General features: G+C 43.9%; 102 protein-coding genes and 1 tRNA gene (2 of these 103 only partly in view). 54 read left to right on the forward strand and 49 right to left on the reverse strand.

Annotation, left to right across the window (positions count from 1 at the left end; translation table 11 throughout):
- The 7 genes from CCS90_RS00970 to CCS90_RS01000 form a co-directional block, all read right to left on the reverse strand.
- Window positions 1-609, reverse strand: the 5' portion of a protein-coding gene (locus CCS90_RS00970; protein WP_099017644.1) for a hypothetical protein. It extends 63 nt beyond the left edge of the window; only the first 609 of its 672 coding nucleotides appear in the window; the start codon lies at window positions 607-609; the stop codon falls past the left edge of the window.
- A 55-nt stretch (window positions 610-664) separates the two neighbouring features.
- The gene (locus CCS90_RS00975; protein WP_099017645.1) at window positions 665-1,036 is read right to left on the reverse strand and encodes a cupin domain-containing protein; all 372 of its coding nucleotides are present in this window, start codon (window positions 1,034-1,036) and stop codon (window positions 665-667) included.
- Window positions 1,033-1,449: a hypothetical protein gene (locus tag CCS90_RS00980; protein WP_133566431.1), complete on the reverse strand. Its 417-nt coding sequence runs from the start codon at window positions 1,447-1,449 to the stop codon at window positions 1,033-1,035. The genes CCS90_RS00975 and CCS90_RS00980 overlap by 4 nt, the downstream gene beginning before the upstream one ends.
- A 193-nt stretch (window positions 1,450-1,642) precedes the next feature.
- Entirely contained in the window at window positions 1,643-2,542 is a 900-nt protein-coding gene (locus CCS90_RS00985; protein ID WP_099017647.1) for a 1-aminocyclopropane-1-carboxylate deaminase/D-cysteine desulfhydrase, read from the reverse strand.
- Window positions 2,543-2,706: 164 nt separating this feature from the next.
- A complete protein-coding gene (locus CCS90_RS00990) occupies window positions 2,707-4,215 on the reverse strand; it encodes a B12-binding domain-containing radical SAM protein (protein ID WP_099017648.1) in 1,509 nt (502 codons plus the stop codon).
- A complete protein-coding gene (locus tag CCS90_RS00995; RefSeq protein WP_099017649.1) occupies window positions 4,212-5,042 on the reverse strand; it encodes an alpha/beta fold hydrolase in 831 nt (276 codons plus the stop codon). Before CCS90_RS00995 ends, CCS90_RS00990 begins: the two co-directional genes overlap by 4 nt.
- A 46-nt stretch (window positions 5,043-5,088) precedes the next feature.
- Window positions 5,089-5,514, reverse strand: coding sequence for a DUF1801 domain-containing protein (locus CCS90_RS01000; RefSeq protein WP_099017650.1), 426 nt, complete (start codon window positions 5,512-5,514; stop codon window positions 5,089-5,091).
- A gap of 348 nt (window positions 5,515-5,862) precedes the next feature.
- On the opposite strand from CCS90_RS01000, the gene CCS90_RS01005 reads away from it, so the two are divergent.
- Both CCS90_RS01005 and CCS90_RS01010 read left to right on the forward strand, forming a co-directional pair.
- Window positions 5,863-7,680, forward strand: coding sequence for an ABC transporter transmembrane domain-containing protein (locus CCS90_RS01005; protein ID WP_211336964.1), 1,818 nt, complete (start codon window positions 5,863-5,865; stop codon window positions 7,678-7,680).
- A 59-nt stretch (window positions 7,681-7,739) separates the two neighbouring features.
- Window positions 7,740-8,246 (forward strand): lipocalin-like domain-containing protein, encoded by a 507-nt coding sequence (locus tag CCS90_RS01010; protein WP_099017651.1) that lies wholly within the window; start codon window positions 7,740-7,742, stop codon window positions 8,244-8,246.
- Between the two features lie 9 nt (window positions 8,247-8,255).
- Here CCS90_RS01010 and CCS90_RS01015 read toward each other — a convergent pair whose 3' ends face one another.
- The 10 genes from CCS90_RS01015 to ruvC all read right to left on the reverse strand — a co-directional run bounded on the left by CCS90_RS01015 (window position 8,256) and on the right by ruvC (window position 15,400).
- Window positions 8,256-8,687 (reverse strand): OsmC family protein, encoded by a 432-nt coding sequence (locus CCS90_RS01015; RefSeq protein ID WP_099017652.1) that lies wholly within the window; start codon window positions 8,685-8,687, stop codon window positions 8,256-8,258.
- 9 nt (window positions 8,688-8,696) lie between these two features.
- Window positions 8,697-9,509: an alpha/beta hydrolase gene (locus CCS90_RS01020; RefSeq protein ID WP_162846738.1), complete on the reverse strand. Its 813-nt coding sequence runs from the start codon at window positions 9,507-9,509 to the stop codon at window positions 8,697-8,699.
- Window positions 9,510-9,557: 48 nt separating this feature from the next.
- Window positions 9,558-10,841, reverse strand: coding sequence for a Tol-Pal system beta propeller repeat protein TolB (gene tolB / locus CCS90_RS01025; RefSeq protein ID WP_099017654.1), 1,284 nt, complete (start codon window positions 10,839-10,841; stop codon window positions 9,558-9,560).
- A 3-nt stretch (window positions 10,842-10,844) separates the two neighbouring features.
- A complete protein-coding gene (locus tag CCS90_RS01030) occupies window positions 10,845-11,657 on the reverse strand; it encodes a TonB C-terminal domain-containing protein (protein ID WP_099017655.1) in 813 nt (270 codons plus the stop codon).
- Between the two features lie 6 nt (window positions 11,658-11,663).
- The gene (locus CCS90_RS01035) at window positions 11,664-12,080 is read right to left on the reverse strand and encodes an ExbD/TolR family protein (RefSeq protein WP_099017656.1); all 417 of its coding nucleotides are present in this window, start codon (window positions 12,078-12,080) and stop codon (window positions 11,664-11,666) included.
- Window positions 12,081-12,084: 4 nt separating this feature from the next.
- A complete protein-coding gene (tolQ, locus tag CCS90_RS01040) occupies window positions 12,085-12,714 on the reverse strand; it encodes a protein TolQ (RefSeq protein WP_099018698.1) in 630 nt (209 codons plus the stop codon).
- Window positions 12,715-12,746: 32 nt separating this feature from the next.
- Window positions 12,747-13,145 (reverse strand): tol-pal system-associated acyl-CoA thioesterase, encoded by a 399-nt coding sequence (gene ybgC / locus CCS90_RS01045; protein ID WP_099017657.1) that lies wholly within the window; start codon window positions 13,143-13,145, stop codon window positions 12,747-12,749.
- Window positions 13,146-13,171: 26 nt separating this feature from the next.
- A complete protein-coding gene (ruvB, locus tag CCS90_RS01050; RefSeq protein ID WP_211336981.1) occupies window positions 13,172-14,185 on the reverse strand; it encodes a Holliday junction branch migration DNA helicase RuvB in 1,014 nt (337 codons plus the stop codon).
- Between the two features lie 62 nt (window positions 14,186-14,247).
- On the reverse strand, window positions 14,248-14,847 hold the full coding sequence (gene ruvA, locus CCS90_RS01055; protein ID WP_099017658.1) for a Holliday junction branch migration protein RuvA: 600 nt from the start codon (window positions 14,845-14,847) through the stop codon (window positions 14,248-14,250).
- 37 nt (window positions 14,848-14,884) lie between these two features.
- Entirely contained in the window at window positions 14,885-15,400 is a 516-nt protein-coding gene (gene ruvC / locus CCS90_RS01060) for a crossover junction endodeoxyribonuclease RuvC (protein ID WP_099017659.1), read from the reverse strand.
- Between the two features lie 131 nt (window positions 15,401-15,531).
- Here ruvC and xth point away from each other — a divergent pair, with 131 nt between their 5' ends.
- Genes xth through CCS90_RS01075 form a run of 3 tightly spaced genes read left to right on the forward strand, consistent with a single transcriptional unit; the run spans window position 15,532 to window position 17,421 of the window.
- Window positions 15,532-16,299, forward strand: coding sequence for an exodeoxyribonuclease III (gene xth, locus CCS90_RS01065; RefSeq protein WP_099017660.1), 768 nt, complete (start codon window positions 15,532-15,534; stop codon window positions 16,297-16,299).
- Between the two features lie 3 nt (window positions 16,300-16,302).
- Window positions 16,303-16,842 (forward strand): cytochrome b, encoded by a 540-nt coding sequence (locus tag CCS90_RS01070; protein ID WP_099017661.1) that lies wholly within the window; start codon window positions 16,303-16,305, stop codon window positions 16,840-16,842.
- Between the two features lie 12 nt (window positions 16,843-16,854).
- Complete coding sequence (locus CCS90_RS01075) at window positions 16,855-17,421, forward strand: YceI family protein (protein WP_099017662.1); 567 nt, start codon at window positions 16,855-16,857, stop codon at window positions 17,419-17,421.
- A 300-nt stretch (window positions 17,422-17,721) separates the two neighbouring features.
- On the opposite strand, the gene CCS90_RS01080 is transcribed toward CCS90_RS01075, so the two are convergent.
- The 7 genes from CCS90_RS01080 to dnaA form a co-directional block, all read right to left on the reverse strand.
- A tRNA-Lys gene (locus CCS90_RS01080) sits at window positions 17,722-17,797 on the reverse strand.
- Between the two features lie 85 nt (window positions 17,798-17,882).
- The gene (locus CCS90_RS01085; RefSeq protein ID WP_099017663.1) at window positions 17,883-18,314 is read right to left on the reverse strand and encodes a DUF3465 domain-containing protein; all 432 of its coding nucleotides are present in this window, start codon (window positions 18,312-18,314) and stop codon (window positions 17,883-17,885) included.
- On the reverse strand, window positions 18,307-19,206 hold the full coding sequence (gene grxD, locus CCS90_RS01090; RefSeq protein ID WP_099017664.1) for a Grx4 family monothiol glutaredoxin: 900 nt from the start codon (window positions 19,204-19,206) through the stop codon (window positions 18,307-18,309). The genes CCS90_RS01085 and grxD overlap by 8 nt, the downstream gene beginning before the upstream one ends.
- Window positions 19,207-19,221: 15 nt before the next feature.
- Window positions 19,222-21,603: a DNA topoisomerase (ATP-hydrolyzing) subunit B gene (gyrB, locus tag CCS90_RS01095; RefSeq protein ID WP_099017665.1), complete on the reverse strand. Its 2,382-nt coding sequence runs from the start codon at window positions 21,601-21,603 to the stop codon at window positions 19,222-19,224.
- Between the two features lie 90 nt (window positions 21,604-21,693).
- On the reverse strand, window positions 21,694-22,785 hold the full coding sequence (gene recF, locus CCS90_RS01100) for a DNA replication/repair protein RecF (RefSeq protein ID WP_099017666.1): 1,092 nt from the start codon (window positions 22,783-22,785) through the stop codon (window positions 21,694-21,696).
- A gap of 13 nt (window positions 22,786-22,798) precedes the next feature.
- Window positions 22,799-23,899, reverse strand: a complete 1,101-nt coding sequence (gene dnaN, locus CCS90_RS01105; RefSeq protein WP_099017667.1) for a DNA polymerase III subunit beta — start codon at window positions 23,897-23,899, stop codon at window positions 22,799-22,801.
- Window positions 23,900-24,071: 172 nt separating this feature from the next.
- Window positions 24,072-25,370: a chromosomal replication initiator protein DnaA gene (gene dnaA, locus CCS90_RS01110; RefSeq protein ID WP_099017668.1), complete on the reverse strand. Its 1,299-nt coding sequence runs from the start codon at window positions 25,368-25,370 to the stop codon at window positions 24,072-24,074.
- Between the two features lie 274 nt (window positions 25,371-25,644).
- On the opposite strand from dnaA, the gene rpmH reads away from it, so the two are divergent.
- The 11 genes from rpmH (at window position 25,645) to CCS90_RS01165 (ending at window position 34,820) form a co-directional block, all read left to right on the forward strand.
- The gene (gene rpmH / locus CCS90_RS01115) at window positions 25,645-25,779 is read left to right on the forward strand and encodes a 50S ribosomal protein L34 (protein WP_077411775.1); all 135 of its coding nucleotides are present in this window, start codon (window positions 25,645-25,647) and stop codon (window positions 25,777-25,779) included.
- Between the two features lie 23 nt (window positions 25,780-25,802).
- Window positions 25,803-26,147: a ribonuclease P protein component gene (gene rnpA, locus CCS90_RS01120; protein ID WP_162846737.1), complete on the forward strand. Its 345-nt coding sequence runs from the start codon at window positions 25,803-25,805 to the stop codon at window positions 26,145-26,147.
- Window positions 26,144-27,829, forward strand: a complete 1,686-nt coding sequence (yidC, locus tag CCS90_RS01125) for a membrane protein insertase YidC (protein WP_099017670.1) — start codon at window positions 26,144-26,146, stop codon at window positions 27,827-27,829. Before rnpA ends, yidC begins: the two co-directional genes overlap by 4 nt.
- A gap of 16 nt (window positions 27,830-27,845) precedes the next feature.
- A complete protein-coding gene (gene mnmE / locus CCS90_RS01130; protein WP_099017671.1) occupies window positions 27,846-29,165 on the forward strand; it encodes a tRNA uridine-5-carboxymethylaminomethyl(34) synthesis GTPase MnmE in 1,320 nt (439 codons plus the stop codon).
- 59 nt (window positions 29,166-29,224) lie between these two features.
- Complete coding sequence (locus tag CCS90_RS01135; RefSeq protein WP_099017672.1) at window positions 29,225-30,715, forward strand: ATP-binding protein; 1,491 nt, start codon at window positions 29,225-29,227, stop codon at window positions 30,713-30,715.
- Window positions 30,708-31,379 carry a response regulator gene (locus CCS90_RS01140; protein ID WP_099017673.1) on the forward strand — a complete coding sequence of 224 codons (672 nt, stop codon included), beginning with the start codon at window positions 30,708-30,710 and terminating at the stop codon, window positions 31,377-31,379. Before CCS90_RS01135 ends, CCS90_RS01140 begins: the two co-directional genes overlap by 8 nt.
- 66 nt (window positions 31,380-31,445) lie before the next feature.
- Window positions 31,446-31,772: a hypothetical protein gene (locus tag CCS90_RS01145; protein ID WP_099017674.1), complete on the forward strand. Its 327-nt coding sequence runs from the start codon at window positions 31,446-31,448 to the stop codon at window positions 31,770-31,772.
- 101 nt (window positions 31,773-31,873) lie between these two features.
- Window positions 31,874-33,199, forward strand: a complete 1,326-nt coding sequence (locus tag CCS90_RS01150; RefSeq protein WP_099017675.1) for an MATE family efflux transporter — start codon at window positions 31,874-31,876, stop codon at window positions 33,197-33,199.
- Window positions 33,200-33,201: 2 nt separating this feature from the next.
- Window positions 33,202-33,771 carry a DNA-3-methyladenine glycosylase I gene (locus tag CCS90_RS01155; protein WP_099017676.1) on the forward strand — a complete coding sequence of 190 codons (570 nt, stop codon included), beginning with the start codon at window positions 33,202-33,204 and terminating at the stop codon, window positions 33,769-33,771.
- A gap of 3 nt (window positions 33,772-33,774) precedes the next feature.
- Window positions 33,775-34,308, forward strand: a complete 534-nt coding sequence (locus CCS90_RS01160; protein WP_099017677.1) for a hypothetical protein — start codon at window positions 33,775-33,777, stop codon at window positions 34,306-34,308.
- Complete coding sequence (locus CCS90_RS01165; protein ID WP_099017678.1) at window positions 34,305-34,820, forward strand: GNAT family N-acetyltransferase; 516 nt, start codon at window positions 34,305-34,307, stop codon at window positions 34,818-34,820. Before CCS90_RS01160 ends, CCS90_RS01165 begins: the two co-directional genes overlap by 4 nt.
- Before the next feature lie 208 nt (window positions 34,821-35,028).
- On the opposite strand, the gene CCS90_RS01170 is transcribed toward CCS90_RS01165, so the two are convergent.
- Genes CCS90_RS01170 through hemE form a run of 3 tightly spaced genes read right to left on the reverse strand, consistent with a single transcriptional unit; the run spans window position 35,029 to window position 36,788 of the window.
- A complete protein-coding gene (locus CCS90_RS01170) occupies window positions 35,029-35,418 on the reverse strand; it encodes a GtrA family protein (RefSeq protein WP_099017679.1) in 390 nt (129 codons plus the stop codon).
- Window positions 35,405-35,740 carry a Rieske (2Fe-2S) protein gene (locus CCS90_RS01175; protein ID WP_099017680.1) on the reverse strand — a complete coding sequence of 112 codons (336 nt, stop codon included), beginning with the start codon at window positions 35,738-35,740 and terminating at the stop codon, window positions 35,405-35,407. The genes CCS90_RS01170 and CCS90_RS01175 overlap by 14 nt, the downstream gene beginning before the upstream one ends.
- Window positions 35,730-36,788 (reverse strand): uroporphyrinogen decarboxylase, encoded by a 1,059-nt coding sequence (gene hemE / locus CCS90_RS01180; protein WP_099017681.1) that lies wholly within the window; start codon window positions 36,786-36,788, stop codon window positions 35,730-35,732. The genes CCS90_RS01175 and hemE overlap by 11 nt, the downstream gene beginning before the upstream one ends.
- Before the next feature lie 225 nt (window positions 36,789-37,013).
- Here hemE and CCS90_RS01185 point away from each other — a divergent pair, with 225 nt between their 5' ends.
- A complete protein-coding gene (locus CCS90_RS01185; protein ID WP_099017682.1) occupies window positions 37,014-38,408 on the forward strand; it encodes a hypothetical protein in 1,395 nt (464 codons plus the stop codon).
- Window positions 38,409-38,483: 75 nt separating this feature from the next.
- Here the strand turns inward: CCS90_RS01185 and CCS90_RS01190 are convergent, their stop codons facing one another.
- Window positions 38,484-40,298 (reverse strand): DUF885 domain-containing protein, encoded by a 1,815-nt coding sequence (locus CCS90_RS01190; protein ID WP_099017683.1) that lies wholly within the window; start codon window positions 40,296-40,298, stop codon window positions 38,484-38,486.
- Window positions 40,299-40,315: 17 nt separating this feature from the next.
- Window positions 40,316-40,702: a VOC family protein gene (locus CCS90_RS01195; RefSeq protein ID WP_099017684.1), complete on the reverse strand. Its 387-nt coding sequence runs from the start codon at window positions 40,700-40,702 to the stop codon at window positions 40,316-40,318.
- A gap of 79 nt (window positions 40,703-40,781) precedes the next feature.
- On the opposite strand from CCS90_RS01195, the gene CCS90_RS01200 reads away from it, so the two are divergent.
- The 7 genes from CCS90_RS01200 to CCS90_RS01230 all read left to right on the forward strand — a co-directional run bounded on the left by CCS90_RS01200 (window position 40,782) and on the right by CCS90_RS01230 (window position 47,196).
- Window positions 40,782-41,201, forward strand: a complete 420-nt coding sequence (locus tag CCS90_RS01200; protein WP_099017685.1) for a RidA family protein — start codon at window positions 40,782-40,784, stop codon at window positions 41,199-41,201.
- A gap of 27 nt (window positions 41,202-41,228) precedes the next feature.
- Window positions 41,229-41,771 carry a 3-hydroxyanthranilate 3,4-dioxygenase gene (locus CCS90_RS01205; RefSeq protein ID WP_211336961.1) on the forward strand — a complete coding sequence of 181 codons (543 nt, stop codon included), beginning with the start codon at window positions 41,229-41,231 and terminating at the stop codon, window positions 41,769-41,771.
- Window positions 41,729-42,793: an amidohydrolase family protein gene (locus tag CCS90_RS01210; RefSeq protein ID WP_246026987.1), complete on the forward strand. Its 1,065-nt coding sequence runs from the start codon at window positions 41,729-41,731 to the stop codon at window positions 42,791-42,793. The genes CCS90_RS01205 and CCS90_RS01210 overlap by 43 nt, the downstream gene beginning before the upstream one ends.
- Window positions 42,793-43,593 carry a cyclase family protein gene (locus CCS90_RS01215; RefSeq protein ID WP_099017686.1) on the forward strand — a complete coding sequence of 267 codons (801 nt, stop codon included), beginning with the start codon at window positions 42,793-42,795 and terminating at the stop codon, window positions 43,591-43,593. The genes CCS90_RS01210 and CCS90_RS01215 overlap by 1 nt, the downstream gene beginning before the upstream one ends.
- Before the next feature lie 31 nt (window positions 43,594-43,624).
- Window positions 43,625-44,506 (forward strand): DMT family transporter, encoded by an 882-nt coding sequence (locus tag CCS90_RS01220; RefSeq protein WP_099018702.1) that lies wholly within the window; start codon window positions 43,625-43,627, stop codon window positions 44,504-44,506.
- Between the two features lie 80 nt (window positions 44,507-44,586).
- Complete coding sequence (locus CCS90_RS01225) at window positions 44,587-45,375, forward strand: TerC family protein (RefSeq protein ID WP_099017687.1); 789 nt, start codon at window positions 44,587-44,589, stop codon at window positions 45,373-45,375.
- Window positions 45,376-45,381: 6 nt separating this feature from the next.
- Complete coding sequence (locus CCS90_RS01230) at window positions 45,382-47,196, forward strand: cation:proton antiporter (protein ID WP_180236479.1); 1,815 nt, start codon at window positions 45,382-45,384, stop codon at window positions 47,194-47,196.
- A 233-nt stretch (window positions 47,197-47,429) separates the two neighbouring features.
- Here CCS90_RS01230 and CCS90_RS01235 read toward each other — a convergent pair whose 3' ends face one another.
- The 3 genes from CCS90_RS01235 to CCS90_RS01245 all read right to left on the reverse strand — a co-directional run bounded on the left by CCS90_RS01235 (window position 47,430) and on the right by CCS90_RS01245 (window position 49,536).
- Window positions 47,430-47,588 (reverse strand): DUF1328 domain-containing protein, encoded by a 159-nt coding sequence (locus CCS90_RS01235; RefSeq protein WP_099017689.1) that lies wholly within the window; start codon window positions 47,586-47,588, stop codon window positions 47,430-47,432.
- Window positions 47,589-47,676: 88 nt separating this feature from the next.
- Window positions 47,677-48,300 carry a BON domain-containing protein gene (locus tag CCS90_RS01240; protein WP_099017690.1) on the reverse strand — a complete coding sequence of 208 codons (624 nt, stop codon included), beginning with the start codon at window positions 48,298-48,300 and terminating at the stop codon, window positions 47,677-47,679.
- A 543-nt stretch (window positions 48,301-48,843) separates the two neighbouring features.
- On the reverse strand, window positions 48,844-49,536 hold the full coding sequence (locus tag CCS90_RS01245) for a PepSY domain-containing protein (protein WP_099017691.1): 693 nt from the start codon (window positions 49,534-49,536) through the stop codon (window positions 48,844-48,846).
- Between the two features lie 138 nt (window positions 49,537-49,674).
- Between CCS90_RS01245 and CCS90_RS01250 the strand changes: the two genes are divergently transcribed.
- Complete coding sequence (locus CCS90_RS01250) at window positions 49,675-50,055, forward strand: RidA family protein (RefSeq protein WP_099017692.1); 381 nt, start codon at window positions 49,675-49,677, stop codon at window positions 50,053-50,055.
- Window positions 50,056-50,111: 56 nt separating this feature from the next.
- Here the strand turns inward: CCS90_RS01250 and CCS90_RS01255 are convergent, their stop codons facing one another.
- Window positions 50,112-52,256 (reverse strand): M3 family metallopeptidase, encoded by a 2,145-nt coding sequence (locus tag CCS90_RS01255; RefSeq protein WP_099017693.1) that lies wholly within the window; start codon window positions 52,254-52,256, stop codon window positions 50,112-50,114.
- Window positions 52,257-52,494: 238 nt separating this feature from the next.
- Window positions 52,495-54,195 (reverse strand): autotransporter domain-containing protein, encoded by a 1,701-nt coding sequence (locus CCS90_RS01260; protein WP_162846736.1) that lies wholly within the window; start codon window positions 54,193-54,195, stop codon window positions 52,495-52,497.
- 150 nt (window positions 54,196-54,345) lie between these two features.
- On the opposite strand from CCS90_RS01260, the gene CCS90_RS01265 reads away from it, so the two are divergent.
- Together CCS90_RS01265 and CCS90_RS01270 are read left to right on the forward strand one after the other, a co-directional pair.
- On the forward strand, window positions 54,346-56,922 hold the full coding sequence (locus tag CCS90_RS01265; RefSeq protein ID WP_099018703.1) for a phosphoenolpyruvate carboxylase: 2,577 nt from the start codon (window positions 54,346-54,348) through the stop codon (window positions 56,920-56,922).
- Between the two features lie 280 nt (window positions 56,923-57,202).
- A complete protein-coding gene (locus CCS90_RS01270; protein ID WP_099017695.1) occupies window positions 57,203-57,769 on the forward strand; it encodes a hypothetical protein in 567 nt (188 codons plus the stop codon).
- Between the two features lie 159 nt (window positions 57,770-57,928).
- Here the strand turns inward: CCS90_RS01270 and CCS90_RS01275 are convergent, their stop codons facing one another.
- From CCS90_RS01275 to CCS90_RS01285, 3 genes are all read right to left on the reverse strand, one after another.
- Window positions 57,929-59,155 carry a threonine synthase gene (locus CCS90_RS01275; protein WP_099017696.1) on the reverse strand — a complete coding sequence of 409 codons (1,227 nt, stop codon included), beginning with the start codon at window positions 59,153-59,155 and terminating at the stop codon, window positions 57,929-57,931.
- Between the two features lie 33 nt (window positions 59,156-59,188).
- Window positions 59,189-62,161 (reverse strand): serine/threonine-protein kinase, encoded by a 2,973-nt coding sequence (locus CCS90_RS01280; RefSeq protein WP_133566430.1) that lies wholly within the window; start codon window positions 62,159-62,161, stop codon window positions 59,189-59,191.
- Window positions 62,162-62,287: 126 nt separating this feature from the next.
- Window positions 62,288-63,883, reverse strand: a complete 1,596-nt coding sequence (locus tag CCS90_RS01285; RefSeq protein ID WP_099017698.1) for an isocitrate lyase — start codon at window positions 63,881-63,883, stop codon at window positions 62,288-62,290.
- Between the two features lie 270 nt (window positions 63,884-64,153).
- Between CCS90_RS01285 and CCS90_RS01290 the strand changes: the two genes are divergently transcribed.
- The 6 genes from CCS90_RS01290 to CCS90_RS01325 all read left to right on the forward strand — a co-directional run bounded on the left by CCS90_RS01290 (window position 64,154) and on the right by CCS90_RS01325 (window position 78,104).
- Window positions 64,154-66,331, forward strand: coding sequence for a malate synthase G (locus tag CCS90_RS01290; protein ID WP_099017699.1), 2,178 nt, complete (start codon window positions 64,154-64,156; stop codon window positions 66,329-66,331).
- Between the two features lie 457 nt (window positions 66,332-66,788).
- Window positions 66,789-70,667, forward strand: a complete 3,879-nt coding sequence (locus CCS90_RS01300) for a response regulator (RefSeq protein ID WP_099017701.1) — start codon at window positions 66,789-66,791, stop codon at window positions 70,665-70,667.
- 208 nt (window positions 70,668-70,875) lie between these two features.
- Window positions 70,876-75,972 (forward strand): NHL repeat-containing protein, encoded by a 5,097-nt coding sequence (locus CCS90_RS01305; protein WP_099017702.1) that lies wholly within the window; start codon window positions 70,876-70,878, stop codon window positions 75,970-75,972.
- A gap of 363 nt (window positions 75,973-76,335) precedes the next feature.
- The gene (locus CCS90_RS01315) at window positions 76,336-77,244 is read left to right on the forward strand and encodes an MBL fold metallo-hydrolase (RefSeq protein ID WP_099017704.1); all 909 of its coding nucleotides are present in this window, start codon (window positions 76,336-76,338) and stop codon (window positions 77,242-77,244) included.
- 42 nt (window positions 77,245-77,286) lie between these two features.
- Window positions 77,287-77,493 carry a hypothetical protein gene (locus CCS90_RS01320; protein WP_099017705.1) on the forward strand — a complete coding sequence of 69 codons (207 nt, stop codon included), beginning with the start codon at window positions 77,287-77,289 and terminating at the stop codon, window positions 77,491-77,493.
- 38 nt (window positions 77,494-77,531) lie between these two features.
- The gene (locus CCS90_RS01325; RefSeq protein WP_099017706.1) at window positions 77,532-78,104 is read left to right on the forward strand and encodes a hypothetical protein; all 573 of its coding nucleotides are present in this window, start codon (window positions 77,532-77,534) and stop codon (window positions 78,102-78,104) included.
- Here CCS90_RS01325 and CCS90_RS01330 read toward each other — a convergent pair.
- Both CCS90_RS01330 and ubiG read right to left on the reverse strand, forming a co-directional pair.
- Window positions 78,066-78,764, reverse strand: a complete 699-nt coding sequence (locus tag CCS90_RS01330; RefSeq protein ID WP_099017707.1) for an HAD family hydrolase — start codon at window positions 78,762-78,764, stop codon at window positions 78,066-78,068. The genes CCS90_RS01325 and CCS90_RS01330 overlap by 39 nt on opposite strands.
- Window positions 78,757-79,461, reverse strand: coding sequence for a bifunctional 2-polyprenyl-6-hydroxyphenol methylase/3-demethylubiquinol 3-O-methyltransferase UbiG (gene ubiG, locus CCS90_RS01335; protein WP_099017708.1), 705 nt, complete (start codon window positions 79,459-79,461; stop codon window positions 78,757-78,759). Before ubiG ends, CCS90_RS01330 begins: the two co-directional genes overlap by 8 nt.
- Before the next feature lie 161 nt (window positions 79,462-79,622).
- On the opposite strand from ubiG, the gene CCS90_RS01340 reads away from it, so the two are divergent.
- Window positions 79,623-79,994: a MerC domain-containing protein gene (locus CCS90_RS01340; RefSeq protein WP_099017709.1), complete on the forward strand. Its 372-nt coding sequence runs from the start codon at window positions 79,623-79,625 to the stop codon at window positions 79,992-79,994.
- A 17-nt stretch (window positions 79,995-80,011) separates the two neighbouring features.
- On the opposite strand, the gene CCS90_RS01345 is transcribed toward CCS90_RS01340, so the two are convergent.
- A complete protein-coding gene (locus CCS90_RS01345) occupies window positions 80,012-80,182 on the reverse strand; it encodes a rubredoxin (protein WP_099017710.1) in 171 nt (56 codons plus the stop codon).
- Between the two features lie 86 nt (window positions 80,183-80,268).
- Between CCS90_RS01345 and CCS90_RS01350 the strand changes: the two genes are divergently transcribed.
- The 5 genes from CCS90_RS01350 (at window position 80,269) to CCS90_RS01370 (ending at window position 84,547) form a co-directional block, all read left to right on the forward strand.
- Window positions 80,269-81,192: an ABC transporter ATP-binding protein gene (locus CCS90_RS01350; RefSeq protein ID WP_099017711.1), complete on the forward strand. Its 924-nt coding sequence runs from the start codon at window positions 80,269-80,271 to the stop codon at window positions 81,190-81,192.
- Complete coding sequence (locus CCS90_RS01355; RefSeq protein ID WP_099017712.1) at window positions 81,189-81,956, forward strand: ABC transporter permease; 768 nt, start codon at window positions 81,189-81,191, stop codon at window positions 81,954-81,956. The genes CCS90_RS01350 and CCS90_RS01355 overlap by 4 nt, the downstream gene beginning before the upstream one ends.
- A gap of 145 nt (window positions 81,957-82,101) precedes the next feature.
- Entirely contained in the window at window positions 82,102-82,389 is a 288-nt protein-coding gene (gene groES, locus CCS90_RS01360; RefSeq protein ID WP_099017713.1) for a co-chaperone GroES, read from the forward strand.
- 4 nt (window positions 82,390-82,393) lie between these two features.
- Window positions 82,394-84,040: a chaperonin GroEL gene (groL, locus tag CCS90_RS01365; RefSeq protein WP_099017714.1), complete on the forward strand. Its 1,647-nt coding sequence runs from the start codon at window positions 82,394-82,396 to the stop codon at window positions 84,038-84,040.
- 264 nt (window positions 84,041-84,304) lie between these two features.
- Window positions 84,305-84,547 carry a sulfurtransferase TusA family protein gene (locus CCS90_RS01370; protein ID WP_162846735.1) on the forward strand — a complete coding sequence of 81 codons (243 nt, stop codon included), beginning with the start codon at window positions 84,305-84,307 and terminating at the stop codon, window positions 84,545-84,547.
- A gap of 104 nt (window positions 84,548-84,651) precedes the next feature.
- On the opposite strand, the gene CCS90_RS01375 is transcribed toward CCS90_RS01370, so the two are convergent.
- Window positions 84,652-85,215: an adenylate kinase gene (locus CCS90_RS01375; protein ID WP_099018704.1), complete on the reverse strand. Its 564-nt coding sequence runs from the start codon at window positions 85,213-85,215 to the stop codon at window positions 84,652-84,654.
- A gap of 273 nt (window positions 85,216-85,488) precedes the next feature.
- Here CCS90_RS01375 and CCS90_RS01380 point away from each other — a divergent pair, with 273 nt between their 5' ends.
- The 4 genes from CCS90_RS01380 to dinB are packed head-to-tail and all read left to right on the forward strand — an operon-like array spanning window position 85,489 to window position 89,222.
- Window positions 85,489-86,748, forward strand: a complete 1,260-nt coding sequence (locus CCS90_RS01380; protein WP_099017716.1) for a 6-phosphofructokinase — start codon at window positions 85,489-85,491, stop codon at window positions 86,746-86,748.
- Between the two features lie 7 nt (window positions 86,749-86,755).
- Window positions 86,756-88,018: a nucleotide sugar dehydrogenase gene (locus CCS90_RS01385; protein ID WP_099017717.1), complete on the forward strand. Its 1,263-nt coding sequence runs from the start codon at window positions 86,756-86,758 to the stop codon at window positions 88,016-88,018.
- Window positions 88,015-88,158: an NAD-dependent epimerase/dehydratase family protein gene (locus CCS90_RS15185; RefSeq protein WP_211336960.1), complete on the forward strand. Its 144-nt coding sequence runs from the start codon at window positions 88,015-88,017 to the stop codon at window positions 88,156-88,158. Before CCS90_RS01385 ends, CCS90_RS15185 begins: the two co-directional genes overlap by 4 nt.
- Window positions 88,155-89,222: a DNA polymerase IV gene (gene dinB / locus CCS90_RS01390; protein ID WP_099017718.1), complete on the forward strand. Its 1,068-nt coding sequence runs from the start codon at window positions 88,155-88,157 to the stop codon at window positions 89,220-89,222. Before CCS90_RS15185 ends, dinB begins: the two co-directional genes overlap by 4 nt.
- Window positions 89,223-89,282: 60 nt before the next feature.
- On the opposite strand, the gene rpoH is transcribed toward dinB, so the two are convergent.
- Window positions 89,283-90,137, reverse strand: coding sequence for an RNA polymerase sigma factor RpoH (gene rpoH / locus CCS90_RS01395; protein WP_099017719.1), 855 nt, complete (start codon window positions 90,135-90,137; stop codon window positions 89,283-89,285).
- A 301-nt stretch (window positions 90,138-90,438) separates the two neighbouring features.
- Here rpoH and CCS90_RS01400 point away from each other — a divergent pair, with 301 nt between their 5' ends.
- Window positions 90,439-91,038, forward strand: coding sequence for a glutathione S-transferase family protein (locus tag CCS90_RS01400; RefSeq protein WP_099017720.1), 600 nt, complete (start codon window positions 90,439-90,441; stop codon window positions 91,036-91,038).
- Window positions 91,039-91,040: 2 nt separating this feature from the next.
- Here CCS90_RS01400 and sppA read toward each other — a convergent pair whose 3' ends face one another.
- Window positions 91,041-92,876, reverse strand: a complete 1,836-nt coding sequence (gene sppA / locus CCS90_RS01405) for a signal peptide peptidase SppA (protein WP_162846734.1) — start codon at window positions 92,874-92,876, stop codon at window positions 91,041-91,043.
- A gap of 156 nt (window positions 92,877-93,032) precedes the next feature.
- On the opposite strand from sppA, the gene CCS90_RS01410 reads away from it, so the two are divergent.
- From CCS90_RS01410 to CCS90_RS01425, 4 genes are all read left to right on the forward strand, one after another.
- Window positions 93,033-95,963 (forward strand): WD40/YVTN/BNR-like repeat-containing protein, encoded by a 2,931-nt coding sequence (locus CCS90_RS01410; RefSeq protein ID WP_099017722.1) that lies wholly within the window; start codon window positions 93,033-93,035, stop codon window positions 95,961-95,963.
- Window positions 95,964-96,875, forward strand: a complete 912-nt coding sequence (gene lpxL, locus CCS90_RS01415) for an LpxL/LpxP family Kdo(2)-lipid IV(A) lauroyl/palmitoleoyl acyltransferase (protein WP_099017723.1) — start codon at window positions 95,964-95,966, stop codon at window positions 96,873-96,875. It abuts the gene before it with no gap.
- A 160-nt stretch (window positions 96,876-97,035) separates the two neighbouring features.
- The gene (locus CCS90_RS01420) at window positions 97,036-99,870 is read left to right on the forward strand and encodes a sialidase family protein (RefSeq protein ID WP_133566429.1); all 2,835 of its coding nucleotides are present in this window, start codon (window positions 97,036-97,038) and stop codon (window positions 99,868-99,870) included.
- 200 nt (window positions 99,871-100,070) lie between these two features.
- Window positions 100,071-100,706 carry a rhomboid family intramembrane serine protease gene (locus CCS90_RS01425; protein WP_099017725.1) on the forward strand — a complete coding sequence of 212 codons (636 nt, stop codon included), beginning with the start codon at window positions 100,071-100,073 and terminating at the stop codon, window positions 100,704-100,706.
- 12 nt (window positions 100,707-100,718) lie between these two features.
- Here the strand turns inward: CCS90_RS01425 and CCS90_RS01430 are convergent, their stop codons facing one another.
- Entirely contained in the window at window positions 100,719-101,066 is a 348-nt protein-coding gene (locus CCS90_RS01430) for a TraR/DksA family transcriptional regulator (RefSeq protein ID WP_099017726.1), read from the reverse strand.
- 246 nt (window positions 101,067-101,312) lie between these two features.
- Window positions 101,313-102,290 (reverse strand): hypothetical protein, encoded by a 978-nt coding sequence (locus tag CCS90_RS01435; protein ID WP_099017727.1) that lies wholly within the window; start codon window positions 102,288-102,290, stop codon window positions 101,313-101,315.
- Window positions 102,291-102,377: 87 nt separating this feature from the next.
- Here CCS90_RS01435 and CCS90_RS01440 point away from each other — a divergent pair, with 87 nt between their 5' ends.
- Window positions 102,378-103,157 (forward strand): TatD family hydrolase, encoded by a 780-nt coding sequence (locus CCS90_RS01440; protein ID WP_099017728.1) that lies wholly within the window; start codon window positions 102,378-102,380, stop codon window positions 103,155-103,157.
- 15 nt (window positions 103,158-103,172) lie between these two features.
- The gene (gene pepQ, locus CCS90_RS01445) at window positions 103,173-104,501 is read left to right on the forward strand and encodes a Xaa-Pro dipeptidase (protein ID WP_099017729.1); all 1,329 of its coding nucleotides are present in this window, start codon (window positions 103,173-103,175) and stop codon (window positions 104,499-104,501) included.
- 76 nt (window positions 104,502-104,577) lie between these two features.
- Here pepQ and CCS90_RS01450 read toward each other — a convergent pair whose 3' ends face one another.
- On the reverse strand, window positions 104,578-106,731 hold the full coding sequence (locus CCS90_RS01450; protein WP_099017730.1) for a carboxy terminal-processing peptidase: 2,154 nt from the start codon (window positions 106,729-106,731) through the stop codon (window positions 104,578-104,580).
- 315 nt (window positions 106,732-107,046) lie between these two features.
- Between CCS90_RS01450 and bamJ the strand changes: the two genes are divergently transcribed.
- Window positions 107,047-107,688, forward strand: a complete 642-nt coding sequence (gene bamJ, locus CCS90_RS01455) for a BamJ family beta-barrel-assembly machinery protein (protein ID WP_442757004.1) — start codon at window positions 107,047-107,049, stop codon at window positions 107,686-107,688.
- Between the two features lie 78 nt (window positions 107,689-107,766).
- Here bamJ and CCS90_RS01460 read toward each other — a convergent pair whose 3' ends face one another.
- From CCS90_RS01460 to CCS90_RS01470, 3 genes are all read right to left on the reverse strand, one after another.
- Window positions 107,767-109,947, reverse strand: a complete 2,181-nt coding sequence (locus tag CCS90_RS01460; RefSeq protein ID WP_099017732.1) for a primosomal protein N' — start codon at window positions 109,945-109,947, stop codon at window positions 107,767-107,769.
- Window positions 109,948-110,413: 466 nt separating this feature from the next.
- Window positions 110,414-111,334 carry a GTP cyclohydrolase FolE2 gene (gene folE2 / locus CCS90_RS01465; RefSeq protein WP_211336959.1) on the reverse strand — a complete coding sequence of 307 codons (921 nt, stop codon included), beginning with the start codon at window positions 111,332-111,334 and terminating at the stop codon, window positions 110,414-110,416.
- A gap of 112 nt (window positions 111,335-111,446) precedes the next feature.
- A complete protein-coding gene (locus CCS90_RS01470) occupies window positions 111,447-112,577 on the reverse strand; it encodes a class I SAM-dependent methyltransferase (protein ID WP_099017733.1) in 1,131 nt (376 codons plus the stop codon).
- A gap of 5 nt (window positions 112,578-112,582) precedes the next feature.
- On the opposite strand from CCS90_RS01470, the gene CCS90_RS01475 reads away from it, so the two are divergent.
- The 3 genes in view from CCS90_RS01475 to CCS90_RS01485 are tightly spaced (at most 12 nt apart) and all read left to right on the forward strand, a layout consistent with a single transcriptional unit that may run on beyond the window.
- The gene (locus CCS90_RS01475) at window positions 112,583-113,137 is read left to right on the forward strand and encodes a 4'-phosphopantetheinyl transferase family protein (protein WP_099017734.1); all 555 of its coding nucleotides are present in this window, start codon (window positions 112,583-112,585) and stop codon (window positions 113,135-113,137) included.
- Window positions 113,134-114,870, forward strand: a complete 1,737-nt coding sequence (locus tag CCS90_RS01480) for a phospholipase D family protein (RefSeq protein ID WP_099017735.1) — start codon at window positions 113,134-113,136, stop codon at window positions 114,868-114,870. The genes CCS90_RS01475 and CCS90_RS01480 overlap by 4 nt, the downstream gene beginning before the upstream one ends.
- 12 nt (window positions 114,871-114,882) lie before the next feature.
- Window positions 114,883-115,343: the start of a hypothetical protein gene (locus CCS90_RS01485; RefSeq protein ID WP_099017736.1), read on the forward strand. Its footprint extends 865 nt past the window's final position; only the first 461 of its 1,326 coding nucleotides appear in the window; the start codon lies at window positions 114,883-114,885; its stop codon lies beyond the right edge, outside the window.

Below are 115,343 nucleotides of genomic sequence, written 5' to 3' on the forward strand. Positions count from 1 at the left end.
AGGTTTGTCATGTAGCACAATAATTTTGGGTTGAATTGACTTGGCTTGTTTAAAAAAAACCGTTACAAGTGCCGATTGCACGGCATAGCGACACATCTTTCGATTCCACACAAAATGCCATTGTTCATGGCCTTCATCTGATGTTGGCTGCTTGCGATAGTATGAGATTAAATCACCTTTGATTTCATACTGCGCTTGGAATGGCAACATGCCTTTGGCCTGTTTAACACACCTTTTGGCCAGCTTGCGACAACTTTTTTGGCTGGTGTTATCGGTCCACTTTTTTGCTTTTGCATCAAATTTTGGCATCTGGATAAAAAACCACGCAACCAACACAAAAAACACCAACAAACCATAAACTTGAGCTTGGCTGAAACTCCAGGTGGGTTGATAAACCAAAGCCAGTAGCATAATAACAATCCCTGCCAAACAAAGGAGCAAACCAAAGTACCTCAGTACAGTTTTGCCTTTATTCATCGTGGTGTTATCCTGCCACCGTTGATTGAAGGCTCGACGTTGTTGCAACAATATTCGATAGACCTGATCTTCTGCCTGTTGAATAAAGGCGTCATCAACCTCCGTCAGTATTGTGCTTTCTTTAATTGTCACACCCTTTCTCCATTTTTCAATGTCCTCTGTTTTGCAACGATATTCTCAAGGTCATTCACAGCGGTTTCATTTGGTCTTTGATGTTTTTGGTTAAAGCGGCATCCACCGCACCGGTATGCAAAGTGCTTTTCTTTTCAAACAACATCAAAGTACATTCTTCGCTGGCCACTGGGTTGTGTAAAACACCTTTGGGTACCACATAAAACTCACCTTGATTCAGCACCACATTTTCTGCTTTCATTTGGATGGTAACTGATCCCTCAATCACCAAAAACATTTCATCTTCTTCATGATCGTGCCAGGTAAATTCACCCTTGATCTTGGCAATTTTAATGTAACTGTCATCTACCTCACCCACCACCCGTGGCGACCAATGATCTTTAATCAAGGCCGCTTTATGTTTTAAATTTATCACTTGATTTTTCATTGTTGTTCAAACCTCCCTTCAGCCTGCATATCAACCACCCAATCTTGAATCTGATTCAAGCGTCTTTTGGCTGTAACCAAGGCCGTGGTAAATACAATCGGTGTTAAAAAATATAACCAACCCCTGTAATTAAAATAATAAATGCTGGCCGAATAAACCAAACATGCTATCACCGCCACTGGAATCCTGTGTTCGACCCGATACACCCTACCGGTGAATTGAGCAGCAAAACCAATCATCGCCGGCGGAATAAGTAGAAATACATACAAAATGCCACCTATGTGGACAAAGAAGGCGTACATAGCAATCGCTGGGATTGATCCCATCAAGGCCCCAACCAGGGCACCCCATGGGCTGGCTGTTTGATTTAACTCGTTGTATGTTTGTTGAATTTCTTGCTCAGTAAATTTCATGTTTATATTGAATGAATGATCATGTTGGTCCAAAGGTGGCGATATTATTTATACCCATAAATCTCAAGCTACCATCAACACCGTCTGGTCATAAATTGTAAGTCATCTTATCGTGACGGTATAGGCTGTTGCAGTGAGTTTTTATCAAACCAGCGTTGAGTGTCATAAAATTGATTTCATGGCTAAAAGCACCTCAAAACACACCGCCTTGTAAACCACCCGTATGGATAATCATGGGATTATCTGATGATTTGATGGTGCCATCTGTGATTAATTGGGCCAGTGCATAAAAACTTTTGCTGTTGTAGATTTTATCTAAAGCGATGCCATGTTGTTGGTTAAAACCAATACAAAACCGCTCCAATTCTGCGGTGTTTTTGGCATAACCACCACAATGAAAATCATGCAAAACTTGCCAGTCAACCGCCTGACTTGTGTTATTAAGCCACTGATTTATCTGGTTTTTTGCGTCATGTAAACCTTTCAATACAGCTGTACCATAAACCTGACAATGCCATTGGTTGTTGGCCACACCTTGAATCAAGCCAGCCAGCGTTCCACCGGTACCAACCGGACAAAACAAGTGGCTGGGATTGAACCGGCGTCGAGTCAACTCGTCAATCAACTCTGCCACTCCAGTCAGCGCCAATGAGTTGCTTCCTCCTTCGGGAATGACAAATGGTTTGTCCAGGGTGGCGGCTATCTGTTGGTATGTCTGGGCGTCTTCTTTAAGTCGATACTCACTGCGTGTTACAAAATACAATGCCATGCCATAACGCCGGCATTGATTCAGCGTTTCAGACCAAATGGCGTGGTTGTCTTTAAGCTCATCACCTCGAACGATACCTACGGACTTGAAACCACAGTCATTTGCCGCCCAAGCCGTCGCCAGTAAATGGTTGGAATAGGCCCCGCCAAAAGTCAGCACTGTTTTACAACCCTGCTTCTCGGCTTGTTGAAAGTTGTACTTGAGCTTTCTTAACTTATTGCCTTGAACGACTGGGTGATTGAGGTCATCCCGAACGACCATAACTTCGAGTCCCAACATGTGGATGGATTGTGTCTTCAACGGATGTGTTGCTTGAAAAATCATTGATACGACCTACAGCCCTGAGGTTGACAACATTCAATGGTTTATAAACCGAGATTAACCACTGCTCATTTATCTATGATACAACACATCTCACTATGGATGAAGCCAGACACCAATCCTCAAGGCCATTAAACCAAAAAACAATCAAACACAAAGGGGCAGGCTTATAAGTGTCGGCGTTGTCTTGAGTTGGCGTTGTTGTTCTTGTTGTCTGCTTTGACCGCCAACAGACTGTCTAGGTGACCTTTTTGTTGAGATCGATCAAAGTCGAGTTGTAACATTGATCTGACCCGGTTTTCTTGTTCACCAAACAAGGACGGCAACATTTCATGTAACAACAAAAACTGCCGTTTAAGTGATATTTTCCAAGTGCTTTTTTCATGGGCAAACAAAGCGTCCGAAAAGATCATAAATCGTTGGAAGTGCTGACCGTTTTCCTCGCTGCCCATCACCAAAGGTAACGTGTGTTTGAATCGTCCTTGGTTGCCAAAAATATCCCAGTAGCGAGCGAAACGGCCGACCCGTTGTAGCTCTTCAAAACTGATGTCTCTGGTTTGCAACACCGTATACGGCGGTGCTGGACTGTATTTCATTTGGTAGGTTTGGCTGTGGCGGTTAATCGGTGTACCACGCAAGCGTTTAAGAATCCCTAATTGTATTTCTTGCGGGCCCAACTGATAGAGTTGATTAAAACTGTCAGCAAATCCAATCAACGTATCGCTGGGCAAACCGAATATCAAATCCGCATGGATGTGGGCCTGGGTGTGGTTTCTTAACCACAATAAGTTTTCTTTGGTTTTTTCGTTGTTCTGTCGACGACTGATCAACGTTTGGACTGCTGGATCAAACGTCTGCACACCAACTTCAAACTGCAGGCTGTTGGCTGGAAACTTAACCAACAGTTCTTTTAAAGCGTCGGGCAAGCGATCCGGAATCACCTCAAAATGCACCATCAATTCATCGTCAAGACGGTCCAGAAAAAATTGCAAAATGGCCGTAGAATGTGCCACTTTAAGGTTAAAGGTGCGGTCTATGAACTTGAAGTTTCGAGCGCCTTTTTGATACAGCTTATCCATTTCTTGCAAAAACCGATCCAAGGTAAAGGTTTTAGAGGTTTTGTCCAATGAAGACAAACAAAACTCACATTTGAATGGACAGCCTCTGGACGCTTCTACATAAATGATGCGATTGCGTAAATCCTCGTCATCGTAATATTCATAAGGCATGATCAGTTCTTCCAAAGCCTGTGGTATGCCTTGAATGACCGGATTATCGGGGCGTTGCCCTTGTAATAAATTTTTGGCCAAGGCTTTGAAACTGCTCTCACCAGCCCCTTTGATTACATAATCAACCAGTGTCACCACATCAGGCTGATCTGGTAGGTGACTGACCTCTGGCCCACCCAAAATGATTTGAATGTCAGGACGTATGGTTTTCAACAATTTAATCACTTCGGTGATTTCCACCACATTCCAAATATACACACTGAAACCGATGATTTCTGGGTTCATGGCCAATAGTTTTTCAGCTATATCAATGGCTCGATCATGGATGGTGAACTCTTTGATGACTGCTTTTTGTTGTAACTCACCTAAATTGGCGTATAAATAGCGCAAACTGAAAGAAGAGTGGATGTAGCGACTGTTTAAAGTGGTCAACACAATCGGTTTCACAGCTGTTGCTCCACAAATGGCATCAGCTGTTTTATCACTGCCGCCGGCTCTTCGAATGGCAGCAAATGCCCTGCATCCGGAAAGTCAATAAAACGGTGGTTCGGGTTGCGTTGCCATTTGCGCCAAAACTTTTCATCAATGGTGTTTGAATGAGCCCCTCGCATGGCCAGTACTGGTAATTTGGAGTGCAATAACTGACCCCTGAAATACGTGGCGGTGCCATAGATTTTAGCCTCCCATTCTCGCGGAAAAGCCAAGCGAAATTGGTCCCCATCTGCCACCATACCGGCATTCACATAATGCCACAGGTTTTCATCGGAAATCCGTTTGAACGCCCTGGGTTTGCGATGAAAATCAAAAGCCTCTTGTTTGCTGGCAAACCGATCTGGCCGTCCCAACGCTTTTTGAATGATGGCGACTCTTTTTTTAACCATGCTTGGAAACGCTCGAGTCAGCCAGCAAAAAAACCAGGGCAATGTCACCGGCTCTATCATCACCAAAGCTTTGATTAAATCAGGTCTTTTCTGAGCCGCCATAAACGCCGTTACCGAACCCAAAGAATGGCCCACAGCCACCACATTTTTCATGTTGTTTTGCTCGAAAAAGGTGATCACATCATCACTCAATTGATGCCAGCTTTTAAGCTCACTGGGTGCTGGTGTTGGAGACCACAGTGGTCTTTGTAAGTAAGACACCACTTGACGCTTTTGGGCCAAAGCTTCAATAATCGGTAGGTAAGATCCGGGTGGGTAAGCGTTGGCATGGGCAAAATAGATTGCTGGCTGCTCCGTCGGCTTGCCCCAAGTCATTTTGGGTAATTGTTTCATCGCTTGTTTTTTGTTTCAGTCAAAAAACACCAATTAATGGCGTTGATTAAACATCATCTGGGTATTTTTCGGCCATGTATTCCAATTCTTTAACAATCAATTGTTCCAACACCTTGGGTTTGATGTCCCGCAAATGATTGATGTAAAGACAAGACTTTCCGGTTTTGTGCTTACCCAATTGATCCAATAAATCTTTGTGTTGCTCAAATCCAGCAATGATGTACAAAGAAATGTTGGCTTTGCGTGGTGAAAAGCCTATGCGCATGAAGTCACCTTCTCGACCTGATGCATATTTATAGTGGTATTGTCCAAAACCAATGATGCTGGGGCCCCACATTTTTGCCGTATAGCCAGAAAGTCGTTCCATCATTTCCAAAAGTGCAAAAGCGTCCTGCCGTTTTTGATCGGGTGTCACAGCAGTGAGGAATTTAATCACACTGGCTTCGGTGGCTTGGGTTTTGTTCTCTGACATGACAGGTCTCTTCTTATAATGACTTGGACCAGCCATTATGACATAAATCAATCAAGGAATCACCGTCCAAAGCCAATGGTTTGAATGGTTTGGTGCAAAATAGCTGAGTAAAAAACCAGCCCTTAATGAGCCGGTAAACTTCTACCCATCGAGTGGATATTTTAATTACAATGGGTGTCACCAATGATTAATAAGCTTAATAAATCGCAAGCATGGTTTAATAACCCTTTGTACTCAAAGCACCGGTCAATCAGTGACCATGGGCACATAGATAAAAGATACCGCAGCCCCATAATTAAAGACTGATCCAATGAGGCTTTTGCTTATTTAAGCCGGAGACAAAATATTATGGCAAAACAGCATGAGATGGACACCAAACAATTGAACGAAGATGCAGATAAAGTATCCGCACCAAACAAGGCTTCGTTGAACCATTTGCGCTTGATTCTGCCTTTGGTTACACCCTATAAAAAACACATCTTACTGGCTTTGTTGCTGTTGTTTCTGGGAGCCGCAGCCAATTTGGCCATACCGGTGGCGTTTAAGCAAATGATAGACTTGGGTTTTGCCGCCGAAAACCAAGACAAACTGTCGTATTATTTCATCTTGGTGTTTGTGGTTTCATCATTGATGATTCTGTTTACCTCATTGCGTTACTTTTGGGTCTCTTGGATCGGCCAAAAAGTGGTTACAGACTTGCGAAAAAAAGTGTACGGCAAAGTCATGGGCCAGTCGCAGGAGTTCTTTGAAAAAACCAAAACCGGCGAAATCCTTTCTCGCATCAACACCGACACCACTTTGGTTGAAACTGTAGTTGGAAGCACCTTTTCCATTGCTTTGCGCTCGGCTGTGACTTTTTTCGGTGCGGCATTTATGATGATTTTCACCGCCCCCAAACTGGCCATGTACATCGCCTTTATCATTCCTTTGGTGGTTTTACCCATCGTCATTACGGGTCGAAAAATTCAAAAACTTTCCAAGGCTGAACAAGACCGCATTGCAGATTCCTCGGCATTGGCCACCGAAACCATCAATGCCATGCACACGGTACAAGCCTATGCGCAGGAACAGGCTGAAAACAACAAATTCATTCATGCCATCAACAATGCATTCAAAGCCGCTGTGGCGTCAATTAGAATGACCACCATCATGTCAATGCTGGTGGGCTTTGTGATCTTTGGTGGTATTGTATTTGTTTTGTGGCTGGGTGCCAAAGACGTGATCACTGGCGACATGACTGCTGGGACATTGAGTCAATTTGTGATGTATGCCATTATGGCAGCCACTTCGGTGGGGGCGCTTTCTACGGTTTGGAGTGAACTCAAAAAAGCCGCTGGTGCTTTGGAGCGAATCATCGAATTGATGAACACCGAATCCACCATCAAAGACCCTGCCAAACCCAAAATCATGCACCACACCGTATTGGGTAACATCAGTATCAAAGACTTGAGTTTTGCTTACCCCAGTCGCCACGACTTGAATGTATTGAACAACATTTCCATTGAGGTGGTGCCTGGTCAAACCGTGGCATTGGTTGGTCCTTCCGGTTCTGGCAAGTCCACCTTGTTCCAATTGTTGATGCGCTTCTATGAGGCACAAACAGGATCCATCAAACTGGATGGCACTGCCATAGAAGATTTCCGTCTCAATGACCTGCGATCACAGTTTTCCTTGGTCGCACAAGACGTCACCATTTTTTCAACCACGGCACGAGAAAACATTGCTTATGGCCGGCCTGATGCCACCGACGAAGAAGTCAGAACAGCGGCTCAATTGGCTCATGCCGATGAATTCATTGAAAACCTGGAAAACGGCTATGACACCTACCTGGGTGAACGCGGAGTCAGGCTCTCTGGCGGCCAGGCACAACGGTTATCAATCGCGCGTGCAGTCATCACCAATCCGCCTGTGTTGCTGTTAGATGAAGCCACCAGCGCCCTCGATGCCAACAGTGAAAAATTGGTACAAGAAGCCTTAAACACCATCATGAAAGGACGCACCACACTGGTCATCGCTCACCGTTTGGCAACCATCCGTAAAGCCGATCAAATCATTGTGATGGATCAAGGAAAAGTGGTGGCCATAGGTAAACACGAACAATTAATCACCAGCAATGCCCTGTATGCCGAGTTGGCCAAACTACAGTTTACAGATGAAAGTCACTGACTGACTTGCAATGAATTCCATCCCTACGTAAAGTAAGTGTTTTAATTTTTGGAGTGGCAATGAAAAATATGATCTTGCTATTGGTGATGTTGACCGGTTGTCACAAGAATGCCGTTAAAACCACACCAAAAAACCCTGTTTTGGGTGCTTGGCAAGTGGTTTCAATCGAATGGAAATCGAATGAACGCACCGCTGCTATAGAACAGGCCCAAGCTGGCATGTTTATTTTCAATGAACAACACTATGCTTTGATGTGGAGCCCGAAAAAAACACCAAGAACAGCTTTTGTTGATTTGTCTGATCCCACTGATGAAGAAATTTTGGCCGGTTTCAAATCCATTGTTTTCAATGCGGGTAGCTACCAAATTAACAACCAACAACTGGTTGCTACAGCCAAAGTAGCCAAAGTACCGGGGTTTGAAGGTGGGCAACTGTTTTATCGTTTCCGTTTTGAAAACCAGCAATTGATCCTTACATTGTATGATGAGACATACCCTGATGGCAGTAAGCCAGACTGGTCCGGCAAGTGGCAAACCAAGTTCATTCTTGAACCCGCAACACTTTAAACGACTTGGTCAGTCGGCTTGTTCTATCAATTGGTGACTGTGCGTGATGTTCACAGTGTCCTGTAACATGTGTGATACCGAACAGTATTTTTCTGCTGAAAGTTTGATGGCTCGAGCCACTTGTTTCTCTGACAAATCTGTTCCCGTTACAACAAAATGTAAGTTGATGTCGGTATAAATTTTCGGAATTTCATCGCGCCTTTCAGCCGACACCTTGACTTGAATGTCGCTGAAATTTTGTTTGGCTTTGGTCAAAATCAATTTCACATCAATCCCTGCACAGCTGCTTAATCCCATTAACACCACTTCCATGGGTGAGGGACCTATTTTTTCACCGTCTTTCGAAGCGGGTGAATCCATCACAATGCTTTGATTGGTTTCGTTGGTACTGACGAAGGTATAGTCTTTAACCCATTGGGTGGTGACGATGTTTTTTTTCATGATTGACTCTTACTGTTTGGGTTGCTTGGTTTCAGCCAACAGCCACACCATGCCTTGGCGGAATGCTGCAGTGATGCTGCTCATGTGATTATGGCCTGCTGCCGTCATCACTTTCAGTTGCCAATGGTGCGGTTTTTGCTGCCAATAATCAAGCCATTTTTTCCTTGGTTTTTGGAACCGCACATCGTCATTGTCAGCTTGCATAATAAACAACTTGGGTTGGTGTTTGCTCGGTAAACCCTGTGCTAAAAACAAGTCAAGGTTGCGGTGTATCGCAGGGTTGCTGGCAATGACTGCACTGAATGTCTGGGGTTGAAACTGGGTGGTGTATAAAGCAAACTGACCACCTAAGGAGTGACCAAAAAGCATGCTTTGCTTCGGATCTACGGGGTATTTTTGTTCAATCAAAGGCATCAACTCTGCACTTAAAAACCGATGGAATTGTTCAGCACCACCATAATGTTCACGATCAGCCGCTGGTAAGGTAAAGTCGGTACTGCGGCGATTTCCTTGTTGCCAATCACTGCTGCCATAAGATATGCCCACCAATATGACCGGAGGAATCTCATTCAAAAAAGTCATGTATTTCGCATAGGGAACAAACATCGGAAAGGTGTTGCCGCCATCCAGTAAATACACCACCGGCCACTTCTTGTCAGGGGTTACCTGTTGTGGAACATGGACATAAATATGGTAATCATGATCAACGGTTTTCGAATGAATCTTATGGTACTCACTGCCCTGCAAGCCAGTTAAGTGTTGTAAACCAGCTGCTTGGCTTGCACCGCAAAGCAACAGCAAAACCATCACTATTAATTTCATGGGCCCTCCGTTCTGTACTCGTGCCATCACTCAGCTTCAAAGCAATGATTATTTAATCAATGGCGACCAACTCGGCTCTCTGACATGTCCGCTGGACAACACCAGGTCGTTTGATGTTTGTCCATCGGTTGAAACCGCTTTCAACAAGCCCTTACCGGCCATTGTTTTGGTGGCATACAAGACCATTGCTCCATTGGGTGCAAAGCTTGGGGTCTCGTCTAAATTGCCATCACTGACGATTTGAAAAGTGTTCGAGGGCCGGTGGAACAAGGCAATTTTGTATTCATTGTTATTACCATGAACCATGGCGATGTATTTGCCGTCAGGAGATAAGCTGGCTCGGGCATTGTAATCACCTTCAAAGGTGACGCGTTTGGCCTTTTTATCAATCAAATTGGTTTGGTATATTTGTGGTTTACCGCCACGGTCTGAAGTAAAGAATATCGACGTGCCATCTGGTGACCATTCAGGTTCTGTGTCGATACCCCAGTGGTTGGTAATTTGGGTTAATGAGCGGTCGTATATGTTGATGGTATAGATTTCTGGGTTACCAGATTTTGACAGCGTCAAAGCCAGTTTTTGACCGTTGGGTGAAAATTTAGGTGCACCATTGATGCCTTCAAAGCTAGAGATTAAAGTCCTTGAACCGGTACTGAGGTCTTGGATATAAATGGCAGAATTTCCTTGTTCAAATGACACATAGGCCAATTTTTTACCATCAGGTGACCACGCCGGAGACAGCAAAGGCTCCTTTGATGTAACCAAAGATTGTGGGCCATAGCCATCTGAATCTGCGACAATCAATTGGTATTTAAAGTCAGCTGCATTTTTAACGGCTGTTACATAAGCAAGTTTGGTTGAAAACACCCCTGGAATACCCAATATTTCCTCATAAATTCGATCAGCAATGTAATGTGCACCGGCCCTGGCTTGGGTTTTGTTCAATGGTAAGGTCAATGCCAACAGTTGTTTTTGTTCTGCCACTGAAGCCAATCGAAAACGAACCTCCATGCGGTTGTCATCCAAGTGTGTGATGTCGCCATAAGACACATAATCTGATTTCAATAATCGCCATGTTCCGAAGTTAAGGTCAGCATCAGCGCTTGGCTTATCAATCAACAAACTTTTATCCAAAGGTTTGAATTGGCCGGATCGAGCCAAATCATTGCGAATAATTTCCGCCATGTCTGTGGCCAAAGTACTACCTGGGTTTACAAAGTCCACCACTGCAATCGGTAATGCCGAAGCGTTACCACCATCAATGGTGATGTTTAATTGCGCTTGACCACTGAATGTCACTAATAGAGTTAGTAAATAGGCTAATCGTTTCATCAATCAATCTCCTTGATATTGAAATATAAAATTAAGTCGTCGGTCGAAAACCGACTCAAAACCGGTATACGGCAATGGGTCTGCTTTCTTGACCGCGTTGATAATAGAGTTTCGAACCACTGCGCTGGCGTTACAGGGTGTGCCGATGGACACATCAATCACACCACCACCTGGAATCTGGTTTACTTTGATTTGACACTGCAAACCAGCAGGGGTTCCATTGGGTCTGGCCCATTGTCGGGTGACGGCTGATTGGATGGCTCCAATGTATTGGGTTAACAGGGTTCTGCGGGCATTTTCCGCACCATTTTGCACACCTGCAACCGGTTTGACATCAGGTTCCTGAGTGGTGACCTCCGGTTCTTTGGTGTTTTCTGGTGGTTTGTTGGCTTGCGCTTCTGCTGCTTGTCTTTGTCGTCTGATTTCTTCTAATTTTTTTTGCCTTTCGGTTTTTTCTTCACGCTTGACTTCATCAACCTTGGGTTTGATGACTGGTTTTTCTATTGGTTTAGGCTCGACTTTAGGCTCAGGTTTTACCGGATCCGGTTTAACAGGTTCAGGTTTGGGTGGTTCTGGCTTAGCTTGCTCTTTTGGTGGTGGTTTCTTGACTGGCTTGGGTTTGTTGTCAGTCGGCTTTTGTAAGGACTTCATGTATTCGTCCAAATCCATGATTTCAGCTTGAATGGCAATTCCTTTGGGAGGTGTGATACTGGTTTGTTGCGTAGAAACCATCAACAACACGACAATAGCCACATGCAAGCCAAGCGAATAAAGCAGGCCTTGTCTTTGTTCTGGTTCAATGCTTAATACAGCCATATCACATCAATTTTCAGGTTTGATTGGGTCACTGATTAAACCTACTTTTTTGGCCCCGGCTTTCTGTACAATCGCCATGGCCTGATACACTTGACCATAACTGACTGATTTGTCAGCGCCAATCATAATCGGCAGCTCATCATTGACTTTAATGAATGCGGTTAATTTTTGCGTTAAACTTTCCGCATCAATCAACTCATATTCACCACCAATACTTAAGTACAAATCACCATTGGCGGTGACGTTGACCACAGCGGGTTCCGTTTCAATGGTGATGGTATTGGCGTTAGACTCTGGTAAATTGACATCAACGCCCAAGTTCATTAATGGTGTGGTAATCATAAAAATAATCAACAACACCAGGGTCACATCAATGTATGGAACCACGTTGATTTCTGCTTTGACTTTACGAGGTCGCCTCATAGCTTCACCCTATTTGACGGTGCAATATGGCAGAAAACTCATCCTTGAAAGCATCATATTGGGCATAAATCCTTTCTACCTTATCACTGAATTTATTGTAAAAAATGACGGCTGGTATGGCAGCAAACAATCCCATAGCAGTGGCAATCAAAGCCTCTGAAATACCTGGCGCCACCAATGCAATGGTGGCTTGCGTAACGTCTGAAAGGGCATGAAAAGACAACATGATACCAATCACCGTTCCCAATAAACCGATATAGGGGCTGGTTGAACCAATGGTTGCCAAGGTTGGCAAACTGCTTTCAAGTTTTTCAATTTCCCGGCTTAAGGCCACACGCATGGCTCGGTCTGAACCTTCTATGGACTGTATGCCCCCTGATTTAACGGTTTGTTTTCGTTTAAATTCTTTGAAACCTGCTTCGAAAATCAGTGCCGATCCGGTGTTTTTTTGCGTTGAAATTTTTTCATACAGTTTATTTAAATCCACGCCGGACCAAAAATGCTCTTCAAACTTTTTGGCCTTGTTGTGTGCATTGGCCAGCACACGTCCTTTGGAAAATATAATTAACCACGACCACAATGAAGCCAAAATCAATATAATCATCACCACTTTGACTGGCATTGAAGCACTCATAATGATTTCGTAATAAAATTGTCCGCTGTCGTTCAAAACAATAACTCCTCTAAATATTGGGTTGGAAAGCGCATCGGCTTGAATTTTTCTGCATTCAAACTGACTATTTGTACCTCTGCTGTGGCCAGCAAAACATCTTTTGCATACATTGTTTGTTTGACCTTCATTGCCACCTTGCTGTGGCTGATCACTTCGGTACTGACCGTTAATAAATCATCCAGTCGTGCTGGCGATATATAATCTATTGTCAATTGACGAATGGCCAATAAAGTATTGGTTTGTTCACGCATCAAACTTTGTTGTAAACCTTTTGAACGTAACCATTCAGTCCGCGTTCGTTCGAAAAAGTTCAAATAATTGGCATGATAAACCACACCACCGGCATCTGTGTCTTCATAGTAAACCCTGAATTGATGGGTGTATTTACTCATACCCTGTTAATCCTCTTGCTCATGATTCACTCAAACAAATCTTGGTTGTGTTTATTTTTAGGTGGGCTGATACCCATGGTTTGCCAGGTTTTGGCCGTGGCGATTCGCCCCCTGGCGGTTCTGGCAATCAAACCTTGTTGAATCAAATAGGGTTCAATCACATCTTCCACGGTTCCGCGCTCTTCTGACAACGCAGCCGCCAATGAATTGACACCCACAGGTCCGCCTGCAAACTGTTGGGTAATGATTTCAAGTAATTTACGGTCCATTTCATCCAAACCTTTTTGATCCACCTGCAGCATGTTCATGGCAGCAGCAGCGATTTTTTCAGTAATCACCCCATCACCTTTGACTTCAGCAAAATCCCTCACTCGACGCAGCAGGCGATTGGCTATCCTTGGAGTTCCACGTGACCTTCTGGCCACTTCTATACAGCCGGGAAGATCGGCTTGGATATTCAATATTTTTGCCGAGCGTGACACAATCTGTGTTAAATCTTCGGTGTTGTAAAACTTAAGGCGCTGCACAATGCCAAACCGGTCGCGCAATGGTGAAGTCAAAAGCCCTGCTCGGGTGGTTGCACCCACCAATGTAAACGGCGGTAAATCCAACTTGATGGATCTGGCTGCAGGCCCTTCTCCAATCATGATGTCAATTTGGAAATCTTCCATTGCAGGGTATAGAATTTCTTCGACCACCGGCGATAATCGGTGAATTTCGTCGATAAACAGCACATCGTGCGGCTGTAAATTAGTTAACAACGCCGCCAAATCCCCTGCTTTTTCTAGCACCGGTCCTGAGGTGTGTCGCATTTGCACCCCCATTTCATTGGCTATCACATGTGCCATGGTGGTTTTTCCCAATCCTGGCGGACCAAAAATTAACACGTGATCTAACGATTCTGTGCGATTTTTTGCTGCTTGAATAAACAGCTCCATTTGGTCTTTGACTTCTTTTTGACCCAGATAATCACGCAAAGTTTGAGGCCGAATGCTGGCCTCAATGGTTTTTTCTAATGAACTCTCTGGCAATCCGCCCATTAAACGGTCTTCGCCGATGAAATTCTCACCCATGTGGTTATCGCTAAAATCACCTTGCCCCATCAACCTGCTCCTTTGAGTTGTAAACAAATGCGAATGATGTCTTCTACAGCCATGTCATCCTTAGCCACTTGTTTCACCATCTGTGCCGCTTCCATCGGCTTAAACCCCAAACCTTGTAAGGCACTTTCCGCCTCCGACTGGATGCCAAATCGACTGGCTTGAGGCTTATTCGGGTCATCTCCATCCATTGTAGTGACATCCACTTTGTCCTTCATTTCAATGATCAATCGTTGTGCTGTTTTTTTACCAATCCCAGGCACTTTAACAATCGCAGTGACGTTTTGTTCCTGAATCACTTGTGCAAAATCAGCTGAACTCATGGTCGAAAGTATGGCCAATGCGGATTTCGCTCCTATACCATTGACCTTAAGCAAGGTTCGAAACAAGTCACGCTGAGCAAAGCTCCTGAATCCATACAAAATAGAGGCGTCTTCTCGCACCAAGTGATGAATCACCAAGGTGACTTGATGTTTTAACTCTGGTAAATCACAAAACACGCTGGTGGGCACTTCCACTTCATAGCCAACACCGCTGACATCCACAATCAGGTGCGAAGGTGGTTCTGTGTGTACCAAATGTCCTTGAAGTCTACCAATCACTTTCTCTTCCTCAAAAATCCTGCTTTAATTATACAACTCAAAATTTTCGCCAATTGCTGGTATTATTGGCCACCAAACGTTGTTGGGCCCAGCGGTTATTGGCATGACAAATCGCCACTGCCAAGCCATCTGCTGCGTCATTTTGCACAACTTCGGTCATGTTTAATAACAGTTTGACCATGTATTGTACCTGTGCTTTATCCGCACCGCCTTTTCCCACCACGGCTTGTTTGATTGCTTTGGGTGCATATTCATGTACCATGATGTCATTGACCACCGTGGCGCAAATGGCTGCGCCACGGGCTTGACCTAATTTCAATGCGGCATTGGCATTTTTCGCCATAAATACCGTTTCTATCGCCATTTCATTGGGTTGGTATTGTTTGATTAATTCATTGACCGCAACAAAAATGGTTTTCAATCGATCAGGAAAATCACCATCTCCACACTTAACCGTCTCATGATGGACATGCTGAATTTTCTGATTGTGTGTATCGATGACCCCAACCCCTGTAAATCTTGAGCCTGGGTCAATGCCTATGATGCGCAGCATGGTTTTTTTCAATAATTGATTTGCTGTTATTTTATGTTATTGGTTATGTGGTTTGTTGTGTTTTATTAATCTTTAGGAAACTGTATGCGCTATAGTTTGTTACAATTTATTCTTTTAAAACATTACTCATCATGAAAATAGCCTCATGGAATGTCAATTCTTTGAAAGTTCGCCTGGAACATGTTTTACAGTGGTTGGAATCAGCACAGCCTGATGTTTTGGCTTTGCAAGAAACCAAAATGACTGATGATGTATTTCCAAAAGCTGCCATAGAAGCCGCTGGATACCATGTGGTGTATGCGGGGCAAAAAACTTACAACGGCGTGGCCATCATTGCCAAAGAACCGCCACAGGATGTGATCACTGACATACCTGATTTGATCGACCCTCAGCGTCGAATCTTGGCAGCCACTGTCAATGATGTACGCATCATTGATTTGTATGTGGTCAATGGTTCTGCACCTGGTACAGAAAAATTCAGCTACAAACTCAATTGGTTAGACAAAGTCACTCAATTCATTGAACAACAGATGTCAGAATACGATGATGTGGTGGTTTTGGGCGATTTTAACATTGCGCCAGATGACCGAGATGTGCATGATCCTGACAAATGGTATGAAAAAATTCTGTGTACCACAGAAGAACGGAATGCCCTGAACAAAATATTGGACTTAGGCTTTCAGGACAGTTTTAGGTTATTGCATGAAGATGCAGGTTTTTTCAGTTGGTGGGATTATCGCATGAATGGCTTCGTTCGTGGTTTGGGGTTACGAATCGATTTAATCTTGTGTTCTGAAGAGATGTCAGAAGCAGTAACAGCGTCTTACATTGATATTGAACCACGCCAATGGGAACGGCCCTCTGACCACACACCCGTAGTTACAGAGTTCGATTGGTGATGTATGAATAAACCCTTATTTTCACAAAAGCACTCTTTAACCACCCGCCTGTTGCATTGGATTTGTGCCTTGTTGGTGGTCTCTCTATTTATTTCTGGGTGGTTCATGGTTGAGCTCGATTATTACAGCAGCTGGTACCAAACACTGCCTGAACTTCATATCTTTGGTGGCACCCTTCTGCTGATGTTATGGGCCTGGGTAATCCTCAGGTTGTTCTTGGTCAAAAACACCTTACCAGAATTACTTCACCGCCGATCAGAGGCTTTTTTGGCTCGTTGGATAAAAAGGAGTTTCTATTTGTTGATCATTACCATACTGATTTGTGGTTATTTAATGGCCACCGCAGATGGTCTGCCAAGAAATTTGTTCGGAACAATCAATTTACCGCCACTTTATCAGTTTTCTGCAGTCCAAATTGATACCATGGGTTGGATACACCAAAACTTTTCTTATGTATTGATGGTTTTTGTGTGCTTACATATGCTGGGCGCGCTTAAGCATCATTATATTGACCAAGACCCTACTTTAAAACGCATGTTATAGGAAACACCAAAAATGAAAAAATTACTTATATTGTTATTAATCTCATCCATCTCTGGAGTGGCTGTTGCTGATAAATACAAAATAGACACCAAAGGCGCTCACGCTTTTGTGCAGTTTAAGATCAAACACCTGGGATACAGCTGGCTTTATGGCCGTTTTGATTCTTTTGACGGGGAGTTTGAATACGATGAATCTGACCCGAGCAAGGCCAATATACAAATGACAGTCGATACCAACAGTGTCAACTCAAACCATGCGGCCAGAGACAAGCATTTACGCAGCGACGATTTTTTAAATGTGGCAAGTTTCCCTGCTGCCAGTTTTTCCAGTACTTCTTTCAGTGAAGGCGAAAATGGCAACGGAACCATGAAAGGCAACCTCACGTTAAATGGTGTGACCAAAGAAGTGGATTTGGATGTTACTTTTGTCGGTGGTGGCAAGGATCCTTGGGGTGGTACAAGAAGGGGTTATGAAGCTGTGGCAGAATTAAAACTTTCTGAGTTTAATATTAAAAAAAGTGTCGGTGGTGCTTATGAAGAATTAACCTTGATTGTTTCGGTTGAAGGAATTAAACAATAATTTCCCAGATGTTTCTAAAGCGCCATTTTCAAATTTGAAATTGGCGCTTTTTTTTGGCTCTGAGCTTGTTTGGTTTGGGTCTTTTCTGGGTGATTACCCTGAATATTTTCATAAAAACACGGTGTTTTATCTACATAAACTTATCTAAGTAATTGATATATATATCTTTTTTCTGTTGTTTAACAACTTTTTTTGCCTTATTGATTTTGGTTAATATTTAACCACAGTTGGGTATAACAAAATCATTGTTAATTTAAAATCGGGTTTTGGAAGTTTGCTTTGAATCTTGTCGCTTTTCAATGGTGGGCCGTATAGGATTTGAACCTATGACCAATGGATTAAAAGTCCACTGCTCTACCAGCTGAGCTAACGGCCCATTTGAAAAAATAGGATTGAAACTGAATGTTTCGAGGTGCGCAATCATAAAATAAATCAAATAATTAGGCAAGTTTTTTTACTGCTTATTTAAACTTTTTTCCATTCAGTTCAATCCAACCGTTTTCATGCCTATTTCTGGGGTCATCATGAGTCCAGTGAACCACCCCACCTTTGTTGTTCCATTCATATTCACCACGGATTCTAACCATATCTCCTTTTTGAATAGGAACCCTGGGTGCCAAATCAATGTTGTGTGCCACCAAAATTGTGTACGCGCCTGATTTAACAATAAATTTTTGATGTCTCGAACCTTCGTTGTCATCTCTCAACAGTCTATCAACCATGGCATCAAACTCCACCATCACATCACTGCGCTGTTGTTCTATGACTTGTTCAAGTTCGTTGGATGCCGCGGGTTGATTTTGTGACCACCAAGAAAAAACCAAAGCCACCAACAAAAAAGCGCCTTGAATCAGGCGCTTTTTTTTGGCTTTTATTGTTGCTGGTTTATTCATTCCAAGCGTTGTAACCACCGGTTAAATTAAACACCTTGGTATACCCTTTTTTACGGAAAAACTCAGCTGCAGACATTGATGACTGGCCCACTTGACAAACAAACACCAAGGGCGTTTCTTTGTCCATGGCTTCGATGGATTCAATCGCTGCTTTGTCTAATCTGACCGCATGATCAACGGTACCTTCAGCCACTTTATCTGCTGATCTGACGTCAAAAATGTGCGGGTTTTCAATGTCTGTGTTGAACCAGTCCTGTAATTCAGCGACCGATAAACTTTGCACAGCAGGGGGTTCGTTGGGGTTTTTGATCCTTAAACCTGAACCTTGTAACTCATCAACCCAACTGATCTCTACGCCGTTTGATCTTTTGGCAGTGCCTATATCCATATAAACTTTTAAGTCACCAACATCCGCTATAATTTCATACCCTTTAGGCATTTCTAAACTGAATCTGGTGTTGAATTCATCATCAACAGACAAAAACAATTGATGGTCACCCATCTCTTTCAGTCCCTCTTTGATGTGATTCAAAGCGTCATCCGTAATGCTGATATTGGGTGGTGTTCGATCAGGTTGAGTTAAATTCAATAGCTCATGAAGTTCACCGGTATTAAACATTTCAGAAATGATGTCATTACCACCAATTAATTCTTTGTTTACGTACAGTTGGGGTATGGTTGGCCACTGGCCATAAGCTTTGATGCCTTCGCGAATTTCAGGATCTTCCAGCACATTGAATGACCCAAAATCATCGCCAATCATGTCCTTCAATATTTTTACTGTGTTACTCGAAAAGCCACACATGGGTGTTTGTGGGTTGCCTTTCATAAATAAAAACACTGGATGTTCATCCAACATTTTTTCAATTCTTTCTGTTACTTGGTCGGTCATAATAAATTACTCTTGTTATACGTCCAAATTACTGGCATTGAGCGCGTTTTCTTCGATAAATTGACGTCTGGGTTCTACCACGTCACCCATCAATGTTGAGAATACCGTGTCAGCAGACACCGCATCTTCAATGGTTACCTGTAATAATCGTCTGCTTTCAGGATTCATGGTGGTTTCCCACAACTGATCAGGATTCATTTCACCCAGACCTTTAAATCGACTGATGGTTAAGCCTTTTTTAGCGACACTCAATAGGTACTCTAAAACATCACTTATGCTGTTGATTTCAATCACTTTTTCGCCTTTGTTTAAAACGGAATTACCTTGTAATAAATCCTGGTTTTGTTCAGCAATTTCCATCATTTGATGGTAATCTTTTGATTTAAAGAACAAATGACTTAATGTGGTTTTCTCAACCAATCCATTGCCGTCTTTTTCAAACACCAGTGATTCAATGTCATCTTGGTAATACACTTTCCATGTCACGCCCAAACGATTATTGACGTTCATTATGGACTCCGCTTCTTCGATCCATTTTGTATCAATGGCTTTTTCCGCAGGGTTTATTTTGGGTAAAGCCAACAGCTGATCAATCACCTTACGGTCGTAAACTAAACTCAACTTCTCAATCACGCTTTTGACATGAACTTGCTGTTTAATTAGTCGGTATAAAACATCACCAGACATCGGTGGTAAATCATCCTGGTATTTAAGCTCCACATCATCCAAAGATCGATTCAATAAATACTCATTCATTTCATCGTCATCTTTCAAATAAGTTTCTTGTTTGCCTTTTTTGACTTTGTACAACGGTGGTTGACCAATATAAATATGGCCCCGTTCAATCAATTCAGGCATTTGTCTGTATAAAAACGTCAGTAACAAGGTTCTGATGTGTGAACCATCCACGTCGGCATCGGTCATGATGATGACTTTATGATATCTGAGCTTATCAGGGTCAAAATCATGTTGTCCAATACCACAACCCAATGCGGTGATTAAGGTCCCTACTTCGGCCGATTGCAACATTTTATCAAAGCGTGCTTTTTCGACGTTTAAAATTTTTCCTTTCAATGGAAGAATGGCTTGATTCTTTCTGTTTCTGCCTTGTTTAGCAGAACCACCAGCAGAGTCACCCTCCACCAAGAATATTTCAGACAACACAGGGTCTTTTTCCTGACAATCTGCCAATTTCCCTGGCAATCCTGCAATATCTAAAGCATCTTTGCGCCTGGTCATCTCACGGGCTTTTCTGGCCGCTTCTCTGGCCCTGGATGCATCGACCACTTTTTCTGTTAAAATTTTGGCTTCTTTGGGGTTTTCAAGCAAAAAGTCTGAAAGCCGCTCGCCCACCGTACTTTCAACCACTGCTTTTATTTCAGAAGACACCAACTTATCTTTGGTTTGTGATGAGAATTTAGGATCTGGTGATTTAACAGAAATGACTGCAATCAAACCTTCACGACAATCATCACCTTGCATGGCGGATTTTTTCTTGGCGTTTTGACTGATGAAATTATTAATGGTTCTGGTTAAAGCACCACGAAAACCTGCTAAATGGGTACCACCGTCTTTTTGCGGAATGTTGTTGGTAAAACAAAAAACCGACTCGCGGTATGAATCCGTCCATTGCATGGCCACTTCTACGGCCGTGCCATCGTCTTGTTCATTTTTAAAATGGATTACAGTTTCATGTAAAGGGGTTTTTCGCTCGGCCAGATAATTAACAAATGAAGCAATACCACCTTCATATTCGAATTTTTTCTCTTCACCGGTGCGTTCGTCTTTTAGGTGTATGCGCACACCTGAATTCAAAAATGACAACTCCCTGAGTCGTTTGGCCAAAATATCGAAATGGTATTCTACATCCGTAAAGATTTCTGGCGAGGGTAAAAAGCGTACTTTGGTTCCTGTCTTTTCAGTGCTTCCCACAATTTTAAGGTCTTCTTGCGGAACGCCCATTTTATAAGATTGCTGATAGATACTGCCGTTTCGGTGAATTTCTAAATCCAATTCAATACTCAACGCATTAACCACAGAAACACCCACACCGTGTAAACCACCTGATACCTTATAGGAATTGTCATCAAATTTACCACCGGCATGCAAAACTGTCATAATAACTTCTGCCGCTGACTTACCTTCTTCATGCAAATCTGTCGGAATTCCGCGACCATTGTCATACACTGTTATACTGCCATCAGCATTGATTGACACATTGATGGTGTCACAGTGGCCCGCTAAGGCTTCATCGATTGAGTTGTCAACAACCTCAAATACCATGTGGTGTAAACCAGTACCATCATCGGTGTCTCCAATATACATCCCTGGACGCTTTCTGACAGCATCCAAACCTTTCAAAACCTTGATGTTCGACGAATCGTAATTCTCACTCATAAGAGCTTTTCATTCCAAAATTAAACAACACATTATAACAGTTTTATGGCAGTAAAAAAACGCTATTAATGACAGTCTGCTGAGTTTAAATCAATCTGAAATTGATTCAATATTCCCATCATGTTTCACGTGAAACACACCCACATCATCAAACAATGACGATATTTTGTGTTGGTCGACTGTAGTAATGAATATTTGGTTATTGGTGGTATTGATAAACTCACACAACAAACTGGTTTTATTGACATCCAGTTCTGCATCAAAATCATCCAAGCAAACCACAGGGTCTATGCCAGTGGCCTCGGTCAGTAACTCAATAAAACTTAAATAGAACATAATAGAAATCATTTTCTTTTGCCCACGCGAAAGTATATCTTGAGCCGCTGTAGAATTAACTTTACATTTTATATCCATTTTGTGAACACCAGAAAACAGGTTTCCATAGCTTATGTTCTTGTCTTTTTCTTTGATCAATAATTCACTGAGGCTCAGGTCTTTATTCCAACCTTGGTGGTAATCCAAAGTAAATCCATCCAGTTCAGGAATGAATTGATTAATTTTCTGTTCTACTTTTAGCTTTAATTTTTCAAAAACTTCAAAACGTGAGGTGTTTAAACGTGTGGCAAAATTTACATATTGTTCTTGCCACTGATCAATCTGAGTAAATTGTTTGGTTTTAAACAAGGCATTCAACTGTCGGTGGCAACGTGTGGTTTGGGTCCAAACATTTAAATAGGATGGTTTCACGTGAAACACCAACCAATCCAAAAAAGAACGTCGGAAGTTGGGTGTTTGGTCAATCAGTAGGTAAGAGTCTGGATCAATAGATACCACAGGGATTAAATGTGCTATTTCTGATTGATTGCTCACGTTGTTGTGATTGAGTCTGATTGATTTTTTTTGGTTTGTTTTATTAAAACCAGCACCCAGATTTTGTATGCCTGTATCAGAACCTTTGTGAAAGGTGGAAAATAGAATAAACTCTGTTTGATTGTGTTTGATTAAAACTTTGTTTTTTTTACTTCTGAATGATTTACCAGTGGAAAGCCAATAAATGGCTTCCAACACTGAGGTTTTACCTGAACCATTGTTACCATAAAACACATTGATTTGTTTATTAAAAACTAAATCTACAGATTCGAAACAACGAAATCCGTTGATTTTAAGTTGTTTGATAAACATCAACCAAGTCTGACTATATTCTTAATGGCATAACAACCAAGCGACAATCGAGGCGTTCAGGATGTTTAATTAAGCAACTGGACAGTGCTTCTTTGAAACTGAACTGGATTTCTTTTTCAGTGATGGCTTGAGTGGCATCAAGGATGTAGTTGACATTGAATGCCGTTTCAATGTCTTCTATTTCAGTTTGTACTGTGATGACATCTTCAGCTTGTTCTTGATCTGGGTTGTGACCAATGATTTCTAATTTATTTTTGGTTATTTTAAATTTAACCCCTTTGTATTGCTCATTGGACAAAATGGCAACACGATGTAATGCATTTCTGAGTTCCTCACGATCTGCAATGAAATTGTTTTCCATATTTAATGGAATCACAGATTCATAGTCTGGGAATTTCCCATCAATCAATTTTGAAGTCATACTGATGCCTTCTATTTCAATTTTAATGTGGTTACGACCCATGTTGATGGTGATTTCTTGATCCAAGTCCCTGATCATTTTTTGTAACTCCAAAACACCTTTTCTTGGAATCAACACCTGTTTGTTCAGACCACTGTTGTTGACATAATCACACTCGGACAAAGCCAACCTGTGTCCGTCGGCAGAAACACAGCGCAGTTTATTATTCAAAACTTCGAACAACAAACCATTTAAAAAGTACCGCACATCTTGAACTGCCATACAAAAAATGGTTTGTTTCAACATGCGTTGTAAATCCAATGAACTGATTGAAACAGGTTGGTAGCTTTCCATGTCATCAATCAATGGGAACTCTTGAGCTGACAGAGTACTTAAACTGAATCGACTGTCACCAGAAGTGATTAAACATTGTCCTGAATCAAATGAAAATTTTAAAATGGATCCATCAGGCAGTGCTTTACATATATCTAAGAATTTATGAGCAGGTACGGTGACTTCACCAGGTGATTGTGCATCGACCACACATTCTGAGCGCATTTCTACATCCAGATCACTGGTGGTTAACAACAAAGTATCCCCATCTAATTTAAGCAACACATTGCTTAATACAGGTAATGTTCCCTTCTTTTCGACCACACCACAAATTTGATTCAACGGTGCTAAAAGTGTTTCTCTCTGGATATTAAATAACATAGTATATATATATAAATAGTAATTATAGTGTTTAATAAAACACTGAATATGTGTGCAAGTGTTTGAATTTAAATGCTTTTATTTTTATTTACTGTACATTTAACCTGTGGATAACCTGTGGGTGAAAAAAACGATTTTAGTTTTAAACAACTTATCCACAGCTTATTAACAGCTATTCAGTTAACTTATTCACAATCTTTTGTTTGTCTTCATTTAAGTCATTGTTTTCAGACAACAATTCATCCATTTTTTTATAAGCATGAAGAACGGTTGTGTGATCACGACCGCCAAAACTTTCCCCTATTTCAGGGTAACTTTTGTCAGTTAAATCTTTGGCCAAATACATCGCCAGTTGTCTGGGCCTAACGATTGAACGTTTTCTGCTTTTGCCCAATAATTCAGATAACTTCACATTGTAGTATTGTGCGGTGGTTTTTTGTATATTTTCTACAGAAACTATCTGATGATTGACCTTAAATAATTCTTTCAGTATTTGTTTGGTGTAAGTCAGGTCTATTTTCTTGCCAGTGAAAAAGGCATTGGCCTTGAGTGTACTTAAGGCACCTTCTAATTCTCGAATATTGGAATTAAGTTGTTTGGCTATATAAAAGGCCACATCATCATCAAGGGTAAATCCCAAGTGTTTTGCTTTTTCTTTCAAGATAACCACCCGTGTTTCATAATCAGGCGGGTCGATTGGAACGACAATCCCCCACCCGAGTCTTGATTTTAACCTAGACTCAAGACCATTGACTTCTTTGGGATAACGGTCACAGGTGATGATGACTCGTTTTTGACCTTCTAGCAGATAATTGAAGGTGTGAAAAAATTCTTCCTGGGTCCTTTCTTTGCGCGCGAAGAACTGAATATCATCAATTAACAAGGTGGTCACAGAGCGGTACTTTTGTTTAAATAACTCCATCGACTTTTGTTGAATGGCTTTAACCATTTCATTAACATAAATTTCAGAATGGAGGTAACAAACCACTTCATCAGGATTGTTTTTCAGAATTTCATTACCAATGGAATGCAATAAATGGGTTTTTCCCAAACCAGTACTTCCATACAACAACAAGGGATTGAATTCAGGGTTGGGTGTTTGAGCCGTTTGTAAGGCTGCAGCCAAAGCAATGGTGTTGGAGCGACCTTCAATAAAATTATCAAAAACAAATCGGTGGTCTATGTTAGATGGGATGTTGTTTTTGGGTGTAGATTGGGCTTGTTCAGTGATTTCCGGAACATACGGTTTATGAATTTTTATTGATGATGAGTACCCTTGGCCAAAAATTTCCTTGATGGCTGCGGAGATGGATTTGAAATACAAAGATTCAATTTTATCCAAAACCACATCATTGGAAGCCAACAAAGAAATGTGGTTACTTTCAATGGAAACTTCTAATGGCCTGATCCATAAAAGTATTTCATTTTTTGGAATTTCAGCTTCTAGTCTTTTAAGACAATGTTCCCACATAGATTAAATAGTATACCTGATCAAAAAAGCGTTAAAGTATAGCAATAAAACAGCTTAAATCATATATATTCAACGGTGTTTAGTGAGAGAAAATATCAGCGAATGGGATTGAAAAAGGATCAATGTACACCACATCTTATGAATGAATTACTGAGATCAAGCACAACTATTAAAAAACCACTTGAAAAAAACATAAAAAAACAGTATGATGCACGGCCTTTTTAGAGGCGTGCGTTAAGCAAGTCCAAAGCATTAAAAGAACAGGTATAGAATCATGAAAAGAACATTTCAACCAAGTAACTTAAAAAGAGCCAGAACCCACGGTTTCAGAGCACGCATGAAAACAGCCGGTGGACGTGCTGTCATTAATGCCAGACGTGCCAAGGGCAGAAAAAGATTGGCTGCATAAGTAAGTTACCTATTAGGTGTGCCTTGGAACAATTCCCAAAAGGCAAAAGATTATTAACCCGACTCGATTTCAGTCGGGTTTTTAGTAAGTCAAAAAGAATTCAGAACAAGCACTTCACCGTATTGGTGCACTTCATTGAATCTGATAAACCCACTCGCATGGGTTTTGTGGTTTCAAAGAAAGTTGATAAGTCAGCTGTCAAAAGAAATCGCATTAAACGTTTGATCAGAGAAAGTTTTCGCACCAGAAAAAACTTAAAATCAGCAGACTATGTCATCATGGCAAAACCGAGTGTAACAAAACTCAACAATCAACAAATCACCGAAAGTCTCAACCAACTTTGGCAACAAACTGAGAAAAGTAAATGAATAATAAAAACGTATATCTAATCACCCTGATGTTTTTAGGCTTTATGCTCTATATCCAATGGCAGAAAGATTATAACCAACCTGTCATCACTGAAACGACTGCCGTTGAAAACAATGCGTTTGTGGATACCTCGGTTGTTGATGACGTTCCAGCCACAACCACGGTCGTTGATGATGTGCCACAGCCTTTAAATAACAACATCAACAACAGCGATGTTCCTGGGATGATTGAGAAAACCGCTGATACCCAAGTAATTGCCAAAGTTGAGACCCCCTTATTGAAACTGGAGTTTTCAGCCAAAGGAGCGGCCTTGGTCTATGCGGAGCTCAAAGCCTACCCTCTGAAAAAGAAAGAAGCACAACATGTTGTGTTGATGGATTACCGAGACAATCATTTTAAAATTGATGCTGGTTTGGTCACGCAAGACATCAAATTCACTCACAATGACATTTACCAAACAGCCACACCTTCAGTTAAAGTTGAAAACGAAGTGACTGAAATCAAGTTTATCCACAGAAAAGCAGCAGGTACTGTGGTGAAAACATATGTGATTGATCCACAAAGTTATGCCATAAAAGTTACGCAAACATTGACCAATCAATCTTCAGAGAACTGGAATGTTTCTGAATACCAACAATTAATGAGAAATGACCCTTGGGCAGGCGTAGACCCTTCTTTTACTGATGCCGGCAGATATTCATTCAAAGGAGTGGGTTATTTTGATGCTGAAAATGGCTATGAAACACAGGACTTCGATGACCTGCAAGATGAAATCACCAAGAAAAACCTGGGTCCAGACAGTTGGGTGGCCATGGTTCAACATTATTTTTTCGCAGCCGTCATTCCGACCACAGACCAGTCACAAATGATTGCTAAGTACAGAGCAGGTTCTGTACACCCTTATTTGGCACAAATCATCACCAACAACAAACAAGTATCGGCCGGTGCCACGGAAAATTTTGAATCGACTTGGTATGTAGGTCCAAAACTTCAGAAGCAATTGCCAGCCATAGCCAAAGGCTTGGATTTAACGGTTGATTACGGTATTTTTACCGCCATTTCAAAACCTTTGTTTTGGGTGTTGGAAAAAATCCACGGTTATGTCGGTAACTGGGGTTGGTCAATTGTGTTGTTGACGGTTTTGATTAAATTGTTGTTTTTCAAATTATCAGAAGCCCAATACAAATCGATGGCCCGCATGCGAAAATTGCAGCCCAGAATCACAGTTTTGAAAGAACGTTATAAAGACGACAAACAGAAATTCAACCAAGAAATGATGGGCTTGTACCAAAAAGAAAAGGTCAATCCTTTGGGTGGTTGTTTACCCATTTTGATTCAGATTCCAGTGTTCATTGCCCTGTATTGGGTGTTGTTAGAATCGGTAGAACTGCGTCAAGCACCGTTTATATTGTGGTTACAGGATTTGTCTACACCTGATCCATACTATATTTTACCAGCGATCAATGCAGCCGCCATGATCATGACACAACGCTTGTCTCCAACGCCTGGTATGGATCCAATGCAAGCCAAAATCATGAAGTTCATGCCGGTGGCTTTCTCGGTGATGTTTGCTTTCTTCCAATCTGGTTTGGTGTTGTATTGGGCGGTCAACTCGGTATTGTCGTTGGCCCAACAATATGTGATTACCAAACGCATTGAAGCACAAGACACACCCAGTTAAACGCATCGGATAAAAAATGATTCACAACACCGACACCATCGCTGCCATTGCCACACCGGCGGGCACCGGTGGTGTTGGGATCATCCGCATATCTGGCCCCAAAGCCAAACCCATTGCACAGAAGCTCAGTCAATTGACTGCATTGAAAGTTCGCCATGCACATTTCGCACAGTTTAAAAACCAACAACAACAAACCATCGATTCTGGTTTAATCCTTTATTTTCAACAGCCCGCTTCGTTCACTGGTGAAGACGTGGTTGAAATACAAGGACATGGTGGGCATGTTGTGATGAACATGCTACTCAAAGAAGTGATCGCGTTGGGGGCTCGAATGGCCAGACCCGGTGAGTTTTCGGAACGGGCTTTCCACAACGAAAAAATTGATTTGGTGCAAGCCGAAGCGATTGCTGATGTCATCTCAAGTGGTTCAGAACAAGCTGTACTGGCGTCTCAACGATCACTACAAGGGGCTTTTTCAAAACACATCAATCAGATTTTGGACTTGTTGATTGAAACCAGAGTTTGGGTGGAATCCGCCATTGATTTTCCGGAAGAGGAAATTGATTTTCTGTCTGATAAGCACCTGCGACAACAACTGTCAAAACTCAACCAAAGCATGAAGGAAACCTTGCAAAAAACACAAACGGGTGTGGTTTTGGCTCAAGGGATCAGCATTGCCATTATTGGCCAACCGAATGTCGGAAAATCCTCGCTGTTGAATTGTTTAACGGAAGAAGACACGGCGATTATTTCTGAAGTGGCTGGCACCACTCGAGATGTGGTTAAAGAAGATGTGGTGATTGCTGGTATTCCGGTACGGCTTATAGACACGGCCGGCATTCATGCCACCGATAACCCGATTGAGCAACAAGGGATTGATCGCGCATTAAAAATGAAACAACAGGCCGATGTGGTGTTGTATGTGATGGATGGACAACAACCAGTCAGAGATTGGCTGTCTGCGGAAAAAAACCACATCAACATCATCAATAAATGTGATGTTTTACATGAGGAAAACGCTGAACTAAAGGGTGTATTGAAAGTATCAGCCAAAACAGGGGTGGGCATTGATGCCATCAGTGCAGCGATTGTTGCACAGGTAAATTTGGGGGCCTTGAATGAAAACACATTCAGTGCACGACAACGCCACATTGAACAATTGAAACTCACACAACAGCACATTGATGCTGCAGAACAACAACTACAATCCAACCAAGGAGAGCTTTCGGCGGAAGAATTGAGGTTGGCACAGCAAGCCTTGAATGAAATCACCGGAGACTTCAGTTCTGATGATTTGTTGGGTGAAATATTTTCTAATTTTTGCATCGGTAAATAAGCCAAACCGAAACCCTCGCCTTTCCTTTTTTCTTGCATATTTTTGTGTATGATTGAAGCATGAAATTAACTTCAATTAAAAGCAAAGTGGTGTTGTTGTTCTTAACCATTACCGTGGTGGTGGTTTTGAGCATGTCAATGCTGATGAAGTTTGGTTTTAATCAAGAGTTCACCAAATACAAAAAATCATTGGCCAAAGAGTTGAACGATCGCATGGTTAACTCCTTAGAAGCCTATTATGAGGATCAACAATCCTGGTCTGACTTGGTTGATGACCCCAGAAAATGGCATGAATTGGTGTATAACAGTGTAACGGACGGCTTACTTAAGGAACGGGCCGCTCGTCATCCATCAAAAAGGAAAGAAAAAGACCCAAGCCACCGCCGTCAAGAACCACACCAAGGCCCACCACCCAGAAGGCCTGAAGACTCAGGCAAAAACCATAAAATAAAATCAGAATTTAGACAGGTTTTGCCGTCATATTCCTTGTTTGATGTACAACAAGAAAAAATCATAGGTCCGGCGAAGTGGCATCAGCCATCCGCCGAAAAAATCAAGATCAAAAACCAAGGCCAAACAGTTGGGTATTTGGTTTATGAAAAATCTTCTTTGGCGGGTCACAAACAAGACAAAAAATTCAACCAAACCATTTGGATGGTTTTATTGATGGTCACAGGGGTCATGCTTCTGGTGGCGTTGTTGTTTACCATCCCAGTGTCCAATTATTTGATCCACCCCATCCGTTTGTTGAACCAAGCCACGCAAAAAGCGGCTGCGGGTGACTATTCGGCCAGGACCTCGATAGCTCGAAATGATGAGCTGGGTCAGTTGGGTCAAAACTTCAATGTGTTAACGGATACTTTGCGTTCTAATGCCGAGGTGCACCAAAAAATGATGGCAGACATCTCACATGAACTGCGAACACCGGTGGCTGTTTTGTTGGCTGAAATAGAAGCGATACAAGACGGTATTCACCATGCCGATGCAAAAAATTTGAATTTATTACACCATCAAACCAGCGCCCTGAAACACCTGATCAATGACCTTCACCAACTGAGCTTAACTGAATTAGGTAGCATGCAATATAAAATGCAGTCGATAGACATCAATGCCCTGCTCCAAGGCGTGGTTCAGGCCATGAGTCTGGCCGCTGAAAAAAAGCAACTTAACATCAAGTCACAATGGTCTGCTGCTGCCCCGAAAGTTATGGGCGACACAAATAGATTAGAACAAATGTTCACCAACCTAATGACCAATTCAATCAGTTATACCGATGCGGGTGGCGACATTGAAATTACCACCGAAGCCGTCCCCGGTGGGACCTTGATCCAAATTCAAGACAGTGCTCCGGGTTTGTTGGCTCATGAGATGGGTCAAATGTTTGATCGCTTGTACCGCAAAGAATCTTCCAGAAATAAAAAACTGGGCGGCTCTGGTTTGGGTTTGGCCATAACCAAAAACATTGTTGAAGCACACCATGGCGAAATGACAGCAGAACCGAGTGAGCTTGGCGGCGTTAAGATTACTGTGAAGTTGCCTGAATATGTCTAATCACCACATTTTAATCGTTGAAGACGAAGAAAATTTAGCCGAATTGATGCGGGATTATTTGCACCAAGAGTCTTATCAGGTCAGTGTGTTGTTTTCGGGTGAAGGTGTTGAGTCATTCATCCAACAAAACAAGGTTGATGTGGTGTTGTTGGATTTGATGCTACCAGAAAAAAATGGCATTGAGATTTGTCGAGACGTCAGAAAGTTCAGCGATGTTCCGATCATTATGACCACCGCAAGGGTTGAGGAAATAGATCGCATATTGGGTCTGGAAATTGGCGCCAATGATTATGTGTGTAAACCATACAGCCCAAGAGAGTTGGTTGCCAGGGTTAAGGTACAACTGCGCAGTCAAGCGCTCAGGGTTTCATCAAATCAGCTGCTGGAATTGGATGCCAATCAATTGTTGGTCAAAACGGGTTCATCGCAAGCAGAATTGACTGCGGTGGAGTTTAAGCTATTAGAAAAACTGCATTCACAACCAGGGCGCGTGTTCAACCGAGATCAATTGATGGATGCGGTGTATTCAGATGGCAGGATTGTTTCAGATCGAACCATTGACAGTCACATCAAAAAAACCAGGCAGAAGTTAAAAAAAATGGATCAACATGATTTTGTACAAGCCGTTTACGGCTGTGGTTATAAGTTCGTTCCAAAGCCTTAATTTTTTCATAATGTTTGCAACATTGCTGCATATACTGAAACCCTTCTTAAACAAAAAGGCAAACACATGAAAACAACCGCATTAATTTTAATGATTGCATTGGCCAGTCAAGTGGCAGCAGGACCGCACAAAGAAAGAACCAATGATTTGAATTTAACCGAAGAGCAAAAAACCCAAATGCATGCGGTTAAACAACAACAGTTTGAAAAACTCAGTGCTGCTAGAGAAGCGATCAGAGCAGAAAGCAAAGCAGCCATGGCGGAATTTTTAACCGAAGAACAAATGGCTAAAATAGAACAAAAAGAACAACACCGTCAAGCACACAAAGAAAAAGGAAAAGAACACAGAAAAATGAAAAGAAAAGGACACAGAAAAAATAAAGACAGCGAATAATTTATCAATTAAGCACGCTAAAAGACGCCATTGAATTGGCGTTTTTTATGCCCGGAGAAAAAAGACTGCTATCTTGATTTGAGATGTAATACCATATCCGGATGTTAGATAAGCGTCGTTCAAAAGCCATATTGGCACTTTCCTTGCCCATCATTGGGGGCATGATGTCACAAAACATCCTCAACTTGGTTGATACAGCCATGGTCGGACGGCTCGGTGCCCCCGCATTAGCGGCTGTTGGCTTAGGTGGCTTTTTAAACTACATGTGCGTGGCCTTTCTTTTGGGCTTGAGTGCTGGCGTCCAAGCCATGGTGTCGCGGCGTATGGGCGAAAACAAACAAGCAGAGGCGGCCTACCCGCTGAATGCGGCCTTGATTTTAATCCTGATCGCCGCGGTTCCAATGACCTTGTTGCTTTACTTTTTATCACCCCATTTGATTCAATGGTTCAACCCAGACCCTTTGGTGGTTGAACAAGGCACGCCTTATTTACAAGCCAGATTCCTGGGTTTGATATCATTGGCTGTGCATTTCAGCTTCCGTGGGTATTGGAGTGCGATTAACATGACCAAGGTTTACCTGAAAGCTTTGTTATTCGCTCACTCCAGCAACATTATCATCAGCTATGTACTTATATTCGGCAAACTGGGCATGCCCGCATTGGGCACATATGGTGCTGGATTAGGCACCAGTATTTCTATCACACTGGCTGTTTTTTATTATTTTTATTGCGCGCTTAAGCACACCCGAGGTTACGGGTTTTTAGAAAGCTTACCTTCCAAAGCCACGGTCAAACAAATGATCAAAACATCAGTGCCTTCATCAATCCAACAATTCTTTTTTGCTGCTGGTTTTGCCGCTTTGTATTGGATCATTGGCCAAGTGGGCACCGAAGAATTGGCCGGTGCCAATGTCATCATTAATTTAATGTTGGTTGGATTGTTACCGGCCATGGGTTTTGGTTTGGGCGGCGCCACTTTGGTGGGCCAGTCCCTGGGCAAGAAAAATATCAATGCAGCCCATCAATGGGGTTGGGACACCGTAAAACTGGCCTGTATCACCGCGGCTTTGTTGATGCTGCCTGTGATGTTGTTTCCAGATTTTGTCTTGCGTCTGTTTCTGACAGATCAGACGGTGATTGATTTAACGCGCCTACCCCTGCAGTTGGCAGCGGTGTCTTTGGGTGTTGAGTGTATTGGTATCGTGTTGTTCAACACCATCAATGGTGCGGGTGACACCACCAGCACCATGAAAATTTCTTTTGCTTTACAATGGATCGTATTTTTACCAATGGCCTGGTTGGTTGGCCCTTATTTGGGCATGGGTTTAACCGCTATTTGGATTGGTCAAATCCTATACCGCTTGGTTTTTACTTGGGCTATGATCCATATGTGGCAAGCCAGAAAATGGTCAACAATTGAGGTTTAATTTTGCACAATAAAAAAAGATGTGGCTGGGCAGAAGGCGCCAGTGAGCTAGACCAAAAATACCATGACGAAGAATGGGGTGTGCCGGTTCATGATGACCGGACTTGGTTCGAATTCATCACTTTAGAAGGCGCGCAAGCTGGATTAAGTTGGACCACCATACTACATAAACGCGAAGGTTATCGGAAAGCCTTTGCGGATTTCGATTGTGTCAAAGTGGCAAAATTCACCGAAGCCAAGCAGCTGGCATTGAAGGAAAATCCGCAAATTATTCGCAACACCCTCAAAATCAAATCAACCGTGACCAATGCCCAAGCCTTTATCAAGGTCCAACAAGAATTTGGTAGCTTCAATGATTATATCTGGCAATTTGTTGGCAACAAACCGCTGGTCAATCAATGGCAAAACTCAGCAGATGTTCCGGTGAGTACAGCCATGTCTGATGCACTAAGTAAAGACTTAAAAAAGCGAGGCTTCAAGTTTATTGGTACCACCATCTGTTATGCTTTGATGCAAGCCACCGGTTTGGTCAATGACCACACCACCGATTGTTTTTGTTATAAAAAGGATTAAACCATGAAAAAATTAATGATTATTATGCTGTTTGTTTTATTGAGTGCTTGTGTCAAGAAAGTCGCTCCTAACAATCAGCAAGCTTTTTTCAGTCACCTGAAATCTTTGTGTGGGCAAGTTTTTGAAGGAGCCAGCACCTATCCAGATGACCCTGAACATGACTTCGCGGGTCAGTTACTGGTGGCCGATTTTGCCCATTGTTCCGAGCAGGAAATCCGCATTAAATTTGCAGTGGGTGAAGACCACTCCAGAACCTGGGTGGTGACCCAATCAGCAAAAGGCCTGTTATTAAAACACGATCACCGTCATGCCGATGGCACCCCGGATGAAATCACCAACTATGGTGGTTGGGCCAATGATCAAGGCAACGACTGGCGCCAACATTTTGCCGCCGATCAAACAACAGCCGATTTGATTCCTGCAGCGGCCACCAATGTTTGGATGTTGCAATACGACCCGAACAGCCAAATTTTGACCTACGATTTAAAGCGTCATAATTTACCCCGTTATCAAGCGCAATTACAGCCGAGAAAATGAGCTTTGTTTTAACCACAGACCGGCTGAGTTTAACGGAACTTGACAGCAAGGATGCAGCGTTTATTTTTGACCTTTTTAACGATGAAGATTGCATTCGTTTTATTGGTGACCGTGGCATCAAAACCGGTTCAGACGCCAGTGAATATCTACAAACGCGGTTGATTGACTCCTACCAAAAAAATGGCTTTGGCTTGTATAAAGCCACATTGAAAACGGACGATGAGCCGATGGGTATTTGTGGTTTGGTCAAACGCGATGAACACAATCCACCTGATATTGGCTTTGCTTTCCTGCCACAGTTTCGCTCAGGTGGTTATTGTACCGAAGCCGCCCAAGCCATTTTAAATTGGGCACGGGATCAGCGCATCAGTGATGAAATTTTGGCTTACACGAACCCAGACAATTTCGCCTCCATTCGGGTGCTGGAAAAAATCGGTTTGCTTAAACAAACCATCACCAAACTGCCAGGTCAAGACTTTGAGAGTTTGATTTTATCCATTCGATTTAAATAAACTCTTGGAAAATGCTTTTTGCCATAACTGGTCATAATTTCTGCCGAAAAACGACAGATTGAAATATTAAGCTGTGTTTTTTACACAGAGAATAATCGCATGAAAGAGTTTTGTTTTTGGGACGAAGATGACCTCAGTAATTTACCACTAGACTTTAAATTGGTGCCTTTTAATGTCGAGTACATTGACCCAAGCATGGAGCGAAGTGTTAACGAAACACCCAAAATTTTGACATCAAAAAAGTGGCCCCCGGAACAGAAACCATCAACAGCGGTAAGGCTTGGGTTGAGTAATCAAGGTGAAAGTAACTGACCAATAACAACACACCACCTTGGTGCAAGGCAAATCCTGTTAAGGCCGTTACCAAAAACTTAGGAAAGCGAGACTTGTGATCACCGTCGTCTTTGAATGAATAGTGGTAGTGGCCAAAATAAGCGGTAAAAAGCCCACCAAAAAAACCACAAGCATGGGCCATAAATGGCGTCAGGCCAAACCATTTGTGGAGCACCAAACTGATGCTGGCATGAACCAAACTGGCAACCACCCCAACCAAACCATAGCGGATCATCAGCCCCAACAGGTCTTTATATGATTTCAACGAATACGTCCTGTTGGTCAAATGACACTTGTAGCTGAGTCAGTGATTGTCCGACACAAGGACCGTTGGTGCAGAACCCTGTGCTGGCATCAAAAGTGGCACCATGTGCTGGACAGACCAATTGATGGTCTGGTGTTTCAAGAAAAGCATTTTCAGCATAATCCATTCGCCTGCCTTGGTGTGGGCACTCATTGACAAAGGCCACCCATTCGGCATGGCCGCGTTTAATCATCACCGAGGTCAAACCATTTTCAGTTTGTAATGTGTGCTCGGACCATTTATCGATTGGCACATCAATTAATTTGGCCAGTTTATGCTTCATGTTTTCTTGTTGAGTGCTTTCTTACGGCATCAACCAACACAGCCACTTTTTCCGGCTGCATGTCAGGTTGCATACCATGACCCAAATTAAACACATGCCCAGGCTGGTCACCGAATTCATCAATCACTTTTTTAACCGCGGTATCGATAAAAGCATCTGGTGCATATAAAGTGGCCGGATCTAAATTGCCCTGTAAAGCCACTCGATTACCCGTGAGTTCCTGTGCTTTGCCAATGTCTATGGTCCAATCCACTCCCAGTGCATGGCAGCCAGTTTGCGACAAAGCCGTTAAACTTTGGTTGGCACCTTTGCTGAACAAAATGATGGGCGTGTCGCCAAAACCGGCCGCTTTCAACCCAGTCACTATCTGTTGCATGTATTGTAATGAAAACTGTTGAAAATCTGTTGGGCTTAACACCCCGCCCCAGCTGTCAAATACTTGTACTGCTGATGCACCACTTTGAATCTGACCGATTAAATATTTGATGATGGACTGGGTCAGCTTATCCAACAACTGATGAGCCAACTCTGGTGTTTTGTACAACAAGGCTTTGGATTTGGCGTAAGTCTTGCTGCCACCGTTTTCAATCATATAAGTCAATAAGGTCCAAGGACTGCCAGAAAAACCAATCAATGGCACCCGGCCATTTAAGGTCTTTGTGGTCAATGCTATGGCATCCATCACATACTGCAAATCATCGGCTTCAGGAACCGGCAAGTCAGCAATTTGTTTGGCATTGCTGATTGGGTTTTTAAACTTGGGACCTTCTCCAGTTTCAAAATACAAGCCCAATCCCATGGCATCAGGAATGGTTAATATGTCTGAAAAGATAATGGCCGCATCTAGCGGAAATCGTTCCAGCGGTTGAATGGTGACTTCGCAAGCCATTTCTGGGGTGCTGGCCAAGGTCATGAAATCGCCAGCTTGGGCGCGGACTTTTCGATATTCAGGCAAATACCGACCAGCCTGTCTCATCAGCCACACCGGTGTGCGTTCGGTTTTTTCTCTGCGCAATGCACGTAAATACAAATCGTTTTGTAGTTCCATCAACTCAAACCATTCAAAAAGCGCTATTTTATCAGTTATATACCGCAGAAACAGCCTGAAAACCACTATTTAACCGTTGATATCACAGGCAGATGGAGAAAAAATAAGGCTTGATTGGGGGTAAAAAAGATGACTGGCTTGATTTCTGATAAAATGCTGCGCTTTGCATTGAACCTCATTAAGTCGCTGAGGTCTTATAGAAACTATTTTAATACGATATAAACCATGAAAAAAACTTTATTAATAACCCTGTTGTTGATCCAAACAACCGTTTTTGCTCAAGTCCTGGCACCGGTTAAAGACTATGCCAAAGAAGTGAACAAGTTAACCGACATCTCTACCCTGTTACAGATGTCAGACGACACGTTAAACCGCAAGAGTTATGCCAACCACGAAGTGGTTGCCAAAAGGTTGGTTGAACTGAGGCCGTTCAATCCAGAATTCAGATTCATATTGGTTAAAGCCTATGCTTTACAAGATAAAAAATCTGAAGCATACAACGAGCTTATTGGCCTACAAAAAGCAGGCTTAAGTTATCCCGTTGGCGACCAAGAAGGTTTTGATTTGATCAAAGACACAGGCGCCTTTAAATACATTGAAGAAAATATGGTTAAAAACGCCAACCCTTACGGTAATGGCGAAGCGGTTTTTTCCGTCAGTAAGAATTATTCAGGCATGCTGTTTGAAAACCTGGCTTTTGATAAACAAGAAAATCGCTTTTTATTGAGCAGCATCCGCTCAGGTGCTATTTATCAATACACAGATGCTGGTGGATTTGAAGAATTTATTAAACCGGGTGACCCAGCCACTGGGCCTTGGGGTGCCATTGATTTGGTGGTAGATAACGACTCCGACACCTTGTGGGTTGCTTCAGCGGCATTGCCACATTACATCGGTGCCACACAGGCTAATTTTGGTCAAGCCATGATTTCAAAGTACAAACTAAGCACCGGGGAATTGGTCAATAGTTTCGCGATGCAAAATGCCAATCAACCCATGCTGTTTTCTGCCTTGCACTTAACAGAAGGCAAGAACTTGTACTTTATCAATGCCTTCACCAGCGACCTGTTTAAAATCACCAAGGATGGAGACCAGGTTGAAGCCGTGGTTTCGATTCCGAGCTTATCCAGTATCAAAGCCTTAACCAGCAACAAAGATGAAACATTGTTGTATATTTCAGATTATGACTTGGGCTTGTTTGTGGTTAATTTTGAGACCAATCAAGTGGTGCCATTAATCCGGTCTAAAGATGGGTTTTTTGCTGGCATCAATGACCTGTTTTATGACCAAGGCGATTTGATCGTTATTCAAGGCGGTGTTTATCCAGCACGCTTAATGCGTTATGTGATGAAAGACGATGTGTTTTTCCAAACCATGTTTCCGCTAGAGGCTTCACATGAAAACTTCAAAGCCTTGGGCAGTGGTGTGGTGGTTGATGGTCATGTTTATTATGCAGCCAATTCACAGTGGGAGAAAACAGGACCATTGGGTCGATTGGCAGATAATGAAGCCTGGGAAGATTTGGTGATCATTAAAACCGACAGCAAATACAAAATGGAAGCTTTCATGCAACAACAACGTGAAATAGAAGAAACCAAAAGAAAACGCGGCATCAAATAAGCCGCGTCATCAAGCAAGTCACCTTGTAATAAAAGCCAGTCATTTAAATCATGACTGGCTTTTTTTATGGTAACTTCAGGCCTGTTTTTCTTTGATGTATTGATCGACCAATTGTTCCAAAATATTCAGAGGAACAGAACCGTTGTTCAAGACAGCCCGGTGAAAATCCCTGACGTCATATTTTGCACCCAGTGCTGTTTGTGCTTTTTCACGCAGTTCAAGGATTTTAGTCATTCCCACTTTATAAGCGGTGGCTTGTCCAGGCAACACAAAATACCGTTCAATTTCAGACACCACATCGGATTCTGCCATACCGGTATTGGCCAACATATAATCAATGGCTTTTTCACGTGACCAACGTTTCGCATGGATACCAGTGTCCACCACCAAACGCACACCTCGGAACAACTCAGCTTGTAAACGCCCAATGTTGTCATAGGAATCAGGCAACATGCCCATTTCATACGCCACCCGTTCAGCATACAGGGCCCATCCTTCTGCATAGGCAGTAAAAGGCACCATTTTTCTGAAAAACGGCATGTCTTGCAATTCTTGTTGAATGGACAGTTGGTAATGGTGCCCAGGTGTCCCTTCATGGTAGGCCAGGGTCTTCATGCCATACTTGGGCGTGGCTTTGATGTCATACAGATTGGCGTAAAACACCCCGGGTCTGGAACCATCCATGGCTGGGCTTTGGTAGTAAGCGCCTGGAGCGGTTTTTTCTTTGAACTCAGGAATCCTTTGAACATCCAGCTTGGCTTCAGGGAGGTCGTAAAAGTGACTGGACATTTTTCGTTCGACATCGACCAACATGGTTTTATAGTCATCCAATATTTGTTCCCGACCTTCGCTGGAATCAGAATAATAAAACCGCGAATTGATCGACATGTTTTCAATGCTTTGGGTGAAACCACCAGAAACGTCCCAACCTTCATCTGCTAAGATATCAAGAATTTCAGCTTGGATGCGGTCCACTTCCGCCACACCAAAATCATGAATATAAGCTGGGGTGTAATCGGTGGTGGTAAAAAACTTCAATGCCAAAGCATAAAAAGCATCGCCATCTGGCAAGCTCCAAACCCCGTTGTTTTCATGGACTTTGTTGTCCAGTTTTTCAAAATAGTTAATCAAAGATTGGTAGGCTGGATAGACGGTTTGTTCGATGGTGGTTTTGGCCTGTTGAGCCACTTCGTTTTGTTCGCTTTGCGGCAAATCCGCTTCCTTCATTTTTTTCGCCAAAGCCACAAATAAAATATTTTCTTCAGCCGGTGTGGTCACAAAACCATTCATTTCCGCCAAGACTTTGGTGACCACAAATTGAGGCGGTAAAATGCCTAAATTTTCACGGTGCTTGAGGCCCTCAAGTACTTGGTCAAATTTAATACCAACCTTCGACAGGCGACTGATGTAGTCTTCGGCATCGCCCACGTTGTCAACTTGATGGGTGCTTTCCATGAAAGATGGAAATCCATTTTGTACGCCAAACAATTGATTCACTGGGTAGTTATGAAAACGGAAACGTTCACCTTCAACCACAATATCAAGCAATGACAACATCACATCTTTGGACATTTTGTCAGCGGGGCTGAGGTCTTCATCAGCATAAGAGCGCAGGGTTTTGTGCGCAGCCAACACCGACTCAAAGGTTTTGTCGCCGGCAGCCATGCTGGCATCATCCAATTCAGCGTTGTGTCCGTCAATACCAAAACCTTCTAACACCCTGACAGAACTCAACATTTCTGGGCTCTCCAAAGCAAACTGCAGCGCAGTCCGTCCAAAAAACAGGTTGATGTCATAAGGTTTAAAGTACCAAACGTGGACGAAAAAAGCGGAAGCCAGTAAAACCACCAGCAACATCAAGGCACCTAAATACTTAAATAATTTTTTCATGGGTAGAATTCCTTCGGTTATTTTGATTCGATCATGCAATAGGCATTGAGTTTGTTGCCATCAAGGTCGCGGAAATAGGCTGCATAAAAGCCATTGCCTCGATCACCTGGCTGGCCTTCACAGGTGCCGCCAAGTTCCAGTGCTTTGTTGTACAAGGCTTTGACCTTTTCTGGACTGTCTGCAGACAGGGCTGCCATGTTGCCGTTGCCGGGTTGTGCGGGTTCACCATTGAATGGTTTGAGAATAGAAAAGCCAGTTGATTCCTGGTCTTTGGCCCAAACCACATAACCATGTTCTTCAGAGCCATGCATGATGCGTTCAACATTGATTTCAGCAAACAGACTGTCGTAAAATCTTGATGACGCATCCAAATCATTGGTGCCTAGTGTAATATAACCTAACATGGTGACCCTCTTGCAAACCAATTATTGTGTGTTCTGAGCGTCACAAAGTCCAGTTTAATAAACAAACGAGATTAAATATATGAAGAAAGTCATGGCCAATCAGGCACCAGATCCAGTGGGTTTATACCCACACGCCAGACAAGTGGGAAACTTGTTGTTTTTATCGGGTGTCGGGCCGCGCAAAAAAGGCAGCACTGAAATTCCGGGCGTTACCTTGGACGAAGGTGGTAATGTTACCTCCTATTGTATTGAAACCCAGTGCAGAAGTGTGTTCGACAATGTTCGTTATGTGCTTGAAGCGTCGGGAACTGATTGGGATGCTTTGGTTGACGTTACGGTTTTTCTGACCAATATGGACGACGACTTTGCCATTTATAACAAGGTGTATGCCGAATATTTTGCCAGCAACCAACCGTGTAGAACCACGGTAGAAATCAACAAACTGCCAACACCGATTGCGATTGAGTTAAAATGTATGGCTGTGATTGAATCTGATTAATGCACCAAACCAAAACAGAGAATACTTATGAGTGAAGTGATACCCAAGCCAATGCCACCCTTTAATTTCAAACAATGGATCGATGATCACAGAGATCAATTGAAGCCGCCGGTTTGTAATAAACAAGTGTTCGAGGAAGATGATTTTATTGTGATGGTGGTGGGCGGTCCGAATGGCCGACGCGACTATCATTACGATGAAGGCCCTGAGTTTTTTTATCAACTTGAAGGTGAGATGTTGTTAAAAACCCAACAAAATGGACAGGTGGTTGATTACCCAATCAAACAAGGCGAAGTGTTTTTGTTGCCACCCAGAATGCCGCATTCGCCGATACGTTATGCCAACTCCATAGGTTTGGTGGTCGAGCGCAAACGATTGGTGCACGAAAAGGACGGTTTGATGTGGTATTGTGAAAATTGTAACCACAAGCTGTTTGAAGCCTACTTTACATTGCTTGATATAGAAAAAGATTTCTTCCCCATATTCGACCGGTTTTTTAATGACGAAGCAGCGCGGACTTGTGACGAGTGCGGCACAGTCATGCCCAACAACAACAAACTGGATTTGTGATGTTTAATGACACCCTGACCATAGACATTCACACGCATATATTACCTGAAAATTGGCCTAACTTACGCGAAAAGTATGGATATGGTGGCTTTGTGCAACTGGAACACACCGGTTGTGGTTGTGCCAAAATGATGCTTGATGGTCGGCATTTCCGTGACATTGAGGCCAATTGCTGGGACCCACAAACTCGATTAACCGAATGTGACCAACACGGCGTCCATGTGCAAGTGCTGTCAACCGTGCCGGTGATGTTTTGTTATTGGGCCAAACCCAAGGACAATCATGATTTGGCCCGTTTTTTGAATGACGACATGGCACAAAAAGTGGCCAGTAACCCCAAAAGATTGGTTGGTTTGGGTACCTTGCCCATGCAAGCACCAGACTTGGCGATCAAAGAATTGGAGCGGTGTGTCAAAGGGCTTGGCTTGGCCGGTGTGCAAATTGGTTCACATGTGAACGATTGGAATTTAAGTGCGCCTGAATTGTTTGATGTGTTTGCTGCGGCTGAAGAATTGGGCGCAGCGGTTTTTGTCCACCCTTGGGATATGATGGGTAAAGACCAAATGAAAGATTATTGGCTGCCTTGGTTGGTGGGCATGCCAGCTGAAACTTCTTTGGCCATTTGTTCGATGATTTTTGGCGGGGTGTTGGAGCGCTTACCGAAGCTGCGCATTGCCTTTGCCCATGGCGGTGGTGGCTTTCCAGCCAGTATTGGTCGAATTGAACATGGTTTTGAGGTTCGTCCGGATTTGGTTGCGGTAGACAATCCGCACAATCCCAGAAAATACCTGAAACAGATTTATTTAGATACCTTGGTACATGAACCTGCGGTACTGGATTACATTGTGAACTTAATGGGCGCAGACAGGCTGGCCTTGGGAACCGATTATCCCTTTCCATTGGGCGAGTTACAACCAGGACAGTTGATCAAGTCCATGCCCTATTCTGAGGACGTTAAAAATCGAATGTTGTCAGGCACTGCTCTGGAATGGCTTAATTTGAATCGTTCACAATTTGTCTGATGACCAATAAAGTCAACTTAAACAAACCCCCGGTTTCAATTGCCATTGCCTTGGATTTTGATGGGCCTCAACCCAATCATTTTGGGGCTAAACAGGCCACTGCCCAACCGATGCAATCAGGCAGCTTCATTGGCGACACCACCCAAGGGGGTTCGTGCAATGCCCAAGATATTAAGTTCAATCCGCACTGTAATGGCACCCACACCGAAAGCATCTCTCATGTCATTGATGAATTGGTGGCACCACATGAGGTGGTTGAACAACCACTGATGTTGGCACAGTTGATCACCCTAGAACCGGCATCACACGTCTCGATGGATACCTATCAGCCGCCTATAGAGCCGGGTGATAAATTGATTTGCAAATACCAGTTGACAGCTGTAAAGAATCATTTACACAAGGGTGTAAAAGCTTTGATTATCAGAACTTTACCCAACACCGCATCGAAAACAACACACCGTTATGGGCAAGACATACACCCGGCTTTTTTCAGCAATGAAGCGATGCAATGGCTGGTTGATGAAACCCATATTGAACATTTGTTGGTTGATTTGCCCTCGGTCGATCGATTGCACGATGAGGGTTTACTCAGTAACCACCGCTTGTTCTGGAACATTGCACCTGGGTCGCACCAATCGACAGATGAGCAGCATCGACACAAAACCATCACCGAGATGGTCTATGTGCCCAATCAGATAAAAGACGGTGCCTATGTGCTCAATTTACAGCTGCCGCGTTTAAACCTCAATGCCGTACCGAGCAATCCCGTTTTGTATGCCATGTTGGGCAAGGATCAGTAACCGCGCCAAAGTCAACAATGACCAACTCACCATGCAAACTTTGAAAACCTTGGTATTCATATCACTTGCGCTGATGGCCTTCGCTGGTAATTCAGTGTTGTGTCGATTGGCTTTGGGTGGTGGTTTGATGGATGCGGCAGGGTTCACGGTTTTCCGACTGCTGTCCGGTGCCCTCACCTTGATGATAATCTGTTTGTTTTTAAGCCACCAGACCGCTGACGGGATCACATCATTTTTCAAACCGACCGGACGACAAATCAAAGGTGCGTTGATGTTGTTCAGCTACGCGCTTTGTTTTTCATATGCCTATGTGTTGTTAGACACCGGCACCGGCGCTTTGATTTTATTTGCAGCGGTTCAATTGACATTATTGTTGGCTAATTTTTTGGCCGGCAAGCGGTTTGTGTTCATCGAGTGGCTGGGCGTGTTGTTGTCTTTTTCTGGACTGATTTATTTGTTGCTTCCCGCTTGGGGAACCCCTTCTTTGATGGGCTTTGTGTTGATGACTTGCAGCGGAGTGGCATGGGGTTTATATACCTTGGCTGGCAAGGGTTCCGAGAAGCCATTGCTTGAAACCACTAAAAACTTCATCTGGTGTGTGCCATTGGCCTTTTTGTTGAGTTTGCTGTCGTTTCAACCGAATGTATGGACCAGCCACGGATTGATTTTGGCGGTGATCTCGGGGGCTTTGACTTCAGGAGTGGGTTATGCCATTTGGTATGCGGTGTTACCTAAACTAAGCCTCTCTCAAGCGGGTGTGTTGCAATTGTTGGTGCCGGTTTTGGCGGCACTGGGCGGCGTGGTGTTTGCGGCAGAACTGCTCACCATTCGATTGATGTTATCCGCTGCATTGGTGTTGGGAGGTATTTATTTGGTCCTTGTTTCAACAAAATCAGCCAGTCCCTCGGAATAAACAAAGACATCAGAACTTTTATCGCTTGAAAATGAGGCCTGGAAAGATAACAATAATTGCTTTCAATCCTGAGGTCGACAATGGAAGGCTTATTTACTCTAGAAAATTTATTCACATTAGGCATGTTGGTCATGTTACAGGCGGTTTTGGGTTTTGATAACCTGCTGTACATCATCATTGAATCACAGCGTGTCGAAAAGTCACAACAGTCTAAACTAAGAAAAACCGGTATTTGGATGGCGGTGTTGTTCCGTTTGATCTTGTTATTTACCTTGCTCAAATTATTGTCATACTTTACCGAACCGTTTTTTGTGTTGGCGTGGACCGGCGTGGTTGAAGGTTCGTTCAATTTAAGGGCCGTGGTGGTACTGTTGGGTGGTGGCTTTATTATCTATACGGCGATGAAAGAAATTTGGCACATGCTCTCACTGGAAGACCAAATGGCCGAAGAAAAAGAGAAGAAATCTTCATTCACCACAGCACTGGTGTTGATCGTGACGATGAATGTGGTGTTTTCTTTTGACTCCATATTGAGCGCCATGGCATTGACCGATAATTACATCGTGATGGCAACCGCCATATTAATTGGTGCCTTGATGATGGTTTGGTTGGCGGATTCAATCGCAGCCTTTTTACAAAAAAACCGCATGTATGAGGTGTTGGGTTTATTCGTCTTGTTTATTGTCGGTGTGATGTTGTTGTCGGAAGGTGGTCACATTGCCCACTTGAAATTCTTTGGGCATGAAATCACACAAATGAGCAAAGCCACCTTTTATTTTGTGATTGCTGTTTTGGTGGTTACAGAATTGGTGCAATCGCGGTACTCGAAAAAACTGTCTCGTCTTAAAACCAAAAATGCTCAGGATTAATTTATGATGACTGAAAACCTCATGCTGGCCATTGCCGTAATTGGTATATTGGGTTCCTTGGCACAATGGTTGGCGTGGTGGTTGAAGCTGCCGTCTATTTTACTGTTGTTGTTGCTGGGGATCGTTCTAGGTAAACCAGTGACCGGAATCATTGACCCTGATTTGTTGTTTGGTGACTTACTGTTTCCAATGGTTTCTCTGGCCGTTTCAGTGATTCTGTTTGAAGGTGCCCTGACCCTCAATTTCAGCCAGATACGTGGTTTGGAGTCGGTGGTTCGACGCATGGTCACAGTGGGCATGCTGGTTACTTGGTTGACCATTGCTTTGGCCACCCATTGGTTATTGGATTTGCCGTGGTTGTTGTCTTTGCTGTTTGGCTCTTTGGTGGTGGTCACCGGACCAACAGTGATTGTACCCATGCTGCGCATATTAAAATTGAATAAAAAAGTCTCCAATGTGTTGCGCTGGGAAGGCATCGTCATTGATCCATTGGGTGCCTTGTTGGCGGTGTTGGTATTTAACTTCATTGTCTCATCGCAAGATGGCGCTGCCGGTTTACTTGATGTGGCCATGGATTTTGGTTGGATTATGTTGGTCGGTGGTTTGTTGGGTGCCGTGGCAGGGGCCTTTATGGGTTTGGTGCTGCGACGTCATTGGTTGCCTGAATACCTACACAATGTATTTACCCTGACCTTGGTCTTTGCGGTTTTTGCCGTTTCTGATTTGTTGGCTCATGAATCAGGATTGTTGGCAGTAACGGTCATGGGCATGTGGTTGGCCAACAGCAAAAACACCCCGATTGAAGACATTTTAAACTTCAAAGAATCACTGACTGTACTGTTGATTTCTGGCTTGTTCATCATCTTAGCGGCACGCCTAGACTTGGAACAGTTCTTACAAATTGGTTGGTTATCCATTGTTTTGTTTTTGGTGATTCAGTTTGTTGCTCGGCCTTTGAAAATTTTCGTTTCCACATGGGGTTCAGACCTGACCTTAAAAGAAAAAGTGATCCTCTCATGGATTGCCCCCAGAGGTATTGTGGCTGCGGCTGTATCTGCTTTGTTTGCATTGAAATTGGAACAGCAGGGCTATGCCGAAGCCAGCCTGATGGTGTCACTGACCTTTATGGTGATCATTGGCACGGTGGTCTTTCAATCAGCCACCGCCGGATTTTTAGCGAAGAAGTTAGGTGTCTCTAGTGCAGAATCAAAAGGTATATTGATGGTGGGCAGTAATCCAGTGGCTGTGGCCATTGCAGAAGTGCTCAACAAACATGGTTTCGATTGCTTGCTGACAGATTCCCACTGGCGTTATATCAAAGATGCGCGCATGAAGGACATCAAAACATATTATGGCAATGTGGTTTCAGAACATGCAGACCATCATCTGGACTTAATTGGTATTGGTAAATTGATGGCTGTTTCCATGAATACAGACCTGAATCTGTTGGCTGCAGCCAGATACAAAAATGAGTTTGGTGTGGCCCATATGTTTTTGTTGAGTAATGATGAGAAACCAAAAGAAGACAACAAGCACGCCATATCGCTGGAAGGAAAAGCCAGGCATTTGTTTTCTAAAGAAGTCACGTATGCCAAGTTGGCCAGCGCATTGGCCCAAGGCGGACAAATCAAAACCACCTTGTTAACCGAAGAGTTTGGTCATGAGGCTTATTTGGCTAAACACGGGAAAAACGTCATACCGATGTTTGGCATTTCACCGGACGGCAAAACACTGCGGGTGTTTACCCGGGCTGAAAGCATTGAAAAACTATCGACAGACTGGAAAATAATTGGTTTGATCAGACAACAAGAAGAGGAATGAATCCACATGGAGGGTTGTTGATCAGCCCTCCTTTTATGTTTTTCACCCTGAGGTCATTGGCAGTCATTTGATAGAAAACTTAAAGTGGCCACACTAAACTTTAAATGATTGAGTTACCGACAGTTAATGGTGGTCAATGATGAAAATAAACCTCGATTTTAGAACTTATGTTTCAGGCACAAAAAAACCCCACTGATGTGAGGTTTCGGGGGTAATCAATGTAGGCGCTGTCTCTAACTCATTATATGCCCAAAAAAGGACAATACCATGAGGACCAAGAAAATAAAAAACAGGACTTTGGCAATGCTGGCAGCAGTTCCGGCCACTCCGCCAAATCCAAATACAGCAGCAATCAAAGCGATAACTAAAAATATAAGTGCATAATTTAACATGTGATACCTCTTGTTTAGTTGTGCCTATTCAGGCAAAGATTTAAAGAGCGGGGCCCTGGAGCCCCGCACCGATCATGAACGTAACTGCTTATGAGTTGCTGTCGACTTCGATTTCACTGTTCACTGTTTTCACGCCTGGCGTGTTTTGAGCAATCTGTTCAATCAAATCTTTTTCAGCTGCAGTTTCTACTACACCGTTTAAGGTAACTACCCCAAAAGCAGTGTCTACATTCACATCTAAACCTGAAGTCTCAGAATTCCACAACAACTCAGATTTAATCGAGGCAGTGGTGGTTGCATCATCGTACCAAGTACCAAAGTTTCTGGTTTTATCTGGTTGATGCTCATGTGTTACATGCAACTTATCCGACATTTCCTCGGCTTTTTTAACGATGATTTTATTGTCAACTGAAGACACACCTTCAATACTTTTGGCAATTTTTGCTGCCAAATCCCTGTCAATTTCAGAATTAACAGTGCCTGATAAAATGGCTTTGCCTTTTTTCACATCGGTATCGATGGTGAAATTGTTTAAATGTCTGTTGACCAATAAAGCGGTTTCAACTTTGCCATCTAACCAAGCATCTTTCAATTTTTCATCAGTGCTGTACTGTGCGTTGCCATCGGCCATTGCCAATGATGTGACAGCAAGAGAAGCAGCGAATAAAGTAGATTTAATGGCAGTTTTCAACTTGTCTGTACTTGTTTTCATAATGTCTCCGTAAGTTAATTAGTAATAAACATATCAATTGATATGATGGCCTCCATTTTACAAACGAAGAGAATGTAGCACGTGAATCAAATGTTAAAAACTTGTTAAAATATAAATATATATATTTTAAGTGTCTGATTTTATTAGAAAAATTTGAACCATGATGAAAGCGCTTGCTTGGGTTGTCGGAGTTCATACAGCAGCCAAGTTGTGGTTAACAGTGCTTTGGCTGTTGGCTTGTTAGCACCATTTTTCACGTTGCTTTTGAATTGATTCAAGTTAAAAGGCATGCCACAAATAAGGTCACCATGGAAAACCAGGGGGCTTGTTTAAGCCCCCGGATTCCAGGGTCAATATTTTATTGAGAACATGAAGTCCTCAATACCGCCAAACGTGCACGGCTTGTGGTGAGTAAGATAAATAAGTTGACCAAGTACTGTGAATGTCTGTGCAATCAATTCAGTGCCTGGTTTATAGTAGAGCGGAAAGGGTGCTTATATATGACAAATAAAAATCAACTAATAACTCAAGCACTGAAAAACACTACTTGTTTGTCCTTCTGCGCAATCGAAAATACAACAGCACAAAACCAGTGAGGGTAAATAACAAAGCAGAAAGCGCCGTCAGGTACAGCAAGGGATGGTTAAAATCATCGCGGGTGTCGTAATCCATGATGTGTAGCATCCACATAAAATCAAACAACCGCCACCGATCGGTTCTTTTCGCGACAATTTCACCGTTACTTTCAGAGACATAGATGCGGGCGTTTTCATCGCCCAATAATTGAACCTGCCACATGGGGGCTTGACGCCCTCTGACTTCACTGGGAACTTCGGTTATTCTTGTGATCGTATCAATGGTTAAGCCTGGGGCTAAGTGAGCTGCCAGCACGGCTCGGACCATCGGCTCTGATATGGGCGTGATTGGTTTTAAGTCGGGTGTATCAAACAACATAAACTGTTGGTCTGTGCTGGCTTCAACCACGGTTTTACCTAACCAAGACTTGATCACAATGCGCTGGATGGGTTGGTCAAACTGATTGGCTATCTGGGAAAAATCCAACGGATCCAAGGATACAGCCGCAGTCTGTTGTGGTTTCAGTAAATGGTCACCATGAATTTCTTCAATCGGCATAAAGCTCATTAAAAAACCACTTAAGAACCAAAACAAGATTTGAATACCCAGTACCAATCCCATCCATTTATGAATTTTTCCAAACAACAATTGTGGCCGCATACTTGTTAATTAAATTTAAAAAAGCATTGTAGGACACAGCAAAGTCAGTTGACAATTGAATTCAGTGAACAAAAGGTTCAGAATAACTGCCACCAGAAACAAACAACGGCTGTTCAACATGGCCACAGGAGCCCAACCATGAAAAAATTGATATCAAGCGGATCTGCGTTTGAACAGACATTTGCCTATTCAAGGGCTGTGGTTGATGGTGATTATGTATTTGTTTCAGGCACGACCGGTTATGATTATTCAACCATGGAGATTGATGCAGGCTTAGTTGAACAGACTGAACAGTGTTTTAAGAACATTGCCCAAGTTTTGGCAGAAGCCGGCAGCAGTTTAAATCAAGTGGTGCGGATCCACTACATTTTGCCCGATAAAAGAGACTTCGCCTTGTGCGCGCCCGTGATGCAGAAATATTTGTCAGAATCCAGGCCAGCGGCCACCATGATTGAAGCCGGCTTGTTGGACGATGCGATGAAAATTGAAATTGAAGTGACCGCCAGAACAAAAATATGATGAATAAAAAAAGCCCCAAGTCAACTTGAGGCTTTTAAAGGTCTTATTTGCTGCGTTTATTTCTTTTCTGGAACCGGAAAGCCTCTGGCACGCATCAAAGCATCAATCGATGCATCGCGTCCGCGGAATTTGCGGTAGGCTTCTGCTGGATCCATTGAGTTGCGTGGCGCAAACAGGTATTTAACCAGCTTGGCCGCTACCTCTTTGTCGTAGTAACCACCTGGTGCTTGTTCAAAAGCTTCAGCGGCATCAGCCGTCAACACATCAGCCCACATATAGCCATAATAGGCCGTGGCATAACCTTCACCGGAAAACACATGACCAAAATGTGGTGTGCGATGACGCATCACCAATTCTTTTGGCATGTTCAGCGCAGCCAAAGTTTCTCTTTCAAACTTGTCTGGATCAATGCCTTCTGGATCGGCCAGGTGAAATTTCATGTCCATCAAAGCCGAAGCCAAGTATTCAGTGGTGCCGAAGCCTTGGTTGAAAGTGGCTGCATTTTTGATTTTAGCAATCAACTCTTTAGGAATGACTTCGCCGGTTTTTTGGTGTTTCATGTAGTTGTTGATGACTTCATCGGTGGATAACCAACGTTCTAACAACTGTGATTGGAATTCAGTGTAATCACGAACACCACCGTTTGAACTGGGGTATTTTACGTTGGATGACAAGGCGTGTAAGGCATGACCGAACTCATGAAAGAAGGTTTCTGCATCACTCCAAGAGACCAACACAGGTTCACCAGGCGCCGGCTTGATGAAGTTAGAATTGTTGGATGAAAGCACCGTGACTTTGCCATCATACGTTTCATGTGAGCGGTAGGCATTGGCCCAAGCTCCAGAGCGTTTACCGGGTCTGGCGAATGGATCCAAGTACCACAAACCAATGTGAGCACCGGATGTTTTGTCGGTGACTTCCCACACTTTGACGTCTTCATGGTAGACCGGAACTTTGCCATCAGGCAGTGCGGTGAATTTAAAGTTGAACAATTCGCCAGCCACATAAAACATCGCTTCACGCAAATTATCTAACTGTAAATATTGTTTCACTTCATTGGAATCCAGGTCGTATTTTTTCTTCCTGACCTTCTCGGCATAATAACGATAATCCCAAGGCTCGATGGTGATGTCGTGGCCCAGTTCATCGGCCACGGTTTGCATGTCAGCCACTTCTTCTTTGACCCGAGCAATGGCAGCAGGCCAGACAGCCTCCATCAAATTCATGGCATTTTCTGGGGTTTTTGCCATGCGGTTTTGTAAGCGCCATTCAGGGTAGTTTTTATGACCCAATAATTCCACACGTTCACGACGCAGCTTGAGAATTTTGGCAATGTTCTCATTGTTGTCATATTCATCACCGTTGTCGCCACGTGAGTAGTAATTGGTCCATACCTTTTTGCGTAATTCACGCTCATCTGAATAGGTTAAAAAAGGGTCCATCGATGAACGGGTGTTGGTGATGGCATAGTGCCCTTCCATGCCTTTGTCTTTGGCTGCTTGTGCGGCTGACTTAACCAATGATTCAGGTAAACCGCTGAGCTGGTGTTTATGGATATAAGTCACATAACCTTCTTCATCGTGTAACACGTTGTTGGCGAAGGTGGTATAGATGCTTGAGAGTTCTTTGTTTATCGCTGCATAACGTTTTTTAGAAAACGCGTCCAAGTTGGCACCATTCATCGCAAAACCTTCATAGGCTCCCAAAACCAAACGTTGTGCTTCAGGCTCCAAAGGGTTTTCCAATGAGGCTTCATAGACGGTTTTGACCCGTTCAAATAATTTTTTGTTTTGAGAAATTTTAGAACCCATTTCGGAAAACTTGGGTGAATATTCCATTTGTAATTTTCGCACTTCGGGACTGGATAAATTGCTGCCCCAAATACCGAAATAGGTGAAAGCTCGACCCAGTTTTTCACCGGCTTTTTCCATCGCAACGACGGTGTTCTCAAAAGTAGCGGGTTCCGGGTTGTTGGCAATTCTTTCATAATCAGCCAAGTTTTCAGCGATGGCGACATCGAAGGCTTCGGGTACATCTTTTAAGTCCATTTGGTCAAAAGCTGGGACACCACTGTATGGACCTGTCCATGCTGCCAATAGGGGGTTTTCTTGTTTGGCTGGTTCTTGTGCGTAAGCACCGAAGGTCATGGTTATGCCCAGTGATATACTGGTTAACCAGCGGCTGTTTTTGGATAATTTCATCGTGTCCTCAACTGTTTGAATTAATTGGGGAAATATCTTGAGGGTTTGTCCGGCGACTAAACAGTGCCAAAAGTCCCATTAGGCTTGGTTCAGTGCAGGCTATTTAAAGTTTTTTTGCAGATTGACACTCAATTCACTGACCATTGTTTAACATGCAATCGTCCGGTGTCAGTATGAATGGTGACTTCTTGCCCACACCTGAAGGAGCGATTTTACTTTCACCGGACTTTATAATGGGTTAAAACTCGAATCGTGCTCCTAAGCTCACGGTGTATTGATCGAAGTTGTCTAAGCCGAAAATTTGTTGGTACCTCAAATAAAACATTTTGCCATTCGACGTGATCCAGGTCAGGCCTAAACTGGCTTGGCTGAAACTGGTTTCAGTGAAGTTGGTTTCAACATTAAACAATTCATCCACTGGCATCCCAACCAAACGCATTTCCATGATGCCATTGTCTTGATCTTCATAATTATGCTGTAAACTGAACTGTGGTGATAACACGCCATGTTGGGTGCTGATGGCTCTGGAAACCGTCAAGCCCACATTGTATTTAAGGGATTCAAAATCTTGCGCCGCATAAAACAAATTGAATGAATCAGCGCCTTCTTCTTGGTATTGATCTAATTGATTGTCAACATATTCAACACCCAGAAAAGGCGTCCAATTCCAAGCGCCTTGATTGAAACTGTATCCGGAACTGATGGCAGCGGTTGATTGTTTGGATTGGGTTTTACCCACGGCAGTGATATCAACCACCGCATCGATCAAGTTAAACACCTCCACCCGCGTTTGTCTGATGTCAGGGGTGGCATAACTGAAACGGGTGTCCAGATAGAAATTTTCGAAGGGTGTGAATAAGCCATAGAGGTTCAGGCTCATGCCTTCTGATTGCATGCTGACGCCGGCTCCTGTGTTGGATTCCAGTTGGTTGTATCCCAAGGCAGCGCCCAGCACGAATCGATTTGAAAAACGGTAATCAACCCCAGCACTTAAACTGTCAGAATCAAAACCAAAACCATCATTTATTTCATCGGCATAATCATAATCACCAGAGGATAAACTGCCGTTGATGAAAAATCCCCAAGGAGAAACAAAGCTTTCTGCACCATCGCCTTGATAGGCCAACATCGACATCGGGAGTGATTCACGGCTGTTCCTGAGCTCCAAATCCGCCACTGAAAAGCCACTGACGCCAGCTCGCAATTGCGCCATCCTCTGACCGATGTTTGAGAGTTGTGAAGCCACCAATTGGGTTGAGTTCCTGGCTTGGTGTACCACATTTCTGGGTCGCATCCAACTGAGGACTCGGGTCAAGGTTTCAACATCACCCAGTTCGGCCTGTTGTAAAAGGTCATCACACAAACCACCCAAACCGTTGTGTAAATTGTCACCAGAACAATACGCAGCCAGCACTTGAGCCGCCCGCAAAAACCGCGCTCGGCGATTTTCTGGCATGTTGTTTAACATGGATGAAGCATAGTCATCTACACCCGGCAATGGACTCACTTGAAAAACAATCATTCTGCCGTTGTTGGATGGGTTTGCATCAGGGGTGTTTGATGTCACTTCAGCGGCCAAAATCAAATCGTCTGGCTCTGCTTGTTGTTCCAGTTGGACCCGCACCAAAATGACTTTCTCAGCACCGGCAGCAAAATCGCCCACGTTTTGGCACCTGATTTGACCGTTTTCGACCGAGATTTGACAAGGCCCCGGCGCGGTGGTGGTGATGCCGCTGAAAGCCCCTTGGGTCACATCGACATCAAGCCGAATCCCGGCGGCGGTATCAGGTCCTTGGTTGCGAACGGTGATCTCCATCTTGGCCAAATCACCAGTAATGATTCTGGATTGGAATAACCTGACATCGACACTGATGTCGGCCTCACGGGCCATCACTTGAACGGAAAGCGCCGATAATATCAGCAAAATAATTGTTTTCATCATAATCCCTGCTTTTCTTATTATTCTTTCGTTAATCGCCAGAATTGTCAAATGTTGGATTAAAAATCTTAAACTAAGGCCAAGGTGGCATTGCAGCCATGCGTCACAGCGCTTAATATGAGGGCTTTAAAAGCCAACTTAATATCAGCGATGAAAGATAAAAGCCAACTGGTGCAATACCGCAACTCGGTGCTGAATAAATACCAAATTTACAACAGTTTGTTTTTGAATTTACCGTTCGATGCGGTGTATAAAACCGGTGTGTTGTTACCGTTGTTAACCCATGCTTGTGTTCAGGGTTATCAAGAACAACAAAGCCCGTATGCAATCATCAGTGGATTTTTTGCCAAACAAGAAAGTCTGGACACCGAAGAGAAACAAATCAGCGCCTTGTTCAAGTTCATCCAATACATCGAAAGACAAATTGTGCTGTTTGATTCAATCGAAGAAGCGGGCTATGAAATCAACCATGACTTGAATGGCAAGGGCAGCGTTCCTTATTTAGCCAACCAAGCTGAACACCTGAACCAAACGGCTGCGTTGCGCCAGGTGTTACAAAGTTATCGAGTCAGGGTGGTATTAACCGCCCATCCCACGCAGTTTTATCCAGGGCCGGTGTTGGGCATCATGACCGATTTGAGCGAAGCGATCAAAACCAATGACCTGGTGATGATTGAACAGTTGTTACAACAACTCGGCAAAACGCCGTTGTTCAGTAAAAGTAAACCCACGCCATTTGATGAAGCGGTGAGTTTGATTTGGTATTTGGAAAATGTGTTTTACAACACGGTTAAGCACACCTTGCGACGCATCCAATCACAGGTGTTTGCTGACCAAGCGATGCCCGATAACACCTTCATCGAATTGGGTTTTTGGCCAGGCGGTGATCGAGATGGTAACCCCTTTGTTGATTCAGCCACCACCATCAAAGTGGCAGACCGCTTACATCGCAGCATCCTCAAATGTTACTACCGAGATGTCAGGGCGTTAAAAAAGCGGCTGACTTTTGAGGGTGTGGATGAAATGATTGAACGCCTAGAACAACAACTGTATCAAGCGGCGTACATGACCCATGAAAAAAACCAGCTAAGCCAAAAGCGATTGTTGGAGGCTTTGACTGAAATTCATCAAGAGGTTAAAAATAAGCACCACAGTTTGTTTATTGACTTGGTACAGGATTTGATCAATCAGGTGAAGTGTTTTGGCTTGTACTTTGCCACCTTAGACATTCGTCAGGACTCAAGGGTTCACCACCAAGTGATGATTGAAATGGCCACTGAAACCGCGATGTTAGATGTTCATTATGCCGATTTAACCGCCGCACAACAAATGGCCGCATTGAACCACATCAAAGGGCCGGTGGAAGCATCTGACTTGTCGTCAACGCTGGCCCAAGATACATTGAACAGTGTACTGGCGATCGAAAAAATTCAAAAAACCAATGGTGAGTTTGGCGCCAATCGCTACATCATCAGCAACTGTCAATCGGCCTTGAACGTGATGGAAGTGTTGGCCTTTTTTCAACTGGCAGGTTGGTCAGCGCCGACGGTGACCGTTGATATCGTGCCTTTGTTTGAAACCATCGATGATTTGATGGCGGCACCTGAAATCATGGCATCCCTGTATCAAAACCCCAAATACCAGCAGCATTTATCGCTGCGCAAGCAACAACAAACCATCATGCTGGGATTTTCCGATGGCACCAAAGACGGTGGTTATTTGGCGGCCAATTGGTCCATTTTAACCGCCAAAGAAAAGCTGACCGCAGTGTCCCGAAAACACGGTGTTGCTGTGGTCTTTTTCGATGGTCGGGGCGGACCACCAGCCAGGGGCGGTGGAGAAACCCATAAATTTTATGCATCACAAAGTCCTGACATCGCCAACCACGCGACCCAATTAACGGTCCAAGGCCAAACCATTTCATCTAATTTTGGCAACACCCAGTCAGCCCAATACAACCTCGAACAATTATTGAGTGCCGGCTTGTCCAGTGCCATTTTTCCACAAGGAAAGGGTTGGGATGACGACAGCAAGCAGCTGCTAGGACGGCTGTCTGAACTGAGTTTGGAAAAATACAGTGGCTTCAAACAACACCCTAAATTCATTCCCTATTTAGAAAAAATCAGTACTTTAAAATACTATGGCATGACCAACATCGGCAGCCGACCCAGCAAAAGATCAGCCGGCAAAGGCCTGGTGTTCGAAGACCTGAGGGCGATTCCTTTTGTCGGTGCTTGGAGCCAGTTGAAACAAAATGTCTTGGGTTATTATGGCGTAGGAACGGCCTGTGAAACCCTCAGCCAAGACGGATTACAACAGCCGTTACAAACCCTGTACCAACAATCCGGGTATTTCAAAGCATTGATCGATAACAGCATGATGTCCATTTGTAAGTCATTCATGCCATTAACCGCCTATTTACAACAAGACCCAGAATTCGGCGGATTTTGGGACAACATCAACGACGAATTCAAACTGGCCAACAAGCACCTCAAGTCAATCGCAGAAGTAGACACCCTGCTGCTGGACCAACCCCTGCGAAAAGAATCGATTCGAGTGCGTGAATCCATCGTCTTACCCTTGTTAACCATTCAACAATATTGTTTACAAAAAATGGGTCAGTTAGCGCGTCAAGAACAGCCAGATAAAGCCTTAATGGCCACCTATGAAAAGTTGGTCACCCGCTCCTTGTACGGCAACATCAATGCAGCAAGAAATGCGGTGTAATGAATAGGCGTTGTTGAGTTATTTACGGGGACAGCCAGAGTGATAATCAGGAAAATGTGCACGTTTACCCTGTAATAGACGTCAATCAACGCATTGATGCACAACTATCCGCCCATTTCCTGATAATCATGCAGTCGAAAAATCCCTTCAAAGTAAGAAATCAATGACTTACAATGAAATCTTTAAAAAAAGCGTGCACGTATTTAAGCCAATACCTTGTTAGATGGCACTGATGCACTATTAATAAATTGTTAGCTTTCAAAGAAGATATCGGAGAAATATGAATAATTTAAAATATATATTGCTTGTATTGACTTTATCTATCTCAGGCCAAGCCGCTTCAGGCAATGAAATAACCAATCATGAAGCTGCAGGAAATCTGGAATCCCCAAAGCCATCTGGCTGCGTTCAAATCAGCAACCTTACTAGTCAACAAAATCCAGTCGATATTTTTACTGGATTAAATCGTTGCTTAGCCCATGACGATTACCAAAAAGCAGCAAGCTTATATTTGGTTGGCATGAGTTACGGATATTACGACACCAAGCGAGTTTCTGATAGAACTGCACATCAAGCTATTAGCGTTCTTCGAATGAACGCTTTTAGTTCAGTATCTGGTGAGCATTTAACCTTGTTGCAGGCCGAAGTAACCAAGCTAACATCGAACAATAGTGAAATATGCGAAAGCATCAATAAGCTAGGTGTGCCAGCTTACAAGCCAACTTATATGATCCAGCATGGCATGGGAGCATTTACAGGTCAAAGTACTAAAGACGGATTAGTTGAAAACTTCGATTCACAACAAGCATGGAAAGATACCTTATCAAAAATCGTAAAGTGTGTTTAAAGCTAACAAAAAAAGGCATCGGACGTCTGCTGCGCAGCCGCTCAATGCTTTAGACGTTATAGGCACCCCATAAAAGCCATAGCAATGGCATCACGTCTTCTTTGTTCCAAACTGGCAAAAGCCAATTTAAATGAATGGTACAGTCAGGAAACTATCGAATCAGAGCAAATGCCGCACTTCAGGTAAATACTTCTCAAATGAGCCGGTGTTGAACACCACCACTTGGTCTTTGGGCTTGATCATGTTCATGTCAATCAGCGGTTTGAGTGCAGCCAAACACGCGGCGCCTTCGGGACAAACCCACCAGTGTTTGTCTTGCCAAATTTCTGACAGGTGCTTGGCAATGTCCGCTTCGCTGATCGCAATTGAGGTGCCGCCACTTTGCCGCACGATGTCCACCACTTTAAAATGCCCCACCCCGCCAGCGACATTCAAACCAACGGCCAAGGTTTCACCGGCCGGTGTAGGTTCTGGCTCAAACAAGTCCTTATCAATGGCGTTTTTAACCGGTGGGGTGGCGGCCGATTGAACCGCGATGATTTTCGGTCTTTGGCTGTCGATCATTCCCATGGCTTCCAATTCATCAAAGGCTTTCCACATGCCTAAAATCCCAGTTCCGCCGCCGGTTGGGTACAAAATCACATTGGGTAAAGCCCATTGTTCAGACAGCCGATTGGGTTCGGCCAGTTCCAGCCCCATGGTTTTTTTGCCTTCGATGCGCCAGCCCGGTTCTTGGAAGGTGGCGACATTGAAATACCCTTGGGGCAGGTATTTTTCTTTCATCAATAGGCCGGCTTCTTTGATGGTGCCTTTGATCATTTCAAGTTTGATGTCTGGGTTGTGAAAGGCCAAAGCAGCCACATTACCCTGAATCGGTGCAGGCGTGTCATCGGGCATGATCACCACCGCGCCAATGCCCATTTCATTGGCATAAAAAGCCAGTGAATCACCGGCGTTTCCTTGGGTGGGGACGGCCAGTTTTGCTACACCAAAATGCTTGGCCATGTTGATGACTACCGCCATGCCACGGTCTTTGAAGCTCAATGTGGGGTTTTGTCCAAAGTCTTTGTGGCCTTTGCCTTCATCTTTGATGAACAACTGAAAACCGTGCTTTTTGGCCAGTGCATGGGATGAATGATCTAACAAGGGTGTGTAGCCTTCGCCATGGGAGGTAAAGCCCGAGGCCATCGGTAACAAACCGGCAAAACGCCACAGGTCTTTTCTTTCAGGGTGGTACCACTGTGTGGCTTGGATGCCAGTGGTGTCATAGACTGCCTGCACTGGCCTTTGGTCATGCGGACACAGGTTTATCAGGTGGTCTTTGGGGTATTGGGCACCACAAAAGGTACAAGCCAAGTGGGAAAAATGCGGGTTCAATTCAGTCATGGTTAAAGTTCAATTCCAAGGGTTATTCAAGGGTTATTCAAGGGTTAAATCCAGGCCAATGGCAGCCGCCATTTGTTGTACCTCGTTATGGGTATGGTGGAAGCTGGCTTGTTGTTCATCAAGCAACAAGGCTTGGGTTATTTTTGCATGGGCCAATTGAATGGCGGCCTGTTGTTGTGTGGCAGTTTGGCTGTTTTGCGCTTGGATGATTAAGCCATTGGCCCAAGCTTGCAGGCTGTACGGGTTGTTTGGATTGGCTTCGATGGCCTGTTGGAAGCTTGCATTGGCTTTGGAGTAATCTTGGTCAGTGTCATAGGCTTGGAGCGTCAACAGACTGGCCTGGCTGAGCATGATGTGGTAATCAGTGGTGTTGATGGCCAGCGCTTGGGCGATATAATCGGCGGCCAGTTCCAGGTGGTTATGGGTTGTTTGTTGGTTACGGCGCTGGTATTCAGCCATCAATAAGTGGGTGTTGGCTAAGTTGATGATTTGATTGGGGTCGTTGTTCAGTCGGTTTTCAGCCGGGTTTAAAAAAGCCAATAATTTTTCAGCCATTGGCATGATATTGTGCCCTTGTTCGAACTGATGTCGCAGTTGGACCCAATACACTTGTGCCATGTTATTGACCAAACCCCATTGTTCACTGACCATCAACCCAGGCAGCAACATGGTTTGATCGAACAGGGTTTGGGCCTGTTGGATGGTGTCTGATGGGTCGGTGTTTTGTCGGGTTTTTTCGTGCGCGTATTGGGCCAAAACATACAGCATGTCACTGACCACATAGGGTTGGTATTCGGTGTCCAGTTTCAGCAAGTTGTTGAACAGCTCCAATGATTGTTCAATCACTGGCTGGGCAGGTGCTCCGGTGAGTATCAATTGTTTGGCTTGCATGGCCAAAATCAAAGCCTGGGTCCAAGAACCACTGAATAAGTTTTCCAAAGTGCTGGCTTGTTGGTTCCAATGTTTGGCTCGTGCCAATGACGGGTTGGCATCGATGCCATAATCAACTTCCCACTGGGCTTTCATCAGGTATATTCTGGACAAAAGTTGTTTGGGGTAGTTGTTATTGGGCTGCACCTTCAAGGCATTTTCGCAGGCCATTATGCTTTGTGCTGCAAAGTCTTCAACCTGGGTGCCACTGCGATGGATGCCATCGGTCATCAGGTCTAAACTGACGCGACACAAATCGGCATAGGTCGGTGGAAAACTGCGGGCCATTTGGTTAGACAATTGATAGGTTGCTGCAGTCATTAAGGCATATTGTTTGGCCAGTTCCCATTCGCCATTTTCCCTGGCTCGAGTCATCAAGGCCGATAATATCAAAGCTTTGAGGTTGACTGCTTTTTTATTCCAACTGGCCGTGGAGAGTAGTTGATTGACCGCGGTTAAACCTGCTTCCAGGGATTCGGTTTGTGACAACACAAAAGCCTGGAACAGAGGGTCTGCTTGCCCTGCTTCCAGCTGGCTTTTTTCGATGTATGCCAAGGCAGGGTTTAAGTACTGGGCTTTGAAATCGGCGTCATTCATGGTTTGTTCTAAGCCATGTTGTTCTGAGTATTCGGTGGCTTTTTCAATGAACAACATGGTCCAAGCATCGGCCAAAAGTGGGCTTTCTGCCTGTCCGGCGATTAACATCGGTATGGCGTCTTGGTAATACTCGCCACGCAGCAAGATGATTCCCAGCAGCCGGCTCTTTTCTGTTTCAGTCAGCAGTTGGTCTTGTAAAACGGTTTTGTACAACTGGTCCCCTTGTTGGACCACGCTGTTGATTTCCTCGTCCACGGGGTGGATGGGTAACACATAGATTTGTTCGGCTTGTTTGACCAATTCATTGATTTGGTTTTCATATTTTTTGACTGTTTCATTGCGCTGGGCTTGCTCATCCATGTGCATCCATTGCCACCACAACAAGCACAACAACACCAGTGCTGCCAATAAGGTGGCGGTAATCAGGGTCTTTTTGCGCTTCAGCTTGGGTGCATTGATGATGGCATTGAATTTTTCAGCCGTGGCTGCCGCGGTCGGTCGTTGTTGCGGATTCAGTTGAGTCAGTTCATCGATCAGTTGGGTCAGCGGTTCAGCCAATCCACTGGGCGCCACGCGCTTACCTTGTTGTACATCCGTCAACAGTTGGTCGGTTTCCATGACTTGATAAGCGGCCTGGTGGCTGAATACTTCTTGGGCAATGATTCCCAAGGCATACAGGTCACTGGCGGTATCAATGTTTTTTCCTTGGGCTTGTTCTGGACTCATGTATCGTATGGTGCCGACCAATGAACCTTGTTGGGTCAGGCCGCTGCTGACCTCGGTTGCCGCTTCTTTTTGGCTGGTGCTGGGTTGGGACAATGACTGGGCAATGCCAAAATCCAAAACCTTTAACTGGCCTGCTGCGGAGATCATGATGTTGTCGGGTTTTAAATCACGGTGTACGATGCCATGTTCATGCGCCACTGCCAGTGCAGCGGCCAAATCTCCCATGGCCAGCAGTTTTTGTTGTTCTGTTAAAGGCGTCTGATACAACGGTTTTCCTTTGATGTATTCCAGCACCAGAAAATCACCTTCCGGTGTTTCTAAGTAATCGTACAATTGACAAATCGAAGGGTGGTTAATCTTCGACAGGATTTGTGCTTCACGAACAAAGCGTTGTTGTGTCGAGGGGTTCTTAAGGTGTTCTGGTCGAATGGATTTAACCGCCACCTGGCGTTCCAGTTTCTCATCAAAGCCCAAATAAACCGACCCCATGCCACCCTGCCCCAGTAATTTGATGATGCGAATGCGATTGATCAGCGCACCGGGGCTTATGGCCTCGGCTTGGTCGGTGCCTACTGTTGTGCTTGTTTGCTGTTGTTTTAAAAAGGCCTCGCATTGGGCTTCATCAGCCAACAAAGTTTCCACCTGGCTCTTGAGCTCGCGGTCATTGATTTGTTCAAGCAACACCGTTCGTTCCTGGGTGTTAAGCCCCAGGGCTTGGTTTAACAATGTTTTGGTTTCTTCTGGTTTCTTCAACGCCCTGACCGGTTGCAACAGGTTTGGATATGTGATTTATTATACCCAACACCGGTGGCGTTTAACCAGCCACAAAAAAAGCCCCACCGAAGTGAGGCTTTTGGGATCGTTGGTTTGCAAGGGTGATCAATCGAATTGATTCATCGTGTTGTCCTCACCTGAAGCTTTTAAAGCGGCATCGCCAGAAAAGTATTCCTTGTGGTCATCGCCGATGTTGGATCCGGCCATGTCTTGGTGTTTTACACAGGCCAGGCCTTCACGAATTTCTTTTCTTTGTACGCCGGTCACATAAGCCAACATGCCTTGTTCACCAAAATAACCTTTGGCCAACTGGTCGGTGGCAAGCGCGGTGGTGTGATAAGTCGGTAAGGTAATTAAGTGATGGAAAATACCGGCTTGTTGAGCGCCATCTTGCTGGAATGATTGAATCATTTGATCGGCTTTTTTCCCCAGTTCAGTGTCATCGTATTTAACATTCATCAGGGCAGGTCGGTCATAAGCAGAAACGTCGACACCGTCGGCTTTCATTAAGTCGTAGGCTTGTTGTCTGAAGTTCAGCGTCCAGTTGAATGATGGGGAGTTGTTGTAGACCAGTTTGGCATTGGGGATGGTTTGACGAATGCGTTTGACCATGCCACCAATTTGGCCCACATGAGGCGTTGCGGTTTCAATCCACAACAAATCAGCGCCATTTTGTAAACTGGTGATGCTGTCTAACACGCAGCGGTCTTCGCCAGTGCCTGGTTTGAATTGGAACAAACCACTGGCCAACCTTTTCGGTTTGACCAACTTGCCATTTTGTTTGATCACCACATCACCATTGTTTAAATCATCAAGGGCAATTTCATCACAGTCTAAGTACGCATTGTATTGGTCGCCCAAGTCCCCTGGTTGGGTGGTAACGGCAATTTGTTTGGTTAAGCCAGCGCCCAATGAATCGGTTCTGGCAACAATCACGCCATCATCCACACCCAACTCAAGGAAGGCATACCGAACGGCACGGATCTTGGCCAAAAAGTCAGCATGAGGTACGGTGACTTTACCGTCTTGGTGGCCACATTGTTTTTCATCGGAAACTTGGTTTTCAATTTGAATCGCACAAGCACCGGCTTCAATCATTTTTTTCGCCAACAAATAAGTGGCTTCTTCGTTACCAAATCCGGCATCGATGTCGGCAATGATTGGCACCACATGGGTTTGGTAGTTATCAATGCTGTCTTGTAAGCGTTGGGTGTTGACTTCATCGCCGGCGGCTTTGGCTGCATCCAACTCTTTGAACAAGCTGCGTAATTCACGGGCGTCGGCCTGCTTCAAAAAATCATACAGTTCTTTGATTAAGGCAGGAACACTGGTTTTTTCATGCATCGATTGATCGGGCAAAGGACCAAACTCAGAGCGCAAAGCAGCAATCATCCAACCTGAAAGGTAGAGGTATCTTTTGGCTGTGGTACCGTGGTGTTTTTTCACTGCAATCATTTTTTGCTGGCCAATGAAACCATGCCAACATCCCAGGGATTGGGTGTAGTTGGATGAGTCAAGGTCATAGTCCTTCATGTCTTGGCGCATGATGGCTGCGGTATATTTGGCGATGTCTAAACCGGTTTTAAACCGATTTTGTAACTTCATTCGAGCCACAAATTCAGGGTTAATGGCAGCCCAAGGTGTTTGGTTTTCTTTGATGAGGCCATCTGCTGATTTCACTTCTGTTTGGTAGTTTGACATATAAAAAGTCCTGATTGTTGTTAGTCGGATTGACAGCTAAAATAATTAAAGTCATTGGTTACGGCTAAAATCAAACAAACGTTTGAATAACACGTTCCTGCATAATAGAAGCATTTTTGTTACTTTTAAACACTTTTTTGCCACTTTTAACTGACTTAATTTATTTTGTTGTATTTGGACAGAAAATCCAAGAATTAGAGTTTTTATTCTAAAAAGCTGTTATAAGATAAAAAGGTTTCGTCTCAATACTTTCTTCAAACAGGACCCAAAATGATTCATTACGCCGAAAAAGCAAACCTTAAAGTTGACCCCATTTTGGCTGCGTTCATCGACCAAGAAGTTTTGCCTGAAACAGGTATCAGCAGTGAACAGTTTTGGCAATCAATGGCTGACATCATCGATGAATTGGCTCCGGTAAATAAACAACTACTGGAAAAAAGAGTCAGTCTACAAAACAACATTGACCAATGGCTGGTTAAGCATCGAAATAATTTCAATCACCCAGCCTATGTGAAACACCTCAAAGACATTGGGTATTTGGTAGAAGTTGGTGACGACTTTAAAATCAACACCAAAAATGTGGATGCTGAAATTGCGCTTCAAGCGGGCCCACAATTGGTGGTGCCTACCTCAAATGCACGGTTTGCGTTGAATGCCACCAATGCCCGTTGGGGCAGTTTGTATGATGCGCTGTATGGCACCGATGTGATTGCAGAAGAAGGTGGCGCAGAAAAAACGGCAGGCTATAACCCAATCAGGGGACAGGCAGTGATTGCTTATGCCCGTGATTTTCTGGACCAACATTTTGCCCTAAAACAGGGCAGTCACCATCAGGCCACAGCCTATACAATCCAACAAGGTCAATTGTCGGTGGCCTTGGAAAATGGTGTAACAACGACATTGAAAAAACCAGCTCAATGCCGAGCTTACAATGGCAGCAGTGCGCAGCCCTCGCAGGTTCTGCTTAACAACAATGACCTGCATGTCATCATTGAAATAGATGCCAACTCGCCAGTGGGCCAAACCGATAAAGCGGGCGTTAAAGACTTGACCATGGAAGCGGCGGTTACCACCATTCAAGATTTCGAAGATTCTGTGGCCGCTGTGGATGGCGAGGACAAAGTCACTGTATACCGCAACTGGCTGGGTCTAATGCGTGGTGACTTGAGCGATACTTTTACTAAATCCGGACGCCAAGTGACCCGTGTGGCCGCCGCAGACAAAGTGTTTAAATCCTTAGATGGCGGTGCGCTTAAACTGCATGGTCGCAGCTTGTTGTTTTGTCGCAATGTGGGCCATTTGATGACCAACCCAGCGATCATAGACTCACGGGGTGAGGAAATTCCAGAAGGCATCATGGATGCGATGGTCAGTGTGCTGATCGCGATGCATGATTTACAAGGTTTGGGGCCGTTGCGCAATTCAAGAACCGGCAGCGTTTATATTGTGAAGCCGAAAATGCATGGGCCTGAAGAAGCGGCTTTTGCCAATACATTGTTTGATCGGGTTGAAGATGAATTGGGCCTGGATCGCCACACCATCAAAATTGGCGTGATGGATGAAGAACGCCGCACCACAGTCAATTTAAAAGCCTGTATCAGACAAGTGAAAGACCGCATCGTGTTCATCAACACCGGGTTTTTGGATCGCACCGGTGATGAAATCCACACCAGCATGTTGTTGGGTCCGATGGCCCCCAAAGCTGAAATCAAAACCATGCCATGGATCAAAGCCTATGAAGATTGGAATGTGGATACTGGTTTGGCTTGTGGCTTCACCGGACAGGCACAAATCGGTAAAGGCATGTGGGCGATGCCAGATGAGATGGCCAAAATGATGCAAACTAAAACAGAACACCCAAAAGCGGGGGCCAACTGTGCTTGGGTGCCATCGCCCAATGGTGCCACCTTACATGCCATGCATTACCACCAAATCAATGTGTTTGAGGTACAACAACAATTGTTATCCAGACCAAAGGCAGACATCAATGACATCCTGAGCATTCCCTTGTGCGCCGACCCTGCAGCCCTAACGGCCGAACAAATTCAACATGAGCTGGACAACAATGCCCAAGGAATCCTTGGCTATGTGGTGCGCTGGATTGACCAGGGTGTCGGTTGTTCCAAGGTGCCGGACATCAACCACATCGGCTTGATGGAAGACCGAGCCACTTTACGCATTTCCAGTCAGCACATTTGTAATTGGCTGGCGCACGGTTTGTGTAGCGAACCACAAGTCAACGACACCTTCGCCCGCATGGCCAAAGTGGTCGATCAACAAAATGCCCATGACAGCAGCTATCAAAACATGGCAGATGATTTGACCAACAACACCGCCTACCAAGCGGCTTTGGATCTGGTGTTTATGGGTAAAGAACAACCTTCCGGATACACCGAACCCTTGTTGCATGCGTATCGAATGCGATTAAAAAATGGTCCTGCTGAGTGAGAGCTAGAACCGAGGCAGAACAGCGATTCACGGGCTTCATGATTTAGCGCCGCTATTTCCAAACAAACCACCATCGGATTAAAATGGAATAAAAAACACAGGCTTTAAATTAATTTGCAGTGTTGCAATACTGAAGACCAAATCCATTTTCTCTTGATTTACGAATACAGAAAATGTCTTTTTATATGGTTCATTAAGTACAAATGTTGGCAAGCCTATGGTTTTGGGCTTACAATTATCTAATACTTCATTCAACAATTGGGGCGTTGTCACCAAGACAGTATTTAGAGTACCTCCAAAAAATTAGTGTGTTGAATTCATGATAAATGGAAGGATGACATTGATTTTGTTGGCGTTTGACAAGCTTATTGTTATTTCTAGGCAACGCAAAGAACTGATTTTAAGCTGAAGTTATGGTTATTAATAGTAGCTTGTTTGATATGACAATTCACCAAAAATGAAAAAGTTCAAGTCATTACATTCACTGTGTCTGGTTTTGATATTGAGTGTTGCCGCATCATCGGACTTCGATGAAGTGGGATTACCGCTCATCACGCATTTCAATCAAGAAGACTATAAAGCACATCATGCCAATTGGGACATCCACCAAGCAAACAATGGCTTGATCTATATTGCCAACGGCAATGGAATATTGGTGTTTGATGGAGAGGAGTTTACACACCACTACTCACCAAATAAAACCGGAGTCCGTGACATCGACTTAGTGGGTGATAAGGTCTATCTGGGAACCTTAAACAACATCGGATTTTTCCAACCTGCTGCCAACGGAGTGTTGGTTTACCAGTCATTAAACCCATACTTGGCCCCAGAAAATCTGCCATTTGGGGAAATCTATTCTGTGGTTGCCTTTGCCGACAAGGTGGTGTTCAAAGCCATGGCTTATTATTTCATTTGGGATGGTGAGACCTTAACCACCGTACCAGATGACTCCAACAGTTATACCAAAACCATCCCTGTTAATGACCGCCTTTATACCAAACTGTTGAACGATGAACATGTGTATGAACTGGACTTTAATTCAGAGAAACTGTTAAAAGACACACCCTGGAGGTTACCTCTAAAGTCTCAAGTCAAAGGTATTGAGTTAAATGCTGAAAATGAACTTATATTTTTCACAGCACACCATGGTATTTATAAACAACATGGCGATGAATTGCTCAAGGTACAAGACCAGCTGAATGAGCCGGTTTTTATTTATGATGTCACCAAGTCAAAAAAAGGCCTGTTTTATGTTGCTACCATCAATGGTGGGTTGTTTATCTTATCCAATGACTTAGAAGTTTTAAAAAATTATAAAGACATCCATGGACTTAAAATCAGTCAAGTAAGCGGTGTCTTGCAGGATCAACAAAATAACATTTGGACCGTTGGTTACAATGGACTAAACGTAATGCGCCCACCAGATGAAATCAGCACTTTTGCCAAGGCGAATAACATGTATGCATTCGGGTTTGCTGATATACAAGGTGAGCCAAGCTTCTTGGGTAAGAGGGTGTTGCAGTTACATGCAGATGAAGAAAACCCTTTATACCCACCCTCTTTTCAGCCCATTGGCGAGATTGAGGGGGTGCGTGACAGTTTGGACTTTCAAGACCGGACTTTTCTTTGCACCAACAATGGGCTGTACCTGATTAAAGTTGAAAACCACAGAATCACCGAAAAGCAGTTGGTTTTCGATGAAAGTAAATATATTTTTGACATCGCTATATCGGATGACTCAAAGCATGTGTTTGTTTCTACCAATTTGGGGGTTTATCAAATTCAAGAAATAAGCAATGAATGGCACAGTGAAGCGATTCAAGGATTGGCATTTGAATTGAATAACATTGAAGTTGAAAACAACAAGGCTTTGTGGGTAGGCAGTCGAACAGGAGAGCTATTCAGGCTGGCTTTAGATGGAATCAACACCCCCACCCAATCGCTGATGAAGTTTACAGAAAAAGACGGCTTAAGCACTGACCTGGTGATACCCTTTAAATTATCCAGTGGTTTGGTTTTTGGTACCCGTGATGGCACCATGCGATACTTTGAAGAGGATAATAAACTGTTGCTTGATGAGCGATTGCCAGACATTTTACGACGCCAAAACATGGCCGTGGAAATGTTGTACGAAGACCAAAACCAATACATTTGGTACACCACTGATGAACAGCAGGGGTACATCAATAAAACAGCAAACAAGTGGCAGCATAACACGGTATTGTTTAATTATTTTCCTCCCCGGTTTAACAGAAATTACCTCAGTGTGAAGGACCATATACTTTGGTTCATGCAAACGGGTGGTGACATTTTTCGCATGGACGTCAATGCCACGAAAAAACTGCCTGATGTGGCACCTTTGTATATCCGCGAGTTGATAAACAGCAATACCGGTAATACCATACAAGCAGGGGTTGTCACCGACATCAAAACGCCCATTGATTTTTCATCAAACTCGATTCGAATTAAATATGCATTGGCTGACTATGCCACGCCACATCGAGCCATGTATAGGACCAAACTCAACGGGACACAAAATTCACAGTGGAGTGCTTGGTCAAATGAAACTTATAAAGACTTCACCGAACTCAGGGGCAAGGATTACAGGTTGGAGGTACAAGCCAAGGATGTATTTGGTCGCATTACACCCAGCACAGATTTGGCTTTCACCGTCCTACCTCCTGTTTATTTAAGCAAGACTGCATTGGTAGCCTATGTTGTATTGGGTCTGTTGTTTCTGTGGTTGGCGACCTGGGCAGTGATAAAAAGCAGGACCAAAAAACTCAAAATGGAAAACCAGCGGCTCGATGAGCTGGTGAAAAACAAAACCCAGTTTTTGCACAGTAAAGCCATGGACTTGGAATTGTTGCACAAAGCCAAAGATCGGTTCATGACCGACTTTTCACATGAATTAAGAACCCCTTTGTCTTTGATCATGGCACCAATAGAACAAGTCAAATCCAAACAACCCCACCACATGCTCGATGTGGCCATGAAAAATGCAGAAAAGCTCAGGGGTCAAATCAATCGCATCTTTGACTTACAACACCTCAATGATCCTGTAATCAAACTAAAGCAAACACATCTTGACCTCGTTGTTATCACTGCTCAGGTGGTTGACGAGTTTCAAGCATGGGCCACAAAACACCAACAAACATTGACGTTCGAGTGCCCAACCCAGTCGCACATGACCTTGTTTGACAAAGAAAAAATACAGGCAGTGCTGAGCAACCTCATCAGCAATGCCATCAAGTACAGTGGTGTCGGTTCACACATCTGGGTTGACATAGAATCCAAGGGATCAACAATTCAAGTGAATGTGATTGATGATGGCCCGGGCATTTCGTTGGCAAAAAAAGACCAAGTGTTCGAACGTTTTGTCACAGATGATAGCCTCAACACCTCCCAAATACCAGGGGTGGGAGTTGGGCTGGCTTATGCCAAAGAAATCATTGCCTCACATGACGGCCAGTTGTGTTTGGTTGAGTCGATTAAAGGTGCGCACTTTCAATTTGAAATTCCGCTGATCAGCCAGCCTGAAGAGATCACTTGGATCAACTCCAACGAACAAGTAGTCACCAAAGATTCTGATGACCATCCTGTATTGATGGTGGTTGAAGACAACGAAGAACTTCGAGAGGTGTTGGTTAAAATCTTGTCTGAGGCATTTGTGGTTTATGAGTTTTCTTCGGCTGATGCAGCGCTTCAGCAAGTCGAAAATGTGTTACCGGATGCCATCATCAGTGATGTGATGATGCCAGGAACCGATGGCGTGGCATTTACCCGTATTCTCAGGAAAATAAAAACCCTGCAAACCACACCAGTGATTTTATTGACTGCAAAAGTCGCCCAAAAGGACATCCAACAGGGTCTTGAAGCAGGTGCCACAGACTATATGGTTAAACCCTTCAGCCCCAGAGAGTTGTTTTTAAGGGTCAGCAATCACATCCAAGCCGTGCACGCCATTCGTGAGCAGTTGCAACCAGCAAACAATCAAGTTGAAGCACGTTCTCCTTTTTTGGCCGAACTCAATAAAGTCATTTTAGCAACCATTCGGGAAGGTCGCCTTTCTACTGAACAACTTGCAATGAAGATGGCCATGGATCGAACCACCCTATTCCGAAAAATCAAAAAGGCGGCTGATTGTCCACCCTCACAGTACTTGATCCAGTTTCGCTTAAACATTGCCAAAAGCTTGTTAGAGCAACAACAAAACAGCATCAGTGAAGTGGCCTATGCTTGTGGTTTTGAGAGTTTGTCTTATTTTTCGACTTGTTTCAAAAAACACTTTCATGTGACGCCTTCTCAATACATTGATGCGGCCGTAAGTAGTTAAATACCAATAGTAAGCAGAGTCACTTTATTGCTGTGACGTCCTCAGGTGTCAACACCTGCTTGTGTTTTATTATTCTGACCTTAACCACACATTTACTTGCTGCTAAACCATGGGTTGCAACAAAATTTAAAGCATTTGCAACACCAACAAAAACAAATTAAGCAAAATCTTTTTAACATGGAAGCTCTGAAAACAAACGGGGTAAGTCATGAAAAGATTTTTATTGATAACAGCTTTAGTCAGCTATTCATTGGGTTGGGCATCAGAGCCCAAATCTGCTGAGAACAACCAATTAATTTTGGGTAGTGGGTTGGTTAACATCAGCTTTCCCAATCATGCTCAAATAGAAAATAACATCCGCAGTAGTTGTGCACTGGGTACGCCGGCCATATCAGTTCCAGTGGTCTGCCAACAGTTTGGTTCGTTCACCTTCAATTTTGGTAAAGACAAAATCACCAAACTCGGATTGAAAGATATTTTGATGTCTGGGATCGACCCTTTTGGTTTGTTCAATAACCGAGAAAGTTTAAAAAAACGCATTCTGGTAGGCACTGGTCTGATGATTGCAGGGGCATCCATTGTGGCGACATGTCCGCCCATCCCTGTTGAGGAAGGCTGGTCAGAATTGAGTTATTTTGAACGGATTGATCGGGCCCAGGCTTTTGGTTATGTGCCACCTGACATTCATTTGCTCGCTCATGATGTTGATGTCCCAACCGATCCCAATTCTTGTACCAAAACGTTGGACTTGGCCATTGATAATAACACCCATACGGTCAATAATTTTGGTGATTTTGATGCCAGGGAATTTGCATATACCACACCGTTTGGGTCTTATCCATCAGCGACGACGAAGCTGGCGGTTGCCAGTCCTGCATTGGTGAACTGCTTGTCTTCATTGACCGACTTGATTGATATTTCAACCAACGTTTCTTTCAATGTTCAACAAGTGGATTTAGATTTCGTACCGAACATCACATTAGATGATATTCTCGATGGATTGGACGATAAAATCATTGCTGCAGTAGGTTTTTCAGATTTTGAACTTGTGGCATTACAACAATTCAATGGCTGGAAAAACAACTACAGAAGCAATTACCCAGGCTACTGTAACAATGACACATGCCAGTTTGAGCATGGCGTCAATCGAGTGGTTTTTGATGCCGACATCAACCCTGCCAGTTGGGGAAATTTGTTGTCAAATGTCACGTATTTTCAAGAAGTTGAGGTGCATGAATATTTTGATCCGGTGATCACAGCTTTTCCCTTAACGGTGACCTTAGAAGCCCTAGAAATTGGTGGCACCCGGGTCAGTAAATACCCGCCCAGAAGTTTTGTTGGTAACCCACCGGAAGACAGGAACTACACTTTTAACAAAAGTTGGCTGGGGGTTGTGGATAATTGTGACCAAAATCCAGTGATTGAAATGGAAGTGCCTGACTTTCTCCCTTTGGGGATTCACGATTTTCCAGTAACTGTGACCGACCGTGTCGGGAATCAAGTCAATGATTTCGTTCAGATCATCGTAGATGACACCATTCCACCTGATCTTGAACCCAAGAAACCGTTGGGAATTTTGGTTCCGGATGGAACCACTGCCATTGGTTTTAATGACCCGGGAATCGGTTGTGATGCGTTTTTGTGTGAGGGCAGCCCACCGACAGTGGAAATATACCCACCGACGTATTTTGATTTTGGAAGTTTGACCCCTGATGTAGACTGTGAAATGGATAATGTGCTGAACTTAATTGGCTGTGATGGCAGTTTGCTACCGGTCAATGACATGAGTTTGGTTAATTGGCAAATCACCGATCCCTCAGGCAACGTATCGGCGTTGACTCAGCAGGTCTATGTCCGAGAAGAAAGCATAAATCAGGCACCAACCACACCCAACCAAAGTTATGTTATTGGTCAGGACCAAGCGATACAAATTCCTTTGAACGCTGAGGATGGTGACTTTGATCCTTTGATGTTCAGTGTCTTGGGTCAACCCACTCATGGCAACGTGGATGGTGACCCCGAAGCTGTTTTTCAGACTCGATTCAACACCACTGGTTTGTTGGCCAGCAGTAATGGCATGGCCTCTGTGGATAACTTCAATGTAGGCCAAAGTGGATTGTTGGTCAGTTCTGCAGCAGAGCAACGGGTGTATTTGTTTTTAAGAGGATCGGTGGGCGAGTTGATTAATCGATATGATCTGGGCCAAGTGATTGCAGGGGGCATAACTCCAAATGCGATAACCTTTGGTGAAGGCAAACAAGCCGAAGACAGTTCGGGTAATCTGTCACAAGTTTTGAGAAATAAATCGCTTTGGATAGGCGATTGGCAAAATCGAAAAGTATATTTGTATAACTACAATGACCTTTCAAACCAAGCAACAGTGGTGGAGTTGTTGACTTTGCCAGCAGGCTTACAGACACCTGTTGGTATCACCGCTGATCGTTCTGGTTCAACGGTAAAACTGGTGATAGCCGACAGCAGTGACCAGCAATTATGGCGATTCGATGTCAATGCCAACACCCAAACATTACTCTCCACCAGCAGCTATGAAGGCGTTGGCATTATCCCAGACCATGTGGACTTTTCCGGCAACAGCTCTGAAGTCTTTGTGTCATCAAAAGTCGACAAAGCAGTCGTTAAATACAACTTCAGCCTTGGTGTTCTTGGCTCGTGGCCAATTGATAATTTACTGGATGACCCTGATGGTGAAGATCCCGCCTTGCCAGTTTTGCAAGATGCCGTGGATTTTGTGGTTCAAAGTGATGGTTTTTCCTTCCAGCTCAATTGGTTTGATGCCACAGAATTTAAGTTGGTTGAAACCGTTTTTCAAACCAATGCACCAAACACTGAACCGACTATTCAGTCTACTTTCAGAATGCCCTACTTTGTAGAAATTCTGGCTCTGGAAGAAACCACACAAAATGGGATCACGCAGTTTGTGATGTTGGCTGAAGGAGACCTTGGGCAACAATACCTGATTCGGTATGACTTACAAGGGCGAATCGATGCCATTACCAGCTTATACAGTGGCCAATCTTTGAATCCGATACCGCCGACTTCTAACACAAGCTATGTTGACATTGCACTGAAAGACAACGGTGATGTGTTGTTACTGGATCAAGGCAATAACAACAACTTCCCGAGTATAGTTGCCATCCAATTGAACACAGGTGTTGACGCCTATCAATATGTGACGGGTAATATGGTCGTTGATTTCTTGGGCAATGACGCCCTACCGAGTAAAGCCATAGACATCAGCGGCAACCAAGTGGTGGTTATGGGTACCAAAAGTATTGGCACCTATCAACTGGGGCAAGGGGCTGGCCAAGGTCAGGTGTTGGTCGATTTTTCTGCAGCCATCAATCAGTATGCCGACTTGGCCATTTCAGATGGTGGTGTCGTCTATGCATCAGACACGGGAAACAATCAGGTAGACAGTTTCGATTCCAGCACCGGCGCTTTTTTGCAAAGCATCGGTGCAGGCGATTTGGATTTCAATGCTGAACCTCAGTATGGCCGACTTTTCTATGACAATGTGTTGAATAAATTATGGGTATCTGACTTTGCTGAAATTTTTTACCCAGATTTAGGCACCAATGGTGAAACCCATCGCATGCCACGATTACTGGGTTTTGGCCCAACTGGAAATTTATTGGATGTATTAAAACCAGAAGGCACTCCCGGAGAGTTCTTTTCATTTTTGGAACCAGGTGATTTTGGCACCATCACAGCCATTGCGGCCGGAGATGAAGATCGATTTTATGTGGCCGAGGCCCAGCCCTTGAATCGCTTACATGTGTTTGACAGCCAAATATTTGTCGAAGTCAGCTGTGAAGGCGGCCCTGATAATCTGGTTTGCAATTTATTGGGTTACACGCCGAACCTTGGTTACGTCGGCTCAGAATCCATGACCGTCATTGCATCAGACCCCTTTGGTGCGGCTAGCAACGAAGCGGTTGTCGATTTAACCATCATCAATGATACTGAAGCACCTGTTGTGAGTTGCCCTGCTGCCATTGAAGTTCAGGCCAACAGCACTTTAGGTTATATGGCCAATCTGGCAGAGCCAGATAAAGAAGTTGATGCTGCCATGCGATCATTTTTATTGGGTGCCAGTCACACAGAAAATACCGACCTTCCTCCTGTGATAATCAGTAACGACATCCCCCAGGAGCTTTTATTGGGAGAAAACACCATCACTTTCATTGGAATCGATGGCTCGAATAACCAAGGGCAATGCCAATCCAGCATCACCGTAGTTGATACATTGGCGCCTGTGTTTTCGGATATACCGGTACTGACATTCGAGGCCATTGGACCTTTGAGCGATTTGAGTGCATTGGGGGTAGATGCTCCTGAAGTCAACGACAACAGCAGCATTAACAACCTCGTCGTGATCGGCGAAACCCTGTTACCAGTAGGTACCAACAGAGTCACTTGGCAAGCCACTGACATTGCAGGCAACTTAAGTCAAACCATCCAAATCATAGAGGTTGTGGACAGCACACCGCCAGTCATCAGTGGCGTCGTGGATGCCACCCAACACTCAAATGATACCTTGACGGCCATCAGTTATGTCATGCCCGAAGCGACTGATCTGGTCAGTTCAGAGATGAATTTCAACTGCTTGCCCGCCACAGGAACAATGGTTTCTCAAGGAGAACAAGCTGTCAGTTGTCATGCCACGGACGAAGCCAATAATCAGAGCAACCGGACATTTCTAGTGAGCGTATTTGGTGATGCAGATTTTTTTGAGGTTTCTGCCAATCAATATAGCGATACAATTAATGGTGGTAACACCGACATATCCATCACGCAAGCCTCAGGCTTGTTGTATTTGGTTTATGATGCACCAACACCAGAACAAGGGTTAACGCTTGGATTAATGTCTGAGAACCCCAACAGAGGGCCGATGAACCAACTTTCGCTGTCCGCATGTCAGGGTCAATACAACATCCCAAGTTTGAACTTTGAAGATTTGCTCTTTGATGACATAACAGAGCGTTTTGGTGATCGAGTGACGGTGTCTTGTAACGCACAAGGGCAGGCCAGCAAGATCAGTTCACTGGTAGGTAATTTCACCGTTGAACTGTTGGTTGTTGAGCCGCCTGTAGACACCACAGTAGAACTTGATTTGTCGGCAGGTAACGAAATCAGCCTTGCGGGTCTGACACTGACGGCAAACAGTGACAATGCATCTGATTCTGAAATTAGGGTTTATGGTAAAACCTTCATCTTAGCGCCAGGATCCAGTATGAACTTGTATGGAGCAGATGATTTGATTTATCGGCATGGATTTGAATAACCCTTTGGTTTAAATTGAAGTTGACACGGAAGTCAACTCAAATAATATGAGCCCTTAAGTGCTGATGCCACCGGGTGATCACGGTTAAAGAAAAACCGTCGGACTAAACCGAACATTGGTTTCATGCTTACCATTTGTATCTGAAACAGCAAGTCTAGTTGGTATTAATCAGAGTACGCCAAGGGATAGAACCGGCCCTCTTTTCCAATCATTAGGTTGATAGAAGTCAACCACCCAGTGGTTCACTTTCCAGTACTTTGAATTTGGGTTGTCGGCTTCAGCCGACCCTGTGAAATCTTTCATTTTTAACATTAATTTGACCCCATCCGTGTTAATTTGGTGTTTTGATAAAAGGTAAACACCATGCAAAGATTCTTGATTGTCACCTGCTTACTTTGGCCTGTCTTGAGTTGGTCACAGTCTTGTGAAGAACAAAACATCAAGCTACAGGTGTTGGGGTCTGGTGGTCCTGAATTGACCGATGGTCGGGTTTCATCCTCCCACCTGATTTGGCTGGATGACAAGGCCAGCATACTGATCGATGCCGGCAGCGGTAGTGCCCATCAATTTGAAGTGGCCAACGGTCATTCAGAAGATTTAAAAGCCATTTTGTTGACTCATTTACATGTGGATCACAGTGTGGATGTGCCGGCTTTTATCAAAGACTCCTACTTCACCGGTCGCCAAACCGATCTGTGGGTGATGGGTCCTCAAGGCAACGATTTGATGCCCGATACCCGTGTTTACTTAGATCAGCTGTTTGGCCAAGACGGCGCTTATGCTTATTTGAAGAGTTACTGGCTGCCAGAGGTCCGGGGCCAATTTAAAATTAAAGCCAAGGATGCATCGTTGGCGCACCACAGTATTCAACAACATGTGATGCTCGATGGCATCAAGCTCAGCAGCATTGGGGTGCATCATGGCCCCATCAGTGCCGTGGCCTGGCGAGTAGATGTGGGTGATTGTGCCATCACATTTTCTGGCGACATGACCAACAAATATGACTCTTTGGCTCGACTGGCGCAAGGCAGTGACGTCTTGGTGGCCAACAACACCATTGAAGAAGCATCCACAGCAGCGGCCAAAAACATGCACATGGTGCCTTCAGAGATTGGCAAAATAGCCACCAAAGCAGGCGTCAAAAAACTGTTGCTGGCACACTTCATGTTACGCAGCCTGCCACACCAACAAGCCAGCATTGATTTGATTAAAGAAGTGTATCAAGGTCCCGTATTATTGGCTGAGGACTTGATGTGGGTCGAATTAAAATAAGTCACTGAATAGAATTGAAAATTTCCAGCGAGCGGAGGCAATATGCAACATCACAGCAACCCAGTCCACCCACAAAGCATTGGCGGCATTCACAAAAAAGGCATTGGTCTTGGTGAAGAAGCCCTGATACGTATCACAGCAGGGCTTTGTGCCAATCCTGAGGTTTGGCAAAAATCAGCAGCAGAAATCGTTGCCATGGCACAAAATATTCATGATGAACTGTTCAGGTTTAAAGGTCCGGTGGAATAGTTTTATAATGAGTGTTCGCTAACAGGGGGTAACGGCTTATGTTTGAACACATCGCTGTCTTTTTTTCGATCATTCTCAGCTTAGGTTTGGTTCACTTGTTGGGTGGCTGGTCGTTGATGTTGGACGCCAAAGTTAAAGTCAAAATGTATTGGGTACATTTGTTGTGGTCGGTGAATATGATGCTGTTGATAGCGTTGGTTTGGTTTGCCAATTTCGCTTTGTCTGCGGCTGCTGACATTGGTTTGGCTCACTACTTTGTTTTATTGGGCTATTCAATTTCAATCTACTTGATGTGTGCTTTGATGTTTCCGGTCAGAGGCGACGAAGTAAGGGACTTCAAAGTGCATTACTACAACAACCGAGTGCGATTTTGTGCTGTGGGTTTGGTGTTTGTGATAACCGATGCCTTGGATGGTTGGATTGAGTCGGCTGTTTTAAACACACCTTTGAATTTAGGCCAATTTGGTACTTTAACTGTTTATGCGTTGTTGTTTGTGGTTGGGATGTTGACCTCATCTCATCGTTTTCATGCCAGCGCAGCCGGTTTGTTTTTTTTGGGCTTGGTTGGCTTTTTAATGAGTTTGACGGGTGCCACCATTCCAATGCATTGACTTAATCATTAGCTCCGGATGGCTAAACCGGTGGTGTGCCAACCATTCTTCAGGCTTGTCTTCAGGAGCCAAATAACCCCACATTGCGATGGCCGATAGCATGCCCGCAGCATGGGCGGCATCGATGTCAGACTGGGCATCACCTAGATATAAAGTCGTCGCAACTTGGATGTTCATGGCTTGGGCGGCATGAATCAAAGGTTTGGGGTCGGGTTTTGCAACACCCACTTCATCCGCACAGACCAGTATTTTGGCGTTGATTAATTCAGGGGTGTTGGCCACGATGGGCTGGGCCAGCCAAGAGGGTTTGTTGGTGACGATGCCCCATGGGGTTTCATGCTCATCCAGGTGGTTGATTAAGGCCGCAACCCCTTCAAACAGCTGGCTGTGGGTGTTTAACTGTCGTTGGTAGATTTCCAGGTATTCTGACCGCAAAAGTTTTAATTCCTTGGGTGGCGGGTTGTTGAACACTGATTGAACCAGGGCCACAGCGCCTTGAGAAATATACTGGCGGTACTCGGCGACATTGAGGCTGTGTTTGATGCTGTGATTATCTGCCAAGGTGGCCAAGGCATAAATCATGTCAACCGCAGTGTCTATCAAAGTGCCGTCTAAATCGAACAACACTGCATGGTATTTGTTTTCAATGTTTTCAGCCATGCTTTTGCAAGGCCATGAAGTAGTTGATGTCTAAATCTTGATCATCCAAAGTCGCCGATTGGGTGATGGGGTTGTAACGCATGCCGGTGAGGCTTTTGATTTCTACCGGCTGGTCTTTTAGCATCGCCACCAATTCAGAGGGCTTGATAAATTGTTCAAAATGATGGGTTCCCTTGGGGACGATTTTCAAAACATGTTCTGCAGCAAATATACCCAACATCATGGCCTTGGGTGTGCGATTCAGGGTGGATAAAAACAACCACCCACCGGGTTTCAATGCGGCCAAACAGGCATCGATGATGCCCTCTGGGCTGGGAACATGTTCCAACATCTCAAGACAACTCACCACATCTTGTGACTCAGGGTTGGCAGCCGCAAAGTCTTCAATGCTTTGCAGTTGGTAATCGACCGTTAGCGCCGACTCAAATAGATGCATTTTGGCCGTTTGTAAGGAAGCTTTGGAGAGGTCCAAGCCAGTCACTGTGGCGCCTTTTGCTGCCAAGGCCTCAGACAAAATCCCACCACCACAACCGACATCCAACAATTTTTGCTTGTCGATGTTGACATGATCGGTGATGTATTTCACTCTGACGGGGTTGATTTGGTGTAGGGTTTTGAAGGGCCCATCGGGATCCCACCAAAAAGCAGCTTGACCATCAAATTGTTCGATTTCTTGTGGATAATGATTGGCGCTCATGATTTCTTGACTGCAAAAAATGTATTGTACACATTCGATGTTCAGTTTGCTTTAGCACCGCAAACAAATTAAAGAATTTAGTCGCCAAACACTTGTTACTGCCCAGAAAAAGCCCATATCTGGTATCATCACGAATTTGAGTACCTAAGAAGAGTCCCATCATGAAATCTGTAGCTGATAAATTAGGCATGTTTTTGTCTGGCTTGTGTGCCATACAATGCGCCATGCTGCCTATCTTGCTCAGTGTTTCTGCTGTGGTTCCTAGCTGGGCACATTTGGGTCATGGTTGGATTTGGATGAGCTTGATTGGTGCCATTGCATTGTGGTCTTTTGGGCGCGGCTGGAAAAGGCACCATGATAAAAAAGTACTGTTGTTTTTTATCTTGGGCTACAGCAGTTTGGTGACGGCCACTTTGTTAGAAGACAAAGTAGATATCATCATTGAATCCGCCTTGTTTGTGTTGGGCGGTACTCTGATGGTGGTGGCACATTGGCGCAATTACCGCAGGATGCAGTGTTTGACAACAAACTGAAAGAATTGTTTTAAGGTTTACAGCTCTTCAAAGTCATCTTTGGTGACGCCACAATCGGGACACATCCAGGTTTCTGGAACGTCATCCCAGCGGGTTCCTGGCTCGATGCCGTCGTCAGGCCAACCATCGGCTTCGTCATAGATGAGGCCACAAACAACACATATATATTTTTTAAACTCAGTATCCATTGGGGATGATGTTATTAAGAACTGTGCCAATATACGGTCAGATTCAAAAAAATCAACACCAGTGAGTGAATAATAAAGAGTGAATTATGGAATATGCAATAAAAATTAAAGATTTGGTCAAAACCTATGGTGATGGCACCCAAGCCCTCAAAGGGGTCGACTTGAATGTGGAAAGCGGTGAAATATTTGCATTATTGGGCCCCAATGGTGCTGGTAAATCCACTTTAATAGGGATATTGTCCTCATTGGTTAACAGCACATCAGGTGATGTTAAGGTGTTTGGCAAGGACTTGATCAAGGACCGCAAAGCCGTTAAATCGATGATTGGCTTGGTACCACAAGAATTTAATTTCAATATGTTTGAAAAGCCGATTGATATTGTGGCCAATCAAGCCGGGTATTATGGCGTACCGAGAAAAGATGCTTTGGCCCGGGCTGAAAAATACCTGAAACAATTGCAGTTGTGGGAAAAGAAGGACAGTATTTCAAGGGGACTTTCCGGTGGAATGAAGCGCCGTTTGATGATTGCACGTGCGATGGTGAATGAACCTCGTATATTGATTTTGGATGAGCCCACTGCTGGTGTTGATATTGAAATCAGGCGATCAATGTGGTCATTTGTGCAGCAAATTGCTGAACTGGGCACCACCATCATTTTGACCACGCATTACCTCGAGGAAGCCGAACAATTGTGTAAAAACATTGCGATCATTGATCGGGGTGAGATTGTCAGGAACACCACCATCAAAGATTTGTTGAAGACTTTAGACATTGAAACTTTTATTTTTGATTTGGATCGGCACCCTGATGAGGCTTTGCTCAAGACCTTGGGAGCCACCCACAAAGACGATTGTTCCATTGAGCTTGATGTGCCCAAGTCCAAAGACCTCAACAGTGTTTTTAAACAATTGGATCAAGCTGGTTACCAGGTCAGTTCGATGCGCAACAAAGCCAATCGACTGGAAGAATTGTTTGTGAAAATGATCGAGAACAAAGGAGCAAAAGCATGAGCACAACTCGCATAGGCATACAAACCTTGTTGCGCAAAGAAATCACGCGCATCATTCGAATATGGTCACAAACCATTCTGCCTCCAGCCATCACCATGACCTTGTATTTTGTGATATTTGGTAATTTGATTGGCGCCAGGATTGGTGAAATGGGCGGTTTTGATTACATGTCATTCATTGTGCCTGGTTTGGTCATGATGTCAGTGATAACCAGCTCATATGGCAACATGGTGTCCTCATTCTTTGGTGCCAAGTTTGCCAAGCATGTCGAGGAGCTGTTGATTTCACCGATGCCCAACTGGGCCATTTTGGTCGGATATGTCAGTGGATCGCTGTTTCGTGGCTTGATAGTTGGCTTGGTGGTTACCTTGGTTTCTTTGTTTTTCACCGAGATCAAAATTCACAATGTTTGGATCGTCTTGTCTACCGTTGTGTTGACCTCTGTGGTGTTCTCATTGGGCGGGTTCATCAATGCGGCCTTTGCCAAAAAATTCGATGACATTGCCATCATTCCAACTTTTGTGTTAACCCCATTGACCTATTTAGGCGGGGTGTTTTACTCGATTTCATTGTTGCCAGAATTCTGGCAAAACGTGTCTAAAATCAACCCTGTTTTGTATATGGTGAACACCTTCAGGTACGGCTTTTTGGGCGTTTCTGACATCAATGTGGGTGTGGCTTATGGCATCATCATTGCTTTTGTTTTGATCTTGGGTTTTATCTCTTGGTACATCTTACACAAAGGAATTGGCCTAAGATCCTAAAAATCATCAGAAAATCTTGTTGATTCTCTTGAATTAACAAGCAACAGCCCAATATGAAGCATCAACAGAAAGACCATCGTCATCAGTCGGTGGTTTTTTGCATACAACTGAGTTTATATTTTAATAATTTTAAGGAGTTCGATAGATGAATATTCGTCCTTTACACGATCGCGTTATCGTAAAACGCGTTGAAGAGGAAACCACCTCTCCAGGTGGCATAGTGTTGCCAGGTTCAGCCACTGAAAAGCCACAACGTGGTGAAGTGGTTGCTGTTGGCACGGGTCGTATTTTAGACAATGGCGAGGTACGTGCTTTGGCAGTCAAAGCGGGTGACAGTGTGTTGTTTGGTAAATACTCTGGCAATGAAGTTAAGGTTGATGGCGAAGAATACCTTGTCATGAAAGAAGAAGACATCATCGGAATCATAGGATAATATCATGAGTGCAAAAGAAGTAAGATTTTCAGAAGACGCACGCGCCAAAATGGCACGTGGTGTAAATATTTTAGCCAATGCAGTTAAAGTGACGTTAGGACCTAAAGGCCGTAACGTGGTTTTGGAAAAAAGCTTTGGTGCCCCAACTGTAACCAAAGACGGTGTATCCGTGGCCAAAGAAATCGAATTGGAAGATAAATTCGAAAACATGGGTGCTCAAATGGTTAAAGAAGTGGCTTCGCAAACCAATGACGTGGCAGGTGACGGTACAACAACGGCAACCATCTTGGCACAAGCATTTGTTCGTGAAGGCTTGAAGGCTGTGGCCGCTGGTCGCAACCCAATGGATTTAAAACGTGGTATTGATCAAGCAGTCGCCGTCGCGGTTGATGCTATCAAAGCACAAGCCACGCCTTGTTCTGACTCTAAAGCCATTGCCCAAGTGGGTACCATTTCTGCCAACTCAGATACCTCAGTGGGTAAAATCATTGCTGAAGCCATGGAAAAAGTGGGCAAAGAAGGTGTCATCACTGTAGAAGAAGGTTCCGGTTTAGACAATGAATTGGATGTGGTTGAAGGCATGCAATTTGACCGTGGATACTTATCTCCTTATTTCATCACCAACCAAGAAACCATGTCTGCTGATTTAGATGATGCGTTCATTTTATTGCACGACAAGAAAATTTCTAACATCCGTGATTTATTGCCGTTGTTAGAAGCCGTTGCTAAAACGGGTAAAAAATTGTTTATCATCGCAGAAGACATTGAAGGCGAAGCTTTGGCTACTTTGGTGGTTAATAACATGCGTGGTACAGTTAAAGTTTGTGCAGTCAAAGCCCCTGGTTTTGGCGATCGCAGAAAAGCCATGTTGGAAGACATCGCTGTCTTAACGGGTGGTACTGTTATTTCTGAAGAAGTGGGCTTGCAATTAGACAAAGCCACTTTGGAAGATTTGGGTTCAGCCAAACGCATTCAAGTGAACAAAGACAACACCACCATCATTGATGGTGCTGGTGAAGTTTCTGAAATCGAAGCCCGTGTGAACCAAGTTCGCGCTCAAATCGAAGATGCGACCAGTGACTACGACAAAGAAAAATTGCAAGAGCGAGTGGCTAAATTGGCCGGTGGTGTTGCAGTGATTAAAGTCGGTGCGGCCACAGAAGTAGAAATGAAAGAGAAAAAAGCCCGTGTGGAAGATGCCTTACATTCAACCCGTGCTGCGGTTGAAGAAGGTGTGGTACCTGGCGGTGGTGTGGCCCTGATCAGAGCCCAATCACAGTTGATTGGTTTGAAAGGTGCCAACGAAGACCAAAATGTAGGTATTGCAATCACCATCACTGCGATGGAAGAACCTTTGCGTCAAATCGTTAATAACTGTGGTGAAGAAGCCTCAGTCGTGGTTAATGAAGTTAAAAACGGCAAAGGTAACTACGGTTACAATGCAGCCACCAGCGAATACGTTGATATGATCAAAGAAGGTGTATTGGATCCTGCCAAAGTAACGCGTTCAGCGTTACAGCACGCAGCATCAGTAGCGGCTTTGATGATCACCACTGAGTGTATGATTGCTGACATTCCTAAGGATGATGCACCAGCTATGCCTGATATGGGCGGTATGGGTGGCATGGGTGGTATGGGCGGCATGATGTAAATCAGCGTCAACACCTTACCGAGCGATAAAAGGCCTTGAATTATTTCAAGGCCTTTTTGTTTTTGTGAACGTCATCACAATAAAATTTGTTGTGAGCCTTAAAATTAATCACAAGTTAGAGATCAAGCTCACACACACCCTTTTCCCCCTTTCTTGATCTCTAGGCCCCAAAAGACCGTCTTCATGACGGTCTTTTTTCATTTGGGGGTTTTAAATCGACTATTCTCACTTGTAAGCCACCGCGCTGCCCATACAATAATGGCCATGAATAAACAGACCACCCATCACATTGATGCCACTGATTTACTGTGTCCGGTTCCATTGATGATGCTTAAACAAGCCATGCAAGCGCTGTCACCTGCAGAACAGTTGACCATCCTTGTGACGGATGTCCACGCTGAGTTGGATTTTGAAATTTGGTGTGAACGGTTTGGCCATGGCCTTGAGTTAACCAGGGTAAACGATCATTCTTGGTTGTTTACCGTCACCAAAGGCAAAGCCCAGTAATCATTCAGGCTTGTCTTTGATGACGGTGGTCTGTGTGCAGGAGGGTGCTTCCAGTATGAAAGGACCTGTCTGGGTTCAGTCAGGCAGCAGTTTCGTGAAGCGCCTTAAAACCTCAGTACAGCCTGGATGCGGTGTTGTACATCTTCGATGCTGCCTTTACCAAGAATTTCAGTCACAATGCCCTGTTCTTTATAGAAATCACCGACAGGGGCGGTTTGTTCTTTGTATACATTCAAGCGGTTTCTGACCACGGCTTCGGTGTCATCGGTGCGGCCTTCAATTTCGGCTCGCTTGGCTATTCTGGCAACCACTTCGTCAGGATCCACTTCAATCAACAAAGCATGATCCAACGACATTTCTAATTCAGACAGTAAGGTTTCCAACATCTCAGCTTGGGTCACATTGCGGGGAAACCCGTCAAGGATAAATCCATTGGTGGCATCAGCTTGGGTGATTCGGTCCTTCAACATACCCAAAACGATTTCATCGGAGACTAAGTTGCCTTTGTCCATCACTTCCTTGGCCGCTAAGCCCAAAGCTGTTTTGGCTGCAATGGCGCCACGCAGCAGATCACCGGTAGAAATGTGAGGGATGTTTAATTCTTTTACGATGAGTTTGGCTTGTGTGCCTTTGCCACTTCCTGGCGCGCCTAGTAATACAATTCTCATATTATGCTCGTTGATGTTTTCGTTTCTGTTGTTGTTTAGCTTAAGCAGTTGTTTCAAAAACCTAAAAAATGATTTCATGACGGTTCATCCATTATGCTATCAGACGTCATGCAATGGCGGTCATTTTCAGTTAAAATTCATCACCATGATTGCGTGACAGTGTCACGCCAGGTCTTTGAGCTAAAAAAACGTGCTACAGTACACTTACAAAGCGTTTTAGTCAATACGTAGCCCAAAATATGTACTTTGTAATAACCAGTCAGGATAGAATTTATGTCAAAAAAAAATGCCCTTTACTGCCAGTCAGGCGGTGTAACCGCAGTCATTAATGCAACCGCATGTGGGGTGATACAAACAGCCAGGAACAACCCGAATGTGGGCACTGTTTTTGGAGCCAAAAACGGCATCATTGGGGTGTTAAGAGAAGAGTTGGTTGATACGGCGCAGCACAGTGATGAAGACATCGCAGCCTTGAAACATACACCAGGTGGCGCCTTCGGTTCATGCCGCTATAAATTGAAAGACATGGAGGCCCAAAGGGCTGAATATGAGCGTTTGATTGATGTGTTCAAAGCCCACAACATTGGTTATTTTTTATACAACGGTGGCGGTGATTCGTCAGACACGGCATTCAAAGTGTCACAGATGGCCAAAGCAAGGGGTTTGGATGTGACCTGTATTGGTGTACCCAAAACCATTGACAATGATTTACCAGTGACCGATACCTGCCCTGGTTTTGGTACCACAGCCAAATACATAGCCACATCGATCATGGAGGCCAGTTTAGATGTTGAGTCGATGGCCGAGAGTTCGACCAAAGTATTTATCATGGAAGTGATGGGCCGTCATGCCGGGTGGATTGCGGCTGCTGGTGGTTTGGCTGGAAAAAGCCACAATGAACCACCTCAAATTATTTTGTTTCCAGAAATTCCTTTTGACCAAGCGGCCTTTTTGGCCCGGGTGAAATGGTCTGTTGATAACCATGGTTATTGTTCGATCGTGGTTTCAGAGGGCGTTCGCGATCAAGCCGGTCAGTTTTTGGCTGATGCGGGAACGGTTGATGCCTTTGGTCATTCACAACTGGGTGGTGTGGCTGTTGTATTGGCACAGTTGGTTAAAGAACAGTTGGGTTATAAATACCACTATGCCATCAGTGATTATTTACAACGATCTGCCAGACATTTGGCTTCCAAAACTGACCTCGAACAAGCCTATGCTGTGGGTGTCAAAGCAATTGAGTTGGCGGTCGCTGGTCGCAATTCTGTGATGCCAGTGATAAAGCGCTTACAGGATGATCCATACCAATGGGAAATCGCTACGGCGGAGTTGAAAGATTTGGCCAATGTAGAAAAAATGTTGCCACGCGAGTACATCACAGAGGATGGTTTTGGTATCACTGATGCTTGTCGAAAATACATGCAACCATTGATTGTCGGCGAAGCTTATCCACCCTACAATAAAAATGGGTTACCGCATTATGTGCGCATTTCGCAGCATTTGACGGATAAAAAACTACCTGTTTTTGATATTTGAGTCGTGAATGATTGAACAAGAAATAAAGATCGCGGTGATTGGTTTAGGCTATGTGGGCTTACCGCTGGCAGTGGCCTTTGCTGAACATTTTACGGTGGTTGGTTTTGACATCAACAAGCATCGCATTGAGCAACTTACGGCGCATGAGGACATCACCCAAGAGGTCAGTTCAGCACAGTTACAACAAACCGATCAACTGACATTTACCGCCAAAGCAGCAGACATTGAGTCGGCCAATCACTATATCATCACAGTGCCAACACCCGTCGATGCAAACAACACGCCCGATTTATCACCATTGATTAATGCGTCTGAGTTGGTGGGATCCCTGTTGAAGCCGGGAGATACAGTTATCTATGAATCCACCGTTTATCCTGGTGCCACTGAAGGGGTTTGTGCCAAAATATTGTCGTCACAAAGCGACTTGCGACTGAACCATGATTTTTTCTTGGGTTATTCACCTGAAAGGATTAACCCAGGCGATAAGACCAATACCTTGTCTTCCATCGTTAAAGTGGTGTCAGGCTCAAACCCAGCAACGGCAGTGAAGGTCGATGATTTGTATAAAAAAATCATCAAAGCAGGCACCCATGTAGCTCCGACCATCAAAGTGGCTGAGGCAGCCAAAGCCATTGAAAACACCCAAAGGGACATCAACATTGCTTTTATGAACGAGCTGTCGATGATGTTTCATGAGTTGGGAATTGATGTGTTGGATGTGATTGACGCGGCTGCCACCAAATGGAATTTTTTGAAGTTCACACCGGGTTTGGTTGGGGGCCATTGCATTGGGGTTGATCCTTATTATTTGATTCATAAATCTCAAGAAAAAGGTTATTTTCCACAACTGATCACTACGGCCAGGCGCATCAATGAAAACATGAGCACTTACGTGTGCGAACGCATCCTTAAATTGATGGCTTTAAAACAAAAGCACATCGTTTCAGCCAAGGTGTTGATCATGGGGATGACGTTCAAAGAGAACTGTCCTGATTTAAGAAACACTCGCGTGGTAGAAATTGTGGAACAACTACAAAACTACCATGCAAAAATTGAAGTTTATGATCCATGGGTGGATCCTGAAGCAGCAAAACAACTGGAACAACCGATGACACAAAACCCCCAAACAGACCATTATGACTTGGTGGTGTTGGCGGTGGCTCATGACCAGTTTTTAAATTCCGATCCAAGAAAATACCTCAACAAAGGGGGTGTTTTGTTTGACCTGAAAGGCCTGTTACCTGAAAAGTGGGTTGATGAACGTTTATGAAGGTGCTGGTTACTGGAGCCGCCGGATTCATCGGTAGCCATGTCAGTAAGCGATTGATTGACGTTGGACCAATGAAAATATTTTCTGACGGACCGGCACAGTTTATCCACGGGTATCGAAGGTATCATCAACTCGCATGAATGAAGCGCCGCGTAAAATCATTCATGTCGACATGGATTGTTTTTATGCGGCGATTGAAGCCAGAGATTTTCCACACCTTAAAGGCAAACCGATTGCGGTTGGTGGACAGCCTGACAAACGTGGTGTGGTGGCCACATGCTCATACGAGGCGCGAGCCTTCGGGATTCATTCGGCCATGCCCATGGGTCAAGCGATCAAAAAATGCCCTCAATTGATTATCCAGCCCGTGCGCATGTCAGTTTACCAACAAGAATCGAAAGGGATTCAGGCCATTTTTAAATCATTCACTGAACTGATTCAACCATTGTCTTTAGATGAAGCTTTTCTTGATGTAACGGGTTCACCGTTGTGTCATGGCAGCGCCACCTTGATTGCTCAACAAATCCGACAACAAATATTTGAAAAGCACCAATTAACGGCGTCTGCAGGCATTGCGCCGAATAAGTTTTTGGCGAAAATTGCCAGTGACTGGAACAAGCCCAATGGTCAATTTGTGGTGACGCCCGATGAAATTGATGACTTTGTGCGAGATTTGTCCGTTAAAAAAATTTATGGTGTGGGTAAGGTGACTGCAAATAAAATGCATCAAATGGGGCTACACACTTGTGCTGATCTCCAAACCTTGGATCAAAAACAGCTACAACAAAGGTTTGGTACCTTTGGCCAGACTTTGTATGCTTTGTGTCGCGGGATTGACCATCGGCCTGTCAGAACCTTCAGTGAACGAAAATCTGTCAGTGTAGAGGATACTTTTTTAATCGACCTACCCGATTTGGATGCCTGCCAAGCTGAACTGAAACGCTTGTACGGTTCATTGCAAAAGCGCCACGAGAAGGCACAGTTGAAGCAAAAAATTGTGATTAAATCGCTGTATGTAAAAATTCGCTTTCATGACTTTCAAACCACCACGGCACAAAAATCCAGTCAGGATTTAGACCTTGGGGTGTATAAACAATTGATCGAAACGGCCTGGCATCGTCAGAAAAAACCAGTCAGGCTGCTGGGTTTGGGTATTCAGTATCGACAAAAAAACCAACACGAACAAATTGATTTGGGCTTTTAGTCATAAAAAAGGCCGCTGATGCGGCCTTTTGGTTTGTGACAATGGTTTTACAACAGGCCTTTAGGCAACCATTTGAGTTTTTAGTTTTTTCAAAGCAACCGCCTCTAACTGTCTGATGCGTTCAGCAGACACTTCGTATTTGGCAGCCAATTCTTGCAAAGTGGCTTTTTTATCAACCAACCAACGGCTTTGAATGATGTCCAAGGAGCGCTCATCCAGCTTATCTAATCCTTTGAACAAAGCATTGTGGTGTTTGTCCGCTTCTGTTTCTTTGATTAAGGTGGCTTCAGGTGTTGGGTTGGCATTAGTCAACCAAGCTTGTGGTGAATAACTGCTGTCCTCATCATCATCTGAAGGCAAGTCAAAAGAAACGTCCTGGCCATGTAATCGAGATTCCATTTCTACCACCACTTCTGGGCTGACATCCAAGTCCTTGGCAACACGATTAACTTCTTCTTGAGTAAACCATCCCAAGCGTTTTTTGTTTTTTCTTAAGTTGAAAAACAGTTTGCGGTGGGCTTTGGTGGTCGCCACTTTTAAAATCCGCCAGTTTTTCAAAATATATTCATGAATTTCTGCGCGAATCCAATGCACAGCAAATGAGACCAGGCGGACTTTGTGGACTGAATCAAAGCGCTTGATGGCTTTCATTAAACCAATGTTGCCTTCCTGGATCAAATCTCCAACAGGCAAGCCATAGCCGGAATAGCCTTTGGCCACATACACCACGAATCGCAGGTGAGACATCACCAAGGCGTGGGCGGCGTCCAAGTCATTGTGGTCACGCACACGGTCAGCCAAAGAACGTTCTTCTTCAACAGAAAGCACGGGGATTTGATTGACGGAGCTGATGTAAGACTCTAACGAGCCTGCCACAGAGGGAACTGGTAATTTTTTAATTGTATTTACGGTCATTTTTTTTCTCCAATCTTACATGGCTCAATAGCCCATGTGATAAGAAAGTTAAGATGCTGTGTTTGACAGTACAGTCATCCGGTTAGTTCCGTCCTCTATTGAGCAACGGGAGGAGGATTATAACATTTCAAATAATGAAGTCAAATAGGCCAAAGTATATAGATGAACCACTGTTGGGTAAAAAATCAGCCATCATATGCCACTCATTTGTTTCAATTAAATCATGTTGTATGTCATACAAATAAGGTACATTAAAGGCCGTCATTTTTTTGTGAAAACCATTCTATTTAGGAACAAAGCCATGAAGTTATACGGAGACCACCGTTCGGGGAACTGTTACAAAGTATTGTTGACGGCAGCTTTATTGGGTATCGAGTTAACATGGGTCGACATTGATATCATGTCAGGAGGTACCCAGACGGCAGCCTTTTTGCGGTTGAACCCATTGGGTAAAATTCCTTTGTTGCAAGTGGATAATCAAACCCGTTTATCAGAATCCAATGCCATCGTTAATTACTTGGCTTACCAGAGCGCATTAATCCCGCAGAGTCGATTGCATTGGGCGCAGGTTCAACAATGGCAGTTTTTCGAGCAATACAGTCATGAGCCGTATATCGCAGTTGCTCGGTTCATTCAATTGTATTTAGGGCTGCCTGTATCCAGAATGCAGGAATACAAGGAAAAACAAGCCGGTGGACACAAAGCTTTGGCGGTTATGGAACAACATTTGCAACAAAATGAGTTTTTGGTTAATCAACAATTATCAGTGGCTGATGTTTCCTTGTTTGCTTACACCCATGTGGCGGATGAAGGTGGTTTTGACTTGTCGCCCTATCCAGCCATATTGGCATGGCTGGACAGGATTCGGGCTTTGCCGCAGTTTGTGGCCATGACCAAATGACGTTAAGGCAAGCGGCTGAAATCACAGAAACAATGAGCCATTTCAAGCACTTGACCGGGCTGTTGGCTCAATAATAAAGTCAGTTCAGCTTGGTAGGGCTGGAGCAATTTTTGTAATTTAACGGCATTTGATGGGTTGTTAAAATTCAGCTGGGAGGCTGCTTTGGCCATAAAGTCCACCAACAATTGGTCGGTCAAAGACAAGGTTTGTTCAACCCAGACCAGTTCATATTCCTCGTCCACGTTGGCTTTGTTTGCAGCATCTTTGATGGCATCTTCCAAGCCGCCTAATTGATCTATGAGGCCCAAGTCATGGGCTTGTTTTGCAGTCCAGACTCGTCCCCTGGCAATGCGATCTACCATGTCGACACTTAATCCTCTGGCCGTAGCAACTGATGTAATGAACTGTTCATAACCGTATTCAATGTTACTTTGAATTAAATCAGCAAATTCAGGATCAAGGTCTTTGTCTGGGCTGAATGCGCCCACCCATTTGGTGGTGCCAACACCGTCGGTGTGAATACCTAGCTTATTGAACAGTTCAGGGTAAGTCATCAACAAACCATAGATACCAATGGAGCCGGTGATGGTGGCTTCATCAGCCCAAATGGTGTCGGCTGTCATTGAAACCCAATAACCGCCTGAAGCCGCCACATTACCCATCGATACCACCACAGGTTTGCCAGCGATCTTGAGTGCGTCGACTTCACGCCGGATTTGTTCAGACGGGTAAACCCCGCCACCTGGGCTGTTTACTCTGAGCACCACGGCTTTAACCGTGCGGTCTAATCTGGCTTGTTGTAACAACGCACTGGTAGAGGCTCCACCGATGGTGCCAGGTGGTTGTTCCCCACCCACAATAGTGCCTTCGGCGACCACCACCGCAATGCGGTTTTGAGACAGTGTTTTGTTGTTGCCTTTGAGCGAGAGGTAGTCTTCAAAGTCTATGCTTCTGAAATGGTTGTTGTCATCATCAAAAGAACTGTATTCAGCAATGTGTTTATGCATAAAGGGTTTTTTCATGATGCGATCAACCAAGCCATTGTCCAGTGCCATGTCAGCAACTGAGCCATTTTTCTCAATTAATTTTTGGGCCTGGAGCTCGACAATTTCCTTGATGACTTCGGTACTTAACCCCCTTCGTTTGGCAATGCCAGTTAAATAAGTTTCCCACAGGTCGTTCATGAAATGTAAGCCGGCTTCTTTGGCTTCTTGTGACATGTCGTTTCTGACGTAAGGTTCGGCCGCTGACTTGTATTCCCCTACTTTAAATAGATGCACATCCACGCCAAGTTTATCTAAGCCATCTTTGAAATAGTTGCGGTAGGAACCAAAACCTTGGAGAAACAAGAAACCTTGTGGGTCCATTAAAATCTCATCGGCTAAATTGGCAAAATAGTACTGACCTTGAGACAGGTTGGTGGCCATTGCAATCACCGGTTTTCCGCTGTTGGTTCTGAAACGATCAACCGCGCGTTCGATTTCTCGTAAATTGGCCAGTCCGGCGCCCCACATATAGTCTGGGTTGAGAACCAAGGCGGATATTTTGTCATCTTCTGTGGCCAGATCGATGGCTTTGAGGATATCACGCATGCGGGTTTCTGGAATGTCGCTGCCTTGTATGTTTTGCAGTGCTTGGGATTTAGGATCACCGCTGTATTGATCGACAACAAATCCTTTGGGAGCAATCACCAAGGCGGTTTTGTCTGTTAAGTTGATTCTTTCTCCGCCAAATATCAGCCAAAGAACCAACAGAAACACCAACAACAAGAGTACATGTCGGGTGAAGTTGGCTACCCAAATAAAGGGCTTGGTAAAAAAGTCGAAAAAAGTTTTCATGGTGGATTGATTAGTCATAGTTTCATCAGTGTAGTGCTTATGGTTCATTCGGAACATGGTGCAAAAGTCATGTTTTACCGGGTCCTTTGTGGTTGTGCTTGCGCGTTGAAATCCAAAGGCTCATAATTATAGGCCGATTGAACAGGAATACAAACCATGACACAACACAAAACAGCCATTGTAGTCACTTTATTGTTGATCACAACATGGGGACTGGCAGCAGTGCCTTCAAGCTATGACAATCAAAAGCAAGCGTGGGACGAACACCAAAAGCTGAGAACCACCTCTCCTTTCAAAGGCATATCTTGGCGCAGCGTGGGGCCAGTGTTTCAAGGAGGAAGAGCGGTTGACGTCATCAGACCTGCCGATCAACCCCATGTCATTTATGTTGCTTACGCTTCTGGTGGCGTGTGGAAAAGCGAGAACAATGGCGTTACGTTCCGACCCATGACTGATCACCTACCCAGTCAAATTGTGGGTTCTTTAGAAATTGACCCCAACGACTCAAACGTGCTGTGGTTAGGCACCGGTGAAAATAATTCATCACGGTCTTCCTATGGTGGTATGGGTGTTTTCAAGTCGATCGATGCAGGTGAAACATGGCAACATGTTGGATTGGGCGATACCGACCGAATAGGCAGAATATTGGTTAACCCAGAAAATTCGGACCAGGTGTATGTGGCAGCCTTGGGTAAACTTTACTCCAAAGGTGGAGACCGTGGACTGTATCGAACCTTGGATGGTGGAACAAGCTGGGAAACCTTGATTGAAGGAAAAGATTGGACAGGCTTCATTGATGTGGCCCGCTCTTCGAACGGCGTGATTTATGCAGCAGCATGGGATCGATCCAGATCATCGTGGAATTTTGTTGAAGGTGGTCAAGGCAGTGCGGTGTACAGAAGCACAGACAATGGTGACACTTGGCAAAGGCTGAACAATGGCTTGCCACAAGGACAATACACTGGGCGCATGGGCTTGAGTGTATCGGTCAGCCACCCGGATACTTTGTATGTTTCGGTAGACAACCAAACGCCTTTGCCGGAAGCGCAATGGGATATGGGTGATGCAGCGGTGAATGTCAAAAGATTGAAAAACATGGACAAAGCTACATTCTTGTTACAAGACCCCAAAGCCATCGAAGCTTTTTTAAGGAGCAACAACTTCCCGCCGAAAATGACAGCAGAAGGTGTCATTGAGCAAGTTGAAAAGGGTGAGTTGGATCCACAGTCATTGGTTGCTGAGTTGGCCGATGACAATGAGAATCTGTTCAATGTAGACATCAAATCCTTAGAAGTCTATCGGACTGATGATGCGGGTGACAGCTTTTACCGAACCCATCAAGAAGACATTCAACAAGTGGTGTTTTCCTACGGGTATTATTTTGGACAGATCAAAGTCGACCCACAAAATGTTGATACGGTTTACGCCACTGGCGTGCCTTTTATCAAATCAACAGATGGTGGTAAAACCTGGGCAGCCGCTTGGGATTCAGGTGTACATGGTGACATCCAGGCGATTTGGGTCAACCCGAATCACAGCAACCACATCATGATCGGCAATGACGGCGGCGTGGATGAAAGCTTTGATGGTGGCCAAACATGGAAAAAAGTGGACCAACAACCCGTTGGACAGTTCTATACCATTGCTGTTGATATGGAAAAACCATACAACATATATGGTGGGCTCCAAGACAATGGGACACTCAAAGGATCCAGCCAGAACACGTTCACCAACAATCGCTATATGGGCAATGATTGGGAACAAATATTTGGTGGTGATGGCATGCATGTCAGTGTTGATGACGATGACAAGCTGACCTATGTCGGGTTTCAATTTGGTAATTCCTTCCGTTTGAGTTCAGCCGCACCGAAAAAAATCACCCCACCAACTTATGTGGGTGAAGAGTCGCTGCGTAAAAATTGGAACACACCCGTGATGATTTCAACCCACAACAAAGACATCTTGTATTTTGCCGGTCACAAAGTGTATCGAAGCATGAACAAAGGTGATGATTGGACGGAAATCAGTGGAGATTTAACCGAATCTGAAAACAAAGGTGATGTGCCTTTTGCCACGGCCACCAGTGTTGCAGAATCGCCATTGAAATTTGGTTTGCTTTGGGTCGGTACCGATGATGGTTTGGTTTGGGTCACTGATGATGGGGGCAACCAATGGAAAAAAGTCAGCAAACAACTGCCCAAAGGCAAGTGGGTGAGTCGGGTGTTGGCATCGCCGCACAAAGAGCAAAGGGCTTGGTTGGCATTGAATAATTACCGCAATGATGACATTCAACCCTATTTGTATAAAACAGAAAACTTAGGTAAACATTGGAAAAACATGAGCCAAGGTTTGCCGAATGAAACCATCAATGTGGTTAAAGAGGATCCAAGCAATGAAAACATCGTTTATGTAGGCACCGACAAAGGCATCTATGTCTCAACCAACCAAGGTGAAGATTGGCACATGTTAGGCAATCAACTGCCAACGGTTCCGGTACATGATTTGATTGTTCATCCCAGAGAAAATGAGTTGGTTTTGGGCACCCATGGCCGCAGTGTTTTTGTGGCGGACATCAAGCCGATTCAAAACCTCACAGATGAAGTCAAAGCGGCCGATATACATGTTTACCCCATGGCAGAGATCAGTGAGAAACGCCGCTGGGACAGCAAGGGTTTTCCTTGGGGTTATACTGACAGCTTAGAGGACAAAGAAGTGGTCTATGTGTGGTCTAAAAGCGCGGGTGATGCACAGCTGCAAATTAAAAACACAGCGGGTTCGGTGTATTTTTCAGATGAAATTACTTTGTCTCAGGGTTTAAACCAGTGGCATTGGGATTATAAAGTGGATGAAGCTTTGGCCATCGAGGCAGAAGCGGCAATGAACGCACAATCACAACAGCAAGAGCCAGCCGATGAGGCCAATGGTGATGAAACTCCGGCAGCTGAAGACCAGCCTTTGAACAAATCAAAAATGCCGTATGCTGAATCAAAGCGACTGGGTCATGACAGTTATATTGAACCCGGCAAATACATTTTGCAGATTACCCAAGGTGACCACACCCACGAAACTGAGTTCAGTGTTAAATAAATGAAGCCAAGCGATCAATCCAAACCAGCGATTGGCTCAAACTTACTTGCTTGGATTGTTTTTGCTTTGTTGTGGTTGTTGGCTCATTTGCCTTTTCGATTGTTGTTGTTGATTGGGCGAGGCTTGGGTTGGTTGTTCAGGGTGGGGTTAAAATCCAGGCGTCAGGTGGTCAGAAAAAATTTGACCGCCTGCTTTCCTGATTTGGATCACGCTGCCACAGAAAAACTATTGAAACAAAATTACCGTGAAACGGGCATGATGGTAAGCCAAACTTTGCGCACTTTTCTGAACCGATCACCGCGTTATTTCAAAGATTTAAAAATTGAGGGTAAACAACACCTGCAAAACTGTTTAGATCAAGGGCAAGGGGTGTTGTTGGTTTCGGGACATTTCACTGCCTTAGATGTTGGTGGTCGTGCCATTTGCGAACAATTTCCAGTGGCGGGTGTCTATCGACCTCATAAGAATGCAGTTCAAGAATATGTGGTTAAACGCTCACGATTAAGCTATGCCAAAAAAATGTTTTCACGGGATGAGCTCAAAGGCATTGTTAAACACCTGAAAACCGGTGGTATTGTATGGTACGCGCCAGATCAGGATTACCGCAGGGGACAATCCATATTTTCTGACTTTTTTGGTATCCCAGCTTCCACCATAACAGCGACCCATCAATTGGCCAAAATCAGTCAGTGCAAAGTCATCTTTTATGCAGTGAAGCGAATGGACGAAAAACCCTATTATGAGTTGAGCCTTTCAAAGCCATTGGAAAACTTTCCAACGCAAGATGTTCAAACGGATATCGACCGAGTGAATCAAGGGATTGAACAAATGGTTAAACAAGCCCCATCACAGTACCTGTGGTTACACAAAAGGTTCAAAACCCGCCCACCTGGCATGGATAAATTCTATTAAAGTATTTTATCGTTTCAATCCACCTTTCCCCCAATAAATACATTCACCGAAAGCGGTCTGGTTTTTCTTTTATTTTTGGGTAGGTATTTCAAAGTAAAGTTGACATGACATGGTTATTATTCTAACGTTATGAGCACAAAATGATTGGGAGTTTTAAAGAATGAAAAAAATAATAATTATAACCACAATGCTTTTGGTGTTTTTCACCGCAGAAGCAGAAATAAGACAGGCGCTGGGCGTGGATCAGCGGGTCGATTATCCTGGTTTGGTCAAGTTTGGCCCATGGGACGACAGGAACTATGCCATCACCAAAAGTGATTTTGATCTTATCCCTAATAAAGACCAATATTTAGCCAATGTCCCGGCTTTCTTTAAAATCACCATGCGCAAAGAAATGCCTCATCTGGGTGAGTTTTACCCAAGATCTACCTATCAGTTATTCCAAATCAGGCATGGCGGCTTGTTACAAGATGGGAAATGGATGAAATCTGCACGTGGCGCCGCTTGGCACAAAGGCGATGATCCCAATGGCAAAGGCGTGCCTCCGGTGGTGAAATTAGGCGGACCTGATTTAATTCCAGATGTTGAGTTTACTTTGGATTCAGCTTTGAGTGGCAATGAAGTGTCGGTTGAGTTTAATCCAACCAATCCTTTGATTGGTGTGGCCGGTTCGAATCGATCGGGTGGACAGACCATGTATTATACCCAAGATGGGGGTTTAACTTGGACTCGTTCACAAGTCAACCCATCAAGTTGTTGTGACCCCACGATTGATTGGTCTTCTGATGGAAGCAAGGTTTATCAAGCTGATTTAAGCAGTGCAATTGGTGTGCGTTGGGCCGTTTCTAATGACCAGGGCCAAACCTGGGGGCCGATGCAAGTTTTAACCCCCAACGGCAGTGACAAAGAATTTATTCATGTAGACAGGTCACTCACCTCGCCTTATACCGACAATGTCTATTTAACCTACCACAATGGCAATGTCATGCAATTTGCCCGTTCTATTGATATGGGCGTTTCTTTTGAAACTCCGATGGCATTCAGTGGCGAGCCCACAGGCATTGGCAGTGACATCACCACAGATGCCGCTGGAATCATCTATTATGTTTACCCATCATTGGCTAGTGCCACAGGCATCAGACTACTCAAATCAACGGATGGTGGTGTGACTTTTGCTACTGGCACCATGATTGCAGCTTTAAATGGTCGTTTTGATTTTCCAATCCCAGCGATGGAAGACCGAGAAGTCTTTATTTATGTGTCGGCTGATGTGGACATGAGTGGCGGGCCCAATGATGGACGCATCTATGTGTCCTGGACCGACGAAACCGATGACAGTGCAGGTGGTGGCAACGGCAGTGCTGCTAACAATCATGGCTGGATCGAAGTTTATTACTCTGATGATCAGGGATCAAACTGGACTCGGATGCCTCATCCACACGAAACCAGTGATGGGCTGACCGTAGATCGCTTTCACCCATGGTTAAAAGTGGCAGAGAATGGTGTGGTACATATTGGCTATTATGACACCCGTCATTCAACCAACCGCACAGGCGTTGATTTTTATTACAACTCATCGGTGGATGGTGAAACTTGGCTTGGAGAACAACGTTTTAGCACGGTAACCTCTACCAATTTACCTGATGGACAAGAATGGGGTGATTACAATGGGCTTTCCGTTGTTTTGGATCGTTTGGCCATGACTTGGACCGACAACCGCCCTGGAAATGGAAAGGCAGCCATTGCTGGTTCGGTAACCAACCCAACGGGCGCACCCAGTTACGGATTATCGCTTGAAAATCCAGACATACTATTGTGTGATGGCATGACTGATGTGACGGCCAATTTGAACATCAGCTCACTGCTGGGGTTTAATAACAATGTCACGCTCAGTGTATCCAGCTCACCTTCAATCAGTTCAAATGAGTCGTTTTCGGTGAACCCAGTGACACCTCCTGGCACTTCTGTGTTTGAATTTGATGTTTCTGGCGGATCATCTGGTGACTATATTCTGGCCATACAAGGTACGGCTTCTGATGGTAATGGTGGAAACATTGTCAGATCTGTGGACTTGAACATTGGCTACAACACCACAGCCCCTGCCATGCCGACGCAAATATCGCCAGCCAATGGCGCCACATTGGTAGCCTCTGACTCGGTGACCTTTGATTGGTCTGCCTTGCCTGAGGCCCGTGAGTATGTGATTGAAATAGCCACTGATGTTGCGTTTAATAATATTGTTTATTCTGAGACAGTAGACAGCAACACCACAACTGTTTTAGCCACTTTGAATTCAAGCACCGAATACTTTTGGAGTGTGAGGGGACAAAACGCTTGTGCGGGTGGACCTAATTCGGTTATCTTCAACTTCACTACAGCACCACTTCCAGGTGATTGTCCTGCTAATCTGGTGACAAAATCAGTGGTATCCTTTGATTTTGAGAACGGAGCAGAAGGCTGGACCAGCGGTGTAAATTCTGGTGCGGATACTTGGACCTTATCCAACGCAAACCCTGCGCCTGGTGGGTCAGTTCAACATTGGCATGTTGATGATCAGGGTTCAGTTTCAGACACCTATTTGACATCTCCGGTGATTTCTTTGCCAGCAGGTCAGTCTCCCTTGTCCTTCCATTTTATGAATTACCAAGAAATGGAAGATGATGGCAACTCGCAATGTTGGGACGGTGGTATTTTAGAGGTTTCAGAAAATGCGGGCCCCTTCGTGCAAGTAGACAACAGTTTACTGGGCACAGACCCTTACGATGGCCCATTCAGAACGGGCACACTGCAAGGCAGTCTGGCATGGTGTGGTGATCCACAATCTTATTTAAATTCTATTGTTGACATCGATTCTTTTGCCGGCAACGATGTTCAGTTCAGGTTTAGGGTATTGACCGATACTTCAGTCAGCCACCCAGGCTGGGACATTGATAACATTAAAATCAATGGATGTTATACAGATTTGATTTTTGAACATGGTTTTGAACAACCATAATCATTGATTTAATTAAGCTTAAAGGCAAGCCACAGGCTTGCCTTTTTTTTTGCCTGAGGCTTGACGACTTAAAAAAATTGATCGATTTATTAAGCTGAAGTTTGGTGGTTAAGGGTTTAGCCACTTTAATTAATTATGGATAAGTGTTTAAATTGTAGAAACAAGCCCCATTCTTGTTCTTTAAATACCAATAAGATCACATGAAAATCCCACATTTAGATCCAGACTACGCCAAGGCCAGGAGACAACAATGGCCGAAAGCTTTTAAAACAGGTTTGGTTTTTTTATTGATATTGTGGGCCTGTTTTTTATTGGCACAAATTCTACCGATCACTCAGTTTGGCACCAAACCACGCACCTTTGAAGGATTATTGGGCCTGATTACCATGCCCTTTATTCACAGCGGATGGCCGCATTTAATCGACAACAGTTTGCCCATGTTTTTAGCCACCGTTGCTTTGTTTGGCAATTATCCCAAGATTGCACCAAAGGTCATGATTTGGGGTACCCTACTGACAGGCTTGTTGGTGTGGGTCTTTGGTCGTCAAGTGAACCACATAGGTTCCAGTGGATTGTTTTATGCGGTGTTGAGTTATTTGTTCGTCAGTGGCTTTTTAAAAAAGGACATTCAATCCATAGGCATTTCAATCGCCATTGCGTTTATGTATGGTTATATGATTTGGGGTATTTTTCCCGGCAAATCTGGCATTTCATGGGAGTCCCATATGTTTGGTTTTTTAACGGGGGTGTTTTTGGCTTACAACACCAAAGACATCGATCGACCGGTGTTGAAAAACTGGCGTTTGGATGAAGGCATAGAAGACCTGGAAGAATAAATTTTCAGCGACTTATTTTTCGCTGGCACAATCAATACAAAAAGGGGTATGTGGTAATGCATGCAGTCGTTTTGTTTTGATTTTTTGACCGCAGACCACACAATCACCGTAGCCGCCTTGTTTGATTCTGAGCAAGGCTTTGTTGACTTGTGACAGTTCAATTTGTGCTTCCTGATCCAGAAAATCAACCACTTGATCATTCTCTGTTTCAGTCGCTTGTTCTGCAAAGTCTGCACTGATCGGTTCGCTGCGATGCAAATGAATTCGGGTTTTAGACAACAAGGCTGTCAATCGCTGGTGTTCGAAAAGGAGTTTTGACTTTAAGAGTTCTAGCTCATCGTTTTTGAATAATGCGTTCATTGGTATGTGGCCTATAATGATTGGACCCAATCAGTGACGGAAAACAAGCCAACAGTGCCAGTCATCACTGGTCTTTGTTTATGCTGGATTCAGCGGTTTACACTGCGTGTCTCAATATGATGTTTTTGAGTTTAGCACTGCATGGTCGGCATTCACGTTGACCAAAGTCAATTTGTGTGTGGATAGTTTGGCCTAAAACGAAGGGGGTGAGACTGATGTGGTTAATCACCAGTCTCAGGGTTTGGTTTATTGAAGTTGTTTTTCAAGTCTGGCAATCGTTGCCAGCACTCGATCTTGGGTGGCCTGAGTCAGTTGAGCCATTGGGGCATTGGTGATTTTTTGTTGGTCTAACATTTGGTTCAAACCCAAGGTGGCAGTTTTCTCAATACCGTCTGATGCTTTTGAAGGTCCTGAGCCAGTATCGACAAAGTGCTTGCTTGCTGATCGAAAACCCCTGACTGGAAAACCGGCCTGATTTAAATTGGGACTGTTCCCTACATCATAGGAAAAAGCTTCTCCGTCAAACTGGTTGGTGCCTGTTTTTAAGTAATAAGCCAAATAATGGTTATTGTCGTCACGAACCACAGCAATTAATTCATCATTGACCGTGTCATAAGCCGCAGCCAAATCATGGTTATTCAATGCATAGTTGGTACATCGGTTGTATGCCGTGCTTTCAGATCGACAACCGGTTGCCAAGTAATCTCCATTGAATGTTTCAGTTTGTTCAAAGATCAAAACATCTGCATAAAAAGGATAGTTGTTACTGTATTGTGAGACGTCATAAACCACTTGCCATTCGCCCCTCATTTTTTGTAGTTCATCACCCAGAAAGAAGTTAAATCGTTCGATCGGGATGTTTTGCCCTAGGATGCGCATGGTGGCTGTGGTTTCGGTTAAAAAATCGATTCGAACTTTACCCAAGCCACTGTCAAAAGTGCTGTTTTGTTGCCAACCGCAGGCCAGACAAGGCCCGTCTTCACTGATGTATAAATCGCCTTCAAAATAAGAGTTGCCATCCAGAAAACCAGAGGCGGTATACCAATAAGGGTAGCCAAGGTCATCATAGACATAAAAAACGCCAAAGAAGAAATTGTCTTGGATTTCGAAATTATAACCAGATCCAGGTTCGCTGCTGTTCCAATACAGGCCAGATTCAGGCGTGAATGACCAAGCGTTTAAACTGCTTAGCATCAAGGTGAGTAAAGTGATTATTTTTTTCATAAAAATCTCCGCAGAGTGAGTAATGATTGTTATATTACTCATCCCAAATGAATTTCAAATGAATGCTTTTTGAACGGAAAATGAACGATGATTGATATTGGCGCCAATTTAACCCACGACAGCTTTGATAAAGACCGAGCTGATGTGATTCACAATGCAAGAGCGCTTGGGGTTGATGCTTTTGTGATCACAGGCTCAGATGTGACTTGCTCACAAAAAGCCAAAGCCTTGGCCCATGAATACACGGATTGTTGTTATGCCACTGCCGGAATACACCCACACCATGCCAGTGAGTTCAATGGCGAGACCCAGGAACAGTTACAAGAATTATTGAATGATGACAAAGTGGTGGCTGTGGGGGAAACGGGCTTGGATTATTTCAGGGATTTTTCACCCCGTGCTGCACAAATATTTTCATTCGAACAACACATTCAACTGGCGATTGAAAATGAGATGCCTTTGTTTTTACACCAAAGAGAGGCGCATGTGGACTTTGGCCCGATTCTGCAGGCCCATCGAGACGCCTTATCAAATGTGGTGGTTCATTGTTTTACCGACAATGAAAAAGCCTTGTTTGATTACTTGGATTTGGACTGTTATATCGGAATCACCGGTTGGATCTGTGATGAAAGGCGAGGCAAACATTTGATTGATTTGGTTAAAAACATTCCGAATGATCGACTGTTGATTGAAACCGATGCGCCCTATTTGATTCCGAGGAATTTAAGCCCAAAACCCAAGTCCAGGAGAAATGAGCCAAAGTATTTACCACACATTGCCGAATTTATCGCGGCACATCATCCAATGGGTTTTGCTGAACTGAAAGCGGCTACAGTAGCAAACAGCAAAAAATTCTTTCAGATCTGAAGTCATTTACATACAATGAGGCCAGCACATAAGCCTGAAACCATCAACACAGTAACAGAGAAATTCATGGGATTATTCCAACAACACATTGATCATCTGGTCCAAGTAACCACAGCGGCATTGGCCGATACCCATTACGATGGTTTGTGGATATATTCTGGACACCCTGAAAATAATTTTTTGGATGACATGGCGCCGCCACACAGCATCAATCCACATTTTAAATGGTGGGTACCGGTACCCAATGTGACCAGCAGTGTGATTCATTTTGTGCCAGGGCATAAACCGAAAGTGTATTTACATCAGCCTGCTGACTTTTGGCACAAAGTGGTTGATAACAGCCAAGACAAATGGACCCAATATTTTGATGTTGAGGTGATCGGACATTACAATCAATTACCGGATTTTGCGGCCTATAAAAACCATGCATGGATTGGTTCTAAAGAACTGCAGCCGTTAAGTGCTCAAGACACCAACCCTGACGCCATAATCAACCACCTCCATTTCAGCAGGATTCAAAAAACTGAATATGAGGTGCATTGTATAGCTGAGGCGAATCAATCAGCCCTGAAGGGACACCATGCCGCTCAGGAAGCATTTTATGCCGGTGCCTCTGAGTATGAAATTCACATGGCCTATTTGCAGGCATGTCAACACAATGAATACCAAATGCCCTACGGCAACATCGTTGCTTTGAATGAAAACCCTGCGGTACTGCATTACCAATACCAAAGCCGGGAACGGGTGGCCACTGATCAACTCAAATCATTTTTAATTGATGCAGGAGCCAGCTACAAAGGCTATGCAGCTGACATCACCAGAACCTATGCCTATCAGCCAGGTCGGTTTGCGGAGATGATCAAAATGATGGATGAAAAACAACAAATGCTGTGTCAAAAAGCGGTGACCGGACAAGATTATGTGGCCTTACATGAATTGGCCCATTTATCGATCAGTGAGTTGTTGTGCGAGTTTGAAGTGATTAATTGTTCTGCCCAAACAGCGGTTGAATCCGGATTGAGCCAAACCTTCTTTCCGCACGGCTTGGGTCATTATTTGGGTCTTCAGGTACATGATGTTTCCGGTCACGTGATTGATCGCCAAGGAACCGTTAAATCACCCCCCAAGGCCTATCCCTTTTTAAGACTGACCGATCACTTGCGCGAAAATGCCGTCATTACCATCGAGCCAGGGGTGTATTTCATCCCGATGTTGTTGGCTGAAATTGCCAAACACAAAGACGTGAACTGGCAAAAAGTAACCGAACTGCTGCCTTTTGGTGGCATTCGCATAGAAGACAATGTGGTGGTGAAATCAACGGTCCCTTTGAATTTAAGTCGTTAACTTTACCGTTGGGTTGAAAATAAAAAAAGCCTGAAGTGATTCAGGCTTTTTTATGCAGTTTACAATGCTGTAGTGGTTACTTCTTTTCTGACTTCGCAATTAAGTTTTCAAGTTTTAAAGTGATGAAATCTGACAGAATCCGCGCCGTTTCATGTAACCTGAAATCGACAAAATCTTCAACTTCTTCGTCTTCAGCATCCACTTCGGTTTGTTGTTCAGCCATTTTGGTGTCTTCAGATTTCAGTGCTTCTTTTGAGTCAAAAACCAAATTCACTTTGCCCAACAATGGGTTGGCTTGTGCTTGTGCAATGATGGCTGCACGCTTTTCTTTGCGTTGCTTTTTACGTTGTTTCCGTTCTTTGACTTTTTGTTCTCTGGTGGCCGCGGACAATGAAACCATGACATCATCTTTTTCTTGGTTATACAGCTCAATTTCATTTTTCAGAAAATCAAACTCAAAATTAACATCGGAGCGTTCAGAGAATCTTTTTCTTAGGTAAGAAATCTCGTCAGAAAGGTCGTCGAATAAAATATAGTCACTGCTGGCAATGCTGTTCCAGGGCAAAGCATTTTCATAAGAGGATTCGCCATAATTTTCAAAACCAGGAGAAGCCGGGAAAGTGATGTCTGGAATCACACCGCGGTTTTGCGTGCTGCCGCCATTGATGCGGAAAAACTGCCCGCGGGTCATTTTTAATTGTCCCAGTTTGGTTTCTTTGTCATTGGTCCACTCATTCAATGGCATGATGTTCTGTACAGTGCCTTTGCCGTAAGTTTGTCCACCCACAATGATGGCTCTGCCATAATCTTGCATGGCTGCGGCAAATATTTCAGAAGCCGAAGCCGATAATTTATTGACCATAACCACCATGGGTCGATCCCATGCAATGGCTGGGTTGAGGTCCCGTTTGACTTCAACCTTGCCATAGGACACTTTGGTTTGTACCACTGGCCCTTTGTCGATAAACAAGCCTGAAAGTTGGATGGCTTCATACAGTGAACCACCGCCATTGTTTCTTAAGTCAACAATCACACCCTGAACACCTTCTTCAGTGAATTTATTTAAGATTTTTTTAACGTCTTTGGTGGTGCTTCGAAAGTCTTTGTCATTGGCCTGGTATGCAGCAAAATCAAGATAGAAGGTCGGAATGTCGATGACTCCGATTTTTCTGCTGTGTTTACCATCTTGTACTTCATAGATTTGGTATTGGGCTGCTTGTTGTTCTAATTTGACTTTGTCTCTGACGATACTGACTGTTTTAGGCAAGGTATCCGGAGAATCATCTTCACCAATCACTCGCAAGCGAACGGTTGAACCTTTTTCTCCTCGAATCAATTGCACCACGTCTTCAATGCCCCAACCAACAACGTCTTCGAAGCTGCCTTCGGCATCTTGGCCAACGGCCATCACTTTATCGCCGCTTTTTAAAGAACCTTCTAAATCTGCTGGGCCACCTTTAACGATGGTTTGGATTGATGTGTATTCACCGTCATTGCCCAAGACGGCACCAATCCCTTCCAATGAAAGCTTCATGTTAATTTCAAAATTTTCAGAAGTGATGGGCTCCATATAACCAGTATGGGGTTCAATCAGGGTTAAATAAGAGTTGATGAAGTATTGGAACACATCGTCACTTTTCATGTCTTCAATGCGTTTGGAAATCAAGTTGTATCGTTTGTTGAGCGTTTCTTTGATTTTTTCCGGTTCTTTTTTCAATAACAACAAGCTCAGGTAGTCGTTTTTGACTTTTTTGGTCCAAATTTCATTCAGTTCTTTTTGGTCTATGGCCCAAGGTGCTTTTTCGCGGTCCCACTGGTATTCGTCATCTGTTTCAAAGTTCATCTCAGAATCAAGCACTTTAGAAGCGAACTCTTTTTGTACAGCCACCCTTTTTTTGAACAGGTTAAAAATTTCATAAGCTGGACTCAGGTCGCCTTTTTTCAGGTCATCATCAAGCTCATTTCTCCAACGATCAAATGAAACTATGTCTTCACCTAGGAAGTACATTTTGTTGGGGTCTAAAGTGGCTATGAACTTGTCTAAAATCTTTTGCGAAAATCCGTCATCAAGTTCAGAAGGTTTGTAATGTAATTCTTCAATCAACTTAACCACCAGCTGACTTTCTTTGGTGTGTTTAGGGCTTGGCTTGATCGGTTCAAAATCTGCTTTGGCAAAAGCGACGTTGATAGATGCCACCCAAAATACCATTATGTAATTAATCGATTTCATGTTTTATCAGTTCCTAATTGTTCTTTGTGTTGTGGATCTTGTTTTTTTTCTATTGAACTTTCTTTATCTAATATTGCCTTAAGGCTAAATTTAATGATATAGGTCAATCGTCATCAATACAAGTCTCTGGATTCTATTCTGAGACCCAGTTAATGAATATTGGTTTCATATTTTTGTTATAATGTCGTGCTTTGATTGGCCAGCGGGGTCAATCGTTGATACGACTAGCTAATATTTTGGAGAAAATGAATGAGTAAATTAGCCATAGCTATTGGTGTAGCTGGAACATTGTTGAGTTCTGTAACTTGGGCGGAAATGGATTCAGAAAACGGACAAATCAATTACAAGATTGGTACGGACGTGGGTAAATATTTGAAAGATTCAGAACTGAGTTTTGATAAAGAATCATTCATCACAGGTTTGGAAGATGGATTGGCAGGACGTGATTTGCGTTTGAGTGCTGAAGACTTGGTTAAAATTCGTGGCATCATTCAACAAAAACAACAAGAAGTTCAAAAAGCCAAAAAAGAGCAATTAATGGCTGAGCTTGAAGTTCAAAAAGTTGAAAATGCCGAAAAAGGGGCGGCTTTCTTGAAAGAAAAAGCGGCAGAAAAAGGTGTGGTAACGACTGAATCAGGTTTGATGTATGAAGTTTTGACACAAGGTGAAGGCGAGAGACCAGCAACACCTACCACAACAGTTGTGGTTCATTACACCGGTACATTAATCGATGGCACCAAATTCGACAGTTCGGTAGATCGTGGCCAACCAGCTACATTCGCCTTGAATCAAGTGATTAAAGGTTGGACTGAAGGACTGCAGTTGATGAACGCAGGTTCAAAATACAGATTTTACATCCCACCTGAGTTGGCTTATGGGTCAGATGCCAGACCAGGTAGCCCGATTGGTCCTAACAGTACTTTGATTTTTGATGTTGAGTTGATTGAAATTAAATAATCATCACAGCAAGCAATAACTAAAAAAGCCCCTGATTTCAAGGGGCTTATTTTTTGCCTGTTTTTTGGTGTTGATGAATCAGTCAAAACTGACAGGGTCAATATCAACAAACCATTGAATGGACTTGTCATTGAATTGTTTTTTCAGTTGGTAAATCAACAGGTGTAAGGCTTTTCTTTGATTGGCATTGAGGATTAATTGCATTCGATGTAATTTTTGCTTTTTAGCCACCAGGGCAGGCAATGGCCCCAGTACACTGACCTGTTCGTTGTTTTCGCAAAACACCACCATGTCATTGAGAAAATGATCAAGTAAAGAGGCGTCCCTGTGCTGTGCCCTGATGATGGCTAAATAGGTATACGGCGGGAATTGCATTTCTTGGCGTTCAGTGAGCTGGCTTTTGGCAAATGATTCATAACCTTGGTCAAACAAAGCGTGGAAAAAGGCATGATCGGGAAATTGTGTTTGGATGATCACCTCCCCTTTGGTGTCGGCTCGCCCGGCCCTTCCTGAGACTTGAGTTAACAATTGTGCCAGGTATTCTGTGGCTCTGAAATCAGACGAAAAAAAGCTGTTGTCCACATTGACCACTACCACCAAGGACAGCAAGGGAAAATCATGGCCTTTTGAAAGCATTTGGGTGCCAACAATGACACAAGGGTTTCCTGAACGCACCGCTTCCAGGTTGTTTTGCCAGTGTTTGGGGGTTTTAACGGCATCGCGATCAAACCTGATGATGGGTGTATCGGAAAAATGCTGGCTCAAGCCATCGGCTATTTTTTCTGTTCCAACGCCCAATGTTTCAACGTGTTGAGAGCCGCAGCCAGGACAAAATTCAGGCAAGGTGTAACGCCGGTCACAATGGTGACATTTCAGTAAGTTCAGGTGTTTGTGGTAAGTTAAATAAGCATCACAGTCATCACAGGTGCCAATCCAGCTACATTCATTACAAATCAGTTTGGGAGACCAGCCACGCCGATTGAGAAACACCAACACTTGATTGCCATTTGCTAAATGACTTTCAATTTTGTGTAAGGTCTTAAGTGACAGGCCTTTGGATGGTTTGTTGTTCAAAGCATTTTGTAGCGTGATGCTTGGCATCGGATTGTTGTTGGTTCGACTGCGCAGTTTCAGCCATTTGTATTTACCTCCGATGGCATGGTTTAAAGATTCAAAACTGGGCGTGGCTGAACCCAAAATCACAGGAAAGTCATTTATTTTCCCCCTCAATACAGCCAAATCTCTGGCGGAGTACCGAGTCCCATCTTGTTGTTTGTAACTTAAATCATGTTCTTCATCGATCAATATTGCGCCTAAGTTTTTAAAGGGTGTAAAGATTCCTGAACGGGTGGCAACCACCACATCGATTAGGCCTGTTTTGGCGTGGTGCCAGACCCGCGCCCTGGCGCCATCAGATAATCCAGAGTGCAAGACAGCCATTTGACCTTTGATTCGCTGACTTATTTCTTGAAATAATTGCGGTGTGAGGCCTATTTCTGGAACCAGCACCAACACCTGTTTGTTTTCAAGCATTAAGTTTTGGATGAATTGAATATAAACTTCTGTTTTACCTGAGCCAGTTATGCCATCTAACAACATCACATTGAATTTATCATGTGCTTGTTTTAGTTGTTTTAAGGCGGCATCTTGATCAGCGGTCAGTTGAAATCCTGGGTCATAAGGTGCTTCATTGGCTAACAAACACAGTTCTTCTGCTTGAGCCAAATTTTTCTCAGCCAGTTGTTTACAAATTTGTGAGGCTGAAGATGAAATGTGAGACAAAGATTGACTGGTCAGCGGTCCATGTAACAACAGGTATTGATATATTTCTAGTTGTTTCGGTGCAGCTTGCAACCGTTCGGTCGCTTGCTCCAAAGTGCTTTTTGTGCGCCACCACTTTTGCAGAGGGATGGGCTTATTGGCGGTCTTTTTTAACCAAGCTGGTAAGGCAGTAAAGATCATCTCGCCTAAGGTGACTTGATAATATTTAGACGCTTGCTTGAACAAGGTTAAATCAGCTTCGTTGAGAATGGCTTGTTCGTCTAAAATGGCTTGAATGGGTTTAAGTTTTGAGAAGCTGCTGTGGTCAGAGAATGAAAGTACGATGCCAACCACTGTTTTGTTTTTACCCAAGTTGACCAACACCCGGCCACCCACTGGCGGGGTAGATAAGTGTTCAGGTAATTGGTAATCCAAGTGTTGTGCAAACGGTATTTTCAGTGCCACTTGAACCACATCTGGGCGGTTGGGTTTTTGCATCAGCAAATCATACCATTATGAGAAAATATTATTCATCAAGTTTCTTGAAGAATGACCTGGATTGATGCCTTGAACAAACACAACTCAATTCCAATGCACTGGATGAATGAATTACCGCTGTGGTGATTTTATTTAAGCCTATAAATACAGAGCGCGGCAGATTATCCCACGACAGATTGACTGATAAAGTTATCCACAAAAACTGTGGATAACTTTGTGAATAAGTTGCAAAACCGATGCCATTAAACCAAATCAGCTGTAATCATAGACACATTGGTTAATTGTTAACCAAATACAATATGTTGTTTTATATCAATAACTTACAAGTGTTTTGAGATGTTGGTGGTTAATAAAAACAAGTAAATTCATGTTTTAAGCGTTTTTGCCGCCAAGTTGTGCATAATTTTTACAATATATTATGAACTGACTGACTTTCAGCGCTTGCTTGTGTGGAACCCAGTACCCCTTATTCGCTGTAAGCCTCGGCAGTGGCATCATGTGGGTGTAGCGATTCGTGGTGGGTGACCCTTAGGTGAAACTGTTTAACCAAGGCGCTTTTGCTTAACACCTGTTTGATGCGTCTGGCGGCATCTTCACAAAACATCAAATTCTGTCCATTGCGCAATGCAAATGCTTGTTCATCTGCCCTTTTCACCGCAGCTTGAACTGCAGTTTGTAAAGAGTTTTCAACCAAGTTAATCAGTGTTTCAAGGGGAATTTCCTGTTGTTCATTTTGCAACTTCACTTTGATCACAGCAGAACTTCTTTGGCTGTGTGGTGTGGCATTGATGCCTTGTTCAGAACCCAACCAATCAATCACGTCTTGTTTACTGATGTTGTTTTGATCAAATTGCTGTTTGAAATTTTCTTGGATTAATTGGCGTGCCAAAGCAGCAGAACAAGGACATGTGCTGGAATATGTGACTTGAAAGCTTAAATATTTGCTCAGGCCAGACTTTTTACATTGCACCACTGAAAGCTTGATGGGGTATGAACGCCAACCAGAATGATCGCTGACCAGCGCTTTTCTTCGCAACAAAGCCTCACCTTCAACTTCGATCAAAGCATTTTGGCTGAGTTTTTTGTGAGTCTGTAAAAAGTTCTGGGTTAATTGGTGCAACACAAGGTAGTCAATGGTTTCATGACTGAATGCTTGATCACAAGCCAAATATAAACGAGACATGTGGATGCCTTTGCTGGCTTCATCATCCAATGACACCTCGGCTCGCACGCGTGCCACACTGGCTGGAACGGACACATCTGCTGACATCAGCAAGGGCATCTCTATGTCACTCATGCCAACCCACTGAAGCTGTCCACCTATTTTGGCTTTTTCTTCTGATGCGATGTCAGGCAAGGTACAGGATTGGTTTGTAGAATCTAACACTGGGTTGAGTTTGAAATAATTACACAATAATGTGGTGTATCATATCAAATTACAAGATAAAGCTGGGTAATTTCAAGCCATTTAAAACGGCACACATTAAATATCTTTTGGGTTAAAGTTCATTCCAGCGATTGTGGGCAAAGCCTTTGATGGGTGAATCCAAGTTTTTGACCGCTGCCAAGGTCTTGAATTTCTCCCCCATTTCTTCTGCCAACACCAGTTGTTTCATTTCACTGATGAGTCGGTAGTACTGCTTATATTCAATTTCAGGGTCTATCCATTGATTGATGCCTGCATCCAATAAAAAATCACCCTGGGTGGTATACCCCGCCACTTCAAAGCCTGCCGTATCAAAGGCTTCAGCCACAGCAGTAAAATCGACGAATGAGGTGATGTCTTGCAATCCAACATTTTGGTAGGGGTTGAAATTGGCTTGGTGTCTGCGCTGACAGACCAAGGTGCCGGTGTGTCTTTGCGGGTGGTAGTAGGTGCTGCGACCATAACCGTAATCGACAAACAAGGCCAAGCCTTTGCTTAAGTTTTGGGTCACGGCATTGATCCAAGCTGGTAGCTGCGGTAAAAATTCAGATCGATAACCTTCGCTTAAATCCAGCTCCATTTGTTCTAATATTTGATTCATTCTCGGTGAAAATGCATGCCATTGTTCAGCATAATTCAATCCATCATACTTAAGCTTTAGTTGGAGGTATTTGCCTTGTTCGAATTTAAATACTTCTACCGGCAGGGCATCTAAAACCTCATTGGCAAATATGATTCCTTGGTATGGACTTTCAGGCGCATGATCAGACCATTGGACTCGATTTTTGATGTGCTGGGGCAAAGCATTGACTTTTTGTTGTTGTACTTGTCGGAAATCGGCGCTGACCTCCACGATGATGTATTGATCTGGCAAACAATTCAAGTCTTCCAAAGCCAGCAGGGTATCGATACAAAATTGACCCGTTCCAGCGCCAAGTTCGATGATTTTAGGCGCTTCCAATTGTTGTAGCACATCAGCAAACACCACTGCATGGCATTTGGCAAACAATGCTCCCAATTCAGATGCAGTGATAAAATCACCGTCAGTACCAATTTTATTGAGACCCGCACTGTAATAGCCAAGTCCAGGCTCGTAAAGTGCCATTTTCATGAATTTGGCGAAGCTAATCACACCATTTCGTTTGATTTCTGAGGTGATTTTATGTTGCAATGCTTGATTGATTTGTAACAGCGTTTCAGACATATTCAATGCAAAAAGAAATTAATATTTGGTTGAACAACAACCCCCACAAAAATAAACGGCTGGCTAAACCTTACTCTGACGCCATTTTACAACAGTTATTACAAAACACACTGAATACTTCGGCGCGCATAACAATCAAAAAAAGTAAAAATGGTAAACCTTATGTTGATGAGCCCATTTTCTTCTCTCACAGCAACTGTCGGCAACTTCATGCATATGTCATAACGACGGCCCATGATATCGGCATTGATGTTGAGTACATCAATAAAAAACGAGCTGTAATGAAACTGGCATCACGTTACTTTCACCCCAAAGAATCAAAAATAATTTCTGATTTACCAACCACAGAAAAATCATCGATGTTTTTTAAGCAGTGGACTCATAAAGAGGCATGGTGTAAATTAGACGGTGGAAATTTATGGTCATACTTGAACAAATTACCTGGCGATGAAAAAGGCTTATTTTTGTATGAGTCTGATCGGATCGATGGTTATGCTTTGGCAATTGCCAGCCCTCAAAAAATTGATAAAATCAGAATAAATTCAATCGGGAACCCATGAAATTAATGAACCCTGTTTTTTGTTTCTTGGCACTGCTGCTCGGTGGCTGTGGCATCAACCAAGAAACCATAAGACAAGTTGAACATGCTGTTGAGTTGAAAAAAGACAACAGCAGGACTTGTGGTGCTGAGGTAAAAAATCGCTGTGCCATCTCCACACCTTTTGCCAGTTATTACGATGCTGCCATTGAGTTACAAAAAAATCACATGTTGTTATTGGATCATGGTGAAAATTCATTGATGGCCCGTTTGAATTTAATCAAAGCAGCTCAAAGCACCATTGAGATTCAAACCTTCATTTGGGTGAATGATGAAGCCGGTCATTTGATGTTAAAGGAATTGTTGGCAGCTGCCAAAAGAGGCGTGAAAGTAAAAGTCATTATTGATCAATTGTTTTCAATGGGCAATTCATGGCTGGTTTCTGATTTGGCCACTTTGCATCAAAACCTTGAGTTCAAATTATACAATCCTGTTTTTCAAGAAGCACACACATCGGCTTTTGAATTCTTCAGTGCCTTGGCCTGTTGTATGGCCAGGCTCAATAAGCGGATGCACAACAAGACATTTATCGTTGACAATAAATACGGCATAGTGGGTGGGCGCAATTATCAGGACAGGTATTACGATTGGGATGAGTCATTCAATTATAAAGATCGAGACGTGCTTGCAATTGGACCTGTTGTTGATCAAATGACTGAATCATTTGCCAGTTTCTGGCAAAGCCCACATGTGGTTCCGGTAGAACATTTGCGAGATGTCAGTGATCGCATTCTGAATGGCGAACAGTCAAAAATAAACTGGAATGAACCACCACCATTGAAAGCAGAACATCTTTTGAGTCAAGCCAAAGACCCACAGGTGGTCATGGATACTTTCTCGAAAGACATTATTTTAGTTGACCAAGTTGAATACTTCAGTGACACCCATGATAAACCATTTAATCGAGATGCCAGGAAGGCCAACAAACAACTGACGCAAAAAATCCATCAGTATTTTGCCGACGCAAAGTTTGATATTTTGATCCAAACGCCCTATTTGATATTCAGTCGACAGGCTCGAAAGACATTCAAGAAATTGCGGCGGAAAAACCCCAACCTTTGGTTCCGAGTTTCAACCAATTCATTGGCATCAACCGACGCCTATTATGTCTATGCCATTTCATATAAATACAAACGGTTCTATTTAAAAAAATTAGACATGCACATCTACGAGTTTAAAGACCGTCCAGAAATGGCTACCGAGCTGTTTTCGCAAAAGCATGTCAATCAAAGAACCCGTTATGGTATGCATGGTAAATCATTTGTGATTGATGGCAAAATATCCATGATTGGTTCGCATAATTTTGACCCAAGATCTGATGTATTGAACACCGAGTCTGGGTTCGTGATTGAAAGTGAAGCCTTTGCAAAAAAATTGACACAAAACATTGAAACCGATATGAAAGATGAAAACAGTTGGGTGGTGGCAGCCAAAGAACAAATACCCTTTTTCAGTCGAATCAGTGGGGTGATTGCAACCATTTCGAGAAAGTTGCCGATTTTTGACATATGGCCATTTCGTTATTCAACCAGTTATCGATTGAAGCCTGGACACCAAGAAGTTCCGGCCAACCACCCTGATTTTTACCAAAACTATGAAGTAATTGGCAGTTTCCCCAATGTGGATTTGTCTTCTAAGCAAATACAAACGATAATAATATCAGCTTTTGCCGGTTTTGCTGAACCTGTGATGTAATTGAGAAAATAAATGAATAACAAAAATAAATTAATTGTTTTAGCCATCTTTGTTGCTCTGGTTGCGATTCCATATTGGCGCATCAAAAGCAACAGCACGTTTTTCGTTGAAGGTCTGATGTTGCATTTGAGCCATTTGGGTACCTGGACTCATTCCAGTATTGATACATCTCTCAATGGAAAAGTAACGGTAAATGATGTCAGGTTTACCCCCAAAGGGTATCGACAAACTGCCAGCATAAAGTCGATTGATATCAACACCGACATGAGGAAATTGATGTTATCCAGTGCACAAAACCTGAGGACGCATGTGCCTGCAAACATGACATTATCATTCAACAATGTGCAGTTACAAAACAATGCAAAAGATTTTATTACAACCGTAGAAAAGAATAGCTATTGGCCCATGGCTGCTGGGTATTTAGGTGCTTACGGCTGTGGTACTGATCCAGGCCCTGGCTTTTCACCGGAACA

This window comes from Marinicella litoralis (assembly GCF_002591915.1).
In the GTDB taxonomy this organism is placed as follows: Bacteria; Pseudomonadota; Gammaproteobacteria; order Xanthomonadales; family Marinicellaceae; genus Marinicella; species Marinicella litoralis.

What these genes read in the sequence shown, in the direction of transcription:
- CCS90_RS01005 (WP_211336964.1), top strand. Translation starts at nt 5,863, where the DNA reads ATGGCAAAACAGCATGAGATGGACACCAAACAATTGAACGAAGATGCA.
- pepQ (WP_099017729.1), top strand. Translation starts at nt 103,173, where the DNA reads ATGAGGCCAGCACATAAGCCTGAAACCATCAACACAGTAACAGAGAAA.
- dnaA (WP_099017668.1), bottom strand. Translation starts at nt 25,370, where the DNA reads ATGTGGGAACATTGTCTTAAAAGACTAGAAGCTGAAATTCCAAAAAAT.
- CCS90_RS01030 (WP_099017655.1), bottom strand. Translation starts at nt 11,657, where the DNA reads ATGGCTGTATTAAGCATTGAACCAGAACAAAGACAAGGCCTGCTTTAT.
- CCS90_RS01400 (WP_099017720.1), top strand. Translation starts at nt 90,439, where the DNA reads ATGAAGTTATACGGAGACCACCGTTCGGGGAACTGTTACAAAGTATTG.
- CCS90_RS01300 (WP_099017701.1), top strand. Translation starts at nt 66,789, where the DNA reads ATGAAAAAGTTCAAGTCATTACATTCACTGTGTCTGGTTTTGATATTG.
- CCS90_RS01020 (WP_162846738.1), bottom strand. Translation starts at nt 9,509, where the DNA reads ATGAAATTAATAGTGATGGTTTTGCTGTTGCTTTGCGGTGCAAGCCAA.
- CCS90_RS01350 (WP_099017711.1), top strand. Translation starts at nt 80,269, where the DNA reads ATGGAATATGCAATAAAAATTAAAGATTTGGTCAAAACCTATGGTGAT.
- CCS90_RS01260 (WP_162846736.1), bottom strand. Translation starts at nt 54,195, where the DNA reads ATGAAAACAATTATTTTGCTGATATTATCGGCGCTTTCCGTTCAAGTG.
- ybgC (WP_099017657.1), bottom strand. Translation starts at nt 13,145, where the DNA reads ATGAGTAAATACACCCATCAATTCAGGGTTTACTATGAAGACACAGAT.
- ruvC (WP_099017659.1), bottom strand. Translation starts at nt 15,400, where the DNA reads ATGCTGCGCATCATAGGCATTGACCCAGGCTCAAGATTTACAGGGGTT.
- CCS90_RS01135 (WP_099017672.1), top strand. Translation starts at nt 29,225, where the DNA reads ATGAAATTAACTTCAATTAAAAGCAAAGTGGTGTTGTTGTTCTTAACC.
- CCS90_RS01470 (WP_099017733.1), bottom strand. Translation starts at nt 112,577, where the DNA reads ATGTCTGAAACGCTGTTACAAATCAATCAAGCATTGCAACATAAAATC.
- bamJ (WP_442757004.1), top strand. Translation starts at nt 107,047, where the DNA reads ATGGATTCAGAAAACGGACAAATCAATTACAAGATTGGTACGGACGTG.
- CCS90_RS01370 (WP_162846735.1), top strand. Translation starts at nt 84,305, where the DNA reads ATGAATAAACAGACCACCCATCACATTGATGCCACTGATTTACTGTGT.
- CCS90_RS00985 (WP_099017647.1), bottom strand. Translation starts at nt 2,542, where the DNA reads ATGATTTTTCAAGCAACACATCCGTTGAAGACACAATCCATCCACATG.
- CCS90_RS01205 (WP_211336961.1), top strand. Translation starts at nt 41,229, where the DNA reads ATGAGTGAAGTGATACCCAAGCCAATGCCACCCTTTAATTTCAAACAA.
- CCS90_RS01175 (WP_099017680.1), bottom strand. Translation starts at nt 35,740, where the DNA reads ATGAAGCATAAACTGGCCAAATTAATTGATGTGCCAATCGATAAATGG.
- CCS90_RS01085 (WP_099017663.1), bottom strand. Translation starts at nt 18,314, where the DNA reads ATGAATAAACCAGCAACAATAAAAGCCAAAAAAAAGCGCCTGATTCAA.
- CCS90_RS01225 (WP_099017687.1), top strand. Translation starts at nt 44,587, where the DNA reads ATGGAAGGCTTATTTACTCTAGAAAATTTATTCACATTAGGCATGTTG.
- CCS90_RS01140 (WP_099017673.1), top strand. Translation starts at nt 30,708, where the DNA reads ATGTCTAATCACCACATTTTAATCGTTGAAGACGAAGAAAATTTAGCC.
- CCS90_RS01075 (WP_099017662.1), top strand. Translation starts at nt 16,855, where the DNA reads ATGAAAAAATTACTTATATTGTTATTAATCTCATCCATCTCTGGAGTG.
- CCS90_RS01385 (WP_099017717.1), top strand. Translation starts at nt 86,756, where the DNA reads ATGATTGAACAAGAAATAAAGATCGCGGTGATTGGTTTAGGCTATGTG.
- CCS90_RS01475 (WP_099017734.1), top strand. Translation starts at nt 112,583, where the DNA reads ATGCAAAAAGAAATTAATATTTGGTTGAACAACAACCCCCACAAAAAT.
- CCS90_RS01275 (WP_099017696.1), bottom strand. Translation starts at nt 59,155, where the DNA reads ATGACTGAATTGAACCCGCATTTTTCCCACTTGGCTTGTACCTTTTGT.
- CCS90_RS01410 (WP_099017722.1), top strand. Translation starts at nt 93,033, where the DNA reads ATGACACAACACAAAACAGCCATTGTAGTCACTTTATTGTTGATCACA.
- groL (WP_099017714.1), top strand. Translation starts at nt 82,394, where the DNA reads ATGAGTGCAAAAGAAGTAAGATTTTCAGAAGACGCACGCGCCAAAATG.
- CCS90_RS01150 (WP_099017675.1), top strand. Translation starts at nt 31,874, where the DNA reads ATGTTAGATAAGCGTCGTTCAAAAGCCATATTGGCACTTTCCTTGCCC.
- lpxL (WP_099017723.1), top strand. Translation starts at nt 95,964, where the DNA reads ATGAAGCCAAGCGATCAATCCAAACCAGCGATTGGCTCAAACTTACTT.
- CCS90_RS01340 (WP_099017709.1), top strand. Translation starts at nt 79,623, where the DNA reads ATGAAATCTGTAGCTGATAAATTAGGCATGTTTTTGTCTGGCTTGTGT.
- CCS90_RS01185 (WP_099017682.1), top strand. Translation starts at nt 37,014, where the DNA reads ATGAAAAAAACTTTATTAATAACCCTGTTGTTGATCCAAACAACCGTT.
- CCS90_RS01220 (WP_099018702.1), top strand. Translation starts at nt 43,625, where the DNA reads ATGCAAACTTTGAAAACCTTGGTATTCATATCACTTGCGCTGATGGCC.
- CCS90_RS01010 (WP_099017651.1), top strand. Translation starts at nt 7,740, where the DNA reads ATGAAAAATATGATCTTGCTATTGGTGATGTTGACCGGTTGTCACAAG.
- CCS90_RS01190 (WP_099017683.1), bottom strand. Translation starts at nt 40,298, where the DNA reads ATGAAAAAATTATTTAAGTATTTAGGTGCCTTGATGTTGCTGGTGGTT.
- CCS90_RS01345 (WP_099017710.1), bottom strand. Translation starts at nt 80,182, where the DNA reads ATGGATACTGAGTTTAAAAAATATATATGTGTTGTTTGTGGCCTCATC.
- rpmH (WP_077411775.1), top strand. Translation starts at nt 25,645, where the DNA reads ATGAAAAGAACATTTCAACCAAGTAACTTAAAAAGAGCCAGAACCCAC.
- CCS90_RS01330 (WP_099017707.1), bottom strand. Translation starts at nt 78,764, where the DNA reads ATGGCTGAAAACATTGAAAACAAATACCATGCAGTGTTGTTCGATTTA.
- ruvB (WP_211336981.1), bottom strand. Translation starts at nt 14,185, where the DNA reads ATGGGCGGATTGCCAGAGAGTTCATTAGAAAAAACCATTGAGGCCAGC.
- CCS90_RS01160 (WP_099017677.1), top strand. Translation starts at nt 33,775, where the DNA reads ATGAAAAAATTAATGATTATTATGCTGTTTGTTTTATTGAGTGCTTGT.
- CCS90_RS01035 (WP_099017656.1), bottom strand. Translation starts at nt 12,080, where the DNA reads ATGAGGCGACCTCGTAAAGTCAAAGCAGAAATCAACGTGGTTCCATAC.
- CCS90_RS01000 (WP_099017650.1), bottom strand. Translation starts at nt 5,514, where the DNA reads ATGTCAGAGAACAAAACCCAAGCCACCGAAGCCAGTGTGATTAAATTC.
- ubiG (WP_099017708.1), bottom strand. Translation starts at nt 79,461, where the DNA reads ATGAGCGCCAATCATTATCCACAAGAAATCGAACAATTTGATGGTCAA.
- tolB (WP_099017654.1), bottom strand. Translation starts at nt 10,841, where the DNA reads ATGAAACGATTAGCCTATTTACTAACTCTATTAGTGACATTCAGTGGT.
- CCS90_RS01215 (WP_099017686.1), top strand. Translation starts at nt 42,793, where the DNA reads ATGACCAATAAAGTCAACTTAAACAAACCCCCGGTTTCAATTGCCATT.
- CCS90_RS01435 (WP_099017727.1), bottom strand. Translation starts at nt 102,290, where the DNA reads ATGAAAAAAATAATCACTTTACTCACCTTGATGCTAAGCAGTTTAAAC.
- CCS90_RS01200 (WP_099017685.1), top strand. Translation starts at nt 40,782, where the DNA reads ATGAAGAAAGTCATGGCCAATCAGGCACCAGATCCAGTGGGTTTATAC.
- xth (WP_099017660.1), top strand. Translation starts at nt 15,532, where the DNA reads ATGAAAATAGCCTCATGGAATGTCAATTCTTTGAAAGTTCGCCTGGAA.
- yidC (WP_099017670.1), top strand. Translation starts at nt 26,144, where the DNA reads ATGAATAATAAAAACGTATATCTAATCACCCTGATGTTTTTAGGCTTT.
- dnaN (WP_099017667.1), bottom strand. Translation starts at nt 23,899, where the DNA reads ATGTTATTTAATATCCAGAGAGAAACACTTTTAGCACCGTTGAATCAA.
- CCS90_RS01270 (WP_099017695.1), top strand. Translation starts at nt 57,203, where the DNA reads ATGAATAATTTAAAATATATATTGCTTGTATTGACTTTATCTATCTCA.
- gyrB (WP_099017665.1), bottom strand. Translation starts at nt 21,603, where the DNA reads ATGAGTGAGAATTACGATTCGTCGAACATCAAGGTTTTGAAAGGTTTG.
- CCS90_RS01165 (WP_099017678.1), top strand. Translation starts at nt 34,305, where the DNA reads ATGAGCTTTGTTTTAACCACAGACCGGCTGAGTTTAACGGAACTTGAC.
- CCS90_RS01255 (WP_099017693.1), bottom strand. Translation starts at nt 52,256, where the DNA reads ATGAAATTATCCAAAAACAGCCGCTGGTTAACCAGTATATCACTGGGC.
- CCS90_RS00975 (WP_099017645.1), bottom strand. Translation starts at nt 1,036, where the DNA reads ATGAAAAATCAAGTGATAAATTTAAAACATAAAGCGGCCTTGATTAAA.
- sppA (WP_162846734.1), bottom strand. Translation starts at nt 92,876, where the DNA reads ATGAAAACTTTTTTCGACTTTTTTACCAAGCCCTTTATTTGGGTAGCC.
- CCS90_RS01070 (WP_099017661.1), top strand. Translation starts at nt 16,303, where the DNA reads ATGAATAAACCCTTATTTTCACAAAAGCACTCTTTAACCACCCGCCTG.
- mnmE (WP_099017671.1), top strand. Translation starts at nt 27,846, where the DNA reads ATGATTCACAACACCGACACCATCGCTGCCATTGCCACACCGGCGGGC.
- CCS90_RS01460 (WP_099017732.1), bottom strand. Translation starts at nt 109,947, where the DNA reads ATGCAAAAACCCAACCGCCCAGATGTGGTTCAAGTGGCACTGAAAATA.
- CCS90_RS01195 (WP_099017684.1), bottom strand. Translation starts at nt 40,702, where the DNA reads ATGTTAGGTTATATTACACTAGGCACCAATGATTTGGATGCGTCATCA.
- CCS90_RS01320 (WP_099017705.1), top strand. Translation starts at nt 77,287, where the DNA reads ATGCAACATCACAGCAACCCAGTCCACCCACAAAGCATTGGCGGCATT.
- CCS90_RS01265 (WP_099018703.1), top strand. Translation starts at nt 54,346, where the DNA reads ATGAAAGATAAAAGCCAACTGGTGCAATACCGCAACTCGGTGCTGAAT.
- CCS90_RS00995 (WP_099017649.1), bottom strand. Translation starts at nt 5,042, where the DNA reads ATGAAACAATTACCCAAAATGACTTGGGGCAAGCCGACGGAGCAGCCA.
- CCS90_RS01305 (WP_099017702.1), top strand. Translation starts at nt 70,876, where the DNA reads ATGAAAAGATTTTTATTGATAACAGCTTTAGTCAGCTATTCATTGGGT.
- CCS90_RS01285 (WP_099017698.1), bottom strand. Translation starts at nt 63,883, where the DNA reads ATGTCAAACTACCAAACAGAAGTGAAATCAGCAGATGGCCTCATCAAA.
- CCS90_RS01250 (WP_099017692.1), top strand. Translation starts at nt 49,675, where the DNA reads ATGAAAAAATTGATATCAAGCGGATCTGCGTTTGAACAGACATTTGCC.
- CCS90_RS01380 (WP_099017716.1), top strand. Translation starts at nt 85,489, where the DNA reads ATGTCAAAAAAAAATGCCCTTTACTGCCAGTCAGGCGGTGTAACCGCA.
- CCS90_RS01420 (WP_133566429.1), top strand. Translation starts at nt 97,036, where the DNA reads ATGAAAAAAATAATAATTATAACCACAATGCTTTTGGTGTTTTTCACC.
- CCS90_RS01245 (WP_099017691.1), bottom strand. Translation starts at nt 49,536, where the DNA reads ATGCGGCCACAATTGTTGTTTGGAAAAATTCATAAATGGATGGGATTG.
- groES (WP_099017713.1), top strand. Translation starts at nt 82,102, where the DNA reads ATGAATATTCGTCCTTTACACGATCGCGTTATCGTAAAACGCGTTGAA.
- CCS90_RS01240 (WP_099017690.1), bottom strand. Translation starts at nt 48,300, where the DNA reads ATGAAAACAAGTACAGACAAGTTGAAAACTGCCATTAAATCTACTTTA.
- CCS90_RS01235 (WP_099017689.1), bottom strand. Translation starts at nt 47,588, where the DNA reads ATGTTAAATTATGCACTTATATTTTTAGTTATCGCTTTGATTGCTGCT.
- CCS90_RS01325 (WP_099017706.1), top strand. Translation starts at nt 77,532, where the DNA reads ATGTTTGAACACATCGCTGTCTTTTTTTCGATCATTCTCAGCTTAGGT.
- CCS90_RS01355 (WP_099017712.1), top strand. Translation starts at nt 81,189, where the DNA reads ATGAGCACAACTCGCATAGGCATACAAACCTTGTTGCGCAAAGAAATC.
- rpoH (WP_099017719.1), bottom strand. Translation starts at nt 90,137, where the DNA reads ATGACCGTAAATACAATTAAAAAATTACCAGTTCCCTCTGTGGCAGGC.
- CCS90_RS01440 (WP_099017728.1), top strand. Translation starts at nt 102,378, where the DNA reads ATGATTGATATTGGCGCCAATTTAACCCACGACAGCTTTGATAAAGAC.
- CCS90_RS01425 (WP_099017725.1), top strand. Translation starts at nt 100,071, where the DNA reads ATGAAAATCCCACATTTAGATCCAGACTACGCCAAGGCCAGGAGACAA.
- dinB (WP_099017718.1), top strand. Translation starts at nt 88,155, where the DNA reads ATGAATGAAGCGCCGCGTAAAATCATTCATGTCGACATGGATTGTTTT.
- CCS90_RS01145 (WP_099017674.1), top strand. Translation starts at nt 31,446, where the DNA reads ATGAAAACAACCGCATTAATTTTAATGATTGCATTGGCCAGTCAAGTG.
- CCS90_RS01375 (WP_099018704.1), bottom strand. Translation starts at nt 85,215, where the DNA reads ATGAGAATTGTATTACTAGGCGCGCCAGGAAGTGGCAAAGGCACACAA.
- tolQ (WP_099018698.1), bottom strand. Translation starts at nt 12,714, where the DNA reads ATGAGTGCTTCAATGCCAGTCAAAGTGGTGATGATTATATTGATTTTG.
- CCS90_RS15185 (WP_211336960.1), top strand. Translation starts at nt 88,015, where the DNA reads ATGAAGGTGCTGGTTACTGGAGCCGCCGGATTCATCGGTAGCCATGTC.
- recF (WP_099017666.1), bottom strand. Translation starts at nt 22,785, where the DNA reads ATGTTTATCAAACAACTTAAAATCAACGGATTTCGTTGTTTCGAATCT.
- CCS90_RS00980 (WP_133566431.1), bottom strand. Translation starts at nt 1,449, where the DNA reads ATGAAATTTACTGAGCAAGAAATTCAACAAACATACAACGAGTTAAAT.
- CCS90_RS01480 (WP_099017735.1), top strand. Translation starts at nt 113,134, where the DNA reads ATGAAATTAATGAACCCTGTTTTTTGTTTCTTGGCACTGCTGCTCGGT.
- CCS90_RS01430 (WP_099017726.1), bottom strand. Translation starts at nt 101,066, where the DNA reads ATGAACGCATTATTCAAAAACGATGAGCTAGAACTCTTAAAGTCAAAA.
- CCS90_RS01450 (WP_099017730.1), bottom strand. Translation starts at nt 106,731, where the DNA reads ATGAAATCGATTAATTACATAATGGTATTTTGGGTGGCATCTATCAAC.
- CCS90_RS01015 (WP_099017652.1), bottom strand. Translation starts at nt 8,687, where the DNA reads ATGAAAAAAAACATCGTCACCACCCAATGGGTTAAAGACTATACCTTC.
- CCS90_RS01230 (WP_180236479.1), top strand. Translation starts at nt 45,382, where the DNA reads ATGACTGAAAACCTCATGCTGGCCATTGCCGTAATTGGTATATTGGGT.
- CCS90_RS01315 (WP_099017704.1), top strand. Translation starts at nt 76,336, where the DNA reads ATGCAAAGATTCTTGATTGTCACCTGCTTACTTTGGCCTGTCTTGAGT.
- CCS90_RS01290 (WP_099017699.1), top strand. Translation starts at nt 64,154, where the DNA reads ATGATTCATTACGCCGAAAAAGCAAACCTTAAAGTTGACCCCATTTTG.
- grxD (WP_099017664.1), bottom strand. Translation starts at nt 19,206, where the DNA reads ATGACCGACCAAGTAACAGAAAGAATTGAAAAAATGTTGGATGAACAT.
- hemE (WP_099017681.1), bottom strand. Translation starts at nt 36,788, where the DNA reads ATGGAACTACAAAACGATTTGTATTTACGTGCATTGCGCAGAGAAAAA.